The organism is Streptomyces sp. NTD107 (genome assembly GCF_059510435.1).
Genome location: NZ_JCAJZV010000002.1, coordinates 1 through 111,011, shown reverse-complemented (window position 1 = coordinate 111,011; position 111,011 = coordinate 1). Strand labels below are relative to the sequence as shown.

Here is a 111,011-nt window from a genome sequence, read left to right as displayed (position 1 = left end):
CCCTGTACGAGCACAAGGTGTTCGTCCAGGGCGCCGTCTGGGACATCGACTCCTTCGACCAGTGGGGAGTCGAGCTGGGGAAGGTGCTGGCCAGGCGGGTGGAGCCCGCGCTCAGCGAGGGGGCCGAGGTGCCCGGTCTCGATGCCTCCACCGCCGGTCTGGTCGCCCGGTACCGCGAGCTGCGCGGGAGATGACCCCCGCCCCCGGCGGCGGCCCGGTCAGGCCGTCGCCGGGGGGTACAGCTGCGGCGGCAGCGCCGAGGCCGCCGCGCGGTCCAGCAGCCACAGGGTGCGGCTGCGCCCGTACGCGCCGGCCGCCGGTGCCTGGAGCTCGCCAGGGCCGGACAGCGCGATCCGCGCCGCCTCGGCCTTGTCCTCGCCGGCCGCCAGCAGCCACACCTCGCGTGCGGTGCGGATGGCCGGCAGGGTGAGCGTGATCCGGGTGGGCGGCGGCTTGGGGGCGCCGTGCACCGCCACCACCGGGCGTTCCCTCTCGTGCAGCGCCGGGTGCTCGGGGAACAGCGACGCCACATGGGTGTCCGGGCCCACCCCCAGCAGGAGTACGTCGAACAGGGGTACGTCGCCGTGGTTCAGCGTCCCGCGCGCTGTCGCCAGTTCCGCCGCGTAGCCCTCCGCCGCCGCCTCCACGTCGCTGCCCCACGGGCCGTCCGAGGCCGGCATCGGGTGGATACGGGTGGGGTCCACCGGGACATGGTCCAGGAGGGCCGAGCGGGCCTGCACCTCGTTGCGGTCCGGGTCCCCGGCCGGGAGGAAGCGCTCGTCGCCCCACCACAGGTCCAGCCGCGCCCAGTCCACCGCGTCCCGCGCCGGGGACTGGGCCAGCGCCGCCAGCAGACCGTTGCCGTTGCGGCCACCGGTCAGCACCACCGACGCCGCGCCGCGCGCCGCCTGGGCGTCCACGATCTTCGTGATCAGCCGGGCGGCGGCGGCCTGCGCCATCAGTTCCTTGTCGCGGTGGACGACCACCTGCGGGGTGACCGTCACCGCTTCGCACCCGCCGTCGCGCCGAACCGCAGGGCCTCCGCGTACGCCTCGTCCGGGTCGAGCCGCCGCAACTCCTCGGCGATCAGCTCCGCCATGGTGCGCCGGTTCAGCGCCACGCTCCGGTCCGGCTGACCCGGCACCGCCAGCTTCGCCAGCGAGCCCGTCGGCCGGTCCAGACAGATCGTGCCGTCCTCGGTGACCAGCCGCACCGCCGTGATGCCGGGACCGGGTGTCACCACCCGCTCCACCGGGACGCCGAGCCGCTGCGCCAGCCACAGCGCCAGCAACTCGGTCGACGGATTGTGCTCCTCACCCTCCACCACGGCCGCGTCGATCCGGCCGTGCTTCTGGTCGAGCGCCGCCGCCAGCACGCTGCGCCACGGGGTGATCCTGGTCCACGCCAGATCCGTGTCGCCCGGCGAATACACCTCGGCCCGTTTCCCGAGCGCCGCCACCGGGTCATCGGTCGCCGCGGCGTCCATGATCCGCCGCTGCGCCAGCGTTCCCAGCAGATCGCGCTCCGGGTGCGCCGGAGTGTCCTGCGGCCACCACACCACCACCGGGGCGTCCGGCAGCAGCAGCGGCAGCACCACGCTGTAGGCGTGCGCCGACAGCTCGCCGTGCAGCCGCAGCAGTACGGTCTCGCCGCTGCCGGTCTCCCCGCCGACCCGCACCTCGGCGTCCAGATGGGCGCCCGCGTGGTCCCGGGAGGTCCGTCCCGGCCGCCGGATGACGACCAGGATCCGCGACGGGTGCTCCGTGGACGCCTCGCTGGCCGCCTTCAGAGCGTCGTAGTGGTTGCCCTCGTCGGTGACGATGACAAGGGTCAGCACTATGCCCACCGCCGGGGTTCCCGTTGCCCGCCGCGCCCGGACCAGGGCGGCGTTGATCTGACTGACTGTGGTGTCGGTGAGGTCGATCTTCATGGGCGCCGCCAGCTCCGTCCGTCCAGCGCGAGCATGTCATCGGCCGCCTTGGGGCCCCAGGTGCCGGCCGGATACGGCTCGGGGCTGCCGTGTGCGGCCCAGAACTCCTCGACCGGGTCGAGGATCTCCCAGGAGCGCTCCACCTCCTGGTGCCGGGGGAACAGGTTGGCGTCCCCGAGCAGCACATCCAGGATGAGGCGCTCGTACGCCTCCGGGCTGGACTCCGTGAACGACTCGCCGTACGCGAAGTCCATCGTCACATCCCGGATCTCCATCTGGGTACCGGGCACCTTGGACCCGAACCGGATGGTGACACCCTCGTCCGGCTGCACCCGGATCACCAGCGCGTTGTTGCGCAGCTCCTGGGTGTCGGTGGCGTCGAAGGGCGAGTACGGGGCGCGCTGGAAGACCACCGCGATCTCGGTGACCCGGCGGCCGAGCCGCTTGCCGGTGCGCAGATAGAACGGCACCCCGGCCCAGCGCCGGTTGTCGATCTCCAGCTTGACCGCCGCGTAGGTGTCGGTCACCGACTTGGGGTCGATGCCGTCCTCCTCCAGATACCCGGCCACCTTCTGGCCGCCCTGCCAGCCGCCCGTGTACTGGCCGCGCACCGTGTGCCGGGCCAGGTCCTGCGGCAGCCGCACGGCGCTGAGCACCTTCAGCTTCTCGGCGACCAGCGACTCGGCGTCGAAGCCCGAGGGCTCCTCCATCGCGGTCAGCGCGAGCAGCTGGAGCAGGTGGTTCTGGATGACGTCCCGGGCGGAGCCGATGCCGTCGTAGTAGCCGGCCCGGCCGCCGATGCCGATGTCCTCGGCCATGGTGATCTGTACGTGATCGACGTACGACCGGTTCCACAGCGGCTCGAACAGGGTGTTGGCGAACCGCAGCGCCAGGATGTTCTGGACGGTCTCCTTGCCCAGGTAGTGGTCGATGCGGAAGACCTCGTGCGGCGCGAACACGTCGTGCACCACGGCGTTCAGGTCCTGCGCGGACGCCAGATCGTGCCCGAAGGGCTTCTCGATCACCGCCCGCCGCCAGCTGTCGCCCCGCCCCTCGGACAGGCCGTGCTTCTTGAGCTGGCGCACCACGGTGGGGAAGAACTTCGGCGGTACGGACAGGTAGAAGGCGAAGTTGCCGCCGGTGCCGCGCTCCTTGTCCAGCTCCTCGATCGTGGTGCGCAGCGTGTCGAAGGCCACGTCGTCGTCGAAGGCGCCGGGCACGAAGCGCATCCCCTCGGCCAGCTGCTTCCACACCTCCTCACGGAAGGGGGTGCGGGCATGCTCCATCACCGAGTCGTGGACGACCTGGGCGAAGTCCTCGTGCTCCCAGTCCCGGCGGGCGAACCCCACCAGGGAGAAGCCCGGGGGCAGCAGACCCCGGTTGGCGAGGTCGTACACGGCCGGCATGAGCTTCTTGCGGGACAGATCGCCGGTGACCCCGAAGATCACCAGGCCCGACGGCCCCGCGATGCGCGGGAGCCGCCGGTCCTGGGGGGTGCGCAGCGGGTTGGTACGGACGCCGGGGGTCTGCCCGGCGTCCGACGCGTTCGCAGCTGAGCCGCTCACCGTCGCTCAGACCTCCCCGCCGGCGAGCCGGTCGAGTTCGGCCTGGGTGGAGTCGAGCAGCGCGGTCCACGCCGACTCGAACTTCTCCACGCCCTCGTCCTCCAGCAGCTGCACGACCTCGTTGTACGAGATGCCGGCCGCGGCGAGCGCGTCCAGGTCGGCGCGGGCCTGCTCGTAGGTGCCGGCGATGGTGTCGCCGGTGATCTGCCCGTGGTCCTCGGTGGCCTTGAGGGTGGCCTCCGGCATGGTGTTGACGGTGCCGGGGGCGACCAGCTCGGTCACGTACAGGGTGTCGGGGTAGGCGGGGTCCTTCACGCCGGTGGAGGCCCACAGCGGGCGCTGCTCATTGGCGCCGGCCTTGGCGAGGGCGCGCCAGCGGTCGGTGCCGATGACCTCCTCGTACGCCTGGTAGGCGAGCCGGGCGTTGGCCAGCGCCGCCTTGCCGCGCAGCGCCTTGGCCTCTGCGGTGCCCAGCGCGTCCAGGCGTGCGTCGATCTCGGTGTCGACCCGGGAGACGAAGAAGGACGCCACGGAGTGGATGGTGGTGATGTCCAGGCCCTTGGCCCTGGCCTGCTCCAGGCCGGTCAGGTAGGCGTCCATCACCTCGCGGTAGCGCTCCAGGGAGAAGATCAGCGTGACGTTGACGCTGATGCCCCGGGCGATGGTCTCGGTGATGGCGGGCAGCCCGGCCGCGGTGGCGGGGATCTTGATGAATGTGTTGGGCCGCTCGACCAGCCAGGCCAGCTGCTTGGCCTCGGCGATGGTGGCCTCGGTGTGGTGCGCCAGGCGGGGGTCCACCTCGATGGAGACCCGGCCGTCCCGGCCGCCGGTCGCCTCGTACACCGGGCGCAGCACATCGGCGGCGTCGCGTACGTCGGCGGTGGTGATCATGCGGACGGCCTCTTCGACCGTGACCTTGCGGGTGGCGAGGTCGGCGAGCTGGCTCTCGTAGCCGTCGCCGCCGGAGATCGCCTTCTGGAAGATCGCCGGGTTGGTGGTCACCCCGACGACGTGCTGCTGGTCCAGCAGCTCGCCGAGGTCGCCGGACGTGATGCGCTTGCGCGACAGGTCGTCCAGCCAGATCGCGACACCCTCCTCGGAGAGCCGCTTGAGTGCGTCGGTCATGGAAATCGCATCTCCTGCTTATTGCGTGTCTATCGGTGTCAGCGCTCTGCGGCGGCCAGGGATTCCCGGGCCGCCTGAGCGACGGCCTCCGGGGTGATCCCGAACTCCCGGTAGAGCGTGAGGTAGTCGGCGGAGGCGCCGAAGTGCTCCAGCGAAACGATCCGTCCGGCGCTGCCCACGTAACGGTGCCAGGTCAGCCCGACCCCGGCCTCCACCGCGACCCGGGCCGCCACGACCGGCAGCAGCACATGGTCGCGGTAGGACTGATCCTGCTCCTCGAACCACTCCACGCACGGCATCGACACCACGCGGGTGGGGATGCCCTCGGCCTGGAGCACCTCGCGGGCGGCGACCGCGAGCTGGAGCTCGGAGCCGGTGCCGATGAGGATGAGGCGCGGGGTGCCGCCCTCGGCCTCGGTGTGGATGTAACCGCCGCGCACGGTGTTCTCGTTGGGCGCGTAGGTCGGCACGTTCTGCCGGGTGAGGGCCAGGCCGTGCGGGGCCGGGTGGGTGGTGTACCGCTCAAGGATCTCGCGCCACACCAGCACGGTCTCGTTCGCGTCGGCCGGCCGGACGATGTTCAGGCCCGGGATGGCGCGCAGCGCGGACAGGTGCTCCACCGGCTGGTGGGTGGGGCCGTCCTCGCCCAGGCCGATGGAGTCGTGCGTCCACACGTACGTGACGGGCGCCTTCATCAGCGCGGCGAGCCGCACGGCGGGGCGCATGTAGTCGGAGAACACCAGGAAGGTGCCGCCGTAGACGCGGGTGTTGCCGTGCAGGGCGATGCCGTTCATCGTCGAGCCCATGGCGTGCTCGCGGATGCCGAAGTGCACGGTGCGGCCGTACGGGTCGGCCTCCGGCAGCGGGTTGCCCGCGGGGAGGAAGGAGGAGCCGGCGTCGATGGTGGTGTTGTTGGAGCCGGCCAGGTCGGCGGAGCCGCCCCACAGCTCCGGGACGACCGGGCCCAGCTCGGCGAGCACCTTGCCGGACGCCTTGCGGGTGGCGACGTCCTTGCCGGCCGGGAAGGACGGCAGCGCCTTCTCCCAGCCTTCGGGCAGCCGGCCGGTGCGGATCCGGTCGAACTCGGCGGACCGCTCCGGGTTGGCCGCGCGCCAGGTGGCCAGCTCCGCCTCCCAGGCGGCGCGCGCCTGCTGACCGCGGACGGTGGCGGCCCGGGTGTGGGCGAGCACCTCCGGGGCGACCTCGAACGTCTTGGTGGGGTCGAAGCCCAGGACTTCCTTGGTGGCGGCCACCTCGGCGTCGCCCAGCGCCGAGCCGTGCGCGGCCTCGGTGTTCTGCGCGTGCGGGGCCGGCCAGGCGATGATCGAGCGGGCCGCGATGATGGAGGGCCGGTCGGTGACCGCCTGGGCGGCGAGCAGCGCCTCGTGCACGGCCTTCGGGTCGAGGTCGCCGTTCTCCTGCGGGGCGATCCGCTGGATGTGCCAGCCGTACGCCTCGAAGCGGGCCAGGGTGTCCTCGGAGATCGCCGTCTCGGTGTCACCCTCGATGGAGATGTGATTGTCGTCCCACAGCAGGACGAGGTTGCCGAGCTTCTGATGCCCGGCCAGCGAGGCGGCCTCCGCCGAGACACCCTCCTGGAGGCAGCCGTCACCGGCGAACACCCAGATGGTGTGGTCGAACGGGGAAGTGCCGGGCGCCGCCTCCGGGTCGAACAGGCCGCGCTCGTACCGGGCGGCCATCGCCATGCCCACCGCGTTCGCCACGCCCTGGCCCAGCGGCCCGGTGGTGGTCTCCACCCCCACGGTGTGCCCGTGCTCGGGGTGCCCCGGGGTACGGCTGCCCCAGGCGCGGAAGGACTTCAGATCGTCCAGCTCCAGGCCGTACCCGGCCAGGAACAGCTGGATGTACAGCGTGAGGCTGGTGTGGCCCACGGACAGCACGAAGCGGTCCCGGCCGGTCCAGTCCGGCTCGGAGGGGTCGTGCCGCAGCAGCTTCTGGAACAGCACGTAGGCGGCGGGCGCCAGGGACATCGCCGTGCCGGGGTGGCCGTTCCCGACCTTCTGTACGGCGTCCATGGCCAGAACACGAACGGTGTCGACGGCCCGCTGGTCCAGCTCGGTCCAGTCGAGGGCTGAGGTGGTCGGCTTGGTGCTCACCCTGCGTCAGGGCTCCTCTCCGCGGTCGATAGGTCCGGTGATGCGTTCTCCCACCGGAAGCGGCGCGAGGCTCACCGGGCGGTGCCGAGCCTACCTCTGGCGGGCGGGGGTCCTGTGGCCGCGTTCGTCCAGTGGGCGGGCGGTGCGCGGCGGCGTTGCCGGCGGTGGCCCGGACGGTGGTACGGACAGTGGCGGACGGTGGTGGTGCTGACGCGCACCACCTTCCCAGGGCGTACCGCGCCATCGCACGCGGCGCGCCCGGCCCGGGCCGACCCCGAAGACAAGGTGGGTATCTCGGGCGTCTAGAGTGACGGTGTTCATGTGAGGGGCGTCCATGAGCGGTCGGCGGCGAATCCGCCGCGTCGCCGGAGCCCCGACGCTGATCTCGCAGAATCAGGGGTGTCCGTGACGGCCGTCGATTCCCGTCCGGTGGCAGAGCGCGGTACTGGCTCCGGCCAGTGGACGCGTAAAGCCCGGATCAGTGCGTTCATCGCGCTGACCAAGCCCCGCGTCATCGAGACTCTGCTCATCACCACCATCCCGGTGATGTTCCTCGCGGAGCAAGGGGTTCCCGACCTCTGGTTGGTGATCGTTACCGTTACGGCGGGTTACCTGTCGGCGGGCGGCGCCAACGCGCTCAACATGTTCTACGACCGGGACATCGACGCGCTCATGCACCGCACGTCGAACCGGCCGCTGGTCACCGGAATCGTGAGCCCCGCCGAATGCCTGGTCTTCGGCATCACCCTCGCGGTGCTCTCCACCGCGATGTTCGGCCTGCTGGTCAACTGGCTGTCCGCCGCGCTGGCACTGGGCGCGCTGCTGTTCTACGTGTTCGTCTACACGATGGGGCTCAAGCGGCGCACCGCGCAGAACATCGTGTGGGGCGGCATCGCCGGCTGCATGCCGGTGTTCATCGGCTGGTCCGCCGTCACCGACTCGCTGTCCTGGGCCGCCGTCATCCTCTTCCTCATCATCTTCTTCTGGACCCCGCCGCACTACTGGCCGCTGTCCATGAAGGTCCGCGAGGACTACGCCCGGGCCGGCGTGCCCATGCTGCCGGTCGTCGCCAGCAACAAGGTGGTGGCCCGGCAGATCGTGGTCTACAGCTGGGTCATGGTCGCCGTCTCCCTGCTGCTGTGGCCGCTGGGGTACGTGGGATGGTTCTACACGGCGGTCGCGCTGCTCACCGGCGGGTGGTGGCTGTGGGAGGCCCACGCGCTCCAGGCCCGCGCCCGGGCCGGGATCACCGGCGCCAAGCTCAAGGAGATGCGGCTCTTCCACTGGTCGATCACCTACGTCTCGCTCATCTTCATCGCGGTGGCGATCGACCCCTTCGTGGGATGACGCGGGTGGGGCCGGCCCGGTCGAGCCGGCCCGCACGGCCCGCACCGCATCAGCCGGTGAGGGAGTACCACTTCTGGAAGTTGCCGCCATTGCAGCTCTGGGTGTACGCCAGCCCGGCGTCGTTGCTGTCCAGGCAGTTGCCGGTGGCCTGATTCACCACGATGTACTGATCCGCGCTGCGCCGCCAGCCCTGGTGGAGGCTGTTGTACACACAGGTGGTGGTGGTCAGGCGCACCGCATGACCGCTGTAGCCGTACAGACACTGGCCGGTGGCCACATTCATCAGCTCAAGATTTCCCACCGGCTGCCACCGCTGGTTATTGCTGTTGTTACAGGTCGCCGTGTAGACGGCGCTGGACGAATTGCCCTCCAGACACTTCCAGGTCGCGAAATTCAGGAACTGGATTCCGGTCGCGGCAATCCCGGACTGCTCCTGCGCGGCCGGCGCCGCCACCGGTTCCGACGCCGCGGCCGACCCCGGAAGCAAGCCGGTGAGCAGGGCACCGAGCCCCAGAACACCGGCGGCGACACGCATGCGGGCAGCGCCGGACGTCTTCTTCTCCGTCATTGATCCTTGTCCATTCATAGGGGTATTGACCCGGATTCACCGGGAGTGGGGGAAATCCACACCCGGAACAACTCTGACCTGCGTCCCCCGGTGCAACAAGAGCCTCAGCGGGTACATCTCCGACGCCTTCGAGCGCAATCCCCGAACGAACGGGCAGACCTCCCAAGGCGCTCTTGACCACCGACCGGTGGGGGTGTTCCGGTCCCGAATACCGGGAAGTAGCATGCCGGGCATGACCCCAACCCCCGCCACCGACCGGCACGCACAGCGGCTCACCCGGCGGCTCGCCCGACAGACAGCCGCGTTCGCCCGCTCGCACGGCGGCTCCGCCGAGGCCACCATCAGCCACCTCGGCGAACGCGGCGTCCGCATCGTCCTGGTCGGCGCCGACGGCGGCTGGGGCGACCTGATGGCACCGGATCGCGCCACCGCCGAGCAGGCCCTGGAGGCGGCCGGCATCACCCCGCAGGACGACTTCGACGCCCCGCTCGCCGCCAAGGTGCGCACCGGCCGCTATGAATGGACCCGCATGGCGGGCCTCCAGATCGGCGGACCCCGCAATACCTGAAAGCGGTTTCGGGCGTTAGGCGGAATATGCACACCTCGCCCCTGGTGGATCAGCACAGCCACGGCGTGCTCCACGGCGAACTGGGCCTCGGCACCTTCGAGCGGCAACTCGCCGCCGCGCTCGGCGGCCCCGCCGGCACCGGGAGTTCCTACGACACCACCACCGGGCTGGCCCTGCGCCGCTGGTGCCCCCCACTGCTCGGGCTGCCCCCGCACACCACCGCCGTACGGTATCTGGCCCGGCGCCGCGAACTCGGCGCGTACGCCGCCTCCCGCGCGCTGCTGCGCGGCAGCGGCATCCACACCTACCTCGTGGACCCCTCGATACCCGGGGAGGACCGGGAAGCCGAAGCGGTGACCGACGTCGGCGAACTCGGCGCCGCCGCCGGCGCCCGGGCCCACGAACTGGTCGCCCTCGCCGCGCTGGCCGGCCGGGTCGCCGACCGGGGCGGGGGCGTCCGCACCTTCACCCAGGACTTCGCCCAGGCGCTGCACGGCGCCGCCCGCCGCGCCGTCGCCTTCGTGTGCGACGCCGCGACGCTGCGCGGCGACGGCGCCCCGCCCGAACCCGCCGAGGTACGCCGCGCCGCCGGCCGCTGGCTGGCCTGCGGCCGGCACCGTACCGAACCGGCCCTGACCGGCCATCTGCTGTGGGCCGCGCTGGCCTGCGGGCTCCCCGTACAAGTGCGGTGCGCCGACCCGGCGCCGCTGATCCCGCTGCTGCGCGCGACCGCCGGCCTGGCGATCATCGTGCTGCTGCCGAGCAGGCCGCACCACGAGGCCGCGGCCCGACTGGCCGCGGCCTTTCCGCATGTCTACGCCGATGTCGGCCCCGACCCGGCCCTCACCCTGACCCGGGCGCCGTTCGGCAAGCTGCTGTTCTCCACCGGGGCGCGCGGCCTGCCCGAGCTGCATGTGGTGCGGGTCCGGCAGTACCAGCGGGCCATGGCGCGGCTGCTGGGGGAGTGGATCACCCAGGGCGAATGCTCGCGGTCCGACGCCCGGCGGATCGCCGACCGGATCAGCGGCGGCACCGCCCGGCGGCTCTACCGGCTGGAGGAGCGGCCGGACCGGGAGGACCGGGAGGACCGGGCTGGTCAGGCGGGTCAGGCTGGTCAGGCGGGCTGAGGCTCCTTCGCCCGCTCATCGGCGGACGGCTCGCCCCGCACCCCGGCACCCGGCGCGACACCCCGCTCACGGGTGGACAGCAGCAGCCGCAGCACCGCGATCCACACCAGGGCAGACCCCAGCATGTGGAGCCCGACCAGCCACTCCGGCTCGTTCAGCGCGTACTGCACATAGCCGATCGCGCCCTGGGACAGCACCACCAGCAGCAGATCGCGGGACCGGGCGCGCGGCCCGGCCGGGGCGTCCAGCAGCCGCAGCCCCAGCCAGATCGCCAGCGCGCCGAGCGCCACCGACCAGGCCAGCATCGAGTGCACCCGGGTGACGGTCTCCCAGTCGAACGGCATCCGCTCGATGTCGCTGCTGTCCCCCGCGTGCTTGCCGCTGCCGGTCACGGCGGTGCCGGCCACCAGCAGCACGCCGGTGAGCACGGTCAGCCCGAGCACGGCCCGGCGCACCGGCACGCCGACCAGCGGGCGCGGCGGATCGTCGCCCTCGCGAGCCCGCAGCCAGGTGAGGGTGGTGGTGGTCAGCAGTGCCATCGCGGCCAGGAAGTGGCCGGCGACGACGTACGGGTTCAGCTCGGTGAGGACCGTGATGCCGCCGACGACACCATTGCTCATCACCATCCAGAACTGGGCCCAGGCCATCCGGGTCAACGGGCGGCGGCGGGGCTTGGCGGCCCGGGCGGCGATGATGGTCCAGCCGACGGCGGCGCTGACCACGTACGTCAGCATCCGGTTGCCGAACTCGATCAGCCCGTGCACCCCCTGCTCGGCGGTGGTGGTGAGCGAGTCGTCCGTGCACTTGGGCCAGGTGTCGCAGCCGAGCCCGGAGCCGGTGAGCCGGACGGCGCCGCCGGTGACGATGATGAGCACGCTCATCACCAGGGCGGTGAGCGCGGCGCGGCGCACGGTCTCGGGGCGCGGGGTCCAGCGCTCGGCGATGTAGGCGAGGGGGTTTCGCACTGCTTTCAGCACCCGCTCATGGTAGGCCCCGAGCTTGTGCGCGTTTTCACGAGGGGGTCATTCCCAGCGGAAGAAGCGCGCGGCGGCGGTGAGGGAGACCACCGACCAGGCGGCGAGGACGCCGGCCTGGGCCCAGGGCATCGCGGCGCCGTCCTGGAGGACGTCACGCAGGCCGGTGGACAGGGCACTGACCGGGAGCAGTTCGAGGACGGCGCGCAGCGCGTCGGGGAAGTTCGCCAGCGGGACGACGACGCCACCGCCGAGCAGCAGCAGGATGAAGACCAGATTGGCGGCGGCCAGGGTGGCCTCGGCGCGCAGCGTACCGGCCATCAGCAGCCCCAGCCCCGAGAAGGCGGCGGTGCCCAGCAGCATCAGCACGGCGGGGGCCAGCGGATTGCCGCGCGGGGACCAGCCGAGGGCGAACGCGGTGGTGGTGAGCAGCGCCGTCTGAAGCGCGAGGGTGACCAGTACGGCGCAGGTCTTGCCGCACAGCAGGCCCCAGCGGGGCAGCGGGGAGGCGCCGAGCCGCTTGAGGACGCCGTACCGCCGCTCGAAGCCGGTGGCGATCGCCTGGCCGGTGAAGGCGGTCGACACCACCGCCAGGGCCAGGATGCCGGGGGCGAGGAAATCGACGCGGTCGCCGTCACCCGTGTCGACGATCCGCACCGCGCTGAACAGGACGAGGAGGAGGGTGGGGATGATCACGGTGAGCAGCAGTTGCTCGCCGTGCCGCAGCATCATCCGGGTCTCCAGAGCGGCCTGGGCGGCGATCATCCGGGACAGCGGGGCGGCGGCGGGCCGGGGGGCGAGAGCGGCGGGCTCCGTGGTGGTGGTCGTCATGACCGCAGCTCCTTGCCCGTCAGTTCGAGAAAGACATCTTCCAGGGTGTGCCGACGGGTGGTGATGCGGTCCGGCAGGACGCCGTGCTGCGCGCACCACGCGGTGACGGTGGCCAGCAGCCGGGGGTCGATCTCGCCCGAGACCCGGTACGTACCGGGGGTCGGCTCACTGACATCGCTGCCCGCCGGGAGGGCGGCCTTGAGAGAGGTGACATCGAGCGCGGGCGGGCCGCCGAACCGCAGCGTGTCGGCGGCGCCGCCCTGGCAGAGGGCGGTGGGGGTGCCGTGCGCGATGACCTTGCCGGCGTCGATGATGGCGACCTCGTCGGCCAGTTCCTCGGCCTCGTCCATGAAATGGGTGGTGAGGACGGTGGTGACGCCGGCGGCGCGCAGCTCGCGCACCAGCTCCCAGGTGGCGTGCCGGGCCTGTGGGTCGAGGCCGGCGGTGGGCTCGTCCAGGAAGACCAGCTCGGGGCGGCCGACGACGGCGAGCGCGAGCGCGAGGCGCTGACGCTGGCCGCCGGAGAGCCGGCGGTAGGGGGTACGGCCGCAGGAGGCGAGACCGAGCCGCTCGGCGAGCGCGTCGACGTCCAGGGGGTGCGCGTACAGGGCGGCCATGTGCCGCAGCATCTCCAGGGCGCGGACACCCGGGTAGACGCCGTCGCTCTGGAGCATGACCCCGATCCGGGGACGGAGGGCGGCGGCGTCGGCGGGGGCGTAGGGGTCGAGCCCGAGCACCTTCAGGCTGCCGCCGTCGGGCCGCCGGTACCCCTCGCACGCCTCGATGGTGGTGGTCTTGCCCGCCCCGTTGGGCCCGAGCACGGCGGTGACTGACCCGCGGGCGACGGTGAGATCGAGCCCGTCGACGGCGGCGACCTCGCCGTACCGCTTGACCAACCCCACGGCTTCCACGGCCGCCCCGGCCCCTGCGGTCTGCATGGGACCGAGTCTAGGTCCCGCCCACCCACCCGATCCCAGCCCCCCTGTGCCGGGCCTTCGGCTGTGCCGGGCCTTCGGCTGTGCCGGGCCTTCGGCTGTGCCGGGCCTTCGGCTGTGCCGGGCCTTCGGCTGTGCCGGGTGTTCCCTTGTCGCGTCTTTGTGGCGGTACCACCGGCCCGCCCGCCCACCCCTGTCCCGGGTCCGGAACAGGGGTGGGCGGGCGGGCACTGCTCCGTTACGGCTGCGGCAGCAGCTTCGTGCCGGCCGCCGTCAGACGCACCGGCGCCCCCGTGCGGGCCGACTCGTTGGCGGCCACTCCGGTCAGCACGCTGCGGATGCCGTCGCGGTAGCCGGCCTGCCGGGCCAGCGGGTCGTTGTCGGGGCCGCGGAAGACGTCGTTCAGCAGCAGCCGGTCGCCGCCGCCGTGGCCGCCCTCGCCCTGCGGGATCTCGATCTCCTCGGCCTCCTTCCAGTGCTCCTGGAGCGTCAGCCGCTCCGAGACGCCCTCCGCCAGCGACTTGCTGGCCGCGGTCGGGTCGATCGCGGCGTGCGGCGGGGTCCACGCGCGCTCCACCACCTCCAGTTCGAGCCGGCCCTTGGTGCCGTTGAAGGTGGCCCGGTACCCCTCGTAGGGGGAGTGGGCGTTGAGCGAGTACGTCAGCAGCGCGCGGTTGTCGTACCGCACCAGCACCGACATGTTGTCCTCGATGGTCACCCCGTCCGCGAACACGTCCTGGTCGCGGATGTAGCCGTCCTCGTGTTCGGCGTCCAGGTAGAGCGCCTTCAGCTTGGGGTCGATCGAGATGTCCAGGATGAACGGGTCGGAGCCCAGTCCCGGCGAGCCCTGCCCGCGCTCGGGCCGGTCGCCCGCCTGCTCGGCGCCGGCCGCGTCGCTGCCGTAGAAGCGCAGCTCGGTCTGGGAGAACACCAGCTCGGGGCTGGCCGCCAGCCACCAGTTGATCAGGTCGAAGTGGTGGGTGGACTTGTGCACCAGCAGCCCGCCCGACTCGTGCTTGCGGCGGTGCCAGCGGCGGAAGTAGTCCGCGCCGTGGATGGTGTCCAGCGCCCACTCGAAGTGCACCGAGGTGACGTCGCCGATCCGGCCGTCCGCGATGACCTGCCGTACCGCCGAGTTGCGCGGCGAGTAACGGTAGTTGAAGGTAACGATCAGCTGCCCCGGGTTGCGCTCGGCGGCCTCCGCGATCTTCGCGCAGCTCTCGGCGTCGATGGTCAGCGGCTTCTCCACCACCACGTCGCGGCCCGCGTCCAGCGCGGCGCACACGTACTGGGCGTGGGTGGAGTCCATGGTGGTGACCACGACCACGTCCGCCCGCTCCAGCAGCGCGTCGAAGGCGTCGGGGGTGAAGGTGGGCACCGCGTCCCGGCCGGCGGCGGTGATGAGCTGGTTGTAGTAGTCCATGCGGGTCCGGTTGATGTCGCAGAGCGCGGTGATCTGCCCGGTGTCGCTCCAGTCGCCCAGCAGCGCGTCGACATACATCTGTGCCCGGTTGCCGAGTCCGACGAAGGCGTAGCGGCGGGTCATCTGAGGGTTCTCCCTGGGAGTAGCGGTGGTACGGCCGACGGCCCGCGCACCCCGGCGGGGGGTACGCGGGCCGGCTCGGTGTTACTTGTTGAGGACGGAGTTGGCCTCGTTGACGAAGCCTTCGGCGGCCTGCTCGGGGCTCATCCGGCCGAAGATGACCTCCTGGCCGTAGCGCTCCAGCATGGCGGGCATCTCGCCGGCACCGTTGGGGTTGGCCTTCGGCGGGTCGTTCAGCTCGTCGGCGAGCGAGCCGATGAACTCCAGCGACCGCTGGTCGGTGTCGGACAGGCCGTCGCGGATCTGCGCCAGGACGGCCTCGTTACGGGGCAGCCCGCGGTCGGAGCCGATGATGGCGGCGGCATCGGGGTCGTTCACCAGGAAGTCGATCAGCTTGCCGGCCGCCTCCTGCTTCTTGCTGCTGCCGGCGACCGACCAGAACATGTTGGGCTGGAGGAAGTGCCCGCCGCTGACGGCGTCGGCGTTCTTGGGCATCCGCAGCAGCACGATCTCCGAGCCGGAGCCGGTGGTGATGGCGTTGAGCTGGTTGGACCACCACATGCCGAAGGCGCCCTTGTTGGTGGCGACCAGCGAGGTCTCCACGCCGGTGGAGCCGAGTTCGGTGCTGCGCGAGGCGTCGGGGGACGCCTGGGTGTCGATCAGGCCCTGCTGGTAGGCGTACCAGTCGGCGATGATGTCGGTGGAGATGCCGATCTTGCCGTTCTCGCCGTAGAAGGACTCGCCGTACTGGGCGCCGTAGATGTTGAGGTAGGCGTCGTTGAAGCTGAGCTGGGTGCCGTACACGCCGCCGCCGGTGGCCTCGGTGACCTGGGCGGCGATGTCCCGGTAGTCGTCCCAGGTCCAGGTGGTGTCGTCGGGCAGTTCGATGCCGGCCTCGTCCAGGACGGTCTTGTTGGCGGCGATGATGAACGCGTTGACGCCGGTGGGTATCGCGTACTGGGTGCCGTTGATGACTCCGGACTCCAGCAGCGCCTGGTCCAGGCCGCTGGTGTCCAGCAGCCCGTCGAGGTCGGCGAGCGCGCCGCGGGTGCCGAACTCGCCCATCCGGCGGATCTCGGTGGCGAAGACGTCGGGGGCGTCACCGGAGGCCATCTGGGTGGTGAGCCGGTCGTAATAGTTGTCCCAGTCGGAGAACTCGGGCTCGATCTTGATGTCCTGGTTCTTCTCCATGAACAGATCCAGGGCTTCCTCGGTCAGCGCCTGACGGGTGTCGTTGCCCCACCAGCTGACCCGCAGCGTGACCGTTCCGTCGCTGTTGGTGCCGCCGCCGCTGTCGCCGCCGCAGGCGGCCGTGAAGGTGAGGGCGCCGGCCATGAGGAGCGCCGAACAGAGCTTCGTCGCACCGTTCTTACTGCCGTTCACTAAGAACTCCTTGTCGATACCGATGACGCGAAAAGGGGGGACTACTTGAGGCCGGTGGTGGCGATGCCGCGCACCAGGTACTTCTGGCCGGCCAGGAAGAAGCCGAAGATCGGGCCGAGGGAGAGCACCGAGATGGCGAACATGGGGCCCCAGGAGGATTCGCCGCTGGAGTCCAGGAAGGTGCGCAGGGCCACCGGGACGGTGAACTTCTCGGGGTTGGTGAGGAAGATCAGCTGGCTGAGGAAGTCGTTCCAGGTCCAGATGAAGGTGAAGATCGCGGTGGTGGCCAGCGCGGGGGTGGACAGCGGCAGGATGATCCGGGTGAAGATCCGCCAGTGTCCGGCGCCGTCGATGGTGGCGGCCTCGTCCAGTTCCCGGGGCAGGGTGCGGATGAACTGCACCATCAGGAAGATGAAGAAGGCGTCGGTGGCCAGGAACTTCGGGACGATCAGCGGGTAGAAGGTGTTGATCCAGCCCAGGTCCGAGAACAGGATGTACTGCGGGACGATCACCACGTGCAGCGGCAGCATGATGGAGCCGAGCATCAGGGCGAACCAGAACTTCTTGAGCGGGAACTCCAGCCGGGCGAAGGCGTAGGCGGCCAGCGAGCAGGCCACCAGGTTGCCGATGATGGAGGCGAAGGTGATGATCGCCGAGTTCAGGAAGTAGTGGCTGAAGGGGTAGCGCAGCGCGTCCCAGCCGTTGCTGAAGTTCTCGAAGGTGACGCTGGAGGGCAGCAGTCCCGGCTCGCGGAAGATGAGTTCTTCGGGCTTGAGGGAGCTGGAGATCATCCACAGGATCGGGTAGAGCATCACCAGCCCGAACCCGATCAGCAGGATGTGCGTCAGGATGCGTTTGCCGGCCAGCGCGCCCAGCGCGCGGGCGAACAGGGTGTCGTTCAGCTCGCCCCGACCGGCTCCGGCGCGTGCGTCGGGGCGCGATTCGACGTTATTTGTCACTGTAGAACACCCAATACTTTGACATGAGGAAGTTCACTCCGGTCAGCGCCGCGATGATGAGGACCAGGACCCACGCCATCGCCGATGCGTAGCCCATCTCGAAGCTGTTGAAGCCCTTCTGATACACGTGCATCGTGTAGAGGAGCGTCGAGTCGGCCGGGCTGCCGTTGCCGCCGCTGATGACGAACGCCTGGGTGAAGGACTGGAAGGCGTTGATCAGCTGGAGGATCAGATTGAAGAAGATGATCGGGGACAGCAGCGGCAGGGTGATGGAGAAGAACTGCCGGGTCTTGCCGGCCCCGTCCAGGCTGGCGGCCTCGTAGTAGCTGGCCGGGATCTGCCGCAGGCCGGCCAGGAAGATGACCATCGGGGAGCCGAAGGTCCACACGTTGAGGATGATCAGGGTGCCCAGGGCCGTGTCGGGGTGGGAGACCCAGCCCATGCCCTCGATGCCGAAGATGCCCAGGAACGAGTTGACCAGGCCGTCGGCGCCGAAGATCTGCCGCCACAGGATGGCGATGGCCACGCTGGAGCCCAGCAGGGACGGCAGGTAGTAGACGGAGCGGTAGATGGGCAGTCCGCTCACGCCGCGGTCCAGCACCATCGCGAGCGCGAGCGCGAAGGCCAGTTGGAGCGGTACGGAGACGAAGACGTAGATCGCCGTGTTGGTGAGGGCCTTGATGAACCGCGGGTCGTCCTGGAACATCCGCGTGTAGTTGTCGAAGCCCACCCACTGGGAGTCGCCGATCAGGCTGTAGTCCGTGAAGGACAGATACAGCGAGCTCAGCAGGGGTCCGGCGGTGATGGCGATCAGGCCGACGAACCAGGGAAGCAGAAAGAGATAGGCGGTCAGGGACTCCTTGCGCCGCCGTTTGCGCAGCGCGCCCGTGGTGTCCGCCACGGGAGGGCGGTCAGTGGCGCCCGGTGGCCTGGGGCGCACCTGGGTGTCGGTCATGCGGGAGCGCTCCTTTCGAGGAGACGAGGGGCAGCACACCGAGCGTGTTGATGGGACGACGCGGGATCCGGGTTGTTGCTCCGTTAATACAACCGGTTGCAGCAGGCTGGTGTAACCGACAAGAAACGTCAAGGGTCTGGGCGGATTTTCATGGCAACCGATTGCAGGCTATGGTGACCGCCGTGACAGAGAGACGACTGTGGAGGGGGGCGGGCGCTCATGGCGGTGACCATCCGTGACGTGGCCCGAGCCGCCGGCGTTCATGTGTCCACGGTCTCCCGGACATTCTCGGCACCGAACCTGGTCAAAGTCGACACCCGGGAACGGGTTCTCGCGGCGGCGGCCGAGCTGGGCTACCGCCCCAACCAGGCGGCCCGCGCGCTGACCACCGGCGTGACCCACAACCTGGGGCTGATCGTCGCCGACATCGCCAACCCGTTCTTCCCGCCGCTGATCAAGTCCGCCCAGTCGTACGCCAGGGTGCGCGGCTATCAGGTGTTCGTGGCGGACACGGACGAGGATCCGCGCGCCGAGGAAGAGCTGATCTCGATCCTCGCCAAGCAGGTGGACGGGGTGGTGCTGGTCTCGCCCCGGCTGTCGAACGCCGCGATCACGGGGCTGAGCGCCGATCTGCCGTTCGTCGTGGTCAACCGCAATGTCAAGGGGCTGCCCGCGGTGCTGATGGACATCAGCAACGGGGCGGCGGCGGCCGTGGAGCATCTGGCCGGGCTCGGCCATCGCCGGCTGATGCTGCTGGGCGGCCCGCGCGGCTCGTGGACCAGCGAACAGATGCGGAAGTCGGCAGTGACGGCGGCCGAGCGGGCCGGTGCGAGGCTGGAGATCACCGGGCCGAACGCGCCGACCGAGCGGGGCGGGCAGCAGGCCGCCGCGATGGTGCTGGCGGCCGGTGCCACCGGGGTCATCGCGTACAACGATCTGATGGCCATCGGCACCATCGAAGGGCTGGCCGACAGCGGGGTCGGGGTGCCGGGCGAGGTCAGCGTGGTGGGAGTGGACGACACCATCGCCGGCCGGGTGAGCCGCCCCAAACTCACCTCCATCGCGATGCCGACCGAGGAGGCGGGCCGCTCGGCCGTTGATTTGCTCCTGCACGCGATCGACCTGCCCGGCGGGCGGGGCGCCGCCAAGACGACGCTGGAGACCGCGCTGGTGGTCCGCGAGTCGACCGCGCCCCCACCGCCACCCAAGTAAGGCAAGGCTTACCTATCCTTTGGCCCCCGTCCGGGGATACCGGGCGGGGGTTAGGTTTGCCTTACGTGATGAACCGCATTCGCGCAGGCCAGATCGCGGCTTGCTCGCTTTGCGGGAATTACGCAACAATGGCGTTGTGAAAAACGGCGAGGAGCGGCGTACGACGCCGGTGGCAGCGGATGCCGCCGGCGCCACCGCGTCGTTGCCAGGGCCGGACGGGGAGCAGCACGGCACCCGGCAGCGGGTGGCCCGCTCCATCCTCGACCACGGCCCCTCCACCGCCGCCGAGCTCGCCGACCGGCTCGCCCTCACCCAGCCCGCCGTACGCCGGCACCTGGACGCGCTGGCCGCCGACGGCATGGTCGAGGCCCGCGAGAAGCGGGTCTACGGCTCCCGGGGCCGCGGCCGGCCGGCCAAGGTCTTCGCGCTCACCGGCTACGGCCGGGACGCCTTCGACCACGCCTACGACGCGCTCGCCGTGGAGGCTCTCACCTTCATCGCCCGCGCCGCCGGCGGCGGGGAGCGCGGCGCCGCCGCCGTCCTCGACTTCGCCCGCGAGCGGGCCGCCGCCCAGGGCGAGCGCTACCGGCACCAGCTGGACGGCGTCAGCCCCCAGGGGCGTACCCGGGCACTGGCCGAGGCGCTCACCCAGGACGGGTACGCTGCGATGGCGCGCTCCGCACCCGGCGCGCCGGGGGAGCAGCTGTGCCAGCACCACTGCCCGGTGGCGCACGCCGCCGAGCGTTTTCCGCAGCTGTGCGAGGCGGAGGCCGAGGTCTTCTCCCGCCTGCTGGGCACCCATGTGCAGCGGCTCGCCACCATCGCGCACGGCGATGGCGTCTGCACCACCTTCGTCCCCTCCGCGCCACCGTCCGGCCAGCGGCCGTCACCGGCGGCGGAGACACCCACCACCGCGACACCAGGCACAGCCGGGAGGAACCCCGCATGACGCTCCCCACGGAGACCGCCCACCCCGAGCTCGACGGACTGGGCACCTACGAATACGGCTGGGCCGACTCCGACGCGGCCGGCGCCGCCGCCAAGCGCGGTCTGAGCGAGGCCGTCGTCGAGGACATCTCGGCGAAGAAGTCCGAGCCGGACTGGATGCTCAAGCTGCGGCTCAAGGGCCTGAAGCTGTTCGGCAAGAAGCCGATGCCCACCTGGGGCTCGGACCTCACCGGCATCGACTTCGACAACATCAAGTACTTCGTGCGCTCCACCGAGAAGCAGGCCACCAGCTGGGAGGACCTGCCGGAGGACATCAAGAACACCTACGACCGCCTCGGCATCCCGGAGGCCGAGAAGCAGCGTCTTGTCGCCGGTGTCGCCGCCCAGTACGAGTCGGAGGTCGTCTACCACCAGATCCGTGAGGACCTGGAGCAGCAGGGCGTCATCTTCCTGGACACCGACACCGCGCTCAAGGAGCACCCGGAGCTGTTCCAGGAGCACTTCGGCACCGTGATCCCGGCCGGCGACAACAAGTTCGCCGCGCTGAACACCGCCGTGTGGTCGGGCGGGTCCTTCATCTATGTGCCGCCGGGCGTGCACGTGGACATCCCGCTCCAGGCGTACTTCCGCATCAACACCGAGAACATGGGCCAGTTCGAGCGGACCCTGATCATCGTCGACGAGAACGCCTACGTGCACTACGTCGAGGGCTGCACCGCCCCGATCTACAACTCGGACTCGCTGCACTCGGCGGTCGTGGAGATCATCGTCAAGAAGGGTGGCCGCTGCCGTTACACGACCATCCAGAACTGGTCGAACAACGTCTACAACCTGGTGACCAAGCGGGCGGTGGCCTACGAGGGCGCCACCATGGAGTGGGTCGACGGCAACATCGGCTCCAAGGTCACCATGAAGTACCCGGCGATCTACCTGATGGGCGAGCACGCCAAGGGCGAGACCCTCTCCATCGCCTTCGCCGGCGAGGGCCAGCACCAGGACGCCGGCGCCAAGATGGTGCACATGGCGCCCAACACCTCCTCCAACATCGTCTCCAAGTCGGTGGCGCGCGGCGGCGGCCGTACCTCCTACCGGGGTCTGATCGAGATCGGCGAGGGCGCGGCGGGCTCCAAGTCCAATGTGCTGTGCGACGCGCTGCTGGTGGACACCATCTCCCGCTCCGACACCTACCCCTACGTCGACGTCCGCGAGGACGACGTGACCATGGGGCACGAGGCCACCGTCTCCAAGGTGAGCGACGACCAGCTCTTCTACCTGATGAGCCGCGGCCTGTCCGAGGACGAGGCGATGGCGATGATCGTGCGCGGCTTCGTCGAGCCGATCGCCAAGGAACTGCCCATGGAGTACGCCCTGGAGCTGAACCGGCTGATCGAGCTCCAGATGGAAGGCGCGGTCGGCTGACGCCACCCCGCAGCACCGCGTGAGCCGTTTCCCCTATTCAAGAGAGTGAGCACGACGAGACCCATGGCTGAGGCCCCAAGTAATCCGGTCGCGCTGGCGGCGGAGTCCACCGTCGCCACCCGGATGAGCGCCCCGCCGTCCTTCGAGGTGGCCGACTTCCCGGTGCCCACCGGCCGTGAGGAGGAGTGGCGCTTCACTCCTCTGGAACGGCTGCGCGGCCTGCACGACGGCACCGCCACCGCCGGCGGCAGCGTCAAGGCCGAGGTGACCGCGCCCGAGGGCTCCGGCGTCACGGTGGAGACCGTGAGCCGCGACGACGCCCGGGTCGGCAAGGCCGGTACCCCGGTGGACCGGGTCGCCGCGCAGGCGTTCAGCGCGGTGGAGAAGGCCACCGTGATCACCGTGCCCGCCGAGGCCGTGCTCGCCGAGCCGGTGCGGGTGGCCATCCACGGCCAGGGCGGCGTCACCTTCGGGCACACCGTCTTCGAGGTCGGCGCCTTCGCCGAGGTGGTCTTCGTCATCGACCACACCGGCGACACGGTGCGCGCCGCCAACGTCGACTTCGTGGTCGGCGACGGCGCCAAGGTGACCGTGGTCTCCGTCCAGGACTGGGACGCCACCGCCGTGCACTGCTCGCAGCACAACGCCCTGGTCGGCCGGGACGCCACCTTCAAGTCGGTGATCGTCACCTTCGGCGGCGACGTGGTACGCATCCACCCCCGGGTGTCCTACGCCGGCCCCGGCGGTGAGGCCGAGCTGTACGGCCTGTACTTCACGGACGGCGGCCAGCACCAGGAGCACCGGCTGCTGGTGGACCACTCCGCCCCCAACTGCCGCTCGAACGTGGCCTACAAGGGCGCGCTCCAGGGCTCGGACGCGCACGCGGTGTGGATCGGCGACGTGCTGATCCAGGCGGGCGCCACCGGCACCGACACCTACGAGCTGAACCGCAACCTGGTTCTCACCGACGGCGCCCGCGTCGACTCGGTCCCCAACCTGGAGATCGAGACCGGCGAGATCGCCGGCGCCGGCCACGCCAGCGCCACCGGCCGCTTCGAGGACGAGCAGCTGTTCTACCTGATGGCGCGCGGCATTCCGGAGGACGAGGCCCGCCGCCTGGTCGTCCGAGGCTTCTTCGCCGAGCTGATCCAGCAGATCGGCGTCCCCGACGTCGAGGAGCGGCTGATCGCCAAGCTCACCGCCGAGCTGGAGGCGTCCATCGCATGAGTGAGCCACAGGCACAGCCGGCCGCGGCCTATGTACGGGCCTGCGCGCTGGGGGACCTGGAGCAGGACACCCCCAAGCGCGTGGAGCTCGGCGGGGTGCCGGTGGCCGTGGTCCGTACCGAGGGCGAGGTCTTCGCGGTCCACGACATCTGCTCGCACGCCAATGTCTCGCTCTCCGAGGGTGAGGTGGAGGACTGCCAGATCGAGTGCTGGCTGCACGGCTCCAGCTTCGATCTGCGCACCGGCAAGCCCTCGGGCCTGCCGGCGACCCGCCCCATCCCCGTCTATTCCGTCAAGATCGAAGGAGACGGCCCCGGCGCCGCTGTGCTCGTCTCCGTCACCCAGGAGTCCTGAAGCACCCATGGCAACCCTTGAGATCCGCGACCTGCACGTCTCCGTCGACGCCGAAGGCGGCCCCACCGAGATCCTGCGCGGCGTCGACCTGACCGTGAAGCAGGGCGAGACGCACGCCATCATGGGCCCCAACGGCTCCGGCAAGTCCACCCTGGCCTACTCGCTGGCCGGCCACCCCAAGTACACCGTCACCGGCGGCACCGTCACCCTCGACGGTGAGGACGTCCTGGAGATGTCGGTCGACGAGCGCGCCCGGGCCGGTGTGTTCCTGGCGATGCAGTACCCCGTCGAGGTGCCCGGCGTCTCGGTCTCCAACTTCCTGCGCACCTCCGCCACCGCCGTCCGCGGCGAGGCACCCAAGCTGCGTACCTGGGTGAAGGAGGTCAAGGAGGCGATGGCCCGGCTGGAGATGGACCCCGCCTTCGCCGAGCGCAACGTGAACGAGGGCTTCTCCGGCGGTGAGAAGAAGCGGCACGAGATCCTCCAGCTGGAGCTGCTCAAGCCCAAGATCGCCATCCTGGACGAGACCGACTCCGGCCTGGACATCGACGCGCTGCGCATCGTGTCCGAGGGCGTCAACCGGGTGCGCGAGGCCGGCGAGTCCGGCACCCTGCTGATCACCCACTACACGCGCATCCTGCGCTACATCAAGCCCGACCACGTCCACGTCTTCGCGGGCGGCCGGATCGTCGAGTCGGGCGGCCCCGAGCTGGCCGACAAGCTGGAGGCCGAGGGCTACGAGGCGTACACGAAGGGCGGTGGCGTGTCATGACCGACACACGGGCGGGCCGCCCGGGGCTCCCGGCCGGCCTCCTGGACACCGAGGCGATCCGCAAGGACTTCCCCATCCTGGGCCGTACGCTCCACGACGGGAAGCGGCTGGTCTACCTGGACAACGCGGCCTCCTCGCAGAAGCCGCGCCAGGTGCTGGACGCGATGAACGACTACTACGAGCGGCACCACGCCAATGTGCACCGGGGGGTGCACGTCCTGGCGGAGGAGGCCACCGCGCTGTACGAGGGCGCCCGGGACAAGGTCGCCGCGTTCATCAACGCGCCCAGCAGGGACGAGGTGATCTTCACCAAGAACGCCTCGGAGTCGCTGAACCTGGTGGCCAACATGCTCGGCTGGGCCGATGAGCCCTACCGGGTGGACTCGGGCACCGAGATCGTCATCACGGAGATGGAGCACCACTCCAACATCGTGCCGTGGCAGCTGCTGGCGCAGCGCACCGGCGCGCAGCTGAAGTGGTTCGGGCTCACCGACGACGGCCGGCTCGATCTGTCGAACATCGATCAGATCATCACCGAGCGGACCAAGATCGTCTCGTTCGTGCTGGTGTCCAACATCCTCGGCACGCTCAACCCGGTGCGGGAGATCGTCCGGCGGGCGCACGAGGTGGGCGCGCTGGTGCTGATCGACGCCTCGCAGGCGGTGCCGCACGCGAAGCTGGACGTGCAGGCGCTGGGCGCCGACTTCGTGGCCTTCACCGGTCACAAGATGTGCGGCCCGACCGGCATCGGGGTGCTGTGGGGCCGCCAGGAGCTGCTGGAGGACCTGCCGCCGTTCCTGGGCGGCGGGGAGATGATCGAGACGGTGTCGATGCACTCCTCCACGTACGCCCCGGCGCCGCACAAGTTCGAGGCGGGCACGCCGCCGATCGCGCAGGCGGTCGGGCTCGGCGCGGCGGTGGACTATCTCAGCGGCATCGGGATGGACCGGATCGCGGCGCACGAGCACGCGCTGACCGAGTACGCGCTGGCCCGGCTGGCCGAGGTGCCGCAGCTGCGGATCATCGGCCCGGAGACGGCCGAGGACCGGGGCGCCGCCATCTCGTTCACGCTGGGTGACATCCACCCCCACGATGTGGGTCAGGTGCTGGACGAGCGGGGCATCGCGGTGCGGGTGGGCCACCACTGCGCGCGGCCGGTGTGTCTGCGGTACGGAATTCCGGCGACCACGCGAGCGTCGTTCTATCTGTACACCTCACCGGCTGAGGTGGATGCCCTGGTCGAGGGGCTTGAGTACGTTCGCGGGTTCTTCGGGTGAGGTACGCCGGCACATGAGACTGGAATCGATGTACCAGGACGTGATCCTGGACCACTACAAGCATCCGCACGGGCGCGGCCTGCGCCCGGGCGATGCCGAGGTGCACCACGTCAATCCGACCTGCGGGGACGAGATCACCCTGCGGGTGCGGATGGACGGGACCACCATCGGCGACGTCAGCTACGAGGGCCAGGGCTGTTCGATCAGTCAGGCGAGCGCCTCGGTGCTGAACGAGCTGCTGGTCGGCAAGGAGCTGGCGGACGCGCGGCGGATCCAGGAGACCTTTCTGGAACTCATGCAGTCCAAGGGCCGCCTGGAGCCGGACGACGCCATGGAGGAACTGCTGGAGGACGCGGTCGCGTTCGCCGGGGTCTCCAAGTATCCGGCCCGGGTGAAGTGCGCACTGCTGAGCTGGATGGCGTGGAAGGAAGCCACCGCCCAGGCTCTGAACGAGGAAGGGAGGGCGGCATGAGCGAGACCGCTGTGGAGATCTCACCCGCGAGCGAGGAGGAGATCCGCGAGGCGCTGTACGACGTCGTGGACCCCGAGCTGGGCATCGATGTGGTGAATCTCGGGCTGATCTACGGGATTCACGTCGACGAGGAGAACATCGCGACCCTCGACATGACGCTGACGTCGGCGGCGTGCCCGCTGACGGATGTCATCGAGGACCAGGCGAAGTCGGCCACCGAGGGGCTGGTGAAGGACCTGAAGATCAACTGGGTCTGGATGCCGCCGTGGGGCCCCGACAAGATCACCGACGACGGGCGCGAGCAGCTGCGCGCGCTGGGCTTCAACGTCTGAGGCGGTGACAGCCCGGTACGGGAGGCGGGGCCGGATGCCGGCCCCGCCTCCCGTTCTGCTTGCCGTCTCGCGCGTTCCTACGCGTGGTCGGCCAGCTGCTGGTGGCCCTGGACCCGGGCGCAGTGGGCGCAGCAGTACATGTGGCCGTCCGCCGTCTCCACCCCGTGCCCCATGATGCGGCACTGGCAGTTCTCGCAGATCGGGGCCATCCGCTGGATGGCGCACTCGAAGCTGTCGAAGACATGCACCTCGCCGGCGGCGCGCACCTCGAACGTCAGCTGGTAGTCGTTGCCGCAGACCTCGCACTGGGCCATGGTTTCTTCCTTCCTCAGCGATCACTCACGGTCAGGCTCAGGATGCGGGGGCGGCGCAGGGCCGATCCGATGGCGCGCGGGAGGGGTCACTCCGGTGGTTGTGGCCGGGCCGGGGCCGCCCCGGGCGGGCGCGGAGCGCCGCCGCCGCGCAGGGGGAGCGCCCCCACCAGGTCATGCGGGTCCTCGTCGTGCGGGTCCCGGCCCGCCGTGGTGCGCGGGATCGCACGGGATCGCGACGGTCATGCCGGCCGGCGGTTTCCCACCAGCCTGCCCCGAGTCCCCCGCCCGCTCGCCCCGGCGCTTATGTGTACGGCCGTACATATCATTGGTACGGTCGTCCACATGGCCTATCTCCTGCTCGCCGGCGCGATCCTCTGCGAAATCGCCGGCACCACGATGATGAAACTGAGCGACGGCTTCTCCAAGCTCTGGCCCAGCCTGGGCTCCATCGCCGGCTACGCCGTCGCCTTCAGCCTCCTCGCCCAGGTCCTCAAAACGATGGACGTCGGCATCGCCTACGCCATCTGGGCCGGCGCCGGCACCGCCCTCATCGCCGCCATCGGCATGGTCTTCCTCGGCGAGAGCATCACCGCCGCCAAGGTCGCGGGCGTCGCCCTCGTCATCGGTGGCGTCACCCTGCTCAACCTCGGCGGAGCGCACTGATGGCCCGCCGCCACGACCCCGACCGGCGGCAGCGCATCGTCGACGCCGCCGTCCGGGTGCTCGCGCGGCGCGGCATCAACGGGCTCAGCCACCGCACCGTCGCCGCCGAGGCCGACGTACCACTCGGCTCCACCACCTACCACTTCGCCGGCCGCGACGAACTGCTGCACGCCGCCCTCCACCAGATCAACCAGCAATGGCTGACCGCCTTCCGCGGCTGGATCGCTAGCGTGGATCCGGCGCTGCCCCACGGCCTCGGCCCCGAACTCGCCCGCGGCATGGCCCTCGCCCTCCAGGAACCGCGCCGCGCCCAGACCGAACTGGAGTATGAGCTGTACTTCGCCGGACTGCGCGACCCCGCCCTGCGCCCCCTCGCCGACGCCTGCTTCGCCGACATGGCCGCCGCCCTGCGCCCCCTCGTCCCCGACCCGGCCACCGCCCGCGCCGTCATCGCCCTGACGGACGGCCTGCTCATCCAGCAACTCCTCACCGGCCGGCCCTACGACCCCGAGGCGATCAGCGAGCAGGTCAACCGGCTCGTACCCCACGTACCGCCATCCGGGACCGGTTGGCGATCCGCGCCGGGCACCGGTTAGCGTCTTGGGCATGACCGACGCAACCACCTCCGCACCCACCCGCACCACCGGTGCCGTCGCCGCCGGCCTCGCCACCCTCGCCGCCGACGGCACCGTGCTCGACACCTGGTTCCCCGCCCCCGTCCTCAGCGACGAACCCGGCCCGGCAGGCAGCGAACGCCTCACCCCCGAGCGCACCGCCGAACTCCTCGGCGAGAGCGCCCCGGCCGCGCTCGGCCCCGACGCGGTGCGCGGCGTCGAGGTCGTCGCGGTCCGTACGGTCATCGCCTCCCTCGACGACAAGCCGCTCGACGCCCACGACGCCTACCTGCGGCTGCACCTGCTCAGCCACCGCCTGGTCCGCCCGCACGGACTCAGCCTGGACGGCATCTTCGGGCTGCTCGCCAACGTCGCCTGGACCAGCCGCGGCCCGGTCCCCGTGGAACGGATCGAGGAGACCCGGCTGGCCGCCCGCGCCGCCGGCACCGGCCCGCTGACCGTCACCAGCGTCGACAAGTTCCCCCGGATGACCGACTACGTCGTCCCCGCCGGGGTCCGCATCGGTGACGCCGACCGGGTCCGGCTCGGCGCCCACCTCGCCGCCGGCACCACCGTCATGCACGAGGGCTTCTGCAACTTCAACGCCGGCACCCTCGGCACCTCCATGGTCGAGGGCCGCATCAGCGCCGGCGTCGTCGTCGGCGACGGCAGCGACGTGGGCGGCGGCGCCTCCATCATGGGCACCCTGTCCGGCGGCGGCAAGCAGACCGTCACCATCGGCGAACGCTGCCTGCTCGGCGCCGAATCCGGCATCGGCATCTCCCTCGGCGACGACTGCGTCGTGGAAGCCGGCCTGTACGTCACCGCCGGCACCCGCGTGACCGTCCCGGACGGCAGCATCGTCAAGGCCGCCGCCCTCTCCGGCGCCAACAACCTGCTGTTCCGCCGCAACTCCACCACCGGCACCGTCGAGGCGCTCCAGCGCACCGGCTCCTGGGGCGGCCTCAACGCGGCGCTGCACAGCCACAACTGACCCACCCGGGACGGCCGGTGCGGGATCATGGTCCGGTGATGACTGATCTCACGGCCGGCATACGGTACGTGGTGCTGGGCCAGCGATGGCTCGCCCAGCACCCCGGACGGTACGGCCGCGCCCTGCTGCCCGCGCTGATCGCCCTCGCGCTGTACGCGGCGGCCCTGCTCGTACTGCTGCTCAACGTGGGCGACCTCGCCGCGTGGATCACCCCGTTCGCCGACGACTGGGACTCCCCGTGGCGCGGCCTGCTGCGCGGCCTCGCCGTCGCCCTGCTGCTCGCCGCCGGGCTCGCGCTCGCCGTCCTCACCTTCACCGCCGTCACCCTCATCATCGGCGACCCCTTCTACGACGCGCTGTCCGCCGCCGTGGAGGAGAGCGAGGGCAACTGCCCGGCCGCCCCGGACCGGCCGCTGTGGCGCGAACTGTGGGCGGCACTCGTCGAGGCGCTGTACGTGCTGTGGCGCGCCACGCTGTGGACCGTCCCGCTGTTCGTCCTCGGCTTCGTGCCGGTCATCGGGCAGACCGTGATCCCGGTGATCGGCTTCGCCGTCTCCGGGTTCTTCCTGACCCTGGAACTGGTCTGCTACGCGCTGGGCCGGCGCGGCATCGACGTCAGGCAGCGGCTGCGGATGCTGCGCGGCCGGCGCTGGCTCGCGGTCGGCTTCGGGGTGCCGCTGGTGGCGGCGTTCCTGGTGCCGCCGGCCGCGATCCTCCTGATGCCGGGCGCCGTCGCCGGGGCCACGCTGCTCGCCCGCGACCTGGTGGGCGAGCACCCGACCGAGCCGGGCGCGGGCCTCACGAAACCGGCGCCAGCGCGGCCTTGAGCGCGTCCACCAGCCGGCCCGTCAGCTCCTCGTCCGCCGCCAGCAGCGGCCCGCGCACCGGCCCGCCCGGCAGCCCGGCCACCGCGAACAGCGCCTTGACCGCGACCGTCCCCGGCACTTCGTCCATGAGTGCCTGGCACAGCGGCAGCAGCCGGCGGTGCAGCCGGGCGGCGGTCGGCAGATCCCCGGCGTCGACGGCGTCCAGCACCGCCCGCACCTGCGGCCCGGCCACATGCGCGGCGGTGCTCACATAGCCGGTGGCGCCGAGCGCGAACATCGGCAGGTTCAGCTCGTCGCAGCCCGAGTAGTACGCCAGATCCGTACTGCCCAGCACCAGACCGGTCTTCAGCAGATCGTACGAACAGTCCTTGACGGCGCGGATCCGCGGATGCTCCGCGAGCCGGCGCAGTGAATCGGCGGTCAGCTCCGTACCCGCACCGGTACGGGCCGGCACGTCGTACAGCATCACCGGCAACTCGGTGGCGTCCGCGACCGTACCCAGGTGCCGGACGATGCCCTCCTGGGTGGGGCGCGAATAGTACGGCGTGACGACGAGCAGCCCGTGCGCGCCGGCCGACTGCGCGGCCCGGGCCAGGGCGACGGTGTGCCGGGTGTCGCTGGTGCCCACCCCGGCGATCACCGACGCCCGGTCGCCGACCGCCTCCACGACGGTGCGCAGCACGGTGTCCTTCTCGGCGTCGCTGGTCGTCTGGGACTCGCCGGCCGTGCCGTTGAGGACGAGGGCGTCACAGCCGCCCCGGTCCACCAGATGAACGGCCAGACGGGCGGTGCCCTCGGTATCGAGGGCACCGCCCGCCGTGAACGGGGTGATCATGGCCGCCGCGCGGCGGCCGAAGGGAGAGGGGGATGCGGAACGTACGGAGTTCATGACGCCCCACCGTAACCCCCGTGGCTCAGGGCTTGAACCGGATAATCTGCGGATCGTGGTCGCTGGCCTGGCCGGCGAACTCGGAGTTGATGTGCACGATGTCGTAGTCGAACTTCTTGATCGCCGGCGAGACCAGCGTCTGGTCCAGCACCTGGGCGTTGCCGTTGTAGAGGTACGTGTAGCGCTCGGCCGCCGGCAGCGACAGCACCGCGCTGCGCAGCACCCCGCCGGCCGTCAGAGCCTGCGTGGTGCCGGAGAACTCGAAGTCATTGATGTCACCGAGGACCACGACCTGGGCGTTCTTCTGCACCCGGATGATGTCACGGACGAAGGAGTTGACCGCCCGCGCCTGGGCCAGGCGCTGGGTCTCGCTGGAGCGGGTGGGCGGCTGGTAGCGCGAGTACAGCGACTGGTCGCCGCCCTTGGAGTTGAAGTGGTTGGCGATGACGATCACCGGGGTGCCACGGAAGGTGAACTCGCCGGCCAGCGGCTTGCGGCTGGAGTTCCACGCCGCGTTGGCCGGGTCGACCCGGCCGGGGGAGTGGGTCAGCGCGGCCTTGCCGCGCTCCTTGACCACGGAGGTGGCGGTTGTCGCGTCGCCGCCGGGGCGGTCGGTGAAGGAGACCCGGGCCGGGTTGAAGAGGAAGACGTTGCGGATGTTGCCGCCGGGCTGACCGCCGTCCTTGCCGTCCTCGGGGTCGATGCCGCGCCACTCGTAGCGCGGGCCGCCGGCGGCCACGATCGCGTCGGTGAAGCGGGTGAGGGTCACCCCGGCGGTGACGGTGCCGTCGTCGACGGGGCCGTTGTCGTCCTGGATCTCCTCCAGGGCGACGATGTCGGGGGAGGAGAGGTGGTCCACGATGCCGGCGGCCAGCCGGTCGAACTTCGCCTGATCGTTGGAGGGGTTGAGGTTCTCCACGTTGTAGGCGGCGACCGCGAGTTCCTTGCTCTCCTGGCGGCGGGTCGTCTCGGGCTCGATGCCGCCGGAGGTCACCGTACCCATCTCGCGGGCGGCCAGCAGATAGCCGCCGAACTCGTCGTAGTCCAGCGGGCCGGTGGTGACGCCGCTGAGGGTGTCGCCGGTGTTGGCCGTGGGGAACGGCGTCTGACCGGCCGGGATCAGCGACTCGACCTTGAGGCGGCCCGGGTTGGGGTCGTTGTACGACGCGTAGCGGGTGCCGCCGCGGGAGGTGGCGTTCAGCTCGGGCTGGACGTTGACCCACAGCTCGTAGTAGGCGGTGCTGGGGCCGACGATCGCGGCGTCCTCGATCTGGACGTTCATCCCCTCCAGGGAGGCGAACAGATCCAGGGCGTACTTGTTGGGCTGGAGCGGCAGATTCTCGATGCTGCCGCCGTTCGCCTTGTCACCCTTGGGGGCATAGGCGGACGGGATCGCGGCGGCGTCCAGAACCACGGGGGCGGGCAGTTCGTTCCCGGAGGAGAGCACCGAGACGGTGGGCCGGGAGATCTGGGTGAGGGAGGTGTCGCCCCGGTCGATGCCGCCGTAGTAGTACTCGGTGACGGTGCCGCCGACGTTCACCGCGTCGCCGACCTTCACGGCGGGCGCGGCGTTGGTGAAGACGAAGATCCCCTCACTGGTGGCCGGGTCGTTGTCGGGCCGCGGGTCCTGGATCCAGAAACCGCGCGAGCCGTACGTACGTACCCCGGTCACGATGCCGGACACCCCGGTGACCTGCTCGCCCGCGTACGGGGATATCCGGGTGTTCCCCTGGATGTCATGGATGCGCAGCCCGCTGGTTTCGGCGGCGGTGGCCGTGAAGGGCGAGGCGGCCAGCAGAGTGGCGCCGAGGGCGGCGGATACGGTCAACGCGCCGATGGTGGTCGCGCGTCTCGATGGGCGGGAAAGAGCAAGCAAGATGCCCTCCGGGGGCAGGTTTGAAACCGGACGGTACTTCTACGCGCGTAAAACTCCCGCACCCGGCATGTGTTGTCAACGGCCCGCAAGGGTCGGCACGGCGACATTCTTGTTAACCCGCGCCGAAGGGTGGCGGGCCGGTGCGCTGTGTCTTTGGGCGTGCTGTGGATCACGTTCTAGGCTGTGCCGACACGCCGTCGTTGCCGAGGAGCCCCCACATCATGTCCGGTGCGGACCTGCCCACCCTGCCCCCCGTGCGGCTGCCCACCGAGGCGGAACTGGCGCGCGACGCGCTGGCCGTCCCGCTGGTCTCACGGGCCGCCGCCCTCGCCCGCTGGGCCAGCCCCGGAGTCCCGGTCGGGGCAGGCGCGGAACTGCTCGCCGAAGGACTGGCGGAGGCCATCGCCGCCCTGGGCCTGGAAGCGGAGGATTACGCCACGGAACTGACCGTAGAGGCGTGGAACTTCGCCGTGGACACCGGGCTGGTGGAAATCACCGAGGAGGAGGCGCCGGAGGACGACGCGGAAGGCGGCGGTGACGGTGGCGCCGACGAACTGGGCGCCGAGGCGGGCACCGCCGCGCCCGGTGAGGAACTGGCCAAGCTCACCGGCGGCACCCCGGAGGAGATCCTCGACATCTGGGCGGACGGCCTCGAAGCCGTCCTCGCCGACGCCGCGACCCCCACCATCGAAGACCTGCTGGGCGACGACATGGAGTCGTTCGACCCGGAAACCTTCGACCTCGATGCCCTGGAATGGGATGCCGACGAGGAAGCCGCCTTCCTCGACTCCGCCCTGGCCCAGCTGTACCTGCTCGCCGCCACCGACGAGGACGTCGCGGCCGGCGCCATGGTCCCGCTCCCGGTCGTCGCCGCCGCGCTCGTCGTCCCGGAGGACGAGGAGAGCGAGGAAGGTGTGGCGGGCGAGCCCGCCGGCGAACCCAGCGACGAGACCCTGGAAGAGGTCTCCGCGGTGATGATGCGGCTGGACGAACAGTTCCGGGTGCTGGAAGGGACCGGCCTGCTGGAGTACGACCCGGTGGACCAGTCGCTCATCGTCGCCGAGGAGGACGAGGAAGTCGCCGAACTCCCCGCTGAGGAGGAAGACCTGACCCGTTACGGGCAGGTACGGCTCACCCCGCTCGGCGTGTACGGCGTACGGCGCCGGATGCGGGAAGCCGGCCTGGACGCCCCGGCAGTCGGCGACCTGGCCACGGCGGACGCGGCGGTGCTGCTCACCGAACTCCCGCGCCGGACACACGGCGCAGCCCAGGCGGAGGCGGAGAGCTGGCTGGCCGACCGCGACCCGCTGACCGCCGCCCGTGACCTGCTGAAGGCCGCGCGCGGTACGGACCCGGACGCCCCGCTGCGGCGGCTGGGCGCGCAGCTGGCACTGACCCTGCTGGACGCGCAGGCCGAACCGGCCCTGCGGGAAGTCCTGGACGACCCCGAACTGGGCGGCCTGGCCCGCGTCTGGCTGGTCGAGCGGGAAGCACACGATGTTCCGCCGCCCAGCGAGGACATGATCTTCTGGCTGACGATCGACACGCTCGCCGCGCAGTTGGCGACGGTCGACGAGGACGACGAGGAATCGGAGAACGAACTCCGCACCCTCATCGACGGCCTGACCGTCCAGCACGGCACTTTCTTCGACCACGCCTGGCGCGTGGACCACCCCGCGACGGCGGACGTCCTGGAGGCGATGGGCCGCCTCCACCCCGACCGCACCCTGGCGAAGGAGGCCCGCAAGGCGGCTCTCAAAGCGAGGTCGCGGACGGAGTAGGAGGGACAGCCCGGGAATGGGTCTCCGGTGACTGGACCGGTGACTGGACCGGTGACTGGACCGGTGAGTGAGCCGGTTACTGAATGGTGCCGATCCACTGGGGATCGTCCACCCAGAAGTCGATGTCCTCGTCATCGCCCCAGTAGGAGGCGGTGATGAGGATGTCCTTCCCGAACTCGCCGGTCTCGAAGGCCCAGCTCTGGCTCTTCTCGGCGGTCACCCCCGGGGCCAGCCGGCCGGTCAGCGCCACGTCGCCCTCGTACATGCCGTAGTAGACCTCGCCGCCATTGGTGGCACCGTCGATCATCAGCGTGAACGAGTCGAGATCGACGGGCTTGTCCCCGGAGTTGGCGACGGTGAGATGCACCCGGAACGGGGTCTGTCCCTCCTCCGGCTTCTCCCACTCATCCAGGGAGGCCGGATCCAGCTCCTCGATCCGGTCGATGGTGACGGTGAGACCACTGTTCTCCCAGGTGTAGGACTCCCCGAGGGCGAGATCCCCGGCAGCCTGGGCGTCCGGTTCGGTGGGCTCTTCCTGCTTGGTGGCGTCGTCGGCATCGGCATCGGCATCGGTGTCGGTGTCGGCGTTGCCGGCGGAGGACTGACTCGGACTCGGGTCAGGCCCGTCACCGCTGCTGTCACTGCCGCATCCGGCGGTCACCGCCAGGGCTACGGCTACCACGGCGGCCAGACCGGCACGGCGCAGGCGTGGACGCACCTTCATAAGTTCCCCCCAGGGAATGGAGATTGTGTGCTGATCATGCAGCGTAGTCGTAAGGGGACGATGTGGGTACCCTCACCCCACTCCCAGCGGATGTTCGGTGAAATGCCCGAGGGTGGCGAATCCGAGCTTGCGGTACACCGGCTCACCCTGGCCGGATGCCTGAAGCACCGTCATGCGTGCACCCGCGTCGTACGCCGCACGGAGCGCGGCGAGCGTCATCGCGGAGCCGTAGCCGCGCCTGCGGTGGGCGGCGAGGGTACTGATGTTGTAGATGCCGGCCACCTCCGCATGAAGGAAGACCTCGGCCGAGCAGACGGGACGGTCCTCGTGGTAGCCGACGAGGTACCGGGCCGGGCTGTCCGGGGCGAGCGCAAAGGCCGCCGACCGGCGGAAGAACTCCACCACGGTGGCCGAGGCCGGCTCCCAGTTGGCGGACAGTACGGTGGCGTATTCCGCGAGTTGTGCGGCGGTGGTCACCGGACGGATCATGAGTCCGGCGGGCGCGGGCAACTCCGGCGGTTCGTCCAGGACCATCCACATGGCAGCCTCCCGCTCCGCCACCTCCAACCCGGCGGCGCCGAGCCGCCGACCCAGGTCGGCGGGCGAGGACCCGGGCCCCACCCACCAGGAGAACGGCCGCCCGGTGGCCGCCAGATTGCGCGCCGTCTCGGCGATCCGGTCGTCGGCGACACGGGACGAGAACCGGGCCGCCGCCACGATGTTGAACGTGTCATCCGCCAACCCACTGTCCGCAATGACCAGGTCACCCCCCTCGACAACAGTTGCCTCGGGCAGGCGCCGATGCAGATGGCAGGCATGCTCGGCCAGATTCCGCTCCATCTGCTGGGCGACGGCTTCCGGGGTATGCGTGGAGGGGGTGGTGTCCATGTGGTGCTCCCTGCGTCGACGGACCGATCGATCGTAGGGCGGACGGGGCCGTTGATTGGGCGTTGGTGGGCTGTTGGTGGTTGTCTGGTTTTCGGGCGGACAGGGCATGGGGGAGCGAGACATCAACCGGTCACGGACCCGTGCCGTATGAAGTAGCACCCGCCAACCCCACCAGGAGTAACCTCGGCACCCACCGTGGGCCCCACCCACACACCCGCCAAACAAAGCTTCCCACCCCAACCAAAGGACCCACCAGCCAACCGTCAAGAGATGGCAAAGCCCCTACGAAACCCCAGGTGAAAAAGGGTCCTCCCCGCGCAAGCGGGGGTGTTCCTCCGACGTACCTCCTGTACGCCGGACTTGACGTGTCCTCCCCGCGCAAGCGGGGCCAGTGCCGCCCCGGCCGTCAGGCCGGGCCTCATCTCGGTTGTTCCCGCGAGGGCGGGCACCGTGTGGCCCGCGCCTTTGGTGTGGGCGGAGTGGGGGTTGGGGCCGGCGGGAGTGTTGTCACCCGGTCGGTTGGGCGGGTGACACCGTGGGCCGGGCCGGCGGGGTGGGTGCCCGCCCGGGGCCCGCCTCCCGGGCGTCGTTCGGTCACGGGGCGGCGGGCCCGCCGTTCTCCGTTCGTCCAACGGCCGTACCGGGGCTGCTTCGCCGTGGTTCTTCCGGCGTTGACGGACTCCTTGACGGTCGTTGGGGGCGTTGCGAGGATCCGGGGGAGGTCGGGGGCGCGGCGCCAGCCGTAAGCGCTTTCCCCGGCCGGTGATTCCCGCACGCTCTTCTGGTTCGCGAGGGCCGGGCACGGGACTGTCCCGCGTTCTTCGTGAATCGATTCACGACACTCCCCCCACACCGTAGGAGAGAACGCATGGGAACGCGTAAGAGCTGGAGCGGCGCCCCGAGGCCCTTCCGTAAGCGGAAGCCGTCCCTCGTTGTTGCCGGGTTCCTCGCCATGGTCACCGCCGCCGCCACCCTCACCGGGGCCTCGGGCGCCGTCGCCGCCGCCGCTGGTGCCGATGAGGTCGGTGCCCTGGCCTGTGGGGACTCCGGTGCGCACGCTCAGGCTGTGCAGAACGGCAACACCTGGACCGCGCCCGGTTACTCCGGAACCGACATGCTCTCCGCCATGCGGGCGGCCGTGAACAGTCTGACCCCCGGGCGTACCTCCAAGCAGCGCGTCGTGGTGCGCGGTTCGGGGAGCATGCCCGCCAATCAGTCGCTCGACCTGCCCAGTTACACCATTCTGGAGGTCTGCGGCACCATCAATGTCACGGGTACTCCGGGTGGCGATCACGCGGTGGTCAGGGGGCGGAACGTCACCGATATCGAGGTGCCGTACCTCAATGTCACCGGGGCACCCTGGTTCGGGGTGTTCGTCCGGAACGGGACGAACATCACCCTTGGCCAGATCGATCTGCGGCTCTCCGGTGGGCTCGGGATCCGGATCGACAACCACAGCAACCGGAACGTCCGGACCCGTAATGTCCGGATCGACAACGTCTACGTGTCCGGCACCAACAACCACGGTGTCGAGACGTACGGTGTCGACGGGCTCACCATCGGTACCGTGACGGCCCGCAACACCGCGTACTCAGGGCTGCTCCTCAACGACACCATCAACGCCACCGTCCAGCGCGTGGACGGGCAGGGCACCGGGACCGGTACCGGCTACGCCGCGTTCCGGATGGCCAATCGCAATGGGCGGGTCGGCGACAGCTATCCCACCAACATTCGGGTCGGCGAGGTCATCGCCCGGGGTGGCGGGCGAGGGATCTTCTGTGTGTCGGAGAGCGGCGGGGCGGTCATCGACCGGATCGACATCGCGCAGACCGGCAACAACGCCATTCTCATCGAGAACTGCTACAACGTGACCCTCGCCGCCGTCAGCGGCACGGTCGCCGGCCCGGGGGACATCCGGATCGCGGCCCGTACGGAGTTCGCCAACACCCGGGATGTCACCGTCCAGAATCTCACGGTGACCAACTCGGCGGTGAACGAGAACCCGTGTGGGATCAACGTTCAGTTCCGGAATCTCACCCTCAACAACTCCAGTCGCAACACCTGTAGTTGACGTTCCGCGCGGCGGGGCCGGCCGCCCCGACGGCCGGCCCCTCGTAGAAAGCCCTTTCCCCAGTTCTGTCCCAACCGTTGACGCCCCCGCCGCCTCCCTCTAACGTGCGCTGTGCATCTCATACGTCATATCTCATATACGAGACGAGCCGGCCCACCCCATGAACGCCCCCCTCCCCGGCATACCGCCGGTCCCCATCCCCTCCCGGACCAGCTACGTCCTGGAGCATCTGACCCACGCCATCCTCAGCGGAGCGCTGGCGCCCGGGTCGTCCCTGGTGGAGACCGAGCTGGCCGCCGGTTTCGGGGTGTCCAAGACCCCGGTCCGCGAGGCGCTGAAGACCCTCGCGGGCCGCGGGCTGGTCGAGATGAACGAGTACAAGGGCGCCGCCGTACGCACCGTCGACGCCGACATGGCGCGCTCCGTGTACGACATCCGGCAACTGCTGGAACCCGAGGCGCTGCGCCGCACCGTCGCCGCCGGCCATGAGCTGGGCGCCGCCCGGGCGGCCCTGGCCCGCGCGCTGTCCGCCACCGATGCCGCCGCCCGCGCCGAGGCCAACCGCGATTTCCATCGCGCCCTGTACGCCCCCTGCGGCAACCCGCTGCTGGTGAAGACCCTTGACGACCTGCGCGATCAGGCCGCCCTCGTCTCCTCCGTCGCCTGGCAGATCACCCCCAGCTGGGACGGCGAGGCCGATGAGCACCGGGCGATCCTGGCCCGCGCCGAGGAGGGCGACGCCGACGGCGCCGCCCGGCTGTTGTACGAGCACATAGCGGGGTTTGTTTCCCGGGCGTTCCCGATCCCGATCCCGATCCCCGAGGCCGGGGAAACGCTCCCCAAGGAAGGCAGTGAGCCCACACCATGACCGATTTCGCGGCCCAGCGCGCCGCCCTCGCCGATGTGGTGGCCATCCCGGTCACCCCGTTCGACGCGGACGGAGCTCTCGATCAGGACGTCTACCGCGCGCTGCTGCGCCGGCTCCTCGACGGCGGCATCCGGACCCTCACGCCCAACGGCAACACCAGCGAGTTCTACTCCCTCACCCCCGCCGAGCGGCGTCTTGAGGTCGAGTTGACCGTCGCCGAGGCCGGCGGCGAGGCACAGATCGTCGTCGGGGTCGGGCTGGACCCGGCCACCGCCGCCGCCGACGCCCGCGCCGCGCGCGACGCCGGCGCCCATCTCGTCATGGTGCACCAGCCCGTCAACCCCTACGTCTCCGCCGAGGGTTGGGTCGCCTACCACCGCACCATCGCCGACGCGGTGCCCGAGCTGGGTGTCGTGCCCTACGTCCGCAACCCGCTCCTGGACGGGTCCGCCCTCGCCCGGCTCGGTGAGCTGTGCCCCAATGTCATCGGGGTGAAGTACGCCGTACCCGACGCCGTACGGTTCGCCACCTTCGCCCGGGAGGCCGGCCTGGACCGCTTCGTGTGGGTGGCCGGTCTTGCCGAGCTGTACGCGCCGGGGTACTTCGCCACCGGGGCCACCGGGTTCACCTCCGGCCTGGTCACCGTCGCACCGTCGATCTCCCGCGACATGCTGACCGCCCTGCGCGCCGGTGACTATCCGGCCGCCATGAAGGTGTGGGAGAGGATTCGCGTCTTCGAGGAGCTGCGCGCCGCCCAGCAGTCCGCGAACAATGTCTCCGTCGTCAAGGAGGCGCTGGCCGCGCTCGGCCTCGCCCGCCGCGACATCCGGCCGCCCAGTGCCCCGCTGTCCGCCGAGGGCCGGGCCGCCGTCGCCGCCATCGTCGAGGGGTGGGACGTCCGATGACCGATCCGGCGAGCACCTCCGACGCGTTCGATCCCACCACCCTCCGCAGCCACCAGTGGTACGGAACCGACGGGCTGCGCTCCTTCTCGCACCGGGCCCGTACCCGGCAGCTGGGTTATCTGCCCGAGGAGCACCTGGGCAAGCCCGTGATCGCCATCCTCAACACCTGGTCGGACATCAACCCCTGCCACCAGCATCTGCGTGAGCGCGCCGAGGCCGTCAAGCGCGGGGTGTGGCAGGCGGGCGGCTTCCCGCTGGAGTTCCCGGTCTCGACGCTCTCCGAGACGTACCAGAAGCCCACCCCCATGCTGTACCGCAATCTTCTCGCCCTGGAGACCGAGGAGTTGCTGCGCAGCTACCCGGTGGACGGCACGGTGCTGATGGGCGGCTGCGACAAGACGACGCCCGCGCTGCTGATGGGTGCGGCCAGCGTCGATCTGCCCACGGTGTTCGTCCCGGCCGGGCCGATGCTGCGCGGGCACTGGCGGGGCGAGACGCTCGGCTCCGGCACCGACATGTGGAAGTACTGGGACCAGAAGCGGGCCGGCAGGATCGGCGACTGCGAGCTGGCCGAACTGGAGTGCGGTCTGGCGCGGTCACCCGGGCACTGCATGACCATGGGCACCGCCTCCACCATGACCTCCGCCGCCGAGGTGCTGGGCGTCACCGTCCCGGGCGCCGCCTCCATCCCCGCCGTGGACTCCGGCCACAGCCGGATGGCCGCCGCGGCCGGGATGCGCGCCGTCGAGCTGGTCAGGCGCGGCGAGAAGCTGTCCCGCTTCCTGACCCGCGAGGCGTACGAGGACGCCGTCACCACCGTGCTGTCGCTCGGCGGCTCCACCAACGCCGAGATCCATCTCATCGCCATGGCCGGCCGCTCCGGTGTCGAGCTGACCCTCGACGACTTCGACCGGATCGCCCGTACGGTCCCCGTGCTCGCCAATCTGCGGCCCGGCGGCGCGCATCTGATGGAGGACTTCCATTACGCCGGCGGCCTGCCCGGGCTGCTGGCCCGGCTCGGTGACCGCCATCTCCACCTGGACCGGCCCACCATCAGCCACCCCACGCTGCGCGAGCAACTGGCCGGCGCCCTCGTCCACGACGACGACGTCATCCGTACCCTCGACAACCCGCTCGCCCCTGAGGGCGGCGTCGCCGTGCTGCGCGGCAATCTCGCCCCCAACGGCGCCGTCATCAAGCACATCGCCGCCGAGCCGCAACTGCTCCAGCACACCGGCCCGGCCGTCGTCTTCGACGACTACAAGACCATGCAGCGGGACATCGACGACCCGGCGCTGGGCATCACCGCCGACAGCGTGCTGGTGCTGCGCGGCTCGGGCCCGCTCGGCGGCCCGGGCATGCCGGAGTACGGGATGCTGCCGATCCCCGACTACCTCCTCAAGGAGGGCGTCACCGACATGGTGCGGCTCTCCGACGCCCGGATGAGCGGCACCAGTTACGGCGCCTGTGTGCTGCACATCGCACCCGAGTCGCATGTCGGCGGCCCGCTCGCCCTGGTGCGCACCGGCGATCTGATCACCCTCGATGTGGCCGGACGCCGCCTCCATCTCCATGTGGACGACGAGGAGCTGGCCCGCCGCCGCGCCGACTGGCAGGAGCCGCCGCGGCGTTACGGGCGCGGCTACGGCGTGCTGTACGAGCAGCACATCACCCAGGCCGACACCGGCTGCGACTTCGCGTTCCTCTCCCGGCCGGGCGAGGTCCCCGAGCCGTACGCGGGCTGAGGGGCGGTCACATGACAACGCACAGCACTGATCCGCTGCCCGTGCCCGTGGCGCTCGTCGGCGCCCGGGGCCACGGCCGCTGGCATCTGCGCAATCTGCGCCGGCTCGCCGCCCTCGGCGTCGTCACCCTCGCCGGGATCTGCGAACTCCAGCCGCTGACCGCCGAGGAGCTGGGGGAGGGGCTCGGCAGCCCCGTCCAGTCGGACGATCTCGGCGCCCTGCTGGCGCGCACCGGCGCCCGGGTCGTCATCATCTGCACGCCCATCCACACGCACACCGATCTCGCCCTGATCGCGGCGAAGGCGGGCGCGCACATCCTGCTGGAGAAGCCGCCGGCCCCCTCGATGGCCGAGTTCCGGCGGCTGGCCGAGGGGGTCGCGGCGGCCGGCGTACGGTGCCAGGTCGGCTTCCAGTCGCTCGGCTCGCACGCTCTGACCTACCTCCAGGAGGAGGCGCACGGCGCGATCGGGCCGGTGCACGGGTACGGGGCGGCCGGTGCCTGGGTGCGGGAGGAGGCGTACTGGAAGCGCGCGCCCTGGGGCGGGCTGCGCCGTACCCCGGACGGGCGCGATGTGGTGGACGGGGTGCTCACCAACCCGCTCGCGCACGCCGTGGCCACCGCGCTGCGCGTCGCCGGGGAGGACCGGGCCGAGGACATCGGCAGCGTCGAGCTGGAGTTGTACCGGGTCAATGACATCGCCTCCGACGACACGTCGAGCGCCCGGATGACCACCCTCGACGGCACGCCGATCGTCACCGCCGTCACCCTGGCCGCCGAGCGGCCCGGGGAGCCGTATGTCGAACTGCACGGCTCGCGGGGCCGGATCACGTTCTGGTACAAGCAGGACCGGGTGCTGCTGGAGCGCGAGGGACACGAGCCGGTGTACACCGAGCACGGCCGCACCGATCTCCTGGAGAACCTGATCGGGCATCTGCGGGACGACAGCACGGAGTTGCTGGTACCCCTGGAGCGCACCGGCGCTTTCATGCGGCTGGTGGAGGCGGTGCGCACCGCGCCCGAGCCGCGCGTGCTGCCGGATGCCGCCTGGCGCAGCGAGCCGGCCGAGCAGGGGCCGCGCCGGATCATCGACGGCATCGACGCGCTGACGGCCGCCGGGGCGCGGCGGCTGGCGTTGTACTCGGAGCTGGGCGCGCCCTGGGCCCGTTGACGCCCCTCCCGCTGTTCTCCCTTTGTTCACCGTCGAATCGAAGGAGCCGCCATGCCCGTACGTCCCCGTCCCCGTTCCCGTCCCGGTCCCGGCCCCCGTCACCGGGTGAGAGCCGGCGCCCTCGCCGGGTGCGCCGCTCTCGCGCTGGCCCTGGGCCTGGGCCTGCTGCCGCCGGGCGCCGCCGCGCACGCCGCGGGTCCGCCGTTCGATCCCTCCCGTACGGTGCTGCCGGCCGGTGACGGCTGGGGTTCGGCCGAGGGCGGGGTCACCGGCGGTGCGGCGGCCGATCCGGCGCACACGTACACCGTCACCGACCGGGCCGGGCTGGTGGCCGCGCTGAACCACCAGGACCCCACCCCGAAGATCATCAGGATCAGGGGCACCATCGACGCCAACACCGACGACCGGGGGCGCCCGCTGGGCTGCGCCGACTACGCCGCCGACGGCTACTCCATCGAGGAGTATCTCGCCACCTACGACCCCGAGGTGTGGGGCCGGGACACCGAACCGGCCGGCCCCGTCGAGGACGCCCGGTACGCCTCCCAGCGGGCGCAGCGTGAGCGGGTGCGGCTGTCGGTCGGCTCCAACACCACTCTCGTGGGGGAGGGTTCCGGTGCCCGGCTGCTGGGGGCCAGCCTCAGCGTGCAGGGCGTCGAGAACGTCATCATCCGCAATCTCACCCTGGAGGACGCCGCCGACTGCTTCCCCTCCTGGGATCCGACGGACGGCCAGTACGGCAACTGGAACTCCGAGTACGACAATATCGAGCTGCGCGGCGCCCGCCGGGTGTGGATCGACCACAACACCTTCACCGACGGCCGCAACCCCGACAGCGGGCTGCCGTACTACTTCGGGCGGCTGTACCAGCAGCACGACGGGCTGGTGGACATCGTGCGCGGCACGGATCTGGTGACGGTCAGCTGGAACGTCTTCCGCGACCACGACAAGACCATGCTCATCGGCAACGGGGACGGCGCGGGCGCCGACGACCGGGGCCGGCTGCGGATCACGCTGCACCACAATCTCTTCCACAACGTCAATGAGCGTGCGCCCCGGGTGCGTTACGGACAGGTCGACGCGTACAACAATCACTACCGGCAGGACGCGGGCGGCCGGTTCGGCTACGCCTGGGGTGTCGGCTTCGAGTCCCGGCTGGTGGCCGAGCACAACGCGTTCACGCTCGCCCCGGGCACCACCCCCGACCGGGCGATCCGGCCCTTCAACGACGGCCAGTCGATGACCGAGAACAACAACTGGTTCAACGGCCGCCCGGTGGACCTGCTCGCCGCCTACCACGCCACCGGGCCGGCCCGCACGGTCGGCGACGACGCGGGCTGGACGCCACGGCTGCGCACCCGGGTCGATCATCCGGCGGCGGTGCCCGCGCTGGTGGGCGTGTTCGCGGGGGCGGGCCGGGCGGCATGACCGGGATACACGGCAGCACGGCCGCCGGATTCGAGCCGGTGCGCGAGGAGTTCGCGGCGCTGCTGGCCGCCGACCCGGAGCATGCCGCGCAGGTGGCGGTGTACGTGCACGGGCGGCCCGTCGTCGATCTGTGGGGCGGCCCGGGGGTCGCGGGCGATTCGCTGATCGGCGTGTTCTCCTCCACCAAGGGCGCCGCCTATCTGACCGCCGCGCTGCTGGTGCAGCGTGGGGTGCTGGAGCTGGAGCGGGAGGTACGCCACTACTGGCCGGAGTTCGGCGCCGAGGGCAAGGACCGGGTGACGCTGCGCCAGTTGCTGACGCATCAGGCCGGTGCGATCGGCACCGAGACCGGGTTCAGCCCGGCGGAGCTGGCGGATGACCGCGCGCTGGCCGCGCTGCTGGCCCCGCACCGCCCGTACTGGCGCCCCGGCGCTGGCCTGTTCGGGTATCACGCCCTCACCGTCGGCGCGCTGCTCGGCGAGGTGGTGCACCGGGCGACCGGCGGGCACACCCTCCAGCGGCTGTACGAGGAGCGGATCCGCCGCCCGTACGGCATCGAGCTGTTCCTGGGGCTGCCGCAGGAGTACGAGGAGCGGGTGGTGAGCGTCCTGCCGCCGCAGCCGCTGCCGGTGAGTCCGTTCGCCCCGGACCGGCTGGGCGGCATCGCCGGCAACGAGCACCGCCCGGACTCCGGCGCGCTGTGGGAGTTGCCCAACTCCCGTACGGTGCGGGCCGGCGGCCAGGCGTCGGGCGGGGGAGTGGGCAGTGCCCGGGGCTTGGCGCGGCTGTACGCGGCGGCCGTGCACGGTACGGCGGGCGGGGACGGCTCCTGGCTGCCGCCGCTGCTGGCGCCGGACACCGTCGCGGAGTGGGCGCGCCCGCAGGTGGCGGGCCGGGATCTGGTGCTGGACTTCTACCGCCCGTACGGCATCGGCTTCATGATCGGGCTGCCGTTCCTCGGGGCCGGGGCCTTCGGGCACGACGGGGCGGGCGGTTCGATGGCGTTCGCGGATCCGCGCAGTGGGCTCGCCTTCGGCTATGTACGGCGCCGTTTCCCGGCGCTGGGCGGGGCGGGCGCGGACGCGGAACGCCTGGCCCGTACGGCCCGCGCCTGTGCCCTGGCCCAGCCGAGGGGCTGAACCGGACCGGCGGGGCGTACGGTGCCCCGCCGGCCCGGAACGGCTCAGTCCTCGGTGTCCGGGGTCGGGTGCGGCCGGTGTCCGACCGGCCATTGCGGGGGGCTGGTGACGAAGTGCCCGCCGAGGTGGGCCTGGTCGGGGTTGCCGAGGTCGAGTTCGCCCTGTTCGGCGATCAGCTTCTCGGCGAACTCCTCGGAGTCGTCGCGCGGTGCGTAGCCCAGGCCGCGCGCCGTGGCCAGGTCCCACACCAGCCGGGTGTTGGCGGAGGAGCCGTAGACGACCGTGTGGCCGACGTCCGGCGCGGTGAGCGCGGCGTGGAACAGTCGCGCCCCGTCCGCCGGGCTCAGCCACATCGAGAGCATCCGCACCGAGTTGGGCTCGGGGAACAGCGATCCGATCCGTACCGACACCGTCTCCATGCCGTGCTTGTCCCAGTACAGCTGGGCCAGGTCCTCGCCGAAGCACTTGGACAGTCCGTAGAAGGTGTCCGGCCGGTGCGGGGCGTCCGCGGCCAGCAGGGGGGTGTCCGGGCCCGGGGCCGGCCACGGGTGGTAGCCCATCGCGTGGTTGCTGGAGGCGAAGACGACGCGGCGGACGCCTTCCTCGCGGGCGGCCTCGTACAGGTTGTAGGTGCCCTCGATATTGGCGCGCAGGATCTTCTCGAAGGAGGATTCCAGGGAGATTCCCGCGAGATGGAGAATGGCGTCGGTCCCGCGCACCGCCTCGCGCAGGGCGTCCCGGTCACCGAGGTCGGCGGTGATCGCGTCCGGGGCTCCGGGCACGGGCACCACGTCGAGCAGCCGCAGCGTGTAGCCGTAGGCGGGGAGCAGTTCCCGCATCAGGGTGCCCACTCCGCCGGCGGCTCCGGTGAGCAGAACCGTGGATCCGGTACGACTGGCGGTGGGCTCAGCGGCACTCATCGAGTCTCCATCCATAAATATCATTCATATATCGGGACACGCTAAGTGGTCGCCGTGAGCCCGTCAACGTGCTGTCAATGACCTGTTGACCATTGATTCCATGCTCATCTAGCGTGGGCGTTCAGGTATATGGACGAAGGTCAGCATCCTGTACGGCTATGCCGACGCCCGTACGTCGGCACATCACCCTGGGGGCCCGCATGACGACCACCACCTCACTCGCCGCCCGGCTGGCCGGACCGCTCTTCTTCCCGGTGACCGCCTACGGACCGGACGGCACCCTCAACCCCGACGCCTACCGCGCCCATCTCCGCGCCGGGATCGAGGCGGGCGCCGGAGCCATCTTCGCCTGCTGCGGCACCGGTGAGTTCCACGCCCTCACCCCCCAGGAGTTCCACACCTGCGTCACCGCCGCCGTCGAGGAGGCAGCCGGCCGCCTCCCCGTCGTCGCAGGCACCGGCTACGGCACCGCCCTCGCCACCGACTTCGCGCGCAGCGCCGAGGCCGCGGGCGCCGACGGCCTGCTCGCCCTGCCGCCCTACCTGGTCCGCGCCGAACAGCACGGGCTCCTCGCCCACTACACCCAGCTCGCCGCCGCCACCAGCCTCGACGTCATCGTCTACCAGCGCGACAACGTCACCTTCACCCCCGCCACCGTCGTCGAACTCGCCCGCACCCCCGGCATCACCGGCTTCAAGGACGGCCTCGGCGACCTCGACCTGCTCCAGCGCGTCATCAGCGCCGTCCGCACCGAGGCCCCCGGCGAGGAGTTCCGCTACTTCAACGGACTGCCCACCGCCGAACTCACCCAGCCCTCCTACCGCGCCCTGGGCGTGGACCTCTACTCCTCCGCCGTCTTCTGCTTCGCCCCCGAGATCGCCCGCGCCTTCCACGACGCCCTCGCCACCGGCGACACCGACACCACCGACCGGCTCCTGGACGGCTTCTACCGGCCCCTCGTCGAACTGCGCGACCAGGGCAAGGGCTACGCCGTGTCCCTGGTCAAGGCCGGCGTCCGGCTGCGCGGCCTGGACGTCGGCCCGGTCCGCGCCCCGCTCACCGAACCCACCCCCGCCCACCTCACCGAACTCGCCGCCCTCATCGAGCGCGGCCACACCCTGCTGGGACAGTGACACCGATGCCGACCACGCCCCCGATGCGTACCTCCGCCTTCCTCTACCCCTGGGACATCGCCGGCGACCCGGCCGCCCCCGAGCTGATCGCCGGCCTCGGCGTCCAGCAGATCACCCTCGCCGCCGCGTACCACGCCACCCGCGCCCTCACCCCGCGCCACCCCCGCCACCGCATCGTCACCGCCCGGCACTCCGCCGTGTACTACCCCGCCGACCCCGCCCACTGGGCCGGCTCCGCGCTGCGCCCCGCCGCCCAGAGCTGGCTGCCGGGCGAGGACCCGTACGGCGAGGCCGCCACCGCGCTCGCCGCCGCCGGGCTCGACGTCCACTCGTGGGTGATCCTCGCCCACAACTCCCGGCTCGGCCGCGAACACCCCGGCAGCACGGTGCGCAACGCGCACGGCGACCACTACCCGTGGGCGCCGTGCGTCGCCCGCCCCGAGGTGCGTACGTACGCGGCCCGGCTCGCCGCCGAGGCGGCGGTGCGGCCCGGCACCACCGGCACCGAGCTGGAGTCCTGCGGCTGGTACGGCCTGGAGCACCCGCACGCCCACGACAAGATCGCCGGCGCCCCGCTCGGCGCGTACGGGCGCTGGCTGATGTCGCTGTGCTTCTGCGCGGTGTGCGAGCGCGGGTACGCCGACCACGGGGCCGATCCGGAGCGGCTGCGCGCCCGGGTCCGGGAACTCCTGGCCCCCGCCTGGGCGGGCCGGGCCCTCGACGGCGAGCTGTCGGAGGCGGAGAGCGCGGCGGTGACCGGCTGGCGCGGGGCGGCGGCCGACACCTTCCAGCGCGAGACGGTGGCCGCCGTACGGGAGCGGGCGCGCGAGCGCGGACTGCCCGGCTTCCGGGTGCTGCTGCACGCCCACCCGGCGCCGCGCGCGCTGGGCGCCAACGCGGGCGTCGACCCGGCGCGGGTGCTGGCGCACGCGGACGGGGTGGTGCTGCCGTGCACCGGCGACGCCGCCGCCCGTACCGCCGTGCTGCCGCCGTTCGCCGCGCACCGCCGCCCGGGCACCGTGCTGGCGGCCAACTTCCAGGTGGTCGCGGGAATGGGCGGCAACCCCGGTACCCTGGTTGACGACGCCGCACACGCCGCCTCGCTGGGCGCCACCGAACTGCGGCTCTACCACGCCGGCCTGGCCACCGCCGAAGATCTGGCCCTGGTCCGGCACGCCCTCGCCCGGCTGCCCTGAGCGGTGCCCCGGAGCGCGATTCCGTAACGGTGCGGCATCGTGTTACACCGCGTAAACCTTTACGGCTGGCTCGGCAGGCAGAATCCCCCCGGTCCCCATCCCCGCGTCACCACGCTTCACATCACCGAGGAAGCCCATGCCGTCCCGCCCCGCGCTCATCGAACGTGCCGACACCTTCTTCCAGATATCGGCGCGCGGCTCCACCGTGGGCCGGGAGATACGGGGCGGGTTCGCCACGTTCTTCGCCATGGCCTACATCCTGGTGCTGAACCCGATCATCCTCAGCGGCGCCGAGGACGCGTACGGCAACCAGCTGGACTTCCAGCAGGTGGTCACCGCCACCGCGCTGGTGGCGGCGATCATGACCGCGCTGATGGGCATCACCGCCAACCTGCCGCTGGCGCTGGCCGCCGGGCTCGGCATCAACGCGATGGTCGCCTATCAGATCGCGCCCCGGATGAGCTGGCCGGACGCCATGGGCCTGGTGGTCATCGAGGGCCTGATCCTGTGTGCCCTGGCGGCCACCGGGCTGCGGCAGAAGGTGATGGACGCCATCCCGATGGCGCTCAAGCAGGCCATCGGGGTCGGCATCGGCATGTTCATCGCGCTGATCGGCTTCGTGAACGCCGGCTTCACCGCCCCCGGCGACGGCACCCCGCTCTCGCTCGGCGCCACCGGTGAGCTGGCCGGCTGGCCGGTGCTGGTGTTCTGCCTCGGCGTGCTGCTGACCCTGGCACTGATGGCCCGCAGGACCAAGGGCGCCATCCTGATCTCCATCGTCACCACCACGGTGCTGGCGATCATCATCAACGCGATCGCCGACATCGACGACGAGGCGTGGGGCCTGACCGTCCCCAAGCTGCCCGACAACCTCGTCGGCACCCCCGACTTCGGTCTGCTCGGGCAGTTCAGCCTGTTCGGCGCCTTCGGTGAGATCACCTGGATCACCGTGCTGCTGATCACCTTCACGCTGTTCCTGACCGACTTCTTCGACAGCATGGGGACGGCCGTCGCCGTCTCCGGCGAGGCCGGGCTGCTGGACGAGAAGGGCCGGGTGCCGCGCCTGGGCCGGCTGCTCTTCGTGGACGGCCTGGCGGCGGCGGCCGGCGGCGCGGCGTCCGCCTCCTCCGGCACCTCCTACATCGAGTCGGCCGCCGGGGTCGGGGAGGGCGCCCGTACCGGCTTCGCCAACCTGGTGACCGGCGCGCTGTTCGCGCTGGCGCTGCTGTTCTCCCCGCTGGCGGCCGTGGTGCCGGCCCAGGCGGCGGCGCCCGCGCTGGTGGCGGTCGGCTTCCTGATGATGACCCAGGTGGCGCGGATCGACTGGAACGACTACACACTGGCCGTCCCGGCGTTCGTCACCATCGCGGTGATGCCGTTCACCTACTCCATCACCAACGGCATCGGCGCCGGCTTCATCGCGTACGTGCTGCTGAAGGCGGTGACCGGGCGGCTCCGCGAGATCAACTGGATGCTGTGGCTGACCGCCACGCTGTTCGTGATCTACTTCGCGATCGACCCGGTGCAGCAGGTGCTGGGCGTCAGCTGACGCGCGAAGACATCCGCACGGCGGCGCCGCCGAGCCCGGCGAGTACGGCGGTGGCCAGCGTCTGGGCCAGCTGGAGCGCCGCGCTCACCTCGCCCTGCCGTGCGGCCGGAGTCTGTTCGAGGGTGTCGGTGGTGGAGGCGTTGAAGGCCATGCCCATTCCGAGGCCGCCGACCGCCCAGCCGAGGACGGCGACATGGGCCGGTACCGCATGGGTCACGATGGCGAGCCCGATGAGCGCCACTCCGGCCAGCAGGATGCCGAACCCGAGCGCCGTGCTGCGGGCGCGGGCGCCGGGCGCGGTGCTGTCCCGGCGGGCCTGGAGGGCGGACCCGGCCACCCAGGTGACCGCCCCGGCGGCCAGGCCGAGGCCCGCCTCGGTGGCGCCCAGGCCGCGTACCTCCTGGAGGCCCAGCGGGAGAAACGCCTCGCTGCCGAAGTAGACGGCGCACAGCAGGGCCCGTATCCCGACCCCGGCGCCGATGCCGTGCCGCAGGGTGAGGGTGCCCTCGGGGGTGACCCGGCGCAGCGCCGGGAGGGCGAGGGCGAGTCCGGCGACCGCCAGCAGGATCAGGAGGGGGAGGTTGCGCAGCAGCAGGGCCTGGAGGAAGGCGGCGGTGCCCAGGGTGAGGGCGGTGGCGGCGAGCAGCGGGCCGCGGCCGCGTCGCCCGGTGGGGGCGGGCGCCGGGGTGGGCGCGGGCAGCGCGGGGAGGGTGAGCAGGGCGGCGATCCCGACCAGCGGCGGCACGAGCAGGAAGACGGCGCGCCAGGTGGTGTGCTCGGTGAGGGTGCCGGCCAGGACCGGGCCGATGAGGGAGGGGATGGTCCAGGCGGAGGAGAGCAGCGCGAACATCCGGGCGCGCAGGTGCTCGGGGTAGGCGAGGCCGATGACGGTGTAGGCCATGGCCATGACGGCGCCGACGCCGAGGCCCTGGACGAAGCGGCCGAGCAGGAACACCGGCCAGTTGCCGGCGGCGCCGGCGAGGGCGCAGCCGGCGGCGAAGATCAGCAGGCCGAGTGCCATGGGGCAGCGCACCCCGCCCCGGTCGGCGGCGCGGCCGGCCAGGACGGTGCCGATGATGTTGGCGAGCATCAGCGCGGACAGGCCCCAGCCGTACGAGCCCAGGCCGTCGAGTCTGCGTGCCACGTCGGGCAGCACGGTGGCGACGCCGAGGGATTCGAAGGCGACGGTGCTGACGGACAGCACGACGCCGAGGGTGAGTGCGCGGTGGGGCGGGGCGAAGACGCTCTGCCGGGTCATGGGGGTGCTCCTCCCAGATTTCATTCCGTTCCGGATCGGAACGTTATTGAGCTTACCTATAGTGGAGCCATGCTCAGCAGCAGCACCCCCAGCGGCGCCCCGCAGCAGCGACCCGGCAGACCACGGGACGTACGCATCGACGAGGCCGTACCCCGAGCCGTGCTGGAGATCCTCAACGAGAGCGGCTACGGCAGACTCACCATGGAGGCGGTCGCCGCCCGGGCCGGCACCAGCAAACCCGCCCTGCGCCGGCGCTGGCGCTCCCGCCAGCATCTGGTGGTGGACTCGCTGGCCGCCGTGATCGGCACCGAACCCACCCCGGACACCGACTGCACGCACTGCGACCTGATCGCCGGGATCAACACCCTCACCCGGGCCTTCACCACCGACATCGGCCGACGCGCGCTCCCCGCGCTGGTCGCCGACCTGGCCGACGACCCGGAACTGGAATCGGCCTTCCTGGACCGCTTCTTCCACCCCCGCCGCGCGTCAACGGCGGCGGCCCTGCGCCGGGGCATCGCGCGGGGCGACATCCGCGCGGACGCGGACATCGACCTCCTGCTCGACATGCTCGCGGCGACCACGTACTACCGCGCGTTGTTCAACCACCTGCCGATCACCCCCGGCCTGGCCGAACAGGTCGTCAACACCGTCCTGGCCGGCGTCGCGACCGACACCTGGCGGTCGGCCCACCGGGCGTGACCGTGATCACCCGTCGATCACAGGTGCCGGGTGGCCAGGGTCAGACGGTCCCGCGCGTGCAGCATCGCCTCCCTGATCTGCTGCTCGTGCGCCTCCGTCAGCCGCGCCACCGGGATCGAGCAACTGATCGCGTCGCGCGCCGGGGTGCGGTACGGGATGGCCACGCCGTAGCAGGTCAGGCCCAGCGTGTTCTCCTCGCGGTCGATCGCGTAGCCCCGCTCCCGCACCGTCGCCAGCTCCTCGATCAGCCGCTCCCGGTCCGTGATCGTGTGCTCGGTCAGCGCGTCGAGCTCCACCGGCAGCAGCTCCCGGATCTGCTCGTCCGGGTACGTCGCCAGCAGCGCCTTGCCGAGTGAGGTGGAGTGCGCCGGGAGCCGGCGGCCGACCCGGGTGAAGGGGCGCAGATAGTGGCCGGACTGACGGGTCGCCAGATAGACCACGCTGGTGCCGTCCAGCCGCGCCAGGTGGATGGTCTCGGTCGTCTCGTCCGAGAGCCGGTCCAGCGTGGTGCGGGCCGCCGCCACCACCTCGTCGCCGTCGATGTACGAGGTGCCCACCAGCAGCGCCCGTACCCCGATGCCGTACCGGGTGCCGGTCGGGTCGGTCTCCACCCAGCCCAGCTCCACCAGGGTGCGCAGCAGCATGTACAGACTCGACTTCGGGTAGCCGACCGCCGACTGCACAGCGGCGAGCGAGTGCATGCCGGGGCGTCCCGCGAAGAACTCCAGCAGCTCCACCGTCCGTACCGCGGATTTGACCGGGGATGCGCCCGTCTCGCCGACTGCCATCGACCTTGACCCCTTTGTTCGAACCGCTATAGAGTCGTGAGCGTCCCATATTCACATACAGGGACGATGTTCAGCATATCGAACGTTCGCCGCGGGAGGAACGACCGGTGTCAGCAGAACCAGTGTGGAGCGTGGACCCCCGGACCGGGAAGCGGCGGGAGCAGGTCACCACCGAGGCCACCGCCGCAGATGTGGACCAGGCGGTCCGTGCCGCGCACGCCACCACCGAGCGGCTGGCCGACCGCGCGAGCCGGATCGCGCTGCTGCGCGCCGCCGCCGACGCGCTGGAGGCCGACGGCGAGGACATCATCGCCGCCGCCGACGCCGAGACCGCCCTCGGCGTACCCCGGCTCACCGGCGAACTCGCCCGCACCACCGGACAGCTGCGCGCCTTCGCCGACGAGATCGAGGACGGCGCCTACCTGGGCGTCATCATCGACCACGCCGACCCCACCCTCGCCCCGCCCCGGCCCGATCTGCGCCGCTACAAGATCCCGCTGGGCGTGGTCGCGGTCTACTCCGCCTCCAACTTCCCGCTCGCCTTCTCCGTCCCCGGCGGCGACACCGCCTCCGCGCTCGCCGCCGGCTGCCCGGTCGTCGTCAAGGCGCACCCCGACCACCCCGCCACCTCCGCCCGCACCGGCGCCGCGCTGCGCCGTGCCGCCGCCCAGGTGGGGCTGCCGGAGGACGTGGTGTCGGTGGTGTACGGCTTCGAGGCCGGCATCGAGCTGATCAAGCATCCGCTGGTCTGCGCCGCTGGCTTCACCGGTTCGGTACGCGGCGGACGCGCACTGTTCGACGCCGCCGCCGCCCGTCCCACCCCCATTCCCTTCCACGGCGAGCTGGGCAGCCTCAACCCGGTGGTCATCACCGAGGCCGCCGCCGCCGAGCGGGCCGAGGAGATCGGCGAGGGGCTGGCCGGCTCGGTGACGCTGGGAACCGGCCAGTTCTGCGTCAAGCCGGGCCTGGTCCTCGCCCCGGAGGGCGAGGCCGGCGACCGGCTGATCGCGACCCTCGGCGAGAAGCTGTCCGCCACCGCGCCCGGCGTGCTGCTGGACGCCCGGATGCGGGAGAACTTCATCGCGGGCGTCGCCTCCCGTACCGCCCTGGACGAGGTCACCACCTCCGCCCCGGCCGGGGCCGGCGAGGAGCAGACCGTGGTGCCCGGGTTCCTGACGGTGCCGGCGGCGCGCCTGGCGGACCAGGAGCAGGAGGCGCACGAACTGCTGCTGGAGGAGTGCTTCGGCCCGCTCACCGTCGTCGCCCGCTACCGCGACACCGGCGAGGTCAGCCAGGTGCTGGAGCGACTGCCCGGCAACCTCACCGCCACCGTGCAGCTGAGTGCCGCCGAGGCGGCGGGGGAGAGCGGCGACGCGGCGGCGCTGGTCGCCGAGCTGACCCCGCTGGCCGGCCGCGTGCTGGTCAACGGCTGGCCGACCGGGGTCGCGGTGGCGACCGCCCAGCACCACGGCGGCCCGTACCCGGCCACCACCTCGACCTCGACCTCGGTGGGCGCCACCGCGATCGAGCGCTGGCTGCGCCCGGTGGTCTACCAGTCCACCCCGCAGGCCCTGCTCCCGCGGGAACTGACCGACGCCAACCCGCTCGGCCTGCCCCGGCGGGTGAACGGCAAGCGGGAGGGCTGACCGCCCGTATCACCGGACAGACAACGCGAGGGCCCGGTGCTCCGGCATCCGGGCCCTCGCGTCGCCCGCGGTGGCCTTGTCCGGCCGCCGGTGCCTCCCGCGACGCCGACGATCGAGGTCATCGAGCATCTCCGCCCGCAGGGCGGCAAGGCATACAGCGCACGACGCAACGAGGTCGAGCGCGCCGTCAACCGGCTCACGAGGGTCCGAAGCCGTCGCGATCCTCTTACCGTTCCCAGGCATGACGACGCTGACATCCTTTGCCTTCGTCCGCCACCTCGACGGGCTCCGCCACACCTTTGAACGCGACGGCGAACGCAATGGCCGCCCCGCCTACCGCCGGACGGACGGGAACGTTTGGTGTGTCTGGTCGCCGGCCGACGGCTGGCGCTGCGAGGTCGCGGATGGCCTCGTCACCGCCCATCCCCTCGACAGCCGCGCTGACGACCCCGAACCTCCGGTCACCGTCTGGCGCAGCTTCAAAGGCGACCGCTCATACCTCTACGATCTCCGGCCCCTCGGGCCCGAAGCATGATCTGCCTGATGGGCGACGTGAGGGCCCGCCAATACCCCCGTGTGGTCCCGTCCGGCAGTGTCGTTGGCGCCGCCCGGCGGGTCCTCCGGCGGCTGCCCGCCCCCCGCTGCGCCGTATGGCGGAAATAGGCGCGTATTCATCTTGAATGCTTTTCAGCGTTACTGGCCGCTCTTAACCTCACGGAAATGTCACGTTCCCGGCAGTGAGGATCCCGCGAATGTCACTCCAGCGCCCGGTTTTCCCGCAGATCGACCCGGACGAGGTGAGTTCCAACCCCTCTGGCAACCGGCCCTTCCGGGAGGTCGCCGCCCGGGCGCTGAGTCGCCGTTCGGTGCTGGCCGGTGGTGCGGTCGCCGCCGCCGGGTTCCTGGTGGCGGGTGGCGGGACCGCACCGGCCGCAGCCACCCCCGCCGCCGCCGCACCGGGGCGCGGTGGTGGCAGTCGGCCCTTCCTCGGGTTCAGCCCGGTGCCCACCTCCGCCGCAGACGGCCTCACCGTCCCGGACGGCTACGAGGCGCAGGTCCTCATCCCCTGGGGCACTCCCATCCGCCCCGGCGGCCCCGCCTGGCGCAAGGACGGCTCCAACTCCGCCGCCGACCAGGAGCAGCAGGTCGGCATGAACCACGACGGGATGCACTTCTTCCCGCTCGGCCGGGGCAGCGAGCAGAACCGGCGCGGCATGCTGGTGCTCAACCACGAGTACATCGACCAGCAACTCCTCTTCCCCGACGGCGATGCCGAGATCACCCGCGAGAAGGTCGCCAAGGGGGTCGCCGCCCACGGGGTGTCCATCGTCGAGATCGCCGCCGGACGCGACGGCCGCTGGCAGGTCGTGGACTCCCCGCGGGCCCGCCGGGTCACCGCCGCCACCCCCGTCACCTTCTCCGGACCGGTCGGCGCCAACCACCCCGCGCTGCGCGCCAACAACGCCCCGCAGGGCACCATCAACAACTGCTCGCACGGCGTCACCCCCTGGGGCACCTACCTCGCCTGCGAGGAGAACTTCAACGCCTACTTCGGCACCGAGGACCCCGACTGGGCGCCCACCCCGCAGCAGGCCCGCTACGGCATCAACCGCGAGGGCTCCGGCTACCGCTGGCACGAGGCCGACCCGCGCTTCGACGTCGCCGTCAACGGCAATGAGCTCAACCGCTTCGGCTGGGTCACGGAGATCGACCCGATGAACCCGCGCTCCACCCCCGTCAAGCGCACCGCCCTCGGCCGCATCAAGCACGAGGGCTGTGTCCTCACCGAGTCGCGCGGCCGGATCGTCGCCTACACCGGGGACGACCAGGACGGCGATTACCTCTACAAGTTCGTCGGCTCCGCCCCCTGGCGTGCCCAGCGTGCCCTGGGCCGCAGCCCGCTGGACCACGGCACCCTGTACGTCGCCCGCTTCGACGACGACGGCACCGGCCGCTGGCTGCCGCTCACTCACGGCAAGGGCCCGCTGACCAAGGCGAACGGCTGGGCCGACCAGGCCGATGTGCTGCTGCGCACCCGCGAGGCCGCCGACGCGCTGGGCGCCACACCCATGGACCGTCCCGAGTGGATCGCGGTCAACCCCCGCAACCAGGACGTCTACTGCACCCTCACCAACGGCAGCGGCCGGGGTGGCGAGGCCAACCCCCGCACCCCGAACCCGTACGGCCACATCATCCGCTGGAGCGAGAAGAACGGCGACAACACCGCCACCACCTTCGACTGGGACATCTTCGTGCTGGCCGGCGACCCGGCGTACGACGACCGCACCCCGCTCACCGAGGAGAACCGATTCGGCTCCCCGGACGGCCTGTGGTTCGACCCGGACGGCCGGCTGTGGATCCTCACCGATGTCTCCAACTCCTCGCAGAACCTCCCGGAGAAGGGCTACGACCGCATCGGCAACAACCAGATGCTGGCCGCCGACCCGAAGACCGGTGAGATCCGCCGCTTCCTGACCGGCCCGCGCGGCGCCGAGATCACCGGGTGCATCACCACCCCCGACCAGCGCACCATGTTCGTCAACGTCCAGCACCCGGGCGAGGCCACGGTGGCCTGGGGCGCGCCCACCCCCGACAACCCCCGGGCGGTGAGCAACTGGCCGGACTTCGACCCCGAGGGCCGCCCCCGCTCCGCGACGGTCGCCATCCGCCGCACGGACGGCGGCATCATCGGCGCCTGAGCGGCGGGCCGCGTCACACGGGCGGCTGCGGGTCGTACTGGATGCCCCGGCGGACCTGGCGGGCCCGGTCGGGGCCGGCCAGCCGGGCCACCAGGTGCAGCCCCATGTCGATGCCGGCGGAGACCCCGGACGAGGTGATGATGTCGCCGTCGTCGACGAAGCGGGCCTCGGCGCGCACCTCGATGGTGGGATCCAGCTCCGCGAGCCGTTCCAGGGAGCCCCAGTGGGTGGTGGCGGGGCGGCCGGTCAGCAGGCCGGCCGCCGCGTACACCAGCGCGCCGGTGCACACGCTGGTCAGCAGCGGCACCGTCGAGCGCTGGGCGCGCACCCACGCCAGCTGCGGCTCGTCCGTCAGCTGCGGGCGGGTGCCCCGCCCGCCCGGGTACAGCAGGACGTCCAGGGCCGGCATGGTGTCGCGCGCGTGGTGGGCGGCCACCGTCAGGCCCTTGGCGCACTCCACGGGTGCGCCGTCGGCGGAGAAGGTGAAGACCTCCCAGCCGTCCTCGGGGAAGTTCCGCGTCCAGAACGCCAGCACCTCCCACGGGCCGATCGCGTCCAGCTCCTCGACCTGCGGGAAGAGAAAGATTCCGATGCGCTGTACGTCGCTCATGGGGACATCCAACTACGCGGACTGGCGGCGGACCAGCTCGGTCGGCAGGATCACCGCCGAGGTGTCCTCGCCGCTGATCTGCGCCAGCAGCAGCCGCACCATCTCCTGGCTGATCCGGTCCCACGGCTGCCGGATCGTGGTCAGCGCCGGCCGGGAGGCGACCGCCGCCGACGAGTCGTCGAACCCGCCGACCGCCACCTCCTCCGGCACCCGCCGGCCGGCCGCCGCCAGCGCGGTGAGCGCGCCCTGCGCCATCAGGTCCGAGGCCACGAACAGCGCGTCGAGGTCGGGGCGGCGGGCCAGCAGTTCGGCCGCCGCCCGCTCGCCGCCCTCCCGGCTGTAGTCCCCGGCCGCCACCAGATCGTCGTCGGCCGCGAGCCCGGCCGCCGCCAGCACCTCCCGGTAGCCGGCCAGCCGTTCCACCCCGCCGGGGGTGTCCAGCGGGCCGGTGACCGTACCGATCCGGCGCCGGCCGAGGCCCACCAGGTGGCGCACCATCTCCCGGGCGCCGTCGCGGTCGTCCGCCGCCACGTGCGCCATCCGGCCCGGCCCCATCGGCTTGCCGCACAGCACCACCGGCACCCCGGCCCGTACCAGTTGCTCGGCCACCGGGTCGCCGGTGTGGCTGGAGACCAGCAGCACTCCGTCCACATGACCGGATGTCACATAGCGCAGCAGCCGCCGCTGTTCCTCCCGGGTGCCGGCGATCATCATCAGCAGCGGGATGTCGTGCGCGGCCAGCGCCTGGGTGCAACCGCGCAGCAGCACATTGAAGTTCGGGTCCTCGAAGAACTTCTCCTGCGGCTCGGTCAGCAGAAACGCCGCCGAGCCCGAGCGGCCGGTGATCAGCGAGCGGGCATGGCGGTTGACGACATAGCCCGTCTTGCGGATCGCTTCCTCCACCGCGCGGGCGGAGGCGGCGGAGACGTTGTGGCCGCCGTTGAGGACCCGGGAGACGGTGCCCCGGGAGACCCCGGCCTCCCGGGCCACGTCGTGGATCGTCGGCGCCCGCCGGCGCCGCGCTGGTACGGACATGGTCACGACTTTACGGCGCCGGAGAGCAGGTCAAGGCTCCAGAACCGCTGGATGAACAGGAAGAGCGCGATCAGCGGGACCACCGCCAGCAGTGCCCCGGTGATCACCAGGGTGTACAGCGCCGGGGTGTTGGCTCCCTGGTTGAGGAGCGTGAACAGGCCCAGCGTCAGCGGGAACTTCTCGTCGTCGCTCAGCATGATGTACGGCAGCAGGAAGTTGTTCCAGATGGCGACGAACTGGAAGAGGAAGATCGTCACCAGACCCGGCAGCATCATCGGCAGCGCCACGGTTCGGAAGATCCGCCACTCCCCGGCGCCGTCCATCCGGCCCGCCTCCACCACATCGGGCGGTACGGCCGCGGCGGCGTAGATCCGGCCCAGATAGATGCCGTACGGGGAGAGGATCACCGGAAGCAGCACCGAGAGATGACTGTCCGTCAGCGACACCTCGGACATCAGGAGGTACTGCGGCACCGCCAGGATCACCGGCGGCATCAGCACCCCGGCCAGCAGCACGTTGAAGACGGTCTCGCGGCCCCGGAAGCGGTACAGCGCCAGCGCGTAGCCGCTGACCGCCGAGACGGCGGCGGACAACAGCGCGCCAAGCCCCGCGTACAGCGCCGAGTTGGCCATCCACTTCCAGTAGACGCCGTCCCGGTAGGCGGACAGCTCGCCCAGGTTCTCGGCGAATCCGGTGCCGGGGGCGAAGGTGAAGGTGGAGAAGAGTTCGCTGCCGGACTTGGTGGCGGCCATCACCACCCACACCACGGGGAGGAGGCAGTACGCCGCGCCCAGGAACAGTGCCGCTGTGGGCAGCCAGCCGCCCATGCGCTGTACGCGGGTGGGCGTGCGGGTGGTGGGGGCCGTGGTGGTCGTGGTCGGGGCGGTCATCGGTTCTCCTCCCGCCGGGAACGGGCGCCTGCCACCCGCAGAAAGCCGAAGGACAGGGCGAAGGTCACCACGGCGATGATCACGGCGGTGGCCGAGGCGGAGTGGATGTCGCCGCCCACGAAGGCGTCCTGATACACCTTCATCAGCGGACTCCAGGTGGTGGACAGGCTGTTGGTGAGCGGGCGCAGGGTGGTCGGCTCGTTGTAGACCTGGAGGGTGGCGATGACCGAGAAGAAGAAGGTCAGCACCAGCGAGGGGGCCACCATCGGGATCTTGATCCGCCAGGCGATCTGCCACTGCGAGCAGCCGTCCAGCCGGGCCGCCTCGTACACCTCGGCGGGGATCGAGCGCAGCGCCGTGTAGATGACGATCATGTTGAAGCCGGTGCCGCCCCACACCGCGATGTTGGCCAGGGCGACATACAGCGCGCCGCCGCTGAGCAGATCGGGCTGCGGCAGGCCGAAGGTGTCCAGGGCGTAGTGCAGCGGGCTGACCGAGGGGAGGTAGAGGAAGCCCCACAGCAGGGCGGCGATGACGCCGGGGACGGCGTACGGCAGGAAGATCGCCAGCCGGGTGAAGGCCCGGCCGCGTACCCGGTCGGAGTCCAGCATGAGGGCGAACAGCAGCGCCAGGCCGAGCATCACGGGGACCACGATCAGCCCGTAGATGAGGACCCGCAGGGCGCCGTCCAGCAGTACCGGGTCGCTGAGCGCGGCGGTGTAGTTGCCGAACCCGGCCCACACCTCGGAGCGGGCGCCGGCGCCCAGGCCCAGGCCCTTGACCTCGATCTTGCGCAGCGAGAGATAGATCGCGTAGCCGATGGGCAGCGCGAAGAACAGCGCGAAGAGGATCCCGGCGGGGAGGAGGAACACGTAGGGGGCGCGGCGCGGCGCCCCGTACGACGTGCGGCGCTCGCTCACTCGGTGACCTGGAAGCCGTGGCCCGCGAGGTCGTCGACGGTGGCGCGCTGCATGGTGGTGAGCGCGGCGCCGAAGTCGCTCTTGTCGCGGGCCGCCTGGCCGAAGGCGTCGTTGAACGTGGCATAGGCGACGTTGGTGTTGGGGCCCCAGGCGGCGGGTGCGGTGCCTTCGGCTATCTGCGCCGCGGTGGTGTAGAAGTCGGGCTGGCCGGCGAAGAATTCGGGGGCCTCGGCGAGTGCGCCGCCGCTCTGGGCGGCGGTGGCGGCCGGGTAGATGCCGCCGTGCTTCACCAGGGCGGCGAGCGCCTCGGGGTCGGTGTTGAGCCAGGTGGCGAACTCGGCGGCGGCGTCCTTGTCGCGGGCGTTGTTGGTGACGGCGGTGGTGGAGCCGCCCCAGCTGCCGGTGATGTTCTCGCCGGCGTTCCACTGGGGGAGCGGGGCCATGGCCCACTTGCCGGCCGTGTCGGGGGCGGCGGTGGTGAGGGTGCCGGGGGCCCACACGGCGCTCACCCAGGCGAGCTGCTCGCCGGTGTTGAGGGCGTTGTTCCAGGCGGGGGTGTACATCGGCTGGTTGTCGATGGCGCCCTCGGCGACCAGGCCGCCCCAGAAGTCGGCGACCCTGCCGGTGGCCTCGTCGTCGATGGCGACCTTCCACTGCTCGCCCTCGGTGGTCCACCACCGGGCGCCGGCCTGCTGGGCGAGCCCGGCGAACAGTCCGGCGTCGTTGGCGGAGAAGGTGGTGAGCGCCTTGTCGGGGGCCTGCGCCTTGAGTTCGCGGGCGGTGTCGGCGAACTCGTCCCAGGTGGTGGGGACGCTCAGCCCGTACTGCTCGAACAGGTCGGTCCGGTAGTAGAACATGAGCGGCCCGGAGTCCTGCGGGAGCGCGTAGACGGCGTCGGTGCCGAGGGTGACCTGCTGCCACAGTCCCGGGGCGAAGGCGTCCTCGGCATCGGCGACCTGTCCGGAGATGTCGGCGAGCACGTCGTTGCTGACCAGGGTGGGCAGCGCCTGGTACTCGGCCTGCATCAGATCGGGGGCGTTGCCGGCCTTGGCGGCGGTGATGGTCTTGGTGACCAGGTCGTCGCCGCTGGCCTGCTTCTTCACCGTGACCTGGATGTCGGGGTTGGCGTCGTTCCACAGTTTGACGACCTGGTCCATGCCCGGGGCCCAGGCCCAGTAGGTGAGCTTGACGGGTCCGGAGGACGCGGAGTCGTCCGAGGAGCCGCCGCAGCCGGCGAGGGCGACGGAGGAGAAGACGGTGGCGGCCAGTACCGCGACGGTGCGGTGATTCATGATGCCTCCCTGGCAGGGACTGTGAGCGTTCACAGTAGAGAAACAGAACAGACACTTGTCAATGGTTGATGCTGTGCGGTTATGTTGGTGTGATGCAGCCGACGGAGGCTGTGCACGTTCCCAGCGATGCCCAGGAGTACCCATGCCGCACGCCGCCCCCCAGGGCCCAGGCCGCCTCGCCTACGGCGGTGACTACAACCCCGAGCAGTGGCCGGAGGAGACCTGGGAAGAGGACATCGCCCTGATGCGCGAGGCCGGGGTGACCATGGTCAGCGTCGGGATCTTCTCCTGGGCCAAGCTGGAGCCCAGCCCGGGCGCGTACGACTTCGGCTGGTTGGACCGGCTGCTCGACCTGCTGCACACCGCCGGCATCAGGGCCGACCTCGCCACCCCCACCGTGGTGCCGCCCGCCTGGTTCTACCGCGCCCACCCCCAGGCGCTGCCGGTCAACCGCGAGGGCGTACGGTACGCCTTCGGCTCCCGCGGCGCCATCTGCCACAGCTCACCCGCCTACCAGGAAGCCGCCGCCGGCATCACCCGCGCCCTGGGCGAGCGGTACGGCCACCATCCCGCCGTCGCCATGTGGCACGTCCACAACGAGTACGGCGTGCCCGTCCTGGAGTGCTACTGCGACACCTCCGCCGCGCACTTCCGCCGCTGGCTCGCCGACCGCTACCGGACCCTGGACGCGCTCAACGCCGCCTGGGGCACCGCCTTCTGGGGCCAGGCGTACGGCGACTGGGACGAGATCACCCCGCCCCGGCTCACCCCCACCACCTGCAACCCGGCCCAGCGCCTGGACTTCGCCCGGTTCGCCAGTGACAGCGCCCTGGACAACTTCCGCCGCGAACGCGATCTGCTGCACCAGCTGTCACCCGGCGTCCCCGTCACCACCAACTTCATGGTCTCGCCCACCCAGTGCGACACCCTCGACTACTGGAAGTGGGCCAAGGAAGTCGACATCGTCACCAACGACCACTATCTGGTGGCCGAGGACGATCGCAACCACCTCAACCTCTCCATGGCCGCCGACCTGTCCCGCTCGGTCGGCGAGGGCAAGCCCTGGCTGCTGCTCGAACACTCCACCAGCGGCGTCAACTGGCAGCCGCGCGGCATCGCCAAGCGCCCCGGCGAGATGGCCCGCAACAGCCTCGCCCACATCGCGCGCGGCTCCGAGGGCGCCATGTTCTTCCAGTGGCGCGCCTCCCGGGCCGGCGCCGAGAAGTTCCACTCCGCGATGGTGCCGCACGCCGGCACCGACAGCCGGATCTGGCGCGAGGTGGTGGCCCTGGGCGCGCACATCGAGGCGCTGGCCCCGCTGCGCGGCACCCGCACCGTCGCCGACGCCGCCATCGTCTGGGACTGGCAGTCCTGGTGGGCCCAGAAGCTGGAGTGGCGCCCCAGCCAGGACCTCGACACCCGCGAACGCGCCGAGGCCGTGTACGCCGCGCTCTTCGACCGGCATCTCACCGTCGACTTCGCGCACCCCGAGGCCGATCTCAGCCGCTACCCGCTGGTGGTCGTGCCCGCGCTGTACCTGACCACCGAGGCGGCCGGCCGTAACCTCCGCGCCTACGTGGCGGGCGGCGGCACCCTCGTCGTCCACTACTTCTCCGGCATCGTCGACGAGCACGACGCCGTCCACCCGGGACCGCACCCCGGCGCGCTGCGCGACGTCCTCGGCCTGACCGTCGAGGAGTTCCAGCCGCTGCGCGCGAGCGAACGGGTCACCCTGGAGGGCCCGGACGGCCACCGGCTCACCGCCGATGTCTGGGCCGAGACCGTGGTGGCGCGCGGCGCCGAGCCGGTGTGGACGTACGCGGACGGCCCGGCGGCGGGCTGCCCCGCCGTCACTCGGCACGAACTGGGCGCGGGCACCGCCTGGTACGTGGCCTCCCGGCTGGACGCCGGCGGCCTGGACACCGTGCTGGCCGCCGCCGGCCTGGACGCCGGGATCGCCCCGCGCGAGGACCTGCCGCGCGATGTCGAGGTGGTACGCCGCGAAGGCACCGCCGGCCGCTATCTGTTCGTCATCAACCACACCGACACCGACGCCAAGGTGCCGCTGGACGGCGCCGGCGGCCGTGAACTGCTCACCGGCGAACGCGCGGCGGACACCCTGCCGGTCCCGGCCGGCACCGTACGCGTCCTGCACCTCGACGACTGACCGCCCCCCCCGCCCGTCACCCGAGGAACGGCGCCAACCCCCCCACCCCACAGGCACCACTCAAGGAAGGGACCCTTGACGATGCGCCGACGCAATCTGCTCCGCTTGGGCACCGCGGCCCTCGCCACCCCCGCCGTGCTCGCCGCCCTCCCCGCCGGCACCGCGCATGCCGCCGCGCTGAACATCCGGGGCGTGGACCTGTCCTCGCTCCCCAAGGGCGAGGCCAGGGGCGCCGTCTTCCGCTACGCGGACGGCACCCGGGGCGACGCCATCCAGATCCTGCGCGAGGCCGGCTCCAACTGGGCCCGGATCAAGGTCTGGGTCAACTCCGCCGACGGCTACCACGGCAAGTCGCAGCTGCTGGCCATGGCCCGCCGGATCCAGGCCCAGGGCATGCGGCTGCTGGTGGACTTCCACTACTCCGACACCTGGGCCGACCCCGGCAAACAGTTCAAGCCCGCCGCCTGGAACAACCTCACCGGCAGCGCACTTGAGCAGGCGGTACGGAACCACACCGCCGACATCCTCGGCTCGCTCGTCCAGCAGGGCACCCCCGCCGCCATGGCGCAGATCGGCAACGAGATCAACGGCGGCATGCTGTGGCCCGACGGCCGCTACACCGACTGGGGCAAGCTCGCCGGACTGCTCAACGCCGGCGTGCAGGCGGCCCGTTCCGCCTCGCCCGGCACCCGCATCGCCCTGCACCTGGCGGAGGGCGGCGACAACGGCGGCACCCGCTGGTGGTTCGACAACGCCACCTCGCGCGGCGTGTCCTTCGACGTGATCGCGCTGTCGTTCTACGGCTACTGGCACGGCACACTGGCCCAGCTGCGCACCAACCTGCACGACGCGGCCGGCCGTTACGGCAAGGACGTACTGGTCGCCGAGACCGCGTACCCGTTCCGGCTCGGGAGCAAGGACAGCCACCCGGACATCATCAGCAGCCCCTCGCAGCTGGTGCCCGGCTACCCGGCCACCCCGGCGGGACAGACCGCCTGGATGCGGGACATCGGCGAGGTGGTGGCCTCCGTGCCCGGTGGGCGGGGGCTCGGCGTCTTCTACTGGGAGCCGGCCTGGACCGCGGTGCCCGGCAACGGCTGGGACGAGACCGACCCGTCCTCCGGCAACGGCTGGGAGAACCAGGCATGGTTCGACTACAACGACCGCGCGCTGCCCGCCATGTGGTGGGCGTAGCCGGACCGGACGCGGACGCGAGGCCGGGCCCCCGACACCGCCGGCGGGGTGCCGGGGGCCCGTCTCGTACCGGTGCGCCGTGCCGCGCCGTTCACCGCACCGGGGTGAAGTCCCGGGCCCCGATGTAGTCGGGGCGCGGCATCGGCGCCGCGAACGGCTCGACCGCCGCGTTCTCCACGCTGTTGAAGACGATGAACACATTGCTGCGCGGGTACGGGGTGATGTTGTCCCCCGACCCGTGCATGCAGTTGCAGTCGAACCAGGTCGCCGAACCTGCCGGCCCGGTGAACAGCTTGATGCCGTGCTCCCGCGCGAAGCGGGTCAGTGCCTCGTTCGAGGGGGTCCCGGCGTCCTGCATCTGGAGCGACTTCTTGTAGTTGTCCTTCGGGGTCTCACCGGCGCAGCCGAGAAACGTCCGATGCGAACCGGGCATGATCATCAGGCCGCCGTTGGTGTCGTGGTTCTCGGTCAGCGCGATCGACACCGAGATGGTCCGCATCCGGGGCAGCCCGTCCTCCGCGTGCCAGGTCTCGAAGTCCGAGTGCCAGTAGAAGCCGCTGGCCCCGAACCCCGGCTTGACGTTGATCCGCGACTGATGGACGTACACCTCCGAGCCCAGGATCTGCCGCGCCATGCCCACCACCCGGGGGTCGCGGACCAGGCCCGCGAAGACCTGGCTGAGCTTGTGCACCTCGAACACCGAGCGGATCTCCTGGGACTGCGGCTCGATGATCGAGCGCTCGTCCGCCCGGATGTCCGGGTCGGCGACCAGCCGGTCCAGTTCGGCGCGACAGTCGGCCACCTCCTCCTGCCCGATGAGCGATTCGACGGACAGGAACCCGTCCCGCTCCAGACCGGCCAGCTGCTCCGCGCTGACCGGCCCCGGGGTGCCGGGCGGGGACCACACCACCGGGTCCTGCCGCGGAGTGGACACCTCGGTGGCGCCACGGGTCGGGTACAGGTCAGCGGTGCGTTCACGGGCGATGGTCATGGTGCGTGCCTTCCCTTCCGGTTCCTGGGGGTGCTGAGGGTGCGGATGAGCGTGCGGAGCGGGGCGGGTGCGGGGGTCAGCTCACCTCGGGTTCGGTGAGCAGCGGATAGACGCCGTTCTCGTCGTGGTCCTCGCGGCCGGTGACCGGCGGATTGAAGACGCACAGCACCTTGAAGTCGGTCTTCGCCCGGACGGTGTGCTTCTCGTGGCCGTCCAGCAGATACATCGTGCCGGGCGTGATCCGGTGCTTCTCGCCGGTGTTGTCATTGGTGAGCTCGGCCTCGCCCGCCACGCAGAAGACCGCTTCCACGTGGTTGGCGTACCACATCGAGGTCTCGGTGCCCGCGTACAGCACCGTCTCGTGGAGGGAGAACCCGACGCGCTCCTTGGCCAGGATGATGCGCTTGCTGCGCCAGGTGCCCGACGCGGACTCGATGTCGCGGTCGGTGCCCTCGATGTCGCTGATGGATCGGACGATCACGGTGTTCGACTTCCCTTCGGATGGCTTCCGGGTGGTTGGCGGTCGTGGTCCGCGGTGGTCAGTCGGTGTCGCGGATGGCGCGGGTGACGATGCGCAGCCCTTCGTCCAGTTCCTCCGGGGTGATGGTCAGCGCGGGCAGGAACTTGACGACCTCGCTCTGCGGCCCCGAGGTCTCCAGCAGCAGCCCCAGTTCGAAGGCGCGCTTGCACACCCGGCCGGCGCGGGCCGGGTCCTGGAACTCAAGACCCCACACCAGGCCCCTTCCCCGGTACCGGGGAAGGGCGTGGGTGTGCTCGGCGACGATGCCGCGCAGCACCCGCTCCACCCGCTCCCCGCGCGCCAGGGTCTGCTTCTCCATCTGGCCGTCGGTCCAGTAGGTGTTGAGCGCGGCGGCGGCGGTGACGAAGGCGGGGTTGTTGCCGCGGAAGGTGCCGTTGTGCTCGCCCGGCTCCCAGATGTCCAGCTCCGGGCGGAACAGGGTCAGCGCCAGCGGCAGCCCGTACCCGCCGATCGACTTGGACACGGTGACGATGTCGGGGACGATGCCCGCCTCCTCGAAGGAGAAGAACGGTCCGGTACGGCCGCACCCCATCTGGATGTCGTCGACGATCAGCAGCATGTCGTGGCGGCGGCACAGATCGGCGAGCGCCCGCAGCCACTGGGGGCGGGCCACATTGATGCCGCCCTCGCCCTGGACGGTCTCCACGATCACGGCGGCGGGCTGGTTGAGGCCCGATCCGGAGTCCTCAAGCAGCCGCTCGAACCAGATGAAGTCCGGGGTCTGGCCGTTGAGGTAGTCGTCGAACGGCATCGGGGTCCCGTGCACCAGCGGGATGCCGGCCCCGGCCCGTTTGAACGCGTTGCCGGTGACGGCGAGCGAGCCCAGCGACATGCCGTGGAAGGCGTTGGTGAAGGAGACGATCGACTCGCGGCCCTTCACCTTGCGGGCCAGCTTGAGGGCGGCCTCCACCGCGTTGGTGCCGGTGGGGCCGGGGAACATCACCTTGTAGTCCAGCTCGCGGGGGCGCAGCACCACATCGCGGAAGGTTTCGAGGAACGCCCGCTTGGCGGTGGTGGACATGTCCAGGCCGTGGGTGATGCCGTCGCGCTCCAGGTAGTCGATCAGGGCGCGCTTGAGGACGGGGTTGTTGTGGCCGTAGTTCAGCGAGCCCGCCCCGGCGAAGAAGTCGAGGTAGGTGCGGCCGTCCTCGTCGTACAGATAGCTGCCGTGGGCCCGGTCGAAGATGGCGGGCCAGCCCCGGCAGTAGCTGCGGACTTCGGACTCCACGGCCTCGAAGACGCTGAGATCGGGCTGGGTGATGGTCACGGCGTTCTCCCTGGGGATGCGGTACGCGAGTGGGGTGAGCAGGTCGGTGGAGCGCGGGCCGGCTCAGGGCCCGCCGGGCGCCGGGACGGGGCCGATCCGGTAGAGCACCTCGGGCTGGTGCCCGCTCTCCGGGAAGGCCCCGGAGTCGAACAGGACCTCGCGCTCGATCGCCGCGCCGTGGCGCTGCGCGAAGGAGGCGAACAGCCGGTTGGAGGCGGTGTTGTCCGGTGTGACGGTGGTCTCCACCATGTCCACCCCCCACTCGCGGCCGGTGCGCAGGACCAGGCCGTCCAGCATCGCCGCGGCGAGGCCCTTGCCGCGCTGTGCCGCGTCGACGGCCACCTGCCAGATCAGCAGGGTGCGCGGGGCCTCGGGGCGGGTGTAGCCGGTGATGAACCCGACCGGGTCGCCGGTGCGGTCCCTCGCCACGATCGAGGTGCCCGCGTAGTCGCGGCACCACAGAAGGTAGCTGTAGGAGGAGTTCAGGTCGAGGGCCCGGGAGTCGCGGGCGATGCGCCACAAAGCGGCTCCGTCCTCAAGACGCGGGCTCTCCAGTCGCAGTCCGTCGGCTATTTCCAGGAATTCTCGGTCGGCACGTGCATGGTCTGCTTGTGCGGGGGTCATGCCCATCGAATTTACCGAGCATGGATCGAAATCGCATCGCGAGAGGGGGTTACCCGGGCGGCGGCCGATATGTTATGGCTCCGGCGGATGTGTCACTCGACTGCTCAGTTGATTGCCCGGATATATCGGTTAGTTACCATGACAAATCGGGCCTCTGAACATGGTTTGTAACGGATACGTAACGACGTAGTGATCTGTCGCGCCGGCTGTGCGCTTGATTACATCCACTGCAATGCGCCCGTTTAAGGGGCGAAAAACCGGGCAGGAGCGCCTTGATATGTCGGCCAAAAATTCACCCGGAAAGAGCAGTCCCGGATTTGGTTGAAAAGGCGCCGAATTAATGTCCCGCATTCACTGGAAACCGCCCTCGGCGGACACCGGGCCCCCCGCGCCGGTCGCCCGGACGAGGTAACGGTCGCGCTCAGGTTCCCGTCCGTCCGCCGGATGGTCGTACTGCGCGGCGAACACATGCTCCCCGGCCGGCACCTCGGCCCCCGGCCGCAGCTCCCAGCGGTAGACCAGCTCCGCGCCCTCCTGGCTCACGGTCAGCTCGAAGTCACCGCTGGGCAGCGTCCGCCAGGCCCCCGTCGAGCGCACCCCGTCCCCGCCCGTCACCCGCAGCTCCAGCGAGAACGCGGTCAGCGGCTGATCCGCCCGGACCGTCACATTGCTCTGCGACCAGTACGTGTGGCTGCCCGGGTCCACCTCGCCCCGCGCACTCAGCGGCCCCACCGTCACCGCCGCCGGCGGCGCGGGATCCGGTGCGCCGGCCGGGCCCGGCCGGCCCACCACGAGCGCGACCACGCCCGCCGTCATCACCAGCGCCGCAGCCGCGCCCGCCGCCCGCGCCCAGCGGGGCAGCCCGGCCGGCCACGGCAACCGGGGAGCCCACGGCGCCCCCGTACGCCTCCGGCCGCTCCCGCCGGATCCCGCCCCGGCCCCTGCCCCTGCCCCGGTGCCTCCCGCGATGCCGGCCCGCACCCGGGCCCGCATCCGCTCCCGGTCGGGCCGGTGCTCCCGCGCCGCCGCGCGCAGCGCCCCGGCCACCTCGCCCGCCCCGGGTTCCCCCGTGCGCTCCGCCATCAACTGCTCCGTTCCACCGGGCCGGTGCGCAGCACCCGCAGGGACGGACCGGTGCCGCCCGCGCCGCCGCCCGCCGCGCCCGGGGTCAGCAGCCGCTCCAGCTCGGCGATGCCGCGCGAGGTCTGGCTCTTCACCGTACCGACCGAGATGCCCAGCGCGCGGGCGGTCTCGCGTTCGGACAGATCGAAGGCGTGCCGCAGCACCACACACGCGCGCTTGCGGTACGGCAACCGGCCCAGCGCCGCCCGGACATCGAGCACCGCCGGCACGTCGGGGCCGTTGGTGTACGCGCTGTGCTGCGACCAGAAGAGCGCGATCCGGCGCCGTTCGCGGGTTCTGCTGCGGATCCGGGAGCGCGCCATATTGGCCACCACGCCCCGGGCGTACGCGATGGGGCGGTCGGCGGCCCGGACCCGCTCCCAGCGGTGCCAGATGGCCACCAGCGCGTCGGCGGCCAGGTCGTCGGCGCTCTCCGCGCTGTCGAGTCCGCCGAGCAGCAGATGGGCGAGTCTGGCGAGTTCGGCGTGGTGCTGTTCGAAGAACACGTCGAACTCAGCGCTGAACTCATCGCCGGTTTCGGCCACGCCGGCCTCCTTGGTGTTGCGGACCCGGTTCTCCTGTCAAACGTTTCAATCGAACGTTCGGCAGGTCGTGCTCCGTTCTCTGTTCGCTTCTTCGACCGCGAGGCGAAGGTCCGGGTCTCGCGCGCATCCGCACCCGGGCGGCCTCCCGGCCGACGCTCACAGTTCGTACGTACGTCCAGACCCCCGGCGACCCTGGAGACTAGCAGGCAATTTGTAGGCTGCCGAGCATGATTGACGACACATCGGCGATGCACATCAAGGGACGGATCCTGCTGGGCCCCGGCGCGGTGGACGGGGGCCGGGCCGACTGGGAGGTCCGCGACGAACTGTGGGTCATCGATGGCCGGATCACCTATGAACGGCCCCGGCACGTGAGGGAGCTGACCACCGTGACCGGCTGGGTGCTGCCCGGACTGGTGGACGCGCACTGCCATGTCGGTCTCGACGCGCACGGCGCGGTGGACCGGGCCACCAGCGAGCGGCAGGCGCTGACGGACCGTGACGCGGGCGCGCTGCTGCTGCGCGACGCCGGCTCGCCCGCCGACACCCGGTGGATCGACGACCGCGCCGACCTGCCCGAGCTGATCAGGGCGGGCCGGCACATCGCCCGCACCAAGCGCTACCTCCGTCACGTCGCCGAGGAGATCGAGCCGGTGGAACTGGCCCGATCCGTACGGGAGCAGGCCCGGCGCGGGGACGGCTGGGTGAAGCTGGTGGGCGACTGGATCGACCGGGGCGCCGGCGATCTGGCCCCGTGCTGGCCGGCCGGGGCGCTGCGGGAGGCGATCGCGGCGGCCCACGAGGAGGGCGCCAGGGTCACCGCGCACTGCTTCGCCGAGGACTCGCTGCGCGATCTGGTGGAGGCGGGCATCGACTGCGTGGAGCACGCCACCGGACTGACCGAGGAGACCATCCCGCTGTTCGCGGCGCGCGGGGTGGCGATCGTACCGACGCTGGTCAACATCGCGACGTTCCCGCGGCTCGCGGGCGGCGGGGAGGGGAAGTTCCCGCGCTGGGCCGACCATCTGCGACGGCTGCACGCGCGCCGCTACGACACGGTGCGGGCGGCGTACGACGCGGGGATCGCGATCTTCGCCGGGACCGACGCCGGGGGATCGCTGGGGCACGGGCTGATCGCCCAGGAGGTCGCCGAACTGCGGGCCGCCGGGCTCCCGGTGCACGAGGCGCTGGGCGCGGCCTCCTGGCGGGCGCGGGAGTGGCTGGGTCGTCCGGGTCCGACAGAGGGCGCCCCGGCCGATCTGGTGGTGTACGGGGCGGATCCGCGGGCCGATCTGTCGGTGCTGGCCCGGCCGCGCCGGGTGGTGCTGCGCGGGCGGGTGGTGGCGTGACGGGGCGCGCGGCGGGGGGCGTGCGGGTGGGACGGGGTGAACGTGGGGACGTGGGCGAACGGGAGTGTCCCTGGATTCGCACGCTCTAGCGAGTTTGCCCCGTTCGGGTGAAGTGCCCGAAGACTGCTGACGTTTCCATGTTTGAACATCAAGGATGGCGGAGTCCCAGTCGCCAACGCGTGTGATGTCCCCCATCGGCACGCGGCGGCGGCGCCAACTTTTCTGTGGGGGTTCCACACGTGTACAACTCTGCCTTCCGCCGGTCAGCCGTCCTGCTGGCCACCGCCGCGCTGCTCGGGGCCGCCGGCCCCGCCTACGCGACGACCGGCGGGGACAGCACCGGCGAGGAGCGCGACGGCCGCGGCTCGGCCCGCGCCACGGTGCTCCGCACCAGCCTGGACGTCGGCCTCCTCAACCGCACCGTCCACCTCCCGCTGGAGCTCAAGCTCAACGAGGTGACCGCCCCCGAGACCGAGGGCACCGCCGACAAGACCGCGCTCAGCGCCGCCCTCGACGGCGTCGACGGGGGCCGCCCCTTCGAGGTGCTGCGCGCCGATGTCGCCTCCGCCTCCGCCACCGCGGGTGCCGACGGCACCGAGGCCGAGGTCACGCTCGCCGAGGCCAGGATCCACGTCCCCGGGCTGCCACTGCTGTCCGTGGTCGAACTGGAGGCGATCACCGCCCGCGCCGTGTGCGCCACCGGCGCCGCCCCGGTCGCCGAGGCCAACCTCGGCGCGAGCGTCACGGTGCTGGGCAAGCAGCTCACCCTCACCACCGGCGGCACCACCAGGGTGGACGTGCCCGGGGTCGGCTCCGTACAGCTGGATCTGTCCAAGACCGAGACCACCACCGACACGGCCGCCGCCAGCGCCCTCGACCTCCAGATCTCCGTCAACCCGCTCAAGCTCAACGTCGCCGAGGTCGAGGGCCGCATCACGCTGGCCGAGGTCAGCTGCACCACCCCGGACGGCACCGAGGAGCCCGGCGGCGAGGAGGAAGAGCCGGAGCCGGAGAAGCCCGAGAAGCCGGCCGAGGAGGAGAAGCCGGAGCCGCAGGGCCCCAGCACCCAGACCGGCGAGCAGAGCGAGGTCGACCAGCGCACCCCCGACCTGGCCGCCACCGGCAGTGACCCCCGCACCCCCTACCTGGCGGGCAGCGCCATCGCCCTGCTGGGCGGCGGCGGCATCCTCCTGGTGGCCAGGCGCCGCGCCCTGGCGGCGGCAGCGAGCCGCAGGACCACCGAGGGCTGATTCCGTTCCGATCGCCCTCGCTCCATGACGGGGTGCCCCGGCCCGGCACGGCTGGCGCGGGCCGGGCCGGGGCACCCCCGGGAAGACGTCAGAAGGCGATCAGATAAATGCCGTAGCCGACCGCCGCCGCGCACAGCGCGAAGCACACGTAGCCGCCCGCCTTGCTGAGCGCCACGCCCAGCCGGGGCCGCCCGGCGGTCGCCGCGCCACCCTGGCCCGCCCCGGTCACGATGCCGACCGTGAACAGGCCGACCAGCGAGACGGTCATCAGCACGGACACCAGGGCGACCTCGCCCAGTACGGACCATTCGATGTTCATGGCTCTTCCTACCTCAGACCGTCGTGGTGGGCTGCTCGGGCACGGCCGGCTCGTCCCCGGCCCGGGTGGCGGCCGACGCCGCGCGCGGGATCGTCACCTGGAGCGGCGGCTCCGGAGCCGGCTCGGGCGCACGATCGGCCGGCTGGGACGGCTCGCCGTCGTTCACCGTGTCGTTCACGTTCGAGTGGTCCACCGGATCGCGCCGCGACCGTACGAAGATGGCGCCGCTCACCGCGATCAGCAGCGCCAGCACCGCGCCCACCCCCCACGTGCCCTGCTCGGCCAGCAGCGCGCCCAGCGCGCCGATGATGCCGGCCGACGGCAGCGTCAGACCCCACGCCACCACCATCCGGCGCGCCGTCGACCAGTGCACCACCCCGCCCTTGCGGCCGAGCCCGCAGCCCATCACCGCACCCGAACACACCTGGGTGGTGGAGAGCGCGAAGCCCATGTGCGACGAGGCAAGGATGGTGGTCGCCGCACTGGTCTGGGCCGCGAAGCCCTGCGGCGGCTGGATGTCGGTGATGCCCTTGCCCAGCGTGCGGATGATCCGCCAGCCGCCCAGGTACGTCCCCAGCGCGATCGCGATCCCGGCCGAGGCGATCACCCACAGCGGCGGATCCGAGTCCGGGGCCAGCACCCCGCCCGCGATCAGCGCCAGGGTCATCACGCCCATGGTCTTCTGCGCGTCATTGGTGCCGTGGGCCAGCGAGACCAGCGCGGCCGAGCCGATCTGGCCCGCCCGGTACCCCTTGGAGGTGGCCCGCTCGTCGGCGTTGCGCGCCACCCGGTAGGTGAGCCGGGTCGCCCACATCGCCGCGAATCCGGCCACCAGCGGCGCCACCAGCGCCGGCACGATCACCTTCATCACCACGGCGTCACCGTGGATCGCGTCCACGCCCACCGAGGCGATGGTCGCCCCGATCAGACCGCCGAACAGCGCGTGCGAGGAGCTGGAGGGCAGCCCCGCCAGCCAGGTCAGCAGATTCCAGATGATGGCGCCCACCAGCCCGGCGAAGATCACCTCGGGCTTGATGCCCGCCGACTCGTCGATGATCCCGCCCGAGATGGTCCGCGCCACCTCGACCGACAAAAAGGCGCCGACCAGATTGAGTACGGCCGACATGGCCACCGCCGCCTTGGGCTTCATCGCCCCGGTGGAGATGGTGGTGGCCATGGCGTTGGCCGTGTCATGGAAGCCATTGGTGAAGTCAAATGCCAAAGCCGTGACGATCACGATCGCGATCAACAGCGTGATGTGTTCCATCCACCGGACAATCAGCTCGACGGGGCAAGGCCGCGGTGAACGTAAAAGAAACAGATGAACGGAAAGTGAACTGCTGGCAGCCGCCGGGTGCTATGTCCCAAGAAGCCTTGCCGGAAAGGTGAATGCCCAGGTGAACGCGGCGCCCCGCACCGCACCCGCACCGCACCCGCGCCGCCCCGAGTGGCCGCCCGCCGCATTCGCTTGCATGCTGGACGCATGGGTCGGCGCACTACGGCGGCGATGACCGCCACAGCCCTGCTGGGCGCCACCGCCGCGGCAGCCGTGGCGGCGGTACGCACCGGCAGACGAGCCGCCACCCCGGTCGGCTTCACCGGGGCCCCGCTGACGGTGCACGCCACCGCCGCGGGCCGCATCACCCTCACCCGCACCCTGGAGACGCTGCGCCCGGGCACCTTCGCCCTGGTGGCCGGGCGGGGCGACCCGCCGGCCCGCGCCGTCGTCGGTGAACTCCTCGACGTCCCGGCCGGCGACCGCACCGTGGTCCGCCGGCTGATCGCCGGCCCGGGCGACCAGGGCCCACCGCTCACCCCCGGCACCCACGTCACCCTCACCCCGCAGCTCTACCGGGGCGACCCCGGCACCGCGCTGGGCATCCCGTACTCCGACCTCACCGTCCCCGGCGAACTCGGACCGCTCCCCGCCTGGTTCGTGCCCGGCGACCGCGACACCTGGATCATCGCCCTGCACGGCGGCCTCGGCGCCACCCGCGAACAGGCCCTCAACCTGCTGCCCCGCTGGCACCAGGACCAGTTCCCGGTGCTCGTCCCCGACTACCGGGGCGACCCCGGCGCCCCCGGCATCCGCGACGGCGTCAACCGGCTCGGCGCGGCCGAGTGGCACGACGCGGACGCCGCCGTACGCCACGCCCTGCACCTGGGAGCCCGCCGGGTGATCCTGCACGGCTGGTCCACCGGCGCCACCATGGCCCTGTTCACCGCCGCCCACTCCCCGCTCGCCCCGCACATCGCCGGACTCGTCCTCGACTCACCCGTCCTGGACCGCGCCGCCACCCGCCGAGCGCTCGCCGCCCGGCGCGGCGTCCCCGCCCCCCTGCTGCCGCTGGCCCTCGCCGGGGCCCAGGGCGGCCTCGTACCGCACGACACCGACCCGCCGACATCGGCCACCGGCCCGCACGGCCATCCGCTGCCCGTCCTGATCCTGCACGGCCCCGGCGACACCATCGCCCCCTGGGACGCCTCCCGGGAGCTGGCCGCCCGGCACCCCGAGTCGGTCGTCCTGCACACCGTCCGGCAGGCCGAGCACGCCGCCATGTGGAACGCCGACCCGGCCGACTACGAGGACGTCCTGCGGCGCTTTGTCACCCCCCTCATGTGAGCGCGGACGACCGCCGTTTGGGCTTTCGAGCCCTCACCGGAGAAACTGCTCGGGTGACGTCCCGAACTCCGCGCGAGCCCCGGTTGCACCTGGTCCCCGAAGTGCCCGCCCAGCCCGCCGCCGCGGGCCGGCGAACCCGAACCCGCCCCGCCGCACGACGCACCCCCACCCCGCCCCGCGGCATCCCGCCGCGCGCCGAACTCGCCCGGCAGGCCCGCGCCCAGCTGGCCGACGCCGTCCGGGTGGCCCGCTGGGCCCAGCTCACCGGCTCCGCCCCCGACACCGCCGCCGACCGCGCCGCCCCGGCGCTCCGGCTCAGCCCCGCCCAGCTGCGCGAACTGTGGGGCGGCGCCCGCCTCGCCGGACTCGTCGAAGTGGGCGAGCCCACGCCCGGCGGCGCCGCCGGAGAGGTACGGGGCGGGTGGCGGCTGCGCGCCTGGGACAGCGACGACACCGCCGTGCTGCGCGGCTGGGTCGCCCTCTTCGACGCCTGGTCGCTGGCCCGCCCCGCCCCCGGCGACGCGGACACCACCCTGGTCGCCGAGATCATCACCGCCGTACCGCAGCTGCTCGCCTTCATGCAGCTGTCCGACGGCCCCGTCACCGCCGTGGAACTCCTCGACCTGCTGCGGCAGCGCGTCACCGAACTGCGCGAGGGCCGCCCGGGCGCCGCACCGACCGGGGCGTCCCCCGCCTCGATAACCCCCGACCCCGAACTCGTCCGGCTGCTCGGCTGGGCCCTGGACGCGCTCGCCGCCGTCGGCGCCCTCACCCTGCACGCCCGCTACGGCGACACCCCCGCCCGGGCCCGGCTCACCCCGCTCGGCGGCTGGGCGATGTGGACCAAGCTGGAGCAGATCTGCATCGCCGCCCAGAGCCCGGCCGGCAACATCGAGCAGAACGCGGTGGGCATGCTGCGCGGCTGCGCCGGGCTCACCCCCGGCCCGGCCCGCGCCGAGTACCGCGCCTGGCTGGCCGCCCGCCCCACCGGCCCCGCCGTCGAGGAACTGCTGGAGGCCGCCCGGGGCGAGGACGCCCTCATCCGCGGCCTGGCCTTCGACGCCCTGCGCGCGGTCGGCGCTCCCGCCCGCACCGCCGTACGGGCCGCCGCCGGTGAGCCGGGCCTGCGCCCATACGCGCTGCTGTGGCTCGCCGAGCACGAGGGCGAGGGTGCCGATGCCGACCCCGAGGAGGCCCCGCTGACCGTCCTCACCCGGCAGGAGGCCACCTGGCTGTGGGTGGACACCGCCTCGGCCGCCCACGAACACGGCTCGGGCCAGCTGCTGCTCGACCACCTCGACTCCGCCGTGCAGCCCTCCATCCCCGAGCTGCTCACCGAGATCCGTGGCTGCGGCCACCCGCACACCGTGCAGGTCCTGCTCGCGCTGGCCGCCGCCCACCCCGACCCGGCCACCGCCAAACGGGTGCGCCGGGCCGCCTTCCAGGTCCACAACGGGGGCGTCTGAGGACCGGTACGGGAACGGGCACGGCGCGAAAACGGCTTGCGGGCCGCCGGTAAACTACCCCCTATGGACATCTCGCTCCTCGTTGCTTAGCGGACGTACCCGCACCCGCGAAGCACCTTCTTGATGGCTCGCTTCCCCGCCTCCCGGGCAAGGCGCGGGCCGTCGGCGCGGTGACCGCCCGGCAGCCCGGGACGCGTCGCTCGCGAACGCCGCCCGTACGTCCTCACCTGGAGTGTTTCCGTGATTACCGCAACCGGTGTCGAGCTGCGCGCCGGCGCCCGTGTCCTGATCGAGTCCGCCTCCTTCCGCATCGCCAAGGGCGACCGGATCGGCCTGGTGGGACGCAACGGCGCCGGCAAGACCACCTTGACCAAATGCCTGGCCGGCGAGGGCATCCCGGCCGCCGGCACCATCACCCGCGGCGGCGAGACCGGCTATCTGCCCCAGGACCCGCGCACCGGCGACCTCGACGTCCTCGCCCGCGACCGGGTGCTGTCCGCGCGCGGCCTGGACACCGTGCTGCGCGGCATGCGCGAGAACGAGCAGCGGATGTCCACCGGCAAGGGCGCCACCCGCGAACGCGCGATGAAGAAGTACGAGCGGCTGGAGACCGAGTTCCTCACCAAGGGCGGCTACGCCGCCGAGGCCGAGGCCGCCACCATCGCCGCCAGCCTCGGCCTGCCCGACCGGGTGCTCGGCCAGCCCCTGCACACCCTGTCCGGCGGCCAGCGGCGCCGCGTCGAACTGGCCCGCATCCTCTTCTCCGACGCCGACACCCTGCTGCTCGACGAGCCGACCAACCACCTGGACGCCGACTCCATCGTGTGGCTGCGCGACTTCCTCAAGACCTACCGGGGCGGGCTCGTGGTCATCTCCCACGACATCGACCTGGTGGAGACCGTCGTCAACAAGGTCTTCTACCTCGACGCCACCCGCTCCCAGATCGACATCTACAACATGGGCTGGAAGCAGTACCTGGCCCAGCGCGAGGCCGACGAGAAGCGCCGCAAGCGCGAGCGCGCCAACGCCGAGAAGAAGGCGGCCACGCTCAACGCCCAGGCCGACAAGATGCGCGCCAAGGCCACCAAGACCGTCGCCGCCCAGAACATGGCCCGCCGCGCCGAGCGGCTGCTGTCCGGCCTGGAGGCGGAGCGCAAGCAGGACAAGGTCGCCAAGCTGCGCTTCCCCGACCCCGCGCCCTGCGGCAAGACGCCGCTGATGGCCGAGGGGCTGTCCAAGTCGTACGGCTCGCTGGAGATCTTCACCGATGTCTCGCTCGCCATCGACCGGGGCTCCCGGGTGGTGATCCTGGGCCTCAACGGCGCCGGCAAGACCACTCTGCTGCGGCTGCTGGGCGGCGTGGAGCAGCCCGACACCGGCGAGGTCACCCCGGGGCACGGCCTCAAGCTCGGCTACTACGCCCAGGAGCACGAGACGCTGGACCCCGAGCGCACCGTGCTGGAGAACATGCGCTCGGCCGCCCCCGACATGGACCTGGTCGCCATCCGCAAGACGCTCGGCTCCTTCCTGTTCTCCGGCGACGACGTGGACAAGCCCGCCGGGGTGCTCTCCGGCGGCGAGAAGACCCGGCTGGCGCTGGCCACCCTGGTGGTCTCCTCCGCCAATGTGCTGCTGCTCGACGAGCCCACCAACAACCTCGACCCGGCCAGCCGCGAGGAGATCCTGGGCGCGCTGCGCACCTTCACCGGCGCGGTGGTGCTGGTCACCCACGACGAGGGCGCCGTGCAGGCGCTCCAGCCGGAGCGGATCATCCTGCTGCCCGACGGCGTGGAGGACCTGTGGGGCAAGGACTACCTGGACCTGGTGGCACTCGCCTGACATGAAGGCCCGATCCGCCGGATGTGATCATCCGGGATGGATCATTCGGCCCAGTCTTGATCCTTCATATGAGTGAGGGCGGCTCGTACCGCGGCGTGTCAGTGCGCCGGTCGTACGACCGCCCTCCTCATATCGGTCGGCCCGCCGTGGCACCCCGCTGACCAGCGGATACGGATCGCCCACCGGCGCGGCGGCCCAGCGGGCGACGCCACGGCCCGCCGCCGTGCGGACGCGACGCGCCGGGAAAGCGTTGTCCGCTTGTCGTACGGACCTCGTCGAATGGGTGGCCAGGAAGCGGGATAGGGGTGATCATGAGAGACAGTTCGGAGAGTCCAACAGCGCACTTCCCACGAGGAGGCACGGGTGGCCGAGACTCTGAAGAAGGGCAGCCGGGTAACCGGCGCCGCACGCGAGAAGCTCGCGGCGGACCTGAAGCGTAAATATGAATCCGGCGCGAGCATCCGGGCCCTGGCCGAGGAGACCGGCCGGTCCTACGGATTCGTGCACCGCATGCTGAGCGAAGCCGATGTCACCCTGCGTGGCCGCGGCGGCGCCACCAGAGGAAAAAAGACCCCGGCGACCTGATCACACCGCCACCGGGGGCGGATAATCTGACCCGATGACGCTGCTGGAGAAGGACGGTGTACGGGTCACCGTCGACGCCGACGGTGCCCTGGCGACCGTCACCCTCACCAACCCGGCCAAGCGCAACGCCCAGACCCCCGCTCTGTGGCGCGCGCTGGCCGAGGCCGGGCGGCGCCTGGACGGCGCCGTACGGGTCGTGGTGCTGCGCGCCGAAGGAGTCTCCTTCTCCGCGGGACTCGACCGGCGGGCGTTCACCCCGGAGGGCATCGACGGCGAAGTGTCCTTCCCCGCCCTGGCCCGCCGCCCGGACGGGGAGATCGACGCGGTCATCGCCGAGTACCAGGAAGCGTTCACCTGGTGGCGCCGCACCGATCTGATCAGCGTCGCCGCCGTACAGGGGCACGCCATCGGCGCGGGCTTCCAGCTCGCGCTCGCCTGCGATCTGCGGATCTGCGCGGACGACGTGGCCTTCGCCATGCCCGAGACCACCCTGGGCCTGGTGCCCGACCTCGGCGGCACCCAGCCGCTGGTCGATCTGCTCGGCTACCCCCGCGCCCTGGAGGTGTGCGCCACCGGCCGCACCATCCACGCCGAGGAGGCCGAACGCACCGGCCTGGCCAATCTGGTGGTCCCGGCCGCCGAACTGGCCGACGCCACCGAGGACCTGACCACCGCGCTGCTCGCCGCCCCGCGTGCGGCGGTCACCGAGACCAAGGCGCTGCTGACCACGGCCGCCACCCACACCCCCGAGGCCCAGCGCGAAGCCGAACGCGCCGCCCAGACCCGCCGGCTGCGCGACCTGAGCGGCCTCGGCGAATAACCGGTGGCCCAGGCCGTCTCTTTCGCATCTTCGCGGGGCCGCGCCGCCGGCTGCCGGGGGCGCCTCCCGGCCGAAGGCCGGGGGAGCCTGGCCGCGTTGCCGGCCTGCCCGAAGGACACCACCCCGAGGGCATCCCGGCGCCTTGCGGCGCACCGCAGCCGGCAACGCGGCCTGATCCACGAAGATGCGAAAGAGACGACCTGACCCACCGGGACGACGGCCGTCACGACGGCGGAGATCCGTACCGGGCCCGGCGCGGGTTCGAGCGCCGTGGTGGCGGCCTGCCGGGCGGCGCGGACGATGTCCAGCGTCCGGCGGCTGTCGTCCACCGCCAGGGTGAGCCGGATCAGCCGGCACGGCGGGTCCGCGCTGTCGGTGATCTCGATGCGGTGCGCAAGCGCGGACACCCCGGGCACCGCCCGTACCGCGCCGGCCACCGCGCCCCCGCCCGCCCGGTTCTGCGGCCCGGGCTCCACCGGTGGCGGAAGCGGCCCCGTCCCGTCCGCCCTGTCCGCCCGATCCTCTCCTTCCGTCAACAGCGCGGACACCCGCGGATCGATGGTGGCCACCGCGAGCCCCAGCCGGTCCCTGGCCGCCTGCGCCAGGGCGAGCCGCGGCGCGTTGGCGTACTCGGGCAGCGGCCGGTCCGCCGGTGCGGCCACAGTGGCCGTCATGGTCAGCGGACCGGGCGGCAGCGCACTGCGCCGGCACCACGGCGGGCGGCGGGTCCGGCTCGGGGACCGCGAGGCGCAACTCCTCGATCCGGACGGCGGGTACGGTCGCCGCCACCGCCCGGCGCAACGCCCCGGCCGCCGGCCGCTCGCCGCTCATCGTCCGCATCCCTTCGCCGGGTTCCAGCGTGCGTGATGCGTGGGGCCCGGTGTCAGCGGGCACGCGTAGGGTGGCCGGGGAGCGGTGAACCGACCACCGTTCGGATGACGTGGATGAAGAAGTGGGGTGAGGTTCCGTGTCCGAAACTGTGACCGAAACCGAGATCGGGACGACCACCGAACTGCCCGGCAAGGCTCTCGCCGGGCGCCGGGGCACCGCAGACCCCGCCACCCGGGGGCGTACCACCATCGCCGACGGTGTGGTCGCCAAGATCGCCGGGATGGCGGCCCGGGACGTGGTCGGCGTGCACGCGATGGGCAGCGGCCTCGCCCGTACCTTCGGCGCGGTCCGCGACCGGGTGCCGGGCAGCGGCAAGTCCGCCACCCGGGGCGTCAAGGCCGAGGTGGGGGAGGTGCAGACGGCGCTCGATCTGGAGATCGTCGTCGAGTACGGGGTCTCCATCGCCGATGTGGCCCGCACCGTCCGGGAGAATGTGATCGCCGCCGTCGAGCGGATGACCGGACTCGAAGTCGTCGAGGTCAACATCGCCGTGGTGGATGTGAAGTTGCCCGACAGCGAGGAAGATGACGAGGACTCCCGCCCGGCCTTGCAGTAGGGCAGCACCAGCGGCACCGGGGCGGCGAGGGCGAAGGAGCGGACGCATGAGTATGGCGGTGGTCGGCATGCTGGCCGGCATGGCGCTGGGATTCGCCGGATATTTCGGCGGGTTCGGGGCCTTCTTGCTGGTCGCGGCGTTGGGCGCGATCGGCTTCGTGGCCGGCCGGTTCGCCGACGGCGACCTGGAGCCCGGGGACTTCTTCCGGGTCAGGGACCGCGGTGAGCGGGACCGGCGGAGGTGAGGGCCGATGACATCGGTGGTGCCCGCCGCTGAGCGCGGGGCGACCCGGATCACCGAGCGCGTGGTGGCCAAGCTCGCCGCCCAGGCCGCCCGCGAGGCCCTGCCGCCGGCCGGCCCGGGTGCCCGGCCGTCCGCCACGGCGGTGTTGCGGGCCGGCCACGGGCCGGCCCGGATCAGGGTCGCCGTGGAGCTGGCCTACCCCTCCGACATCGGCGCCCAGTGCGGCGCGGTCCGCCGGCGGATCGTCACCCGGATCAAGGAGTTGGCCGACCTGGACGCCACGGACGTGGCCGTGGACGTCGAACGGCTGCACTCGGCCGCATCGGAGATCGCCGGCCCCGGGAGGGTGCGGTGAGCGAGGAAACGCGGCCGGTCTCGCTGGCCAAGGAGCCGGACACCCCGGACACCCCGGAGACCGCGGACACCTCGGAGATCCCGGGCATGGCGGTGGCCTCGTCGGCGGCGCGCTACGAGCCCGGCGGGCCGCCGGCCGAGCGCCCGGCCGGCCGCTTCTGGTCGGTACGCCGCGGCCCGGCCGCGATCGTGGCCCTGGCGCTGCTCGCGACGTCGGCGCTGCTGCTCTACGACGTCGCCTCGGTCCGTGCCGACCGCCCGGTCGGGGTCTGGCGCCGCCGGCTCGCCGACGAACTGGCCACCCGGCCACTGGACGACCCCTGGGTGATCACCGGTGCGGCGACCGCCGTCCTGATCGGGGTGCTGCTGATCGTGCTCGCGCTGACCCCCGGACTGCGCGGCCTGCTGCCGATGCGCCGGGACAGCCCGCTGCTGCGCGCCGGCATAGAGCGCCGCGCGGCGGCGGTGGTGCTGCGCGACCGGGGCCTTCAGGTGCCCGGGGTGCGTACGGTCCGGGTGCGGGTCGGCCGGCGGCGGGTCCGGGTGTGGGCGCAGGCGCACTTCAGGGATCTGCACGAGGTCCGGGCCGATCTCGACGAGGTCCTGGAGGACGGCATCGCCGGGCTCGGCCTGGCCAGACAACCGGCGCTGACCGTCCAGGTCCGCCGGCCGAAGGGATGAGGCGCCGACCATGCTGCGGATCACCAACCGGGTGCTGCTCGCCCTGACCGGCCTGCTGCTCCTGCTGGGCGGCGGGGCCGTCCTGCTCGGAGCCCTGGACCTTCCCCGGCACTGGGGCATCACCCTGCCCGCCGGCTACACCTGGCGCGGCCCCGACCATGTCCTGCTGGGCGCGCCCGGCCGGACCCGCTGGCACGACGAGGGCTGGTGGTGGCCGGTGGTCCTCGGCGCGCTGTCCGTGCTGGTGCTGCTCGCCCTGTGGTGGCTGCTGGCCCAGTTCCGCCGCCGGCGTCTGGCCGAGATCCTGGTGGACAGCGGCGACGGGGTGGGCGCGCTGCTGCGCGGCCAGGCGATGGAGGAGGTGGTGACGGCCGAGGCGGAGTCCCTTCCCGGCATCGACCGCGCGACGGTCACCCTGACCGGCCACCGTACCGCCCCCGAGGCCCGGGTGGGCCTGCTGCTCTCCCCCCAGGCAGAACCGGCCGCGGTGGTCAGACGCCTGGAATCCGAGGCCCTGACCCACGCCCACCGGTCGGCCGGCCTGGACTCCCTCCCCGCCGAAGTCCGCCTCCGCACCACCAAACACCCCCCGGAGCGCGTCAGCTGACCGAAGCGGGCCTCAGCCCTGCGTGGCCGGCGCGGGTTGCCTCGGTGGGGCGGGGGAGCCGGCGGGGGGTGTGGCCTTCTTCCTGGCCGCCGCCTTGATGTCCAGGACCTCGCGGCGCAGCAGGATGATCCAGCCCGCCGGGACGCCCGCCGCGAAGATCCACCATTGGATGGCGTACGCGAAGTGTGAGCCGATGCCCGTGTGGTCGGGTTCGTCGCGGGGGAGTGGGGCGCCTTCCGCCTCGTCGGCCGGGGCGCTGTCCGTCAGGTCGAGGTAGCCGCCCAGCATGGGTGCGCCCAGGTCCTCGGCGCGCTGCTCGCTGTTGATCAGCATCACCATGCGGTCCGGCAGCCCGGGACGTTCCTTGATACCGGTGTTCGACGTGGTCTCGTCCACCATCAGCCGCCCGGTCACCGTGACCTCGCCGGCCGGCGGGGCCGGCACCTCGGGGGCCACCGTCACATCACCGCCCGCCGGGACCCACCCACGGTTGACCAGCACCGCCGTGCCGTCGGCCTGGCGCAGCGGGGTCAGCACCAGATAGCCGACCTCGTCGTTCGGCCCCGTTCTGGAGCGCGTCAGCACCTCGTGGCCGGCGTCGTACACGCCGGTGGCGGTCACCGGCCGGAAGCGGTCGGCCGGATCCGGGCCGGTGCCCACCGAGGACAGTTCGGCCATCGGCACCACCGGCGCCGCCAGGCTCTGTGAGATCAGGTCATTACGGGCGACCCGCTGCTCGTGCCGGTGCAGCTGCCAGAACCCCAGCCACACCAGGGCCGGGATCAGTGCGAGTGCGACCAGCGTGAGGGTCACCCACTGCCGCGTCAGCAGAAAGCGGTACACGGCTGACGACGTTACCCGAACGGGGTCAGACCTCCGGCGCCGGGGCCACCTCCCGCAGCAGATGCGTGAACGCCGCCTCGTCCAGCACCGGGGTGCCGAACGCCCTGGCCTTCGCCACCTTGCTGGTGGGTGCCTGCGGGTCGTTGGTCACCAGCAGGCTGGTCAGCCGGGACACGCTGCCGGCGATGTGCAGCCCCGCCTCGAACGCCTGGTCCTCCAGCAGCTCCCGGTCCACCGAGGTGTCCCCGGAGAACGCCACCCGCATCCCCTGCACCAGCCGCCCGCCCGGCTCGTAACGGCCCGGGTTGGGGTACGGGCACGGCGGGCGCCGCTTGCTCGCCCGCCAGCCCGGCTGCCAGCCAGCCCCGCCGCCACCCGCCCGGCTGCCCTGGCTCCGCCCCGCGCCCGCCGGCGATGAGGTCTGCGGCCAGTCGGTGACCGGCAGGCACGTCAGCAGGGGCAGCGGCAGCCGCAGCCGGGCCGCCCGTTGCAGGCTCGGCAGGAACGCCTCCGCCAGCACCCGGGCGTCGTCCAGCGCGTGGTGCGCCCGGCGCTGCTCCACCCCGAAGTAGGCGGCCAGTGTCTCCAGCCGGTGGTTCGCCAGCGGCAGCCCCAGCGCCTTGGACAGCTGGATGGTGCACAGCCGTTGCTCCACCGGCGCCGCCCGGTCCGCCCGGGCGTACTCGCGGGCGATCATCTTCCAGTCGAAGACGGCGTTGTGCGCGACCAGCACCCGGCCCGCCAGCCGCCGCCCGAACTCCTCGGCGATCTGCCCGAACAGCGGGGCATCGGCCAGCATGTCGCTGGTCAGCCCGTGAATCCAGGTCGGACCCGGGTCACGCTCCGGGTTGACCGGCGTGTACCAGTGGTCCTCCACCTCCCCCCTGGCGGTCAGTCGGTAGACCGCCGCCGATACGATCCGGTCATCCGGTGCGAGCCCGGTGGTCTCCACATCCACCACCGCGTACCCGCCGGGATAGCCGGAGGGCCAGGGCCCGCCCGCCACCTGCTGTGCGGGAACCTCAACTGTGGTTGCCTGGTGGTCTTCGAGCATGGTTCCTGAGGATACGGGCCGCCACCGACAGCGCCCTCACCCGCACCGGGAGTTGGCGCCCCTGTCACAGGGGTGACGTACGCTGCCAGACATGTTGTCGGACACCTACGGCCGCGTCGCCACCGATCTGCGGGTCTCGCTGACCGACCGCTGCAACCTGCGCTGTACGTACTGCATGCCCGCGGAGGGCCTGCGCTGGCTGCCCAAGCCGGAGCTGCTGACCGATGACGAGATCGTCCGTCTGGTGACCGTCGCGGTGCGCGAACTCGGCGTCACCGAGGTCCGGTTCACCGGCGGCGAGCCGCTGCTGCGCCCCGGCCTGGTGTCCATAGTGGAGCGCTGCGCCGCCCTCACGCCGCGCCCCCGGCTCTCGTTGACCAGCAACGGCATCGGCCTGGAGCGGGTCGCCGGGGCGCTGCGCGCGGCGGGCCTGGACCGGGTCAATGTGTCCCTGGACACCCTTGATCCGGACACCTTCCGCACCCTCACCCGCCGCGACCGGCACGCCGATGTCCTGCGCGGTCTTGCCGCCGCCCGGGCCGCCGGACTCGACCCGGTGAAGGTCAACGCCGTACTCATGCCCGGCGTCAACGACACCGAGGCCCCCGACCTGCTGGCCTGGGCCGTCGCCCACGACTACGAACTGCGCTTCATCGAACAGATGCCGCTCGATCCGCAGCACGGCTGGCAGCGCGACACCATGATCACCGCCGAGGACATCCTGCGCTCCCTCGCCACCCGCTTCACCCTCACCCCCGAGGACGCGACGGCCCGTGGCGCCGCCCCCGCCGAGCGCTGGACGGTGGACGGCGGCCCGCACCGGGTCGGGGTGATCGCCTCCGTCACCCGTCCGTTCTGCCGCACCTGCGACCGCACCCGGCTGACGGCGGACGGCCAGGTGCGTACCTGTCTGTTCGCCCGCGAGGAGTCCGATCTGCGCGGCGCGCTGCGGGCCGGGGCCGACGACACGGAGCTGGCCGCGCGCTGGCGCACCGCGATGTGGGGCAAGAAGGCCGGCTCCGGGCTCGATGACCCGGCGTTCCTCCAGCCGCAGCGCCCCATGTCCGCCATCGGCGGCTGACCCCCCCACCACCGTCGGCGGCCCTCAGCGCTCTTCGGCCGCCCGCCAGTCGGCCAGCGGCACCACATCCTTCAAGAACCCGCGCACGCTCAGGAACTGCGAGAGATGTTCGCGGTGTTCCTCGCACGCCAGCCAGGTCTTGCGGCGCTCGGGGGTGTGCAGCTTGGGGTTGTTCCAGGCCAGCACCCAGGCGGCGGGCGCACGGCAGCCCTTGGCGGAACAGATCAGTGGATCTTCGGCAGTGGAGTCGTCGGACACGGAATCCATCCAACACCCTTACTGCGGACATGGCGACGCCGGGCAGCCACGGGGGGAGCCGCCCGGCGTCGGTCCGTCGCTCCGACGGGGGATACGGAGCGCTCTTGAAGTATGACATGCAATGCACGCTGGTGTGCAGCCGAACAACCCAAATTCCTTTGAGCTTTTCTTGAGCTTCGCAATCGGATACGTCAACTCGCTTGCGTATGACGCCTGTTGGAATCCGGTGCGGTCTCGGGCGGCGGCGGCAGCGCGGTCTGCGAAGCACCGGTGACAAAGGTGGACGGCATCGCCGGGGAGTTTTCCCGGCCGGCATTGGCGATCACCACCGCGATGTACGGCATCACCGCGCCCACCACCAGCGTTGCGACCGCAAGCGGCCGGCTCACGTCCCACAGCGCGAATGTGAGAAGCACCGCAGCCGTACGGATCAACATGGAAATGACATAACGTCGCTGCCGGCCCCGCACATCCTCCGTCAGCCCACGCCGGGCACCGGTGATCCGGTACACGGACGACCCGCCCGCCCCATTCCGCCGCCACCGCGCCATGCCACACGCTCCTCACTCCGGCGCCTTGCGATGCACCGCACCTGACGACCCGGCCTGATCCACGAAGATCCGAGAGAGCCGGCCCAAGTCAGCGGCGCACCAGCAATGCGAGCTTACGCCCGGCCTTCAGATACACCCCGGCCGGCCGCTCACCGGCGGCATCCGGCGCCCCGGCGGTCACCTCATCGGCCACCTCCGCCAGCCCCCGGGTCACCGCCGCCTCACCGAGCACCTCGGTACGCTGCTCGCCGCCGCCGTACTCCACCACCAGCCGCAGCGCGTTCTGCTTCGCCAGCCGCCGCGCCGCCGACGACGACGCCGTGAACTCCAGCACCTTCGTCAGCACCACATCGATCCGCTCCGCACCGTGCTCGCCGAGATCCACCTCGGGCAGCGCCGCCACCTCGGTGAAGCTCTTCTTCGAGAACTGCGCGGTGAAACCGGCCCGCGCCGTCATCGCCGCCGCCACCCCGTACAGCGCGGCCACCATCTCCCCGGCCAGCACCTTCTTCAGGTCCATGGGGTGCAGCGAACCGTCCGCCACCCGGGCCAGCGCCCCGGCGATCTCCGGATCGGTCCACTCCGTCCACGCCCGCAGATAGGGCTCCATCAGCCGGTCGGGCACCGACATGATCTTGCCGAACACCTCGTCCGCCGGCGCCGAGAGCCCCACGTAGTTGCCCTTGGACTTCGACATCTTCGCGCCGGTGCCATCGGTGCCCTCCACCAGCGGCATGGTCACCACCAGCTGCGGCGTCAGCCCGTAGATCTCCATCACCCGGCGGCCCATCTGCATGTTCAGCAGCTGATCCACGCCGCCCAGCTCGATGTCCGCGTCGATCTCGGCCGAGTCGATCGCCATCGCCACCGGGTAGATCAGCTCCGACATGGTCAGCCCATGGCCACCCTCAAGCCGGGTACGGAAGTCCTCGCGCTGGAGCAGCGAGGACGCCGACACCTGCGCCAGCACCCCGATCAGCTTCGGCAGCGTGATCCCCGCCAGCCACTCGCTGTTGTGCCGGAACGCCACCCGCTCGAAGTCGAAGAACGGCTTCACCTGACCCCGGTAGCCGGCCAGATTCGCCGCGATGTCCGCGTCGGACAACGGCGGGCGCTCCGCCGAACGCCCCGACGGGTCACCGATCTTCGCCGTGATGTCCCCGATGATCAACGTCACCTGGTGGCCCATCCGCTGGAAGCGGCTGAGCACGATCACCGGCACCGCGTGCCCCAGGTGCACATCGGCCGCCGTCGGGTCGATGCCGAGCTTCACCCGCAGCCCGCGCCCCTCGGCCCGCGCCGCCTCGATGTCCGCCGTCAGCTTGTCCACCGACGGCAGCACCTCGACCGCGCGGGCCGCGATCAGCTCCGCCTGTTCCCTCGCCGGCAGATCCGTCAGATCCAGATAACGCCGCGATCCCGTCTCCTCCAGCAGCTGCCGCACGGTGGTGTCGGAGGAGAGGTCCTGCGCGAGCAGCGCGGATGCGCGCTGCACGGAGTCGCCGAGGCGTGTCACGTTCAGTCCCGAAGGTCGACGGTCGGAAGGAAAGAAAAGATCAGGCAGAGTCTACGGTCACACCCCCGGAGCCACCGAGCTCATATTGAAGCCCGGCACCCGCAGCGCGGGCATCGCGGTACGCGGGAAGTACTCGCCCCACTCCCGCGACCTGGTCACCTCGGTACGCCCCGCCTCGCTCGCCCGGCTCAGGACGTCGACCGGGGACTCGTTGAAGCGGAAGTTGTTCACCACCCCCGCCACCTCCCCGTTCTCCACCAGATACACCCCGTCCCGGGTCAGCCCGGTCAGCAGCAGAGTGGCCGGATCGACCTCCCGGATGTACCACAGCGAGGTGATCAGCAGCCCCCGCTCGGTGTCCGCCACCAGCTCCTCCAGCGAACGGGTACCCCCGGCGTCCAGCAGCAGATTGCCGGTCAGCGGCGCCACCGGCAGCCCGGTCACCTCCGCCGAGTGCCGGGTGGTCGGCAACTGCCGCAGCACCCCGTCCCGTACCCAGTCGGTACGCCCCAGCGGCAGCCCGTTGTCGAACACCGACACCTCGGGCGCCAGATCGCCGCCCGAGGCATGCGCGATCAGGAACGGCGCCGCCTCGACCCCGGCCGCGGCCGGGTCGCTGTACAGCTCGACCGGCAGCGAGGACAGCTTCTCGCCCACCCGGGTGCCGCCGCCCGCCCGGCTGAACACCGTGCGCCCGTCGTGTGCCTTGCGCGCGTCGCCCGTCCAGTACAGATAGATCAGCAGATCCGCCACCGAGGACGGCGGCAGCAGCGTCTCGTACCGTCCGGCCGGCAGCTCGATCCGCCGCTCCGCCCAACGCAGCCGGCGCGCCAGATCGGTCTCCAGCGCCGCCACGTCGACATCCGAGAAGTCGGCGGTGGGCACCGTCACATAGGCGGAACGGGTACGGTCCGGGGACTTCGCGTTGATCTCCACATGGCCCACCGGCTGGTCGTGCCGCAGTCGCAGCCCGCCCGAGGTGCCCAGATAGGTCGAGGTGACGGCGTGGCTCGCGAACCCGAACAGCTCCCGGCCGGCCGCCCGCGAACGCGCGAAGCTCTCCCCGAGCGCGGGCGCGAACCCCGCGAAGACATCGGGTGAGGTGACCACCGGATCCGCGGCGAAACCGGCCCCGGACCCCGGCCCGTCGCCGGTCAGCAGCGGACGGGCGTCCTCGGCCGGCGCCGCCTGCCGCGCCGCCTCCTCGGCCGCCCGCACCAGCGGCTCCAGATCGGCGTCGGTCACCGCCCCCTGCGACACCACCCCGGCCGCCGTGCCCCGCGCACCGTCCACCGTGGCGATGACCGTCAGCGTCCGGCCCCTGGTGACCCCGTTGGTGGTCAGCGAGTTGCCCGCCCAGCGCAGATTGGCGCTGGAATTCTCCTGCGCGATCACCACCAGACCGTCGGCCCGCGACAGCTCAAGCGCCCGCTCCACGACCTCGTGCGGCCCGCCGCTCCTACCGTTCCCGCTCATCGGCCCGCCTCCGCAGTGGTGTTGAGAATGTTGACGCCACGGAACAGCGCGGACGGGCAGCCGTGCGAGACCGCCGCCGCCTGCCCCGGCTGCGCCTTTCCGCACATGAAGGTCCCGCCCAGCACATAGGTCCCGGGCCCGCCGACCGCCTCCATCGAGCCCCAGAAGTCCGTGGTCGTCGCCTGGTACGCCACATCCCGCAGCTGCCCGGCCAGCCGCCCGTTCTCGATCTTGAAGAACCGCTGCGCCGTGAACTGGAAGTTGTAGCGCTGCATGTCGATCGACCACGAGTTGCGGCCCACCGCGTAGATGCCGCGCTCCACCCCGGCGATCAGCCCGGCCGTGTCGGGCCCCGCCGGATCCGGCTGGAGCGACACATTCGCCATCCGCTGGAGCGGCACATGGGAGGAGGAGTCCGCGAAAGCACAGCCGTTGGACCGCTCGAAACCCTGGAGCCGCGCGGTGCGCCGGTCCATCTGATACCCGACCAGGGTGCCGTCCTTGACCACGTCCCAGGACTGGGTGCGCACCCCCTCGTCGTCGAAGCCGGTGGTCGCCAGACCGTGCTCGACGGTACGGTCACCGGTCACATTCATCAGCGGAGAGCCGTACTTGAGCTTCCCCAGCTGGTCGAAGGTGGCGAACGAGGTCCCCGCGTACGCCGCCTCGTAGCCCAGCGCCCGGTCCAGCTCGGTGGCGTGCCCGATCGACTCATGGATGGTGAGCCACAGATTCGACGGGTCCACCACCAGGTCGTACGCGCCCGCCTCGACCGACGGTGCGACCAGCTTCTCCGCCAGCAGCGACGGCAACTGCTCCAGATCGGCGTCCCAGTCGTAGCCGGTGCCGGTCAGATACTCCCAGCCGCGCCCGGCGGGCGGCGCCAGGGTGTTCATGGTGTCGAACCGACCGCTCGCCGAGTCCACGGCGGTCGCGGTCAGCTCGGGGTTGATCCGCACCCGCTGCTGGGTGGTGACGGTGCCGGCGGTGTCGGCGTAGAACTTGTTCTCCTGAACCGCCCACAGCCGGGTGTCGACATAGCTGATCCCGGGCGCCGCCAGCAGCCGCTCGCTCCACTGGGCGAACTGCGCGGTCTTCTCCGCGTCCGGGATGTCGAAGGGGTTGATCTCGTAGGAGGAGACCCAGGTCTGCTCGCCGTACGAGGGCTCGGGCGCCAGCTCCACCCGCGCCGTGGAGCCGGACGCCGCACTGATCTTCGCGGACAGCTTCGCCATCGCCACCGCCTGCCCGGCGACCCGCGCGGCGGCGTCCATCGTCAGATCGACGCCGGCCGCGAAACCCCAGCTGCCGCCGTGCACCACCCGGACCGCGTAGCCGGTGTCGGTGACGTCCGAGGAGCCGGCCGGCCGGGCGTTGCGCAGCCGCCAGTTGGCGCTGCGCACCCGCTCGAAACGGAAGTCGGCGTGCTCGGCGCCCAGCGCCTTCGCCCGGGCGAGGGCGGCATCGGCGAGCTGACGCAGCGGAAGCGCGAGGAAGCTCTCATCGATGGATGGGGGCACAGTCTCTCCTGTCCATGGCCATCTTCGTGATCCGGGGCATGGCACGCCCCGGGCCCCTTGATCATGCCTGCTCGGCGCAGCGCTGCCCAGGGAGAAACCGGGCGAATGCCCCCGGTCCCGCATCACTTACCTCACATGGACAAACCCCGGCGACGGGGAAACGGTCGAACCGGGGCGGGTGCCGATCACCACCGTGCCGCCCGCCTTGTCGTGCAGTCCCTGCTTGAAGGGGGTGTCCCACAGGCACCAGGCGGCGACCAGCACCCCCGCGCCGGCGATGGCTCCGGCGAACAGGGAGCCGAGGAGAAAGAACCACTCGCGGACGATCCCGCGCCAGAACCCCGACCGGCCGCCGCCGTGCAGCCGCACCACCCGCAGCCCGAACAGCCACTTGCCGAGCGTGCGGCCATCGGTCAGTGCCTGCGCCAGCGGGTCGTACAGCAGCAGGTAGCCCAGCCCGAACCACAGCGACCACAGGGAGTTCGCGGCCCGCTCGTCCGGGTTCCCGCCCAGCGCGAGCCCGACGCACAGCACGCCGAGGACCAGCACCACCAGCAGGGCGAAGTCCACCAGCCGCGCGTACAGCCGGTATACCGGGCGGGCGAGTTGGGACAGCGGCGGACCGTACCCGGGGTGGACCGGGCCCGGCAGCGGCATGACCCGGTACGGGTAGGGGCTCGGATGCGGGTGGGGATGGCCACCCGGCACCGGCACCGGGTAGCCCGGGTGTCCTTGCTGATACGGGTACGGGTACGGATACGGGTTCGCGTTCGCGTTCGCGTTCGCGTACGGGGGCGGGTACGGGGACGGCGGCGTCCAGCCGGGAACCGGCCCCGGCGGCCCATGCGGCGGCGATATGGGTGGCTGCTCGGACATGTGCGAACCGTAATCGATCCGCCGTGCCGCGAGCCACCTTCTTCCCACCGCCCAACTGCCGCCCCACCAGCGGCTGTCCCCTGCGGGCGTCATATTCCGCGCGGTTTTCGCGCCCCGGGCCATCCGTTCCCCACGGCCGCCGCGACCTGCGGCGGAGCACCCGGCGAATGCCGAGAGTAACGGACCGTGTCCGGTGCCGGACTGGCCAGCCAGGGCTTCTTTTCGCCACGCTCGGTACATGGAGCAGGAGCTGATCCCCACCGAGGCCATGACGTCGTTCAGCATGTCGTTCAGCGCGACCCCGCACGCCGTACGCCAGGCCCGGCAGCTCGCCGTGGAGCGGCTCGCCCAGTGGGGCATCCCGGCCGACCGCCCGGCCTCCCGCACCGTCGCCCTGCTGGTCGGCGAACTCGCCGCGAACGCCGTACGGCACGGCTCCGTCGCCGGGCGCGGCTTCACTCTCGGGGTGTCGATGACCGCCCACCCCACCGGCGACGGGCCGCCCGGCGCCGTACCGGTACGGATCGAGGTGAGCGACGCCCGCGCCGACCGGCATCCGGTGTTACGGCCCGACGACAGCGAGCAGGAGAGCGGTCGCGGGCTGCTGCTGGTGGACTCCTTCGCCGCGGCCTGGGGGGTCGCCACTCATCCGCACGGCAAGACCGTGTGGTGCGAATGCCTGCTGCATCCCGCCGAAATGTAACGGGACCTGTAGGAACCCCACAGGGCCCCGGCACTGCGCCTGTCAGCCCCCGATCCCCGTGCGCTGCGCCGGGCGGGCTAGTTTGGTGGCGAGCACATGTCGCAGAGAAGGGGTGATCCCTTGAGTCGCTCGGTACTCGTCACCGGAGGGAACCGCGGAATCGGCCTGGCCATCGCACGTTCCCTCGTGGACGCGGGTGACAAGGTCGCCATTACCTTCCGCTCCGGCGAACCGCCGCAGGAACTGGTGGAGCGGGGCGTGCTGGCGGTTCGGTGTGACATCACCGAACCGGAGCAGGTGGAGCAGGCATACAAAGAGATCGAGGAGAAGCACGGCAAGGTCGAGGTGCTGGTCGCCAACGCGGGCATCACCCGTGACCAGCTGCTGCTGCGGATGTCCGAAGAGGACTTCGCGACCGTGCTGGACACCAACCTCACCGGCACCTTCCGGGTGGTGAAGCGTGCGGCGAAGGGGATGCTGCGCGCCCGCGCCGGACGGATCGTGCTGATCTCCTCGGTGGTGGGGCTGATGGGTCAGGCGGGGCAGGCCAACTACGCCGCCTCCAAGGCCGGTCTGGTGGGTTTCGCCCGCTCCCTCGCCCGCGAGCTGGGCTCCCGGGGCATCACCTGCAATGTGGTGGCCCCCGGATTCGTGGACACCGATATGACGCGGGTGCTCAGTGACGAGCAGCGCGCGGGCATCGTGGAGCAGGTGCCGCTGGGGCGTTACGCCCAGCCGGCCGAGATCGCCGACGCGGTCCGCTTCCTGGCCTCCGACGAGGCCGCGTACATCACTGGAGCCGTCATCCCCGTTGACGGCGGATTGGGCATGGGGCACTGAACCATGAGTGGACTTCTTGTCGGTAAGCGCATCCTGGTCACCGGGGTGCTCACCGAGGCGTCGATCGCGTTCCATGTCGCCAAGCTGGCCCAGGAGGAGGGCGCCGAGGTCGTACTGACCGGCTTCGGGCGGCTCTCGCTGGTGCAGCGGATCGCCAAGCGGCTGCCCAAGCCGGCCCCGGTGATCGAGCTGGATGTGCAGAACAAGGAGCACCTGGCCTCGCTCGCCGACTCGGTGCGTGAGCACGTCGACTCGCTGGACGGCGTGGTGCACTCCATCGGCTTCGCGCCGCAGGACGCGCTGGGCGGCAACTTCCTCCACACGGAGTGGGAGTCGGTGGCCACGGCCGTCGAGGTCTCCGCGTACTCCCTCAAGTCGCTGACCATGGCGCTGCTTCCGCTGCTTGAGCAGCGCGGCGGCTCGGTGGTGGGTATGGACTTCGACGCCCAGGTGGCGTGGCCCAAGTACGACTGGATGGGCGTGTCCAAGGCGGCTCTTGAGGCCACCGCGCGCTACCTGGCCCGGGACCTGGGTGACAAGAACATCCGGGTCAACCTGGTCTCGGCCGGTCCGATCAAGTCGATGGCTGCCAAGTCGATCCCCGGCTTCGAGGAGCTGGCGGATGTGTGGAACACCCGCTCGCCGATCGGCTGGGACCTTGAGGACCCGGAGCCGGCGGCCCGTGGGGTGGTCGCCCTGCTGTCGGACTGGTTCCCGAAGACCACCGGCGAGATCGTGCATGTCGACGGCGGCGTGCACATGATGGGCGCCTGAGCCCGGAGCCCTGCTCAAGCAGCGCGGCGGCGGCCCGTACGGAGGGATTCCCTCGGTACGGGCCGCCGCCGTTGCGCGGGAGGCCGTGGTCAGCGTGCCCCGGTGGTCCCGGCGGTGAAGGTGCGGCAGGTCTGGGTGTGGGCGGCGGCCTCGCGCTCGGCCCGTTCGGCGTCCCGGTCGCGGACTGCGGCCAGCAGCCGGGCGTGGTCCATGTAGTAGTCGGGGTCCAGCTCGTCGCCGACGTCGTAGCGCAGGAAGGCGCGCAGCACGGTGCCCAGATCCGCGTAGAGGCCGGTGAGCACCTCATTGTGGGACGCCTTGACGATCGCCAGATGGAAGGTGGCGTCGGCTTCCACGAACGGTTCGACGTCCCCTGTGTTCCAGGCCGCCTCGCGGGCGCTCAGCAGCGCGTCCAGGCGGCGCAGATCCGCCGGGGTACGGCGCTGGGCGGCCATCCGGGCGGCGGCGGTCTCCAGCGCGCCGCGCAGCTCGGCGACATGGCGCGGGTCGGCCTCGGCGAACCGGCGGTGCATCACCCCGGCCAGCTCGCTGGTGGCCACCACGTAGGTGCCCGAGCCCTGCCGGATGTCCAGCAGCCCGTTGTGGGCGAGGGCGCGGATGGCCTCGCGGACGGTGTTCCTGGCCACCCCCAGCTGCTCGACCAGCTCGGGCTCGGTCGGGATCCGTGATCCCACCGGCCAGGCTCCCGAGGTGATCTCATTCCGCAGCTGGTCGATCACCTGATCGGCGAGGGCCGAGCGGCGGGGGGAGGTGAGTGACATGGCTCTCCTGTCGGATGCAGGAATCTTTTAATGACCCATTCATTGGATGATTCTATGATGAGGTCATGTCGTTGGCGAAGCATGACCGTACCCCCGCACCGGACGCGCCCGCACCCAGCCGGCCCCCGCTGCGTACCGCACCCCCCACCGTCACCACCCCGGTGGCCCTGTGGCTCATCATGGCCGGACTCGTCCTCGCCGCCGTCAACCTCCGCCCCGCGATATCCGCGCTCGCCCCCCTGCTCGAAGAGGTACGCGCCGACCTGGGCATGAGCGGCACCGTCGCCGGGCTGCTCACCTCCGTCCCCGCCCTGTGCTTCGCCATCGTCGGCGTCACCGCCCCCACCCTGTCCAGGAAGTACGGGCCGGTCGCCGTCGTCGCAGCCGGCATGGCCGCCGTCACCGCCGGACTCGCCCTGCGCTCGCTGGCCGGCGGCACCGGACTCTTCCTCGCCTCCAGCGCCCTCGCCCTGGCCGGCATCGCCGTCAGCAACGTCCTCATGCCGGTCATCGTCAAGCGCTACTTCCCGGACCGCATCGGCTCCATGACCGGCCTCTACTCCATGGCCCTGTCCCTGGGCGCCGCCGGAGCCGGCGCCGTCACCGTCCCGATCGCGACCGCCCTGGGCGACAGCTGGCGGCTCGGCATCGGCCTGTGGGCCGTCCCCGCCGCGCTCGCCGTGGCCGTCTGGGCGGTGGTGCTGATCCGCGGCCGTACCCCCAAGACCGGCCCGGCCCCGGCCGGCGCCCCGGCGGCCACCCCCACCGGGGCCCGCCCCGACCCCACCCGGCTCACCCTGCGCCGCTCACCCACCGCCTGGGCCATGGCCTGGTTCTTCGGGCTCCAGGCCACCTCCGCCTACATCATCATGGGCTGGCTGCCGCAGATATTCCGCGACGCGGGCCTGTCCGCCGGCACCGCGGGCGTCCTGTTCGCCCTCGCCATGGGCCTGAGCGTCCCGCTGTCCTTCGTCGTGCCCCCGCTCGCCACCCGGATGCGCCAACAGGGCCCGCTGCTCACCGCCCTGGCGCTGTGCAGCCTCGCCGGATACGGCGGCCTGTGGCTGGCTCCCAACGGCGGCGCCTGGGCCTGGGCCGTGCTGCTGGGCATCGGCAACTGCGCCTTCCCGGTGGCCCTGGCCATGATCGGCATGCGGGCCCGCAGCTCCCACGGAGTGGTACGGCTGTCCGCCTTCGCCCAGAGCACCGGCTACCTCATCTCCCTGCCAGGACCGCTGATCGTCGGCGTACTGAACGAGGCCACCGGCAACTGGCACCTCCCGATCGCCTTCATGAGCGCCCTGATGATCCTCCAGATCGTCGCCGGCGTCCTCGCCGGCCGGGACCGCCACATCGAGGACGGAGCGTGAATGGCACACTGGACCGCATGCCAGCGCTCGAACCCAACCCCACCGGCGGACAACGCACCCTGCTGCTCATCCTGGGCGTGATGCTCGGAGTCAGCATCGTGATCGGGGTGATCGCCACCATCGCCGCCGGCAACTGACCCCGCGCCAGGGGTCAGGTGGTGCTGGCCCCACCATCCCCTAGGGGGCCATCGTCAGGGGAGTGTGGGTGGCATACCCGATGGGCCCGACCCCGCCGCCCGCCTACCGTGGACGTATCGCGGCGAGGACCCCGCGGACACGGACGGAGGCCACCCATGACCGGTCGCACAGCAGGGATGACGACCCCCCGCCACCGGGCACCCGGCACCGACATCCGGCTCCGCTGGTGGGCACTGATCCTGCCCCTCGCGGCGTTCAGCGCACTGCTGTGCCTGCTCACCACCAGCATCCGGGCCGACGCCACCACCGGCCCCCAGCCCTTCTCCCAACTCGTGGAGCACGCCAGGAGCAACTGGCTCGGCTGAGCCCGCGGGTTCTCCACCACCCCACCCGGCGGCACGCCTTTCACCCGACGCACGAGGCCCGGTGAGCGCGGCCGGCCGATCCCGCCCCGCGCCGGACGGTCAGCACCGCCGACTTCGGCAACCACCCGGCACCGCAGGCACGTTTCGTGCAAAGCTGGGACGCATGAGCGTCGAAGCACCCCGCAGGATCGTTCTCCTCCGACACGCCAAGGCCGATTGGCCCGACGTCTCCGATCATGATCGACCGCTGGCCGAGCGAGGCCGCAAGGACTCCCCGGTGGCCGGCCGCTGGCTCGCCGGCTCCGGCAGCACGCCCGACCTCGCGCTGTGCTCCACCGCGGCCCGCACCCGCGAAACCTGGAAGCTGGCCGTTTCCGAACTGCCCCAGCGCCCCCGAACCGTCTACGAGGAGCGACTGTACGAAGCCTCCGTCGGCGAGCTGATCGCCCTGGTCAACGAGACCGGCGACGAGGTGCGCGATCTGCTGCTCATCGGCCACAACCCCGGCATCCACGGCCTGGCCGACGCCCTCGCGGGAGAGTCCGAAGGGGATCTCCTCGCCCGGATGAACCGCTCCGGCTTCCCCACCGCCGCCATCGCCGTACTCACCTTCACCGGCGACTGGAAGTCCGTGGAACTCGGCGTGGCCCGGCTGACCGGCTTCTGGACCCCGCACTCCTGACGGCCCGCCCGGCGGCGGAGCCCCCCGCGCCTCAGTCGCCGGCGTCGGCGTCCGCCGCCTCCACTTCCTCCCGGGTGATCCCCAGCAGATACAGCACCGTGTCCAGGAACGGCTCGCTCAGCGCCGTGTGCGCCGCCCGCCGCACCAGCGGCTTCGCGTTGAACGCCACCCCGAGCCCGGCCGCGTTCAGCATGTCCAGGTCGTTCGCGCCGTCCCCGATCGCCACCGTCTGCGCCAGCGGCACCCCCGCCGCCCCGGCGAACCGCCGCAGCAGCCGCGCCTTGCCCGCCCGGTCCACGATCTCCCCGGTCACCCGGCCGGTCAGCTTGCCGTCCGCGATCTCCAGCGTGTTCGCCGCGGCGAAGTCAAGATTCAGCCGCTCCGCCAGATCGTCCGTGACCTGGGTGAAGCCACCCGAGACCACCCCCACCTGGTAGCCGAGCCGCTTGAGGGTACGGATCAGGGTGCGCGCCCCGGGGGTCAGCCGCACCTCCGAGCGCACCTTGTCCACCACCGACGCGTCCAGCCCGGCCAGCAGCGCCACCCGCGCGTGCAGCGACTGCTCGAAGTCCAGCTCCCCGCGCATCGCCGCCGCCGTCACCTCGGCGACCTGCTCCTCGCACCCGGCGTGCGCCGCGAACAGCTCGATGACCTCGTCCTGGATCAGCGTGGAGTCGACATCCATCACCACCAGCCGCTGCGCCCGCCGGTGCAGCCCGGCCGACACCACCGCCACATCTATGGCCCGCGCCGCCGCCTCGGTCGCCAGCTCGGTACGCAGCCGCTCGGTGGTCACCCCGGAGACATTGAACTCCACGGCGGTCAGCGGATACTTCGCCAGCCGGAAGATCCGGTCGATGTTGCCGCCGCAGCCGGTGATCCGGGCCGCGATGGCGGCGGTGTTCTCCGCGCTGAGCGGATTGCCCAGCACGGTCACATGGGACCGTCCGCTGCCCCGGGCCGGGTTGTCACCGAGCCCCGAGATGATCTCGGCCTGCATCCCCAGGCCCTCGGCCCAGCCATGCACCGTGGCGCGCAGCTCACCCTCCGACCCCGACCCGCCGGCCGGCGCGCTCACCAGCGCGCACAGCACTATGCGGCCCCGCGTCACGACCTGCTCGATATCGATGACCGTCACGTGAAAGGCGGCGAGCGTCTCGAAGAGACCGGCGGTCAGCCCGGGCCGGTCCTTGCCGAAGATCTTCACCAGCAGCGTGGGCGTCTGTGCGGGGATCATGGTGCCCACCACGGTAGTCGCTCGTGGTTGCCGGACCATGACCAAGGGCCGCCATGCGGAGGAACGGAGAGGAAGGTCACAGAGTTGCCGACGCTTCGCACCAGCTCCGTGACTATCGGGGCCCGGCTTTCCGTTTCCGGCCCGGGACTGGAATAGTGCCTGGACGATGTTCAGACCATCCCGAGCCCCTTCTGAGAGGGCCGGTCGGGGGACAACTTTGTGGGGCATGGAGTGCCAGAACTCGTACTGGAACTGAACGGACAGACCTGGTCGTTGGACCCGACCCGGTCATACAGCGTGGGGCGGGACCCCCAGGGCGACCTGGTCCTCCAGGACGCCCGGGTCTCCTGGCGGCACGCCACCGTGCGATGGGGCGGCCAGAGCTGGATCGTCGAGGACCACGGGAGCACCAACGGGACCTACGCCCAGGGGCAGCGCGTCCAGCAGCTGCCGCTCGGCCCCGGATCGGTCATCCATCTGGGCAACGCCACCGACGGGCCGCGGCTGACCTTCACGGGAACCGCGCCCGTACCGCACCAGCAGGAGCCGCAGCACCAGCACCAGCAGCCGTACCAGCCGCCGACGCAGCCGCAGCAGGCCCCTCAGCAGCCGCCGCACCAGCCCTACGGGGCCCCGGTGCCCGCCATGGCCTCCGGCCAGCCACCCGCGATGCCGCCGCACCAGCCGCCGGGCCCCATGCCCAGCGCCGATCCGGCCGGCGGCGGCGACCGCGGCGCCACCACCTTCCACCACCTCGCGGTCGGCCAGGTCACCCGCATCGGCCGCGCCCTGGAGAACGAGCTGGTGGTCTCCGACCTCCAGGTCTCCCGCCACCACGCCGAATTCCTGGCCCACTCGGACGGCCGCTGCGAGCTGCACGATCTCGGCAGCCACAACGGCACGTACGTCAACGGCCAGCGGATGGACAAGAACGGCCGCCGCTACCTCGGCCAGAACGACACCGTCGGCATCGGCCACTCCACCTTCCGGCTGGTCGGCAACCAGCTCCAGGAGTACGTCGACACCGGTGAGGTCTCCTTCTCGGCCCGCCACCTGACCGTCCAGGTCAACAACGGCCGCACCACCATCCTCAACGACGTCTCCTTCGGCGTCCCCGAGAAGTCCCTGGTCGGCGTCATCGGCCCCTCCGGCTCCGGCAAGTCCACCCTGCTGCGCGCCCTCACCGGCTACCGCCCCGCCTCCTACGGCGAGGTGCTGTACGACCACCGCAACCTCTACACCCACTTCGCCGAGCTGCGGCACCGCATCGGGCTCGTCCCGCAGGACGACATCCTGCACAAGGAGCTGCCCATCCGGAAGGCGCTGCGGCTGGCCGCCCAGCTCCGCTTCCCCGGCGACGTCGCCGAGGCCGAGCGCAACGCCCGGGTCGAGGAGGTGCTCCGCGAGCTCAAGCTCGACGTGCACGCCACCAAGCGGATCTCCTCGCTCTCCGGCGGCCAGCGCAAGCGCGTCTCCGTCGCCCTGGAACTGCTCACCAAGCCCTCGCTGATCTTCCTGGACGAGCCCACCTCCGGCCTCGACCCGGGCATGGACCGCGACGTCATGCAGCTGCTGCGCGGCCTGGCCGACGACGGCCGCACCGTCCTCGTCGTCACCCACTCGGTGGCCGAGCTGGGGCTGTGCGACCGGGTGCTGGTGATGGCCCCCGGCGGCGGCGTCGCCTACTTCGGCCCGCCGGACGAGGCGCTGAACTTCTTCGGCTACGACAACTGGGCGGACGTGTTCTCCGCCTTCGAGAACTACCGCGACTATGACTGGATGGGCCGCTGGCGCGGCTCGCAGCACTACCAGATATACGCCGCCGACCTGGACGCCGTGCAGCCCCAGGCCGCCAACTTCCAGCCGGTGGCCGCGGCCGTCGAACAGAAGGCCCAGACCTGGGGCTCCCAGGTGTGGACCCTGATGCGCAGGTACGCGGCGGTGATCGTCGCCGACAAGGGCTTCCTGGCCCTGACCCTCGCCCTGCCCATCATCCTGGGCGCGGTCTCCCTCGCCGTCCCCACCGAGTACGGCCTCGGCCTCGGCGCTCCGGAGAACTTCGGCCGCAACTACGACGCCAGCATCATCCTGCTCATCCTGGTCGTCGGCATGTGCTTCTCCGGCGCCGCCAACGCCGTCAGAGAACTCATCAAGGAACGGGTGATCTACGAACGCGAACGCGCGGTCGGCCTCTCCCGCTCCGCCTATCTGATGTCCAAGGTCTTCGTGCTCGGCATCGTCACCGTCGTCCAGGCCGGCATCCTGGGCGCCATCGGCTTCCTGCCCCGCAAGATGCCCGAGGAGGGCGTACTCTTCACCAGCTCGCCCGCGCTGGAAATGACCCTGGTGCTCATGGTCCTCGGCTGCACCTCGATGATGATCGGCCTGGTCATCTCCTCCCTGGTGCGCACCTCCGAGATGACCATGCCGCTGCTGGTGATGATCTCCGTCGTCCAGCTCGTCTTCACCGGCGCCCTCTTCGAGGTGCACGGCAAGCTCGGCGTCGAACAGCTCGCCTGGCTGATGCCCTCCCGCTGGGCCCTGGCCGGCACCGGCACCACCGCCGACCTCAACACCCTCACCGCCTCGGTCGCCAACCCCGACAAGGGCGATCCGCTGTGGAACCACCAGCCGGGATTCTGGCTGCTGGACGTCACCATGCTGATCCTTCTCGGCGTGGCCTGCGGCTTCCTGGTGATGAAGTTCCTGCGCCGCCACGAGCCCGAGGTCATGCGCGACTGACGGCCCCGGCCCGGCCCGGCACGTACACACGGTGGTGGCACCCCGCACCAGGGGCGCCACCACCGTTCCGCGTTCCGGCCCCCGGACCTAGGACCCCCGACGCACCCGCCACCTGCCCGGGACCGATCCACCACCCGCCCCGCCCCGGTAGCGTTCCCCCCATGGTCCCAAGAACCGGCCTGGCCGCCGTCAGCGCCGCCCTGCTCGCGATGAACCGCAACCTGGAAGTGCGCGACGTGCTCCAGACCATCGTGGCCAGCGCCCGCGAACTGCTCGACGCCCGCTACGCCGCCCTCGGCGTACCCGACGGCGCCGGCGGCTTCGCCCAGTTCTTCGTCGACGGCGTCAGCGACCGCCAGTGGAAGGCCATCGGCCCGCTGCCCCGCCAGCACGGCATCCTGGCCGCCATGCTGCACGAGGCCACCCCCGTACGCCTCGCCGACGTCCGCACGGACCCCCGCTTCGAGGGCTGGCCCGCCGCCCACCCCGAGATGTCCGACTTCCTCGGCATGCCCATCGCCGACGGCGACGAGGTCCTGGGCGCCATCTTCCTCGCCACCAAGCGCTGCACCCCCGAGCAGCGCCGCGCCGCCGCCGGCGGCTGCGCCTTCACCGCCGAGGACGAGGAACTGCTCGGCATCCTCGCCCAGCACGCCGCCCTCGCCCTCACCAACGCCCGGCTCTACGAACGCAGCCGCGAACTCACCATCGCCGACGAACGCGCCCGCCTCGCCCACGAGCTGCACGACGCCGTCGCCCAGAAACTCTTCTCCCTGCGGCTCACCGCCCAGGCGGCCACCACCCTCATCGACCGCGACCAGGCCCGCGCCCGCAGCGAACTGCGCCAGGTCACCCGGCTCGCCGCCGAGGCCGCCGACGAACTGCGCGCCGCCGTCATCGAACTGCGCCCCGCCGCCCTGGAGGAGGACGGCCTGGTCGCCACCCTGCGCGCCCAGATCCAGGTCCTGGACCGCGCCCACCCCGCCACGGTCACCCTGCGGGCCGGCGAGGCCAAGCCGCTGCCCGCCGCCCAGGAGGAGGCCCTGCTGCGCGTCGCCCAGGAGGCCCTGCACAACGCGCTGCGGCACGCCGCCGCCGCCAAGGTCACCGTCAGCCTCGACCAGCCCGCCGGCGGCGGCGCCGTCCTGCGGATCAGCGACGACGGCACCGGCTTCGACCCCGAGGCGGTACGCAGCGCCGGCCGGCACCTGGGCCTGGTGTCCATGCGCGACCGCGCCCAGGCGGTCGGCGGCGCCCTCACAGTGCGCTCGGCGCCCGGAGCGGGCACCGAGATCGAGATGGAGGTACCCGGTGTCTGACGTCATCCGTGTGCTGCTGGTCGACGACCACCAGGTCGTACGGCGCGGGCTGCGCACCTTCCTGGAGATCCAGGACGACATCGAGGTGGTCGGCGAGGCCGCGGACGGCCCCGCCGGGGTGACCCTGACCGAGGAACTGCGCCCCGATGTGGTGCTCATGGACGTCAAGATGCCCGGCGGGGACGGCGTGGAGGCACTGCGCAAGCTGCGCGAGCTGGGCAACCCCGCGCGGGTGCTGATCATCACCAGCTTCACCGAACAGCGCACCGTGGTCCCCGCGCTGCGCGCCGGGGCGGCCGGCTACGTCCACAAGGACATCGACCCCGTCGCGCTGGCCGGGGCGATCCGCTCGGTGCACGCCGGTCATGTGCTGCTCCAGCCCGAGGTGGCCGGCGCGCTGCTGGCCCAGGAGGCCCCGTACGGCGGCGGTGGCCGGGGCGGGCAGCTCACCGAGCGGGAGCGCGAGGTGCTGGCGCTGATCGCCCGGGGCCGCTCCAACCGGGAGATCGCCCGTGATCTGGTGCTCTCCGAGAAGACCGTCAAGACGCATGTCTCCAACATCCTGATGAAGCTCGACCTCGCCGACCGCACCCAGGCCGCGCTGTGGGCGGTACGCCACGGGGTGGCCGACTGATGTTCGATCAGGGCCAGGATTCATACGGTCGGGTGGACGTCCCCCACACGGCGGAACCTGACCCGGAGTGACGCGTTCTCCAGGACATGCCGCGGCAACCTGGCCGCGGTGGTCAGTCCGAAAGGTTCGTTTCATGAACAGCATGAAGAAGATCGCCGTCGTCTCCGCCGTGGCCGGCGGTCTGGCCGCCGCCGGTGCCGGGGTGGCCACCGCCGCCGCGGGCGCCCACGGCACGGCCGTGCACTCGCCCGGCGTGGTTTCCGGCAACGTGATCGAGGCCCCCATCCACGTCCCGGTCAACGTTGTCGGCAACACCGTCAACGTCATCGGCCTGCTGAACCCGGCCTTCGGCAACTTCGGCCTGGCCCACTGACCCACCGGTCCCACCCCTGAGGACGAGCGGTCCCACGCGCGCAGCTGATCGGACTATGAGGCCGAACGGCGGTTATCACCCGGCGCTCCCGTGTCATCCGGCCACGGACCGCGTTGTGCAGCGCGTGGCTCTTCCGTCGGAGCCACCGCAGAGGATTCCGTCCCAGGAGGATCGCACGTCATGAACACTGCGAAGAAGGCCGCCTTCGTGCTCGCTGTCGCCGGTGTGGCTGTCGGCAGCGCCACCGGCATGGCCGCCGCCCACGATGGGGCGAGCGCCAAGGCCAAGGCCGTCCACTCGCCGGGTGTCGTCTCCGGCAACATCATCCAGATCCCGGTGGACGTGCCGATCAACATCGTCGGCAACACCGTCAACGTGATCGGCATCCTGAACCCGGCGTTCGGCAACGTCGGCGCCATCGTCTGACGCCACCCCCATGGTCATCACGGCCCCGCGGACCCCATCCCCCGCGGGGCCGTGATCCGACCCCCGGCCGCCCGCCCCACTGCTCAGCCGCGCTGCCGCTCCAACTCCTCCGCGTACGCGTTGTACGCCGCAACCCGCGCCCGCCGGGCCGCCCGCTCCACCGGACGCAACAGCCGGTCCCGCTCCGCGATCTCCGCCGCGCTGACCGCACCCCCGTGCTCACCGCCACCGGCCAGCTCCACCAGACCCGCCACCCGCTGCGCCAGCTCCAGCACCCGCGCCGCCCGTGGCGGATATCCCGGCGCCAGCAGCTGCCGCCCCCGCTCCATCTGTGCCCGATACGCGTCGAGCCGTGCCCGGGTCGCCGCCCCCGCCCCCGCCACATCCAGCGTCATGAGAGCCTCGGTCGTCTCCCGCAGCACCTCGTTCAGCTCCCGCTCCGCCTCACCCAGCGAGGGCACATCGGCCGGCGGCGCCTGCCGTACCGGCGCACACCGCCACACCACCTGGGTCAGCACATCCCCGGCAGGACCGGCCGCCGCCACCTCCGGAATCAGTCCCAGCGCAGGACCGGACGCCAGCACCGCCTCCCCGGCCGCCAGCGCCGCCGTGTTGAACTCCGGCGGCCCGCACAGACCCAGCGGATGCCCGGGCGCGGGCAGCGCGATCCGCAGTCCCACCACCCCCAGCGCCCGCAACCGGCCGAACGCCAGCGTCAGCCCCACCGCCGCCGGCTCCCCGGGCAGCTCCACCACCCGGTGCGAGGCGTCATCCGCCACGACGCGCGCGGCGGCGTCGTCCGGCGACACCAGACCGGCCAGCAGAGCATTGCCCCAGGCGGCCAGCCGCCCGGCACGAGGTTCATCGAGCATGGCCTCAGCATAGGGAAGTTGGCCCAAGGGCCCTCCTGACGCCCGGTACATGACGGGCGTGGCGTAAGTTTTGTTCCGGGGAAGTGCCGGCAGGCACGGTCAGACGGCGACTGCATTGGGAGAGACCGCGCGCATGAGCGATGTACTGGAGCTGGTGGACGTATCCGTGGTCCGCGAAGGCCGCGCTCTGGTGAACCAGGTCTCCTGGTCGGTCGCCGAAGGCGAACGATGGGTGATCCTCGGACCCAACGGAGCCGGCAAGACAACCCTGCTGAACATCGCGTCCAGCTACCTCTTCCCCACCACGGGAAGCGTCCAGATCCTCGGCGAGAAGCTCGGCGGCGTCGACGTCTTCGAACTCCGCCCCCGCATCGGCATGGCCTCCAGCGCCCTGGCCGGCAAGCTCTCCCAGCGGGCCACCGTCCTGCAAACCGTGCTCACCGCCGCCTACGGCATGACCGCCGGCTGGCAGGAGAGCTACGAGGACGTCGACGAGCGGCGCGCCCGCGCCTTCCTCGACCGGCTCGGCATGAGCGACATGCTGGACCGCAGATTCGGCACCCTCTCCGAGGGCGAACGCAAGCGCACCCAGGTCGCCCGCGCCCTGATGACCGACCCCGAGCTGCTGCTCCTCGACGAGCCGGCCGCCGGGCTGGACCTCGGCGGCCGGGAGGACCTCGTACGCCGCCTGGGCCGGCTCGCCCGCGACCCCTACGCCCCGGCGATGATCATGGTCACCCACCATGTCGAGGAAATCGCCCCCGGCTTCACCCATGTGCTGCTCATCCGGCAGGGCAGGGTCCTGGACGCCGGCCCGGTGGACACCGTCCTCACCTCCGCCGCGCTCTCCCACTGCTTCGGCCTGCCGCTCATCGTCGAACGCCAGGGCGACCGCTTCACGGCCCACGGCCTGCCCCTCGCGTAACACCAGGGGCCCCAACCCCCGGATTCCGGCCGGTCTCTGACGAAATCCGGCCTGTTCGCCCAGCCCCACCGCCCCTACGATGGCGATGTGGACTTCTGGGTGTGGTGGCTGATCGCCGCCGGAGGATTTTCGATCGCGCTCGTCCTGACCGCGATGCCCGAACTCGGCATGCTCGCCATCGGAGCGGCAGCCGCGGCCGCCTCCGGCGCCGTCACCGACAACATCGCCCTCCAGGTCATCGTCTTCGCCGTCGTCTCCACGGCCCTGCTCGTCGTCGTACGCCCCATCGCCCGGCGCGCCCGGGTCCTGCCCCCCAAACTCAGCTCCGGCGTGGACGGACTCAGAGGCCGCACCGCCGTTGTCCTGGAACGGGTCGACTCCCGCGACGGCCGGATCAAGCTCGCCGGCGAGGAGTGGTCCGCCCGCGCCCTCGACGGCGACACCACGCACGAACCGGGCGACGAGGTCAGCGTGGTGGAGATCGACGGAGCCACGGCCATCGTGATGTGATGGACCCCATACAGACAACCGTTCAACTCATCTAGCCGCAGGGGGAGTCACGGTGGACGCCATCATCATCGTGCTGGTCATCCTGGTGGTGCTGGTCATCATCGCGCTCGTCCAGACAATCCAGGTCATCCAGCAGGCCAGCGCCGCGATCGTCGAACGATTCGGCCGCTACACCCGCACACTGAACGCCGGCCTCAACATCGTCGTCCCGTTCATCGACCGTATCCGCAACCGCATCGACCTCCGCGAGCAGGTCGTGCCCTTCCCGCCGCAGCCGGTGATCACCCAGGACAACCTGGTGGTCAACATCGACACCGTCATCTACTACCAGGTGACCGATGCCCGCGCCGCGACCTACGAGGTCTCCAACTACATCCAGGCCATCGAGCAGCTGACCGTCACCACCCTGCGCAACATCATCGGTGGCATGGACCTGGAACGCACCCTCACCTCCCGCGAGGAGATCAACGCCGCCCTGCGCGGCGTGCTGGACGAGGCCACCGGCAAGTGGGGCATCCGCGTCAACCGCGTCGAGCTCAAGGCCATCGAGCCGCCGACCTCCATCCAGGACTCGATGGAGAAGCAGATGCGCGCCGACCGTGACAAGCGCGCCGCGATCCTCCAGGCCGAGGGTGTCCGGCAGTCCGAGATCCTCCAGGCCGAGGGCGCCAAGCAATCCGAGATCCTGCGCGCCGAAGGTGACGCCAAGGCTTCCGCCCTGCGCGCCGAAGGTGAGGCCCAGGCCATCCGCACGGTCTTCGAGGCCATCCACGCGGGTGACGCCGACCAGAAGCTGCTCTCCTACCAGTACGTCCAGATGCTGCCGAAGATCGCCTCCGGCGACTCCAACAAGCTGTGGATCGTGCCCAGCGAGATCGGCGACGCCCTCAAGGGCCTCGGCGGCAACCTCAACCGCCTCACCGGCAACGGCACCGGCAACGGCCCCGACGGCGGTACCACCGACCCCGGCACGCTGAACAAGCCCTCCGTGGGCCGCCAGCAGCCGCGCATCGAATGACGGCGGGCAGACATCACCATGGCTGAGGGCCCCGACCGGAAGGTCGGGGCCCTCAGCCATGAAACAGCCCGCCGGGACGCGGGCGGAGGCTCAGGCGGACTCGGGCAGCGGCAGCCACTCCGGCAGTTCCCCGCCGTCCCGCACCCCCAGCGCCAGCAGCAGCGCGTCCGCCGGCGTCGGCTCGAAGGGCTGGACCAGCAGCGGCATCCCCGCCTGGGCCGGCGTCCGGTTCGCCTTGCGGTGGTTGTCCTCCGCACAGGCGGCCACCGTATTCAGCCAGGTGTCCCCACCACCCTGCGAACGCGGCAGTACGTGATCGATCGTGGTCGCCCGGCGACCGCAGTACGCGCACCGGTGCCGGTCCCGTACCAGCACCCCACGCCGCGACCACGGGGCCCGTTGTCGGAACGGCACCTTCACGAACCGCCGCAGCCTGATCACCTGCGGCACCGGCAGATCCACCGCCGCCGCCCGCACCCGCAGCCCCGGATGCGCGTGCTCCACCACCGCCTTGTGCTGGATGACGAGCACCACCGCCCGCCGCAGCGACACCGTCGACAGCGGCTCATAGGTCGCATTGAGCACCAGCGTCTGCCGCATCCCGCCCACCTCCCCTGAGCTGCCCGCCTGTGCGGCGGGCTGCTCCAACTCTGCCGGGGGCCGGTGAGCCCGACAATGCAATTTCCAGGGAGGTAACAAAAACGGGAGATGACGGTTAAACCCCCGGTGAGGGATCAATACCGCATCGCCCGGCACCGGGGGATCACCGTACGGTCAGCCGCCCGCCGGCACCTCGTACTCACCGATCAGCTGCGCTCGCCCGATGGCGTGGAACCGCAGCATGAACCCGACCTGCGCCGGGGTGGCGTCCGGCCCCGGGCCCAGCTTGTCGCTGTCCACCGCGTACACCGTGAAGACATAGCGGTGCGGACCGTCCCCGGCCGGCGGCGCGGCGCCACCGAAGTCCCGGGTGCCGTAGTCATTGCGCACATGGACCGCGCCCTGCGGCAGTCCCGCCATCTCGCCACTGCCCGCCCCGGCCGGCAGCTCGGTCACGGAGACCGGGAGGTCGAACAGCGACCAGTGCCAGAAGCCGCTGCCGGTCGGCGCGTCCGGGTCGTAACAGCTGACGGCGAAGCTCTTGGTGCCCGCCGGGAAGCCCTCCCAGCGCAACTGCGGGGAGGTGTTGCCGGCCGCGTACACCTGCGCCTCACCGAGCCGGGCGCCCGGGGCCAGATCGTCACTGGTCACGGCGAAGGACGCCACCGGCGGATGGAAGTCGTGGGGGAGCGGACGGCGGGACGGCTCGGAGGTCATGGGCCTCTCCTCGTGGTGGGTGGTGCCGATCACCCTAGCCAGCACCACCCACCCCCGATGCGGTACTACTCGTGACATGACCGAACCAGCACTGCACCGCCTCGACCTCACCGGGGTACGGGACCGGGCCACCCTGATGCGGCGGTGCGCCGAGGATCTGGAGTTCCCCGACTACTTCGGCCACAACTGGGACGCACTGGACGACTGCCTGCGCGACCTGGCCTGGTGGGGCGAGCCCACGGCGGCCGGCTGGCGGGTGAAGGTGACCGGCTGGGCGGAGCTGCGCCGGGAGGCCCCCGGCCTCGCCGAGACGCTGGGCCGCATCCTGAGAGACGCCGAGGGCTACTGGCAGGAGCAGAACATCCGGATGACCGTGATCTGGGACGGCGATGAGCAGCGACCGCAGCACTGATTCCCTGCCCCGGTCCTTCTTCGACCGGCCGGTCCTGGAGGTGGCGCCCGACCTGCTGGGCCGCACCCTGGTACGGCGGTCGGACGAGGGCACGATCACGCTGCGGCTGACGGAGGTGGAGGCGTACGCCGGCGAGATCGATCCCGGCTCGCACGCCTTCCGGGGCCGGACGCAGCGCAACGCCACGATGTTCGGCCCGCCGGGGCACGCGTATGTGTACTTCACCTACGGCATGTGGCACTGCCTCAACCTGGTGTGCGGCCCCGAGGGACGCGCGAGCGGCGTGCTGCTGCGGGCCGGGGAGGTGCTCACGGGCGCCGGACTGGCCCGGCCGCGCCGGGTCTCCGCCCGTGGCCGGGACCACGAGCTGGCCAAGGGCCCCGCCCGGCTGGCCACGGCACTGGATGTGGCACGCGCCCTGGACGGCACGGACGTCTGCGGCACCGGCGACGTGTTCGCACTGCGGGTGCTGGCCGGCACGCCGGTGAGGAAGAACCAGGTCAGCACAGGTCCACGCACGGGGGTGGCGGGGGACGGCGGGGTCCATCCCTGGCGCTTCTGGATCACCGACGACCCCACGGTGAGCCCGTATCGACCGCATCAGCCGAAACGTCGGACCAGGGGACTTGACGCTGGGGTCATCGGCCCGTAATGTAGATCGAGTCGCTTGAGGCGGCAACCCCAGGGAAGCGGTCGGAAGACCGCCCGGGGAAGCCTCGGAAACGACACCCACTCCATCTGATCGGAACCTCCCGGTTCTGGTTTCTTTGGTGCGCTCTTTGAGTCGCCGAAGAAAGCGAAAAGGGCCCGATTAGGAGCCGACAGAAAAGTCGGCTAGAGTAGTGGACACGAAGGGAAAGCCCGGAGGGGCCCGAGAGGGAACCAAAGGAAGCG

Annotated in this window: 112 protein-coding genes (1 of these 112 running past the window's edge); 65 read left to right on the top strand and 47 right to left on the bottom strand. The window is 71.5% G+C overall.

From position 1 onward, the window contains the following. A protein-coding gene (gene pgi, locus AC5WRL_RS04240; RefSeq protein ID WP_496086911.1) for a glucose-6-phosphate isomerase crosses the window boundary here: on the top strand, nt 1–194 show its final stretch. It extends 1,474 nt beyond the left edge of the window; the window shows 194 of its 1,668 coding nt (coding positions 1,475–1,668); its start codon lies off the left edge, out of view; its stop codon occupies nt 192–194. Between the two features lie 24 nt (nt 195–218). Here pgi and pgl read toward each other — a convergent pair whose 3' ends face one another. The 5 genes from pgl to tkt are packed head-to-tail and all read right to left on the bottom strand — an operon-like array spanning nt 219 to nt 6,737. Then, a complete protein-coding gene (pgl, locus tag AC5WRL_RS04235; protein WP_496087512.1) occupies nt 219–959 on the bottom strand; it encodes a 6-phosphogluconolactonase in 741 nt (246 codons plus the stop codon). A gap of 41 nt (nt 960–1,000) precedes the next feature. Beyond that, entirely contained in the window at nt 1,001–1,930 is a 930-nt protein-coding gene (gene opcA / locus AC5WRL_RS04230; RefSeq protein WP_496086910.1) for a glucose-6-phosphate dehydrogenase assembly protein OpcA, read from the bottom strand. Further along, nucleotides 1,927–3,495: a glucose-6-phosphate dehydrogenase gene (gene zwf, locus AC5WRL_RS04225; protein WP_496086909.1), complete on the bottom strand. Its 1,569-nt coding sequence runs from the start codon at nt 3,493–3,495 to the stop codon at nt 1,927–1,929. The genes opcA and zwf overlap by 4 nt, the downstream gene beginning before the upstream one ends. A 6-nt stretch (nt 3,496–3,501) precedes the next feature. Continuing rightward, on the bottom strand, nt 3,502–4,620 hold the full coding sequence (gene tal / locus AC5WRL_RS04220) for a transaldolase (RefSeq protein WP_496086908.1): 1,119 nt from the start codon (nt 4,618–4,620) through the stop codon (nt 3,502–3,504). A gap of 38 nt (nt 4,621–4,658) precedes the next feature. Continuing rightward, on the bottom strand, nt 4,659–6,737 hold the full coding sequence (gene tkt / locus AC5WRL_RS04215) for a transketolase (RefSeq protein ID WP_496086907.1): 2,079 nt from the start codon (nt 6,735–6,737) through the stop codon (nt 4,659–4,661). Between the two features lie 405 nt (nt 6,738–7,142). Between tkt and AC5WRL_RS04210 the strand changes: the two genes are divergently transcribed. Further along, nucleotides 7,143–8,084: a heme o synthase gene (locus AC5WRL_RS04210; RefSeq protein ID WP_496086906.1), complete on the top strand. Its 942-nt coding sequence runs from the start codon at nt 7,143–7,145 to the stop codon at nt 8,082–8,084. Nucleotides 8,085–8,133: 49 nt separating this feature from the next. Here AC5WRL_RS04210 and AC5WRL_RS04205 read toward each other — a convergent pair whose 3' ends face one another. Then, the gene (locus AC5WRL_RS04205; protein ID WP_496086905.1) at nt 8,134–8,652 is read right to left on the bottom strand and encodes an RICIN domain-containing protein; all 519 of its coding nucleotides are present in this window, start codon (nt 8,650–8,652) and stop codon (nt 8,134–8,136) included. 232 nt (nt 8,653–8,884) lie between these two features. On the opposite strand from AC5WRL_RS04205, the gene AC5WRL_RS04200 reads away from it, so the two are divergent. Beyond that, complete coding sequence (locus AC5WRL_RS04200) at nt 8,885–9,220, top strand: hypothetical protein (protein WP_496086904.1); 336 nt, start codon at nt 8,885–8,887, stop codon at nt 9,218–9,220. Between the two features lie 26 nt (nt 9,221–9,246). Beyond that, nucleotides 9,247–10,347 (top strand): amidohydrolase, encoded by a 1,101-nt coding sequence (locus tag AC5WRL_RS04195; protein ID WP_496086903.1) that lies wholly within the window; start codon nt 9,247–9,249, stop codon nt 10,345–10,347. Here the strand turns inward: AC5WRL_RS04195 and AC5WRL_RS04190 are convergent. The 7 genes from AC5WRL_RS04190 to AC5WRL_RS04160 all read right to left on the bottom strand — a co-directional run bounded on the left by AC5WRL_RS04190 (nt 10,335) and on the right by AC5WRL_RS04160 (nt 17,927). Next, nucleotides 10,335–11,321: a COX15/CtaA family protein gene (locus tag AC5WRL_RS04190; protein ID WP_496087511.1), complete on the bottom strand. Its 987-nt coding sequence runs from the start codon at nt 11,319–11,321 to the stop codon at nt 10,335–10,337. The two genes, AC5WRL_RS04195 and AC5WRL_RS04190, sit on opposite strands and share 13 nt — an antisense overlap. A gap of 48 nt (nt 11,322–11,369) precedes the next feature. Then, the gene (locus AC5WRL_RS04185) at nt 11,370–12,152 is read right to left on the bottom strand and encodes an ABC transporter permease (RefSeq protein WP_496086902.1); all 783 of its coding nucleotides are present in this window, start codon (nt 12,150–12,152) and stop codon (nt 11,370–11,372) included. Next, nucleotides 12,149–13,090, bottom strand: coding sequence for an ABC transporter ATP-binding protein (locus AC5WRL_RS04180; RefSeq protein WP_496086901.1), 942 nt, complete (start codon nt 13,088–13,090; stop codon nt 12,149–12,151). Before AC5WRL_RS04180 ends, AC5WRL_RS04185 begins: the two co-directional genes overlap by 4 nt. A 235-nt stretch (nt 13,091–13,325) precedes the next feature. After that, complete coding sequence (locus AC5WRL_RS04175; protein WP_496086900.1) at nt 13,326–14,633, bottom strand: Gfo/Idh/MocA family protein; 1,308 nt, start codon at nt 14,631–14,633, stop codon at nt 13,326–13,328. 81 nt (nt 14,634–14,714) lie between these two features. Continuing rightward, nucleotides 14,715–16,013 carry an ABC transporter substrate-binding protein gene (locus AC5WRL_RS04170; protein ID WP_496086899.1) on the bottom strand — a complete coding sequence of 433 codons (1,299 nt, stop codon included), beginning with the start codon at nt 16,011–16,013 and terminating at the stop codon, nt 14,715–14,717. A 41-nt stretch (nt 16,014–16,054) separates the two neighbouring features. After that, nucleotides 16,055–16,972, bottom strand: coding sequence for a carbohydrate ABC transporter permease (locus AC5WRL_RS04165; RefSeq protein WP_496086898.1), 918 nt, complete (start codon nt 16,970–16,972; stop codon nt 16,055–16,057). Next, a complete protein-coding gene (locus AC5WRL_RS04160; RefSeq protein ID WP_496086897.1) occupies nt 16,962–17,927 on the bottom strand; it encodes a carbohydrate ABC transporter permease in 966 nt (321 codons plus the stop codon). The genes AC5WRL_RS04165 and AC5WRL_RS04160 overlap by 11 nt, the downstream gene beginning before the upstream one ends. 240 nt (nt 17,928–18,167) lie before the next feature. Here AC5WRL_RS04160 and AC5WRL_RS04155 point away from each other — a divergent pair, with 240 nt between their 5' ends. From AC5WRL_RS04155 to AC5WRL_RS04115, 9 genes are all read left to right on the top strand, one after another. After that, nucleotides 18,168–19,139, top strand: coding sequence for a LacI family DNA-binding transcriptional regulator (locus AC5WRL_RS04155; protein WP_496086896.1), 972 nt, complete (start codon nt 18,168–18,170; stop codon nt 19,137–19,139). 136 nt (nt 19,140–19,275) lie between these two features. Further along, nucleotides 19,276–20,088, top strand: a complete 813-nt coding sequence (locus AC5WRL_RS04150) for a helix-turn-helix transcriptional regulator (protein ID WP_496086895.1) — start codon at nt 19,276–19,278, stop codon at nt 20,086–20,088. Then, entirely contained in the window at nt 20,085–21,506 is a 1,422-nt protein-coding gene (sufB, locus tag AC5WRL_RS04145; protein ID WP_496086894.1) for a Fe-S cluster assembly protein SufB, read from the top strand. Before AC5WRL_RS04150 ends, sufB begins: the two co-directional genes overlap by 4 nt. 63 nt (nt 21,507–21,569) lie before the next feature. Beyond that, nucleotides 21,570–22,733, top strand: a complete 1,164-nt coding sequence (gene sufD / locus AC5WRL_RS04140) for a Fe-S cluster assembly protein SufD (protein ID WP_496086893.1) — start codon at nt 21,570–21,572, stop codon at nt 22,731–22,733. Then, nucleotides 22,730–23,086, top strand: a complete 357-nt coding sequence (locus tag AC5WRL_RS04135) for a non-heme iron oxygenase ferredoxin subunit (protein ID WP_496086892.1) — start codon at nt 22,730–22,732, stop codon at nt 23,084–23,086. The genes sufD and AC5WRL_RS04135 overlap by 4 nt, the downstream gene beginning before the upstream one ends. Before the next feature lie 7 nt (nt 23,087–23,093). Then, nucleotides 23,094–23,858 carry a Fe-S cluster assembly ATPase SufC gene (sufC, locus tag AC5WRL_RS04130; RefSeq protein WP_496086891.1) on the top strand — a complete coding sequence of 255 codons (765 nt, stop codon included), beginning with the start codon at nt 23,094–23,096 and terminating at the stop codon, nt 23,856–23,858. Then, nucleotides 23,855–25,135 (top strand): cysteine desulfurase, encoded by a 1,281-nt coding sequence (locus AC5WRL_RS04125; protein ID WP_496086890.1) that lies wholly within the window; start codon nt 23,855–23,857, stop codon nt 25,133–25,135. The genes sufC and AC5WRL_RS04125 overlap by 4 nt, the downstream gene beginning before the upstream one ends. Nucleotides 25,136–25,148: 13 nt before the next feature. Further along, nucleotides 25,149–25,607 (top strand): Fe-S cluster assembly sulfur transfer protein SufU, encoded by a 459-nt coding sequence (gene sufU / locus AC5WRL_RS04120; protein ID WP_496086889.1) that lies wholly within the window; start codon nt 25,149–25,151, stop codon nt 25,605–25,607. After that, nucleotides 25,604–25,939: a metal-sulfur cluster assembly factor gene (locus AC5WRL_RS04115; RefSeq protein ID WP_496086888.1), complete on the top strand. Its 336-nt coding sequence runs from the start codon at nt 25,604–25,606 to the stop codon at nt 25,937–25,939. The genes sufU and AC5WRL_RS04115 overlap by 4 nt, the downstream gene beginning before the upstream one ends. A 77-nt stretch (nt 25,940–26,016) precedes the next feature. Here the strand turns inward: AC5WRL_RS04115 and AC5WRL_RS04110 are convergent, their stop codons facing one another. Beyond that, on the bottom strand, nt 26,017–26,253 hold the full coding sequence (locus tag AC5WRL_RS04110; protein ID WP_496086887.1) for a metallothionein: 237 nt from the start codon (nt 26,251–26,253) through the stop codon (nt 26,017–26,019). Between the two features lie 342 nt (nt 26,254–26,595). Here AC5WRL_RS04110 and AC5WRL_RS04105 point away from each other — a divergent pair, with 342 nt between their 5' ends. Genes AC5WRL_RS04105 through AC5WRL_RS04090 form a run of 4 tightly spaced genes read left to right on the top strand, consistent with a single transcriptional unit; the run spans nt 26,596 to nt 29,351 of the window. Beyond that, nucleotides 26,596–26,916, top strand: a complete 321-nt coding sequence (locus AC5WRL_RS04105) for a DMT family transporter (protein WP_496086886.1) — start codon at nt 26,596–26,598, stop codon at nt 26,914–26,916. Continuing rightward, nucleotides 26,916–27,512: a TetR/AcrR family transcriptional regulator gene (locus AC5WRL_RS04100; RefSeq protein WP_496086885.1), complete on the top strand. Its 597-nt coding sequence runs from the start codon at nt 26,916–26,918 to the stop codon at nt 27,510–27,512. Before AC5WRL_RS04105 ends, AC5WRL_RS04100 begins: the two co-directional genes overlap by 1 nt. A gap of 10 nt (nt 27,513–27,522) precedes the next feature. After that, nucleotides 27,523–28,524, top strand: coding sequence for a 2,3,4,5-tetrahydropyridine-2,6-dicarboxylate N-succinyltransferase (gene dapD, locus AC5WRL_RS04095; protein ID WP_496086884.1), 1,002 nt, complete (start codon nt 27,523–27,525; stop codon nt 28,522–28,524). 38 nt (nt 28,525–28,562) lie between these two features. Continuing rightward, entirely contained in the window at nt 28,563–29,351 is a 789-nt protein-coding gene (locus AC5WRL_RS04090) for an EI24 domain-containing protein (RefSeq protein WP_496086883.1), read from the top strand. Here the strand turns inward: AC5WRL_RS04090 and dapA are convergent. Then, on the bottom strand, nt 29,323–30,240 hold the full coding sequence (gene dapA / locus AC5WRL_RS04085; protein ID WP_496086882.1) for a 4-hydroxy-tetrahydrodipicolinate synthase: 918 nt from the start codon (nt 30,238–30,240) through the stop codon (nt 29,323–29,325). The two genes, AC5WRL_RS04090 and dapA, sit on opposite strands and share 29 nt — an antisense overlap. Nucleotides 30,241–30,265: 25 nt before the next feature. Continuing rightward, nucleotides 30,266–32,116 carry a DUF8508 domain-containing protein gene (locus tag AC5WRL_RS04080; RefSeq protein ID WP_496086881.1) on the bottom strand — a complete coding sequence of 617 codons (1,851 nt, stop codon included), beginning with the start codon at nt 32,114–32,116 and terminating at the stop codon, nt 30,266–30,268. 221 nt (nt 32,117–32,337) lie between these two features. Here AC5WRL_RS04080 and AC5WRL_RS04075 point away from each other — a divergent pair, with 221 nt between their 5' ends. Continuing rightward, on the top strand, nt 32,338–33,897 hold the full coding sequence (locus tag AC5WRL_RS04075) for a hypothetical protein (protein ID WP_496086880.1): 1,560 nt from the start codon (nt 32,338–32,340) through the stop codon (nt 33,895–33,897). A gap of 76 nt (nt 33,898–33,973) precedes the next feature. Here the strand turns inward: AC5WRL_RS04075 and AC5WRL_RS04070 are convergent, their stop codons facing one another. After that, on the bottom strand, nt 33,974–34,621 hold the full coding sequence (locus tag AC5WRL_RS04070; protein ID WP_496086879.1) for a DUF4352 domain-containing protein: 648 nt from the start codon (nt 34,619–34,621) through the stop codon (nt 33,974–33,976). Nucleotides 34,622–34,693: 72 nt separating this feature from the next. After that, nucleotides 34,694–35,461 carry a GNAT family N-acetyltransferase gene (locus AC5WRL_RS04065; protein ID WP_496087510.1) on the bottom strand — a complete coding sequence of 256 codons (768 nt, stop codon included), beginning with the start codon at nt 35,459–35,461 and terminating at the stop codon, nt 34,694–34,696. Nucleotides 35,462–36,377: 916 nt separating this feature from the next. Between AC5WRL_RS04065 and AC5WRL_RS04060 the strand changes: the two genes are divergently transcribed. The 7 genes from AC5WRL_RS04060 (at nt 36,378) to AC5WRL_RS04030 (ending at nt 44,831) form a co-directional block, all read left to right on the top strand. Further along, nucleotides 36,378–37,580, top strand: coding sequence for a right-handed parallel beta-helix repeat-containing protein (locus tag AC5WRL_RS04060; RefSeq protein ID WP_496086878.1), 1,203 nt, complete (start codon nt 36,378–36,380; stop codon nt 37,578–37,580). Nucleotides 37,581–37,740: 160 nt separating this feature from the next. Next, nucleotides 37,741–38,448, top strand: a complete 708-nt coding sequence (locus tag AC5WRL_RS04055; RefSeq protein ID WP_496086877.1) for a GntR family transcriptional regulator — start codon at nt 37,741–37,743, stop codon at nt 38,446–38,448. Continuing rightward, nucleotides 38,445–39,353, top strand: a complete 909-nt coding sequence (locus AC5WRL_RS04050) for a dihydrodipicolinate synthase family protein (protein WP_496086876.1) — start codon at nt 38,445–38,447, stop codon at nt 39,351–39,353. The genes AC5WRL_RS04055 and AC5WRL_RS04050 overlap by 4 nt, the downstream gene beginning before the upstream one ends. Then, nucleotides 39,350–41,098, top strand: coding sequence for an L-arabinonate dehydratase (gene araD / locus AC5WRL_RS04045; protein WP_496086875.1), 1,749 nt, complete (start codon nt 39,350–39,352; stop codon nt 41,096–41,098). Before AC5WRL_RS04050 ends, araD begins: the two co-directional genes overlap by 4 nt. A gap of 11 nt (nt 41,099–41,109) precedes the next feature. Next, nucleotides 41,110–42,267, top strand: a complete 1,158-nt coding sequence (locus tag AC5WRL_RS04040; protein WP_496086874.1) for a Gfo/Idh/MocA family protein — start codon at nt 41,110–41,112, stop codon at nt 42,265–42,267. A gap of 51 nt (nt 42,268–42,318) precedes the next feature. Beyond that, nucleotides 42,319–43,692 carry a pectate lyase family protein gene (locus AC5WRL_RS04035; RefSeq protein ID WP_496086873.1) on the top strand — a complete coding sequence of 458 codons (1,374 nt, stop codon included), beginning with the start codon at nt 42,319–42,321 and terminating at the stop codon, nt 43,690–43,692. Next, on the top strand, nt 43,689–44,831 hold the full coding sequence (locus tag AC5WRL_RS04030) for a serine hydrolase domain-containing protein (RefSeq protein WP_496086872.1): 1,143 nt from the start codon (nt 43,689–43,691) through the stop codon (nt 44,829–44,831). Before AC5WRL_RS04035 ends, AC5WRL_RS04030 begins: the two co-directional genes overlap by 4 nt. Before the next feature lie 44 nt (nt 44,832–44,875). On the opposite strand, the gene AC5WRL_RS04025 is transcribed toward AC5WRL_RS04030, so the two are convergent. Next, nucleotides 44,876–45,751, bottom strand: coding sequence for an NAD-dependent epimerase/dehydratase family protein (locus AC5WRL_RS04025; RefSeq protein ID WP_496086871.1), 876 nt, complete (start codon nt 45,749–45,751; stop codon nt 44,876–44,878). Between the two features lie 200 nt (nt 45,752–45,951). Between AC5WRL_RS04025 and AC5WRL_RS04020 the strand changes: the two genes are divergently transcribed. From AC5WRL_RS04020 to AC5WRL_RS04010, 3 genes are all read left to right on the top strand, one after another. Beyond that, nucleotides 45,952–46,884 carry a 5-dehydro-4-deoxyglucarate dehydratase gene (locus tag AC5WRL_RS04020; protein ID WP_496086870.1) on the top strand — a complete coding sequence of 311 codons (933 nt, stop codon included), beginning with the start codon at nt 45,952–45,954 and terminating at the stop codon, nt 46,882–46,884. A 23-nt stretch (nt 46,885–46,907) separates the two neighbouring features. Further along, complete coding sequence (locus AC5WRL_RS04015) at nt 46,908–48,080, top strand: hypothetical protein (protein WP_496087509.1); 1,173 nt, start codon at nt 46,908–46,910, stop codon at nt 48,078–48,080. A 136-nt stretch (nt 48,081–48,216) separates the two neighbouring features. Then, on the top strand, nt 48,217–49,629 hold the full coding sequence (locus AC5WRL_RS04010) for an NCS2 family permease (protein ID WP_496086869.1): 1,413 nt from the start codon (nt 48,217–48,219) through the stop codon (nt 49,627–49,629). Here AC5WRL_RS04010 and AC5WRL_RS04005 read toward each other — a convergent pair. Next, complete coding sequence (locus tag AC5WRL_RS04005) at nt 49,622–50,887, bottom strand: MFS transporter (RefSeq protein ID WP_496086868.1); 1,266 nt, start codon at nt 50,885–50,887, stop codon at nt 49,622–49,624. The two genes, AC5WRL_RS04010 and AC5WRL_RS04005, sit on opposite strands and share 8 nt — an antisense overlap. Nucleotides 50,888–50,956: 69 nt before the next feature. On the opposite strand from AC5WRL_RS04005, the gene AC5WRL_RS04000 reads away from it, so the two are divergent. Beyond that, nucleotides 50,957–51,589: a TetR/AcrR family transcriptional regulator gene (locus AC5WRL_RS04000; protein ID WP_496086867.1), complete on the top strand. Its 633-nt coding sequence runs from the start codon at nt 50,957–50,959 to the stop codon at nt 51,587–51,589. Between the two features lie 17 nt (nt 51,590–51,606). Here AC5WRL_RS04000 and AC5WRL_RS03995 read toward each other — a convergent pair whose 3' ends face one another. Continuing rightward, nucleotides 51,607–52,377: an IclR family transcriptional regulator gene (locus tag AC5WRL_RS03995; protein ID WP_496086866.1), complete on the bottom strand. Its 771-nt coding sequence runs from the start codon at nt 52,375–52,377 to the stop codon at nt 51,607–51,609. Between the two features lie 107 nt (nt 52,378–52,484). On the opposite strand from AC5WRL_RS03995, the gene AC5WRL_RS03990 reads away from it, so the two are divergent. From AC5WRL_RS03990 to AC5WRL_RS03980, 3 genes are all read left to right on the top strand, one after another. Further along, a complete protein-coding gene (locus tag AC5WRL_RS03990; RefSeq protein WP_496086865.1) occupies nt 52,485–54,023 on the top strand; it encodes an aldehyde dehydrogenase (NADP(+)) in 1,539 nt (512 codons plus the stop codon). A gap of 241 nt (nt 54,024–54,264) precedes the next feature. After that, nucleotides 54,265–54,558, top strand: coding sequence for a hypothetical protein (locus tag AC5WRL_RS03985; RefSeq protein WP_496086864.1), 294 nt, complete (start codon nt 54,265–54,267; stop codon nt 54,556–54,558). A 217-nt stretch (nt 54,559–54,775) separates the two neighbouring features. After that, nucleotides 54,776–56,722: a PhoX family protein gene (locus tag AC5WRL_RS03980; RefSeq protein WP_496086863.1), complete on the top strand. Its 1,947-nt coding sequence runs from the start codon at nt 54,776–54,778 to the stop codon at nt 56,720–56,722. 13 nt (nt 56,723–56,735) lie between these two features. On the opposite strand, the gene AC5WRL_RS03975 is transcribed toward AC5WRL_RS03980, so the two are convergent. Genes AC5WRL_RS03975 through AC5WRL_RS03955 form a run of 5 tightly spaced genes read right to left on the bottom strand, consistent with a single transcriptional unit; the run spans nt 56,736 to nt 61,469 of the window. Next, a complete protein-coding gene (locus AC5WRL_RS03975; protein ID WP_496086862.1) occupies nt 56,736–57,332 on the bottom strand; it encodes a DJ-1/PfpI family protein in 597 nt (198 codons plus the stop codon). A 12-nt stretch (nt 57,333–57,344) separates the two neighbouring features. Continuing rightward, nucleotides 57,345–58,373, bottom strand: a complete 1,029-nt coding sequence (locus AC5WRL_RS03970; protein WP_496086861.1) for a LacI family DNA-binding transcriptional regulator — start codon at nt 58,371–58,373, stop codon at nt 57,345–57,347. Beyond that, the gene (locus tag AC5WRL_RS03965) at nt 58,370–59,194 is read right to left on the bottom strand and encodes a carbohydrate ABC transporter permease (protein ID WP_496087508.1); all 825 of its coding nucleotides are present in this window, start codon (nt 59,192–59,194) and stop codon (nt 58,370–58,372) included. Before AC5WRL_RS03965 ends, AC5WRL_RS03970 begins: the two co-directional genes overlap by 4 nt. 59 nt (nt 59,195–59,253) lie before the next feature. After that, nucleotides 59,254–60,177 (bottom strand): carbohydrate ABC transporter permease, encoded by a 924-nt coding sequence (locus AC5WRL_RS03960; protein WP_496086860.1) that lies wholly within the window; start codon nt 60,175–60,177, stop codon nt 59,254–59,256. Beyond that, the gene (locus tag AC5WRL_RS03955; protein ID WP_496086859.1) at nt 60,174–61,469 is read right to left on the bottom strand and encodes an extracellular solute-binding protein; all 1,296 of its coding nucleotides are present in this window, start codon (nt 61,467–61,469) and stop codon (nt 60,174–60,176) included. The genes AC5WRL_RS03960 and AC5WRL_RS03955 overlap by 4 nt, the downstream gene beginning before the upstream one ends. Nucleotides 61,470–61,611: 142 nt before the next feature. On the opposite strand from AC5WRL_RS03955, the gene AC5WRL_RS03950 reads away from it, so the two are divergent. Further along, entirely contained in the window at nt 61,612–63,636 is a 2,025-nt protein-coding gene (locus AC5WRL_RS03950; RefSeq protein ID WP_496086858.1) for a beta-galactosidase, read from the top strand. Between the two features lie 81 nt (nt 63,637–63,717). Further along, nucleotides 63,718–64,830, top strand: coding sequence for a glycoside hydrolase family 53 protein (locus AC5WRL_RS03945; protein WP_496087507.1), 1,113 nt, complete (start codon nt 63,718–63,720; stop codon nt 64,828–64,830). A 91-nt stretch (nt 64,831–64,921) separates the two neighbouring features. On the opposite strand, the gene thpD is transcribed toward AC5WRL_RS03945, so the two are convergent. The 6 genes from thpD to AC5WRL_RS03915 form a co-directional block, all read right to left on the bottom strand. Further along, nucleotides 64,922–65,821, bottom strand: coding sequence for an ectoine hydroxylase (gene thpD, locus AC5WRL_RS03940; protein ID WP_496086857.1), 900 nt, complete (start codon nt 65,819–65,821; stop codon nt 64,922–64,924). Between the two features lie 76 nt (nt 65,822–65,897). Next, complete coding sequence (locus tag AC5WRL_RS03935) at nt 65,898–66,302, bottom strand: ectoine synthase (RefSeq protein WP_496086856.1); 405 nt, start codon at nt 66,300–66,302, stop codon at nt 65,898–65,900. A 58-nt stretch (nt 66,303–66,360) separates the two neighbouring features. Beyond that, entirely contained in the window at nt 66,361–67,629 is a 1,269-nt protein-coding gene (ectB, locus tag AC5WRL_RS03930; protein WP_496086855.1) for a diaminobutyrate--2-oxoglutarate transaminase, read from the bottom strand. A gap of 63 nt (nt 67,630–67,692) precedes the next feature. Next, a complete protein-coding gene (gene ectA / locus AC5WRL_RS03925; RefSeq protein WP_496086854.1) occupies nt 67,693–68,253 on the bottom strand; it encodes a diaminobutyrate acetyltransferase in 561 nt (186 codons plus the stop codon). 351 nt (nt 68,254–68,604) lie between these two features. Further along, nucleotides 68,605–69,336, bottom strand: coding sequence for a hypothetical protein (locus tag AC5WRL_RS03920; RefSeq protein ID WP_496086853.1), 732 nt, complete (start codon nt 69,334–69,336; stop codon nt 68,605–68,607). Beyond that, complete coding sequence (locus tag AC5WRL_RS03915; RefSeq protein WP_496086852.1) at nt 69,336–69,920, bottom strand: SigE family RNA polymerase sigma factor; 585 nt, start codon at nt 69,918–69,920, stop codon at nt 69,336–69,338. Before AC5WRL_RS03915 ends, AC5WRL_RS03920 begins: the two co-directional genes overlap by 1 nt. Nucleotides 69,921–70,147: 227 nt before the next feature. On the opposite strand from AC5WRL_RS03915, the gene AC5WRL_RS03910 reads away from it, so the two are divergent. Further along, nucleotides 70,148–71,269 (top strand): amidohydrolase family protein, encoded by a 1,122-nt coding sequence (locus AC5WRL_RS03910; protein ID WP_496086851.1) that lies wholly within the window; start codon nt 70,148–70,150, stop codon nt 71,267–71,269. 239 nt (nt 71,270–71,508) lie between these two features. Then, nucleotides 71,509–72,519, top strand: coding sequence for an SCO1860 family LAETG-anchored protein (locus AC5WRL_RS03905; protein WP_496086850.1), 1,011 nt, complete (start codon nt 71,509–71,511; stop codon nt 72,517–72,519). Between the two features lie 88 nt (nt 72,520–72,607). Here AC5WRL_RS03905 and AC5WRL_RS03900 read toward each other — a convergent pair whose 3' ends face one another. Further along, complete coding sequence (locus AC5WRL_RS03900; protein ID WP_496086849.1) at nt 72,608–72,838, bottom strand: hypothetical protein; 231 nt, start codon at nt 72,836–72,838, stop codon at nt 72,608–72,610. Nucleotides 72,839–72,851: 13 nt separating this feature from the next. Next, nucleotides 72,852–74,105: an inorganic phosphate transporter gene (locus AC5WRL_RS03895; RefSeq protein WP_496086848.1), complete on the bottom strand. Its 1,254-nt coding sequence runs from the start codon at nt 74,103–74,105 to the stop codon at nt 72,852–72,854. Between the two features lie 216 nt (nt 74,106–74,321). Here AC5WRL_RS03895 and AC5WRL_RS03890 point away from each other — a divergent pair, with 216 nt between their 5' ends. The 11 genes from AC5WRL_RS03890 (at nt 74,322) to amaP (ending at nt 83,503) form a co-directional block, all read left to right on the top strand. Beyond that, on the top strand, nt 74,322–75,461 hold the full coding sequence (locus AC5WRL_RS03890; protein ID WP_496086847.1) for an alpha/beta hydrolase: 1,140 nt from the start codon (nt 74,322–74,324) through the stop codon (nt 75,459–75,461). A 53-nt stretch (nt 75,462–75,514) separates the two neighbouring features. Next, a complete protein-coding gene (locus AC5WRL_RS03885) occupies nt 75,515–76,927 on the top strand; it encodes a hypothetical protein (protein ID WP_496086846.1) in 1,413 nt (470 codons plus the stop codon). Nucleotides 76,928–77,167: 240 nt separating this feature from the next. Then, on the top strand, nt 77,168–78,766 hold the full coding sequence (locus AC5WRL_RS03880; protein ID WP_496086845.1) for an ABC-F family ATP-binding cassette domain-containing protein: 1,599 nt from the start codon (nt 77,168–77,170) through the stop codon (nt 78,764–78,766). A 363-nt stretch (nt 78,767–79,129) separates the two neighbouring features. Beyond that, the gene (locus AC5WRL_RS03875; RefSeq protein ID WP_496086844.1) at nt 79,130–79,351 is read left to right on the top strand and encodes a helix-turn-helix domain-containing protein; all 222 of its coding nucleotides are present in this window, start codon (nt 79,130–79,132) and stop codon (nt 79,349–79,351) included. Nucleotides 79,352–79,385: 34 nt separating this feature from the next. After that, nucleotides 79,386–80,171, top strand: a complete 786-nt coding sequence (locus AC5WRL_RS03870; protein ID WP_496086843.1) for an enoyl-CoA hydratase/isomerase family protein — start codon at nt 79,386–79,388, stop codon at nt 80,169–80,171. 300 nt (nt 80,172–80,471) lie between these two features. Further along, a complete protein-coding gene (locus AC5WRL_RS03865) occupies nt 80,472–81,038 on the top strand; it encodes a hypothetical protein (protein WP_496086842.1) in 567 nt (188 codons plus the stop codon). A gap of 112 nt (nt 81,039–81,150) precedes the next feature. Continuing rightward, nucleotides 81,151–81,618 carry an Asp23/Gls24 family envelope stress response protein gene (locus tag AC5WRL_RS03860; RefSeq protein WP_496087506.1) on the top strand — a complete coding sequence of 156 codons (468 nt, stop codon included), beginning with the start codon at nt 81,151–81,153 and terminating at the stop codon, nt 81,616–81,618. Between the two features lie 46 nt (nt 81,619–81,664). Then, nucleotides 81,665–81,862 (top strand): hypothetical protein, encoded by a 198-nt coding sequence (locus AC5WRL_RS03855; RefSeq protein ID WP_496086841.1) that lies wholly within the window; start codon nt 81,665–81,667, stop codon nt 81,860–81,862. A 6-nt stretch (nt 81,863–81,868) separates the two neighbouring features. Beyond that, entirely contained in the window at nt 81,869–82,216 is a 348-nt protein-coding gene (locus AC5WRL_RS03850) for an Asp23/Gls24 family envelope stress response protein (protein ID WP_496086840.1), read from the top strand. Between the two features lie 86 nt (nt 82,217–82,302). Further along, a complete protein-coding gene (locus tag AC5WRL_RS03845; RefSeq protein ID WP_496087505.1) occupies nt 82,303–82,896 on the top strand; it encodes a DUF6286 domain-containing protein in 594 nt (197 codons plus the stop codon). 10 nt (nt 82,897–82,906) lie between these two features. Then, nucleotides 82,907–83,503: an alkaline shock response membrane anchor protein AmaP gene (amaP, locus tag AC5WRL_RS03840; RefSeq protein ID WP_496086839.1), complete on the top strand. Its 597-nt coding sequence runs from the start codon at nt 82,907–82,909 to the stop codon at nt 83,501–83,503. A 12-nt stretch (nt 83,504–83,515) separates the two neighbouring features. Here amaP and AC5WRL_RS03835 read toward each other — a convergent pair whose 3' ends face one another. Then, nucleotides 83,516–84,346: an SURF1 family cytochrome oxidase biogenesis protein gene (locus AC5WRL_RS03835; RefSeq protein WP_496086838.1), complete on the bottom strand. Its 831-nt coding sequence runs from the start codon at nt 84,344–84,346 to the stop codon at nt 83,516–83,518. Nucleotides 84,347–84,371: 25 nt separating this feature from the next. Next, entirely contained in the window at nt 84,372–85,400 is a 1,029-nt protein-coding gene (locus AC5WRL_RS03830) for a DEDDh family exonuclease (RefSeq protein ID WP_496086837.1), read from the bottom strand. 91 nt (nt 85,401–85,491) lie between these two features. Here AC5WRL_RS03830 and moaA point away from each other — a divergent pair, with 91 nt between their 5' ends. Continuing rightward, entirely contained in the window at nt 85,492–86,481 is a 990-nt protein-coding gene (moaA, locus tag AC5WRL_RS03825; RefSeq protein WP_496086836.1) for a GTP 3',8-cyclase MoaA, read from the top strand. Nucleotides 86,482–86,505: 24 nt separating this feature from the next. On the opposite strand, the gene AC5WRL_RS03820 is transcribed toward moaA, so the two are convergent. From AC5WRL_RS03820 to AC5WRL_RS03795, 6 genes are all read right to left on the bottom strand, one after another. After that, complete coding sequence (locus AC5WRL_RS03820) at nt 86,506–86,748, bottom strand: hypothetical protein (protein WP_496086835.1); 243 nt, start codon at nt 86,746–86,748, stop codon at nt 86,506–86,508. Between the two features lie 182 nt (nt 86,749–86,930). Further along, a complete protein-coding gene (locus AC5WRL_RS03815; protein WP_496086834.1) occupies nt 86,931–87,290 on the bottom strand; it encodes a DUF3099 domain-containing protein in 360 nt (119 codons plus the stop codon). Between the two features lie 88 nt (nt 87,291–87,378). Then, nucleotides 87,379–88,806: a tyrosine--tRNA ligase gene (gene tyrS, locus AC5WRL_RS03810; protein WP_496086833.1), complete on the bottom strand. Its 1,428-nt coding sequence runs from the start codon at nt 88,804–88,806 to the stop codon at nt 87,379–87,381. A 57-nt stretch (nt 88,807–88,863) separates the two neighbouring features. Continuing rightward, nucleotides 88,864–90,282 (bottom strand): metallopeptidase TldD-related protein, encoded by a 1,419-nt coding sequence (locus AC5WRL_RS03805; protein ID WP_496086832.1) that lies wholly within the window; start codon nt 90,280–90,282, stop codon nt 88,864–88,866. Further along, nucleotides 90,279–91,802 carry a TldD/PmbA family protein gene (locus tag AC5WRL_RS03800; protein ID WP_496086831.1) on the bottom strand — a complete coding sequence of 508 codons (1,524 nt, stop codon included), beginning with the start codon at nt 91,800–91,802 and terminating at the stop codon, nt 90,279–90,281. Before AC5WRL_RS03800 ends, AC5WRL_RS03805 begins: the two co-directional genes overlap by 4 nt. 126 nt (nt 91,803–91,928) lie before the next feature. Beyond that, nucleotides 91,929–92,678 carry an RDD family protein gene (locus tag AC5WRL_RS03795; protein ID WP_496086830.1) on the bottom strand — a complete coding sequence of 250 codons (750 nt, stop codon included), beginning with the start codon at nt 92,676–92,678 and terminating at the stop codon, nt 91,929–91,931. Between the two features lie 238 nt (nt 92,679–92,916). Between AC5WRL_RS03795 and AC5WRL_RS03790 the strand changes: the two genes are divergently transcribed. From AC5WRL_RS03790 to fabI, 3 genes are all read left to right on the top strand, one after another. Beyond that, entirely contained in the window at nt 92,917–93,381 is a 465-nt protein-coding gene (locus AC5WRL_RS03790) for an ATP-binding protein (RefSeq protein WP_496086829.1), read from the top strand. Nucleotides 93,382–93,501: 120 nt separating this feature from the next. Then, complete coding sequence (gene fabG / locus AC5WRL_RS03785; protein ID WP_496086828.1) at nt 93,502–94,221, top strand: 3-oxoacyl-[acyl-carrier-protein] reductase; 720 nt, start codon at nt 93,502–93,504, stop codon at nt 94,219–94,221. 3 nt (nt 94,222–94,224) lie between these two features. Next, nucleotides 94,225–94,995, top strand: a complete 771-nt coding sequence (gene fabI, locus AC5WRL_RS03780; RefSeq protein WP_496086827.1) for an enoyl-ACP reductase FabI — start codon at nt 94,225–94,227, stop codon at nt 94,993–94,995. 89 nt (nt 94,996–95,084) lie between these two features. Here fabI and AC5WRL_RS03775 read toward each other — a convergent pair whose 3' ends face one another. After that, nucleotides 95,085–95,777 carry a FadR/GntR family transcriptional regulator gene (locus AC5WRL_RS03775; protein WP_496086826.1) on the bottom strand — a complete coding sequence of 231 codons (693 nt, stop codon included), beginning with the start codon at nt 95,775–95,777 and terminating at the stop codon, nt 95,085–95,087. A gap of 65 nt (nt 95,778–95,842) precedes the next feature. Here AC5WRL_RS03775 and AC5WRL_RS03770 point away from each other — a divergent pair, with 65 nt between their 5' ends. From AC5WRL_RS03770 to AC5WRL_RS03755, 4 genes are all read left to right on the top strand, one after another. Further along, the gene (locus tag AC5WRL_RS03770; protein ID WP_496086825.1) at nt 95,843–97,147 is read left to right on the top strand and encodes a CynX/NimT family MFS transporter; all 1,305 of its coding nucleotides are present in this window, start codon (nt 95,843–95,845) and stop codon (nt 97,145–97,147) included. Nucleotides 97,148–97,164: 17 nt separating this feature from the next. Then, entirely contained in the window at nt 97,165–97,284 is a 120-nt protein-coding gene (locus AC5WRL_RS03765) for an SGM_5486 family transporter-associated protein (RefSeq protein ID WP_496086824.1), read from the top strand. A gap of 156 nt (nt 97,285–97,440) precedes the next feature. Then, nucleotides 97,441–97,650, top strand: coding sequence for a hypothetical protein (locus AC5WRL_RS03760; RefSeq protein WP_496086823.1), 210 nt, complete (start codon nt 97,441–97,443; stop codon nt 97,648–97,650). A 163-nt stretch (nt 97,651–97,813) separates the two neighbouring features. Then, on the top strand, nt 97,814–98,332 hold the full coding sequence (locus AC5WRL_RS03755; protein ID WP_496086822.1) for a SixA phosphatase family protein: 519 nt from the start codon (nt 97,814–97,816) through the stop codon (nt 98,330–98,332). 31 nt (nt 98,333–98,363) lie between these two features. Here the strand turns inward: AC5WRL_RS03755 and serB are convergent, their stop codons facing one another. Continuing rightward, a complete protein-coding gene (serB, locus tag AC5WRL_RS03750; protein ID WP_496086821.1) occupies nt 98,364–99,569 on the bottom strand; it encodes a phosphoserine phosphatase SerB in 1,206 nt (401 codons plus the stop codon). A 231-nt stretch (nt 99,570–99,800) separates the two neighbouring features. Between serB and AC5WRL_RS03745 the strand changes: the two genes are divergently transcribed. The 5 genes from AC5WRL_RS03745 to AC5WRL_RS03725 all read left to right on the top strand — a co-directional run bounded on the left by AC5WRL_RS03745 (nt 99,801) and on the right by AC5WRL_RS03725 (nt 105,063). After that, complete coding sequence (locus AC5WRL_RS03745; RefSeq protein WP_496086820.1) at nt 99,801–102,311, top strand: FHA domain-containing protein; 2,511 nt, start codon at nt 99,801–99,803, stop codon at nt 102,309–102,311. Between the two features lie 161 nt (nt 102,312–102,472). Beyond that, complete coding sequence (locus tag AC5WRL_RS03740; RefSeq protein WP_496086819.1) at nt 102,473–103,630, top strand: GAF domain-containing sensor histidine kinase; 1,158 nt, start codon at nt 102,473–102,475, stop codon at nt 103,628–103,630. Beyond that, entirely contained in the window at nt 103,623–104,264 is a 642-nt protein-coding gene (locus AC5WRL_RS03735; protein WP_496086818.1) for a response regulator, read from the top strand. The genes AC5WRL_RS03740 and AC5WRL_RS03735 overlap by 8 nt, the downstream gene beginning before the upstream one ends. Before the next feature lie 133 nt (nt 104,265–104,397). Further along, the gene (locus tag AC5WRL_RS03730; protein WP_496086817.1) at nt 104,398–104,637 is read left to right on the top strand and encodes a chaplin family protein; all 240 of its coding nucleotides are present in this window, start codon (nt 104,398–104,400) and stop codon (nt 104,635–104,637) included. A gap of 180 nt (nt 104,638–104,817) precedes the next feature. Continuing rightward, entirely contained in the window at nt 104,818–105,063 is a 246-nt protein-coding gene (locus AC5WRL_RS03725) for a chaplin (protein WP_496086816.1), read from the top strand. A gap of 83 nt (nt 105,064–105,146) precedes the next feature. On the opposite strand, the gene AC5WRL_RS03720 is transcribed toward AC5WRL_RS03725, so the two are convergent. Further along, nucleotides 105,147–105,935, bottom strand: coding sequence for an Rv1486c family protein (locus AC5WRL_RS03720; RefSeq protein WP_496086815.1), 789 nt, complete (start codon nt 105,933–105,935; stop codon nt 105,147–105,149). 133 nt (nt 105,936–106,068) lie between these two features. Between AC5WRL_RS03720 and AC5WRL_RS03715 the strand changes: the two genes are divergently transcribed. From AC5WRL_RS03715 to AC5WRL_RS03705, 3 genes are all read left to right on the top strand, one after another. Further along, nucleotides 106,069–106,860: an ABC transporter ATP-binding protein gene (locus AC5WRL_RS03715; RefSeq protein ID WP_496086814.1), complete on the top strand. Its 792-nt coding sequence runs from the start codon at nt 106,069–106,071 to the stop codon at nt 106,858–106,860. Nucleotides 106,861–106,947: 87 nt separating this feature from the next. Next, complete coding sequence (locus AC5WRL_RS03710) at nt 106,948–107,370, top strand: NfeD family protein (protein WP_496086813.1); 423 nt, start codon at nt 106,948–106,950, stop codon at nt 107,368–107,370. Between the two features lie 52 nt (nt 107,371–107,422). Continuing rightward, on the top strand, nt 107,423–108,388 hold the full coding sequence (locus AC5WRL_RS03705) for an SPFH domain-containing protein (RefSeq protein ID WP_496086812.1): 966 nt from the start codon (nt 107,423–107,425) through the stop codon (nt 108,386–108,388). A 90-nt stretch (nt 108,389–108,478) separates the two neighbouring features. Here the strand turns inward: AC5WRL_RS03705 and AC5WRL_RS03700 are convergent, their stop codons facing one another. Next, on the bottom strand, nt 108,479–108,988 hold the full coding sequence (locus AC5WRL_RS03700) for an HNH endonuclease (RefSeq protein WP_496086811.1): 510 nt from the start codon (nt 108,986–108,988) through the stop codon (nt 108,479–108,481). Nucleotides 108,989–109,162: 174 nt separating this feature from the next. Next, the gene (locus AC5WRL_RS03695; protein WP_496086810.1) at nt 109,163–109,705 is read right to left on the bottom strand and encodes a YbhB/YbcL family Raf kinase inhibitor-like protein; all 543 of its coding nucleotides are present in this window, start codon (nt 109,703–109,705) and stop codon (nt 109,163–109,165) included. A 76-nt stretch (nt 109,706–109,781) separates the two neighbouring features. Between AC5WRL_RS03695 and AC5WRL_RS03690 the strand changes: the two genes are divergently transcribed. Both AC5WRL_RS03690 and AC5WRL_RS03685 read left to right on the top strand, forming a co-directional pair. Further along, nucleotides 109,782–110,117: a barstar family protein gene (locus AC5WRL_RS03690; protein WP_496086809.1), complete on the top strand. Its 336-nt coding sequence runs from the start codon at nt 109,782–109,784 to the stop codon at nt 110,115–110,117. After that, nucleotides 110,095–110,769, top strand: a complete 675-nt coding sequence (locus AC5WRL_RS03685; protein WP_496086808.1) for a DNA-3-methyladenine glycosylase — start codon at nt 110,095–110,097, stop codon at nt 110,767–110,769. Before AC5WRL_RS03690 ends, AC5WRL_RS03685 begins: the two co-directional genes overlap by 23 nt. The last annotated feature ends 242 nt before the right edge of the window (nt 110,770–111,011 follow it).

Bases quoted from the DNA above. Each gene is read 5' to 3' on its own strand.
- pgl (WP_496087512.1), bottom strand. From the start codon at position 959: ATGGCGCAGGCCGCCGCCGCCCGGCTGATCACGAAGATCGTGGACGCC.
- opcA (WP_496086910.1), bottom strand. From the start codon at position 1,930: ATGAAGATCGACCTCACCGACACCACAGTCAGTCAGATCAACGCCGCC.
- tal (WP_496086908.1), bottom strand. From the start codon at position 4,620: ATGACCGACGCACTCAAGCGGCTCTCCGAGGAGGGTGTCGCGATCTGG.
- AC5WRL_RS04205 (WP_496086905.1), bottom strand. From the start codon at position 8,652: ATGACGGAGAAGAAGACGTCCGGCGCTGCCCGCATGCGTGTCGCCGCC.
- AC5WRL_RS04200 (WP_496086904.1), top strand. From the start codon at position 8,885: ATGACCCCAACCCCCGCCACCGACCGGCACGCACAGCGGCTCACCCGG.
- AC5WRL_RS04195 (WP_496086903.1), top strand. From the start codon at position 9,247: ATGCACACCTCGCCCCTGGTGGATCAGCACAGCCACGGCGTGCTCCAC.
- AC5WRL_RS04185 (WP_496086902.1), bottom strand. From the start codon at position 12,152: ATGACGACCACCACCACGGAGCCCGCCGCTCTCGCCCCCCGGCCCGCC.
- AC5WRL_RS04180 (WP_496086901.1), bottom strand. From the start codon at position 13,090: ATGCAGACCGCAGGGGCCGGGGCGGCCGTGGAAGCCGTGGGGTTGGTC.
- AC5WRL_RS04175 (WP_496086900.1), bottom strand. From the start codon at position 14,633: ATGACCCGCCGCTACGCCTTCGTCGGACTCGGCAACCGGGCACAGATG.
- AC5WRL_RS04160 (WP_496086897.1), bottom strand. From the start codon at position 17,927: ATGACCGACACCCAGGTGCGCCCCAGGCCACCGGGCGCCACTGACCGC.
- sufB (WP_496086894.1), top strand. From the start codon at position 20,085: ATGACGCTCCCCACGGAGACCGCCCACCCCGAGCTCGACGGACTGGGC.
- sufD (WP_496086893.1), top strand. From the start codon at position 21,570: ATGGCTGAGGCCCCAAGTAATCCGGTCGCGCTGGCGGCGGAGTCCACC.
- AC5WRL_RS04135 (WP_496086892.1), top strand. From the start codon at position 22,730: ATGAGTGAGCCACAGGCACAGCCGGCCGCGGCCTATGTACGGGCCTGC.
- sufC (WP_496086891.1), top strand. From the start codon at position 23,094: ATGGCAACCCTTGAGATCCGCGACCTGCACGTCTCCGTCGACGCCGAA.
- AC5WRL_RS04125 (WP_496086890.1), top strand. From the start codon at position 23,855: ATGACCGACACACGGGCGGGCCGCCCGGGGCTCCCGGCCGGCCTCCTG.
- sufU (WP_496086889.1), top strand. From the start codon at position 25,149: ATGAGACTGGAATCGATGTACCAGGACGTGATCCTGGACCACTACAAG.
- AC5WRL_RS04115 (WP_496086888.1), top strand. From the start codon at position 25,604: ATGAGCGAGACCGCTGTGGAGATCTCACCCGCGAGCGAGGAGGAGATC.
- AC5WRL_RS04110 (WP_496086887.1), bottom strand. From the start codon at position 26,253: ATGGCCCAGTGCGAGGTCTGCGGCAACGACTACCAGCTGACGTTCGAG.
- AC5WRL_RS04105 (WP_496086886.1), top strand. From the start codon at position 26,596: ATGGCCTATCTCCTGCTCGCCGGCGCGATCCTCTGCGAAATCGCCGGC.
- AC5WRL_RS04100 (WP_496086885.1), top strand. From the start codon at position 26,916: ATGGCCCGCCGCCACGACCCCGACCGGCGGCAGCGCATCGTCGACGCC.
- dapD (WP_496086884.1), top strand. From the start codon at position 27,523: ATGACCGACGCAACCACCTCCGCACCCACCCGCACCACCGGTGCCGTC.
- AC5WRL_RS04090 (WP_496086883.1), top strand. From the start codon at position 28,563: ATGACTGATCTCACGGCCGGCATACGGTACGTGGTGCTGGGCCAGCGA.
- dapA (WP_496086882.1), bottom strand. From the start codon at position 30,240: ATGAACTCCGTACGTTCCGCATCCCCCTCTCCCTTCGGCCGCCGCGCG.
- AC5WRL_RS04075 (WP_496086880.1), top strand. From the start codon at position 32,338: ATGTCCGGTGCGGACCTGCCCACCCTGCCCCCCGTGCGGCTGCCCACC.
- AC5WRL_RS04070 (WP_496086879.1), bottom strand. From the start codon at position 34,621: ATGAAGGTGCGTCCACGCCTGCGCCGTGCCGGTCTGGCCGCCGTGGTA.
- AC5WRL_RS04065 (WP_496087510.1), bottom strand. From the start codon at position 35,461: ATGGAGCGGAATCTGGCCGAGCATGCCTGCCATCTGCATCGGCGCCTG.
- AC5WRL_RS04060 (WP_496086878.1), top strand. From the start codon at position 36,378: ATGGGAACGCGTAAGAGCTGGAGCGGCGCCCCGAGGCCCTTCCGTAAG.
- AC5WRL_RS04055 (WP_496086877.1), top strand. From the start codon at position 37,741: ATGAACGCCCCCCTCCCCGGCATACCGCCGGTCCCCATCCCCTCCCGG.
- AC5WRL_RS04050 (WP_496086876.1), top strand. From the start codon at position 38,445: ATGACCGATTTCGCGGCCCAGCGCGCCGCCCTCGCCGATGTGGTGGCC.
- araD (WP_496086875.1), top strand. From the start codon at position 39,350: ATGACCGATCCGGCGAGCACCTCCGACGCGTTCGATCCCACCACCCTC.
- AC5WRL_RS04040 (WP_496086874.1), top strand. From the start codon at position 41,110: ATGACAACGCACAGCACTGATCCGCTGCCCGTGCCCGTGGCGCTCGTC.
- AC5WRL_RS04035 (WP_496086873.1), top strand. From the start codon at position 42,319: ATGCCCGTACGTCCCCGTCCCCGTTCCCGTCCCGGTCCCGGCCCCCGT.
- AC5WRL_RS04030 (WP_496086872.1), top strand. From the start codon at position 43,689: ATGACCGGGATACACGGCAGCACGGCCGCCGGATTCGAGCCGGTGCGC.
- AC5WRL_RS04025 (WP_496086871.1), bottom strand. From the start codon at position 45,751: ATGAGTGCCGCTGAGCCCACCGCCAGTCGTACCGGATCCACGGTTCTG.
- AC5WRL_RS04020 (WP_496086870.1), top strand. From the start codon at position 45,952: ATGACGACCACCACCTCACTCGCCGCCCGGCTGGCCGGACCGCTCTTC.
- AC5WRL_RS04015 (WP_496087509.1), top strand. From the start codon at position 46,908: ATGCGTACCTCCGCCTTCCTCTACCCCTGGGACATCGCCGGCGACCCG.
- AC5WRL_RS04010 (WP_496086869.1), top strand. From the start codon at position 48,217: ATGCCGTCCCGCCCCGCGCTCATCGAACGTGCCGACACCTTCTTCCAG.
- AC5WRL_RS04005 (WP_496086868.1), bottom strand. From the start codon at position 50,887: ATGACCCGGCAGAGCGTCTTCGCCCCGCCCCACCGCGCACTCACCCTC.
- AC5WRL_RS04000 (WP_496086867.1), top strand. From the start codon at position 50,957: ATGCTCAGCAGCAGCACCCCCAGCGGCGCCCCGCAGCAGCGACCCGGC.
- AC5WRL_RS03995 (WP_496086866.1), bottom strand. From the start codon at position 52,377: ATGGCAGTCGGCGAGACGGGCGCATCCCCGGTCAAATCCGCGGTACGG.
- AC5WRL_RS03985 (WP_496086864.1), top strand. From the start codon at position 54,265: ATGACGACGCTGACATCCTTTGCCTTCGTCCGCCACCTCGACGGGCTC.
- AC5WRL_RS03980 (WP_496086863.1), top strand. From the start codon at position 54,776: ATGTCACTCCAGCGCCCGGTTTTCCCGCAGATCGACCCGGACGAGGTG.
- AC5WRL_RS03975 (WP_496086862.1), bottom strand. From the start codon at position 57,332: ATGAGCGACGTACAGCGCATCGGAATCTTTCTCTTCCCGCAGGTCGAG.
- AC5WRL_RS03965 (WP_496087508.1), bottom strand. From the start codon at position 59,194: ATGGGCGGCTGGCTGCCCACAGCGGCACTGTTCCTGGGCGCGGCGTAC.
- AC5WRL_RS03955 (WP_496086859.1), bottom strand. From the start codon at position 61,469: ATGAATCACCGCACCGTCGCGGTACTGGCCGCCACCGTCTTCTCCTCC.
- AC5WRL_RS03950 (WP_496086858.1), top strand. From the start codon at position 61,612: ATGCCGCACGCCGCCCCCCAGGGCCCAGGCCGCCTCGCCTACGGCGGT.
- AC5WRL_RS03945 (WP_496087507.1), top strand. From the start codon at position 63,718: ATGCGCCGACGCAATCTGCTCCGCTTGGGCACCGCGGCCCTCGCCACC.
- thpD (WP_496086857.1), bottom strand. From the start codon at position 65,821: ATGACCATCGCCCGTGAACGCACCGCTGACCTGTACCCGACCCGTGGC.
- ectA (WP_496086854.1), bottom strand. From the start codon at position 68,253: ATGACCCCCGCACAAGCAGACCATGCACGTGCCGACCGAGAATTCCTG.
- AC5WRL_RS03920 (WP_496086853.1), bottom strand. From the start codon at position 69,336: ATGGCGGAGCGCACGGGGGAACCCGGGGCGGGCGAGGTGGCCGGGGCG.
- AC5WRL_RS03910 (WP_496086851.1), top strand. From the start codon at position 70,148: ATGATTGACGACACATCGGCGATGCACATCAAGGGACGGATCCTGCTG.
- AC5WRL_RS03900 (WP_496086849.1), bottom strand. From the start codon at position 72,838: ATGAACATCGAATGGTCCGTACTGGGCGAGGTCGCCCTGGTGTCCGTG.
- AC5WRL_RS03895 (WP_496086848.1), bottom strand. From the start codon at position 74,105: ATGGAACACATCACGCTGTTGATCGCGATCGTGATCGTCACGGCTTTG.
- AC5WRL_RS03890 (WP_496086847.1), top strand. From the start codon at position 74,322: ATGGGTCGGCGCACTACGGCGGCGATGACCGCCACAGCCCTGCTGGGC.
- AC5WRL_RS03870 (WP_496086843.1), top strand. From the start codon at position 79,386: ATGACGCTGCTGGAGAAGGACGGTGTACGGGTCACCGTCGACGCCGAC.
- AC5WRL_RS03865 (WP_496086842.1), top strand. From the start codon at position 80,472: ATGTCCAGCGTCCGGCGGCTGTCGTCCACCGCCAGGGTGAGCCGGATC.
- AC5WRL_RS03855 (WP_496086841.1), top strand. From the start codon at position 81,665: ATGAGTATGGCGGTGGTCGGCATGCTGGCCGGCATGGCGCTGGGATTC.
- AC5WRL_RS03850 (WP_496086840.1), top strand. From the start codon at position 81,869: ATGACATCGGTGGTGCCCGCCGCTGAGCGCGGGGCGACCCGGATCACC.
- AC5WRL_RS03845 (WP_496087505.1), top strand. From the start codon at position 82,303: ATGGCGGTGGCCTCGTCGGCGGCGCGCTACGAGCCCGGCGGGCCGCCG.
- amaP (WP_496086839.1), top strand. From the start codon at position 82,907: ATGCTGCGGATCACCAACCGGGTGCTGCTCGCCCTGACCGGCCTGCTG.
- AC5WRL_RS03830 (WP_496086837.1), bottom strand. From the start codon at position 85,400: ATGCTCGAAGACCACCAGGCAACCACAGTTGAGGTTCCCGCACAGCAG.
- moaA (WP_496086836.1), top strand. From the start codon at position 85,492: ATGTTGTCGGACACCTACGGCCGCGTCGCCACCGATCTGCGGGTCTCG.
- AC5WRL_RS03820 (WP_496086835.1), bottom strand. From the start codon at position 86,748: ATGGATTCCGTGTCCGACGACTCCACTGCCGAAGATCCACTGATCTGT.
- AC5WRL_RS03815 (WP_496086834.1), bottom strand. From the start codon at position 87,290: ATGGCGCGGTGGCGGCGGAATGGGGCGGGCGGGTCGTCCGTGTACCGG.
- AC5WRL_RS03805 (WP_496086832.1), bottom strand. From the start codon at position 90,282: ATGAGCGGGAACGGTAGGAGCGGCGGGCCGCACGAGGTCGTGGAGCGG.
- AC5WRL_RS03795 (WP_496086830.1), bottom strand. From the start codon at position 92,678: ATGTCCGAGCAGCCACCCATATCGCCGCCGCATGGGCCGCCGGGGCCG.
- AC5WRL_RS03790 (WP_496086829.1), top strand. From the start codon at position 92,917: ATGGAGCAGGAGCTGATCCCCACCGAGGCCATGACGTCGTTCAGCATG.
- fabI (WP_496086827.1), top strand. From the start codon at position 94,225: ATGAGTGGACTTCTTGTCGGTAAGCGCATCCTGGTCACCGGGGTGCTC.
- AC5WRL_RS03775 (WP_496086826.1), bottom strand. From the start codon at position 95,777: ATGTCACTCACCTCCCCCCGCCGCTCGGCCCTCGCCGATCAGGTGATC.
- AC5WRL_RS03770 (WP_496086825.1), top strand. From the start codon at position 95,843: ATGTCGTTGGCGAAGCATGACCGTACCCCCGCACCGGACGCGCCCGCA.
- AC5WRL_RS03765 (WP_496086824.1), top strand. From the start codon at position 97,165: ATGCCAGCGCTCGAACCCAACCCCACCGGCGGACAACGCACCCTGCTG.
- AC5WRL_RS03760 (WP_496086823.1), top strand. From the start codon at position 97,441: ATGACCGGTCGCACAGCAGGGATGACGACCCCCCGCCACCGGGCACCC.
- AC5WRL_RS03755 (WP_496086822.1), top strand. From the start codon at position 97,814: ATGAGCGTCGAAGCACCCCGCAGGATCGTTCTCCTCCGACACGCCAAG.
- serB (WP_496086821.1), bottom strand. From the start codon at position 99,569: ATGATCCCCGCACAGACGCCCACGCTGCTGGTGAAGATCTTCGGCAAG.
- AC5WRL_RS03740 (WP_496086819.1), top strand. From the start codon at position 102,473: ATGGTCCCAAGAACCGGCCTGGCCGCCGTCAGCGCCGCCCTGCTCGCG.
- AC5WRL_RS03730 (WP_496086817.1), top strand. From the start codon at position 104,398: ATGAACAGCATGAAGAAGATCGCCGTCGTCTCCGCCGTGGCCGGCGGT.
- AC5WRL_RS03725 (WP_496086816.1), top strand. From the start codon at position 104,818: ATGAACACTGCGAAGAAGGCCGCCTTCGTGCTCGCTGTCGCCGGTGTG.
- AC5WRL_RS03720 (WP_496086815.1), bottom strand. From the start codon at position 105,935: ATGCTCGATGAACCTCGTGCCGGGCGGCTGGCCGCCTGGGGCAATGCT.
- AC5WRL_RS03715 (WP_496086814.1), top strand. From the start codon at position 106,069: ATGAGCGATGTACTGGAGCTGGTGGACGTATCCGTGGTCCGCGAAGGC.
- AC5WRL_RS03700 (WP_496086811.1), bottom strand. From the start codon at position 108,988: ATGCGGCAGACGCTGGTGCTCAATGCGACCTATGAGCCGCTGTCGACG.
- AC5WRL_RS03695 (WP_496086810.1), bottom strand. From the start codon at position 109,705: ATGACCTCCGAGCCGTCCCGCCGTCCGCTCCCCCACGACTTCCATCCG.
- AC5WRL_RS03690 (WP_496086809.1), top strand. From the start codon at position 109,782: ATGACCGAACCAGCACTGCACCGCCTCGACCTCACCGGGGTACGGGAC.
- AC5WRL_RS03685 (WP_496086808.1), top strand. From the start codon at position 110,095: ATGAGCAGCGACCGCAGCACTGATTCCCTGCCCCGGTCCTTCTTCGAC.